We start from the raw sequence: 115,343 nt of genomic DNA on the forward strand, positions 1-115,343 counted from the left end.
TAATTGGAAATGGTGTGTACCGGTGTCACTGGTACCGCATGTTCCGCCACAGCCTCCATTATTATTGCCACGTTTACTACCTAATAAATCTGTATTAACAGATACCGCTGCTTGAATTTTGTGGAAAGAGACACCAGGCCAACCGGATCGGGTGAGTCGAGGTCCACCATCAATAGCATTCAATTTCGTATTGTATCCAATATAATTACTGTCTTTGAAAAAGTAGATAAACTGGCTGGCAATGCTTTTCCATAAAACAACAGCATCCAAATTCGCGTTGAATGCAGCGTACTTACCGGTAGTTCCCCATCTGGCAGAGATAGTTTTCTTATTAATTTTGTGTGAACTGACAGTGTAATCGATACAATCATATCCTTTAAACAAACAATATCTTGTTTTGTATCGACCCATTCTATAGCTGCATCTATCCCATTTTCAAATTCAGTACCTTTCAATCCAGGCCATCCCTCTACAATGGGTTTTGGTCCATCACTTACTTGTGCTTTCGCTATATCGAATTTAAGATATTGTGACCCTTTAAAAAAATATATGCTAAGAAATGATGGCGATATAAATTTAATGGAATTTAAAGCGCTATTTTATGTTTTTGGTGATGGCATTTAAAAACATATTAATGATATTGCTGGTATAATAAAAAATCGGCATAATGCTGATTTGATTTACTGATGGTTTTTATTTTAGTTTATTGTTAAATAACATTAAAGGTATGAAAAGCAATACTGTTCAATGGGATAAAATAGTATTAAATAATTTTAAACGGATGTATTTAGTTAAATTATTTATTTGCGAGTTTTGTTATTCTTGTTTTTTATGAATGATTATTTAACTGGCTTATAAAAAAGTTTATTCTTCAGTTGAAAACGTTATTAAAGCAGGTCTATTTTAGAAAATAGATTGTCTGATTAACCGTCTAATATTTTTATTTGTCTTTTTCCACGTGGTATAAATAAGATTCCAAAATAGTGCTGCATCTTATACTACTCATAATGCCATGTATAACAATGGGTTAATCAAGGCCATGTGTGGCAGAATTATGAAACGTTATTTATAAGCATTAATAAAGCCAATTCTTTTTCTTATTTTCACTTATGGATTTATGATAGGCAGGTTTTAAACTGTTATTAAAAGCCATTTTTTTAACTTCTGGTTTTAATTTATATAATAAGGTTTTAGCCGTTTTTTACCACTTTTAACGCCTGATTTTTGTTAAGTTTAATCATTATGGTATATTGTGTTTTACATTTAATAAACGTTAATCATACTCGCTTTTTATCTTTATTAACGCTGTTTTACTGGCAATTCTGAGCCGTTTTTACAAGTTATCTTCTTGTCTTTTATCTTCATCAATTAACTCGTAAATAGCCTGATGGTATAACGATACCTTTTTATGTTTTTCGAATAATATCTTTTTTTGCTGATTTATTTCAATTTTCTGTTAATGACAGGGAATAAGCCGTTTTTAGTTACTCTGTCCATTTTCAAAATCTGGTATTAGTGGGCGTTTGTTTTTTCCCTTTAGCTAATTAATCACCGAAAAGAAAATAGCTTACCAATCGCCAAAAAAGGGAAAATAAGTAAAAAGAGAAACTACATAATGTTAAAAAGATGACAAATTTGTAAAGCGATTCTTATCAGTTAGTCGCCAGGAAACTTTGTCCTTCAACGGGTGACGGAAGCTACATTACCCTCCTTAAATATGGAACCATCTATTGACGGAGATGTTGCCCGGTGAAAGATGTATATAATGGCCGGACATCTCTCCCCAAATAAAATTAAGGTAAAGAACCCGCCAATTTGCGCTAATCGTTAAACCGATAAGAAGCATGGAGGGTGTTGCTCTATTTATTAAAAAGCAAGTTATCCTTTACTTATAGAATTCTTTTATTTTCATAATTATTATTACTATTCAGTGCATTGTGAAGATAAATATATCGCTTTATCTGAGCCACAGTATGGTAGATATTTTGTAAAAATATCACTAATAATATCCGTATTAATCCATTGTTTCTGACTATTTCTACCACGCATTATTCTGCATCACAGAATTTATTCTCATTCGCATTAACCTGGCTGATAATTATTTCTTTTTTACTTCTTCTACTAAGTATTTAGCTTATTATGTTGTGAATATAAAAATGACTTTAGCTGTGTGAAATTCTTCATAACCAATTGAAAAACAATAAATTATTAATATATCTCTCATTACCAAATTGCCCCTGTTAATAATAAAACAGAGAAATCCATATCATCTTATGAAAATAAATACAATATGTTTTTTAAAAAATGCCATATCGTTTAGGTTATGTTTATATGTTGTGTGTTTTTTCCATCATAGGTCAGTTTTTGTGACTGATGTTTTTTGTGCAAAAAGTGCTATAGGATAAAAAATGTCTTGATTTTATATAAAACTGTTTAGAAAATCGCCTTTTCCTATGGAATGGCTTGTCTGGTAAATTCATTTATTTATTGGCACAGGCATTGTCGGTTTTCTCTTATTTGTTGCCTGGTTATCTGCCTGCTCTGAAATATCTGAATCCGGTTTTTTGTTTCTAAGATGCGTAATGGCATGACCATCATGCCATTCATTCCATCTTTATTTTTTAAGGAACTACTGGTGATACAGAATTTTCAAAAAGAGTCCCCTAAAGTGCGTATTAATATCAAATTAGATTTACATACGGGTGGTGCGCAGAAAAAAGTTGAGTTGCCGCTGCAATTATTGGAGATGGCTGAATTCAGCCCCGCAGTTAACCTGACGGTTCAAAATACCTTGGCTGAAAATGGCAGCGAAGAAAATATCGCATTCACTTTCCGGCAAATAAACGATTTCGAGCTTGAGCAAGTGGTCCGCCAAATTCCCCAACTGCCGGCTGCGCTATTTACAGCCGGTCGAACGGGCATTGGGCAGGGTGTTCGACCTGTTCTGCTAGCGACCGCAACAGGAGCCCGTTTTTCCACACACGTCGTCAGTGTAGGCGACATGAAAATCACCTGAACTGACCAGGTGTGATGGCGGGCGCCACAGGCCTCGCTATGGAACCCCTAAAACAAACCATGGCCTTATGGGCCTCGGTATACGGCTATGGGCGGCATCGTAGCCGAAGCGACAGCGAAGCAAGTGGGAGAAAATATGAACAACATAACCCCGGCGATCATCTTTGATCACAGCCGTTACAAACTGAAAGTCTGGAAAAATACCGCGCCGCTGGATGTGGTGGCGTTTAGCGGGCTGGAAGGCTTAAGCCGGCCTTTTCGTTACGTTATTGAATTCACCAGCCCGGAGAAAGAGATCAAACCGGCGCAGATGCTGATGCGGGACGCCGTGTTTACCCTGACGTCACCCGCGATTAATCCGGGAATGCCGGGCATGCCGGTGATACCGCCGGCGCCGTTGCGCACAATCTACGGGGTGAGATGTGTTGGCAATGCCGGCAGCAATCAGTCAGTTACAGCAGGCGCAGGCGTTAACCGAAGCATTACGGGGTGCGGCAGAAACCGCCAAAGCTGAATTAGCGGATTTGCAGCAACAGAAAACGTTATTGAGTAACACGTTAACCGAACTGAGAAAATCGGCGCTGTTACTGTCCGCGCCCGAAGGTATCGCGCAGACGACGGCGAAAAGTCTCCAATTTTCTGCGGGGGACAATGTGATGGCCACCAGTGGAAAAAATACCGATTTCAGCGTGCTGAAAAAATTCACGGTAGCGGCGGGTGAAGCGGTCAGTCTGTTTGCGCAGAAACTGGGGATAAAACTGTTTGCCAGTCAAGGTCGGGTAGATATTCAGGCGCAGGGTGATGCGATGGGGCTGGAAGCGCTGAAAGACATCACGGTAAGCAGTCATGAAGGCAAAGATGGCGGTCAATTCACTGCCGTGATGGCACAGTCACCGGGACCACTTCAGTTATTACCCGGTCTGAGATACGGAAAGTGGTGGTTGAAGATTGAGGATGGAAATACACGCTATAGCTTACCGGAGAATGACCCTTATGAAGAAATCTACTTGCAGCGCGATAAATGGTGGGGATTATGCGAAGAGCGTTTAATTAACCCGGAAAATAAGGCTAAAAATCGGGCGGTAATGCAGGCAGATTGGAAAAAATATACTTACCTGTTGTCTTACGTAGTCCGGCCTTTTATTGAAGGATTAAATGGTTATTATCACAGCAATACCTATGCTTTTTATGGTAACAGTACTAAACACCTCTCTTATGGCACTGTCCGCTGGGTAGCACGTAAAGATTATTTTAATCGGAAAGGTAATCCTGAACTGGCATTTAATAGCCCGATATTTGACCCGATGAATGCGGAGCTTTCAGATATGCGCAGTGTCAAATATCCAATAAAACCTGGCAGTGACTATTCTCTAATACAAACTTTTGCTATAGCGGATCCGCAAGAGCCCGGTGATGGTACGGTGCCAGTTGAGGGGGGAAAATTTACTGCCAGTGGTCTGCGTTCAATATTGGGGGCGGAGGTTGATCATGAAGGTGCCTATAATACCGACGATACCCGTTTTTTTACCCTGCGGGCGATTGTTAAAATAGCGCAATCTGTTAAACAAACATCTTTGGCTTATCCTGATGAATAGAAAAAAAGCGCTTGCCATAATAATTGCCAGTTTGCTTGTGCTGGTATTTTACGGGGTGTGGCACTGGTTGCAGCCCTATCCCCCATATACTGTGTTAAACCAGAAGGAAAAATTAGCTGTGGACAAACTATTAGCGAATTTACAAACCCGTTGTATCGGCCGGTATTTGGTTGATTTGCCGGAAAACTATCATGATACGGTGAATGCTTCCCGGGTGAACGATCATTGGGTAGAAACTCAACGGATCTATTTACCTGCCTTTGAACAGCGTATTCAATTACGGGAAGAAGCGTTACGGCAGATGAAGACGTCATATCCCGTTGATATGCCCTATTTAAAAAATATTTACTCTGTCCCTGAAGGGATGAAAGGGATTATTTTTGAACGTATGCAAAATCAAAGTGTCCCGGATGCGGTCAGGGTATTAGAGGCCCATCTATATAGCAATGGCGTGGCGATTAAAGTAGAAATGAAAGCGACAAATGCTTCCGCTGCACGTTATGACAAAGATCGGCAGATTCATCCTGATATTTATAATAATGATGTGCCAGAGAAGCTGGCTGCGTTAAGGTATTTTTTGTCCCGTATACGGGGGCGTGAAGAAACGGAAATTCCGACTACTGCGGGAAGCTGTATTTCCAATGCGTTTATTGCCGATAATAAAAGGGATAAAGAAGATATCGGCGCATTATATAAAACTGGCCCGGATAATTATTTGAATGTGAGAATACAGACGAATAACTATATCCGGGAAAAAGACAGTATGCTGGAGCGTATCGGCCAAATTAAAGCATCCCTGTACCGGGGTGATATTTTTCGTAAAGGCGCGCGAAAAATTAATGGGCTGAATACTGAGGAATTATTGGCGGTGGGATTACAGTCGGATAGTGATGATCCGCGTTATCAGTTTACGTTACTGGCAAATGAGAAAACCGGCGGAAAGAAAACACCAGTCTTTGATTTGACGGTGGTCAATGATGAAGAGACACCGACAGCCTATACCCAGAATGAAATAGTGGCATTCTGGGATGCTATTAGTCAGACCGTTAGAGTCAGACCCGGCGCTTTCGATCCCCGATAACATGCTTTTACATTAAACCCTTTATAGGGATATAAGGGTTAACTTAATCAAGGGGATAAAGACACTAAAATACCAATAGGTATTTTACATTCAGTTGTCAGAATGACTCAGGCGGTGAAAATTGGATAAAAAAGGATTTGCCGATTTTATTAGCGATGGGGGTATTCTCTCTGTGAGAGGTCGGTTTTTTTAATAATGCATTAATGGGTGGCTCAGTGTGATTAAATTTGATTTTTGGGATGTGGTATTAGTCTGTGTTTTTCTTCTTTTCTATTATGCCTAGCCGGTCATAATGATTATTGATGGTTATGTCATTTATCGGGTGGTTCAATGTATTAAGCGAAAGAAATACAAAGTCCTGCTGTTCTTAATTCCTGTTGTGGTGTTATTGAGTGGGCCGCTTATTTATCTTTTAGTTCAGTTTTTGAAGGTATGGGGCCCTTAAGATTAAAGTCAATAATGAGATATCTCGGGATGAAATATTATCTCCTGAATATCTGATGGTTTATTTAGGGTTATTTCGATAATCAATAGAGGATATCAAAATGTCTGGTATTGTTTGTTTAGGTGATGCCACTGATCGAGGTGGAAAAGTGATCACCGCTTCTTCAACAATGTATTTCGACGGTAAACAGGCTGCTTTGGTAGGGGATCTTATTCATTGTCCGCTAGAGGGGCACGGTATTAATCCGATTATTGAGGGGGATAATACCGTTCAGGAAAATGGTCGTGCTGTAGTGGTGCATTATTGTCGCTGCCAGTGTGGGTGTCATGTATTGAGTTCAATGCCTCATAACCAGGTTGAGTCATCGTCATGAGCTGGCCTATTCCTGTGATCCCTCGTCTTCGTGTCATCTTATCGCAGACTGAGGGGCAGATACTTCCTCATTAGTGAGGATTAATGACGGGTTTGCTGACCATTATCACCGGAAAATCATGAAAATATTAAATGGGTTTCTGCTGCTCACCGGGATGATATATATCGTAATAATATTCCTGTCTAATAAGTCGTGCTTTGTTTTTGCGAGAAGGATTAGGCTTGACTGGTGATGGTAAGAATATTGTCGTCTGTTTTGGGTATCCGTGAAGGTATTCTCATTCGCATATTATGAATGAGAATCATTATTTTTTATCTGTTTAGGCTGCGGGATGTAAAGTGAGGTTGTCTGTTTTTTTTATTGTAATGCATTGATTTTAATTAAAATAAATAATTTAATTATGGATTAACTGCGCTGTTGTATTAAAACTGGGAGTCTTGCTATTTTGTTATGATAAATAAATTCTTTTTATGTAAATAAATGTAATTTTATTTATATTTTATTAAAGTATTGTATTTATTGTCTTGTTTTTACAGGTTTTATATTCATTTGACCTTTGACTTATTGTGCTTTTTGATAAAAAAGACTTGATTTATATATGCACCCATTAAGAGAATGAGATTATTCCTTAACAGTCCATGCTGTTAAGGAATAATCATCATGGATGGAGCAGGAATAGCCTGATTAATTATTTATACCCCGGTTAACTTCCGGTTGGGAAATACCTGATCTGATTTATTGTTTTCCGGATTTATTCTGACTGACTCCCGGATCTTTATTCGGCTTGAGCTCCGTTCGGCCCTGAATGCCATTGCCTGCCAGTGATTGCAGAGGGTGCCGGACTCTTTATCAACAACAGGAGTAATATTATGGCGATCTCCGCGTATTTATGGCTGAAAGATGATGGCGGTGCCGACATCAAAGGCTCTGTCGATGTTCAGGGCCGGGAAAGCAGCATCGAAATTGTTGCGCTGGAACTTGATCACAGTTGCTACAAACTGAACGTGTGGCGTAAGATTGCATGCTTTTTATCCTGCTATCAGGTCAAAGTCACTACTTCCTGTGACGCCTACGGTAGCCCTAACCACCCGATCAATATTGCCCGTTTTTTCCAGACGACGATTGGGGCGGGTTATGCCGGTGGTGCGTCGGGTAAACCGTTGCGGGAAGCGGCAGCGGAATTTAGCTGTGACTACCGGGGAGACCGGCGTGAGATACACAGTGTGAAGCAATTTGTTGTCGATAACATTCTGGGCAACATCCTTTATCTGCTGAACAGTGATGATGAGGACAAGGAATATCAGCAGATGAAAGCGGCGGGAGAGGCGTTGGTCAAACAGTTTTTCCTGACGGCTCCGGTGGGAAAAACGGGTCAACCAGAATCACCGGCGTCATTACTGGTGGCCCTGCATGACAATCAGGTACATGATTCCCGCGCCTGGTTTATGTACTCTACGCTGGATACGCGTGAACCGGAAGGCGGTTATTTCCGTTACCGGGTGATTTACTTCGGCAAAATGTGTAATAAACCCCTGTCGCTTTTGACGGTGGGCGGCAATGTGGTCGGGGCTGAGTCACCGGTTGGTAGTGCTTTGTTTATCTTCAAACGGAAAAAAGCTGGCAACATGGTGGCGGATGCCATCGACGAAGTTCACTTCACTCCGCTGGATGTGAGCGCCCACAATTTATCTACCCGAGAACTGATTCCCCTGTTACCAGACGCGGCGCAAATGCGGAATGCGTTGATATGGCGTGGGATTGAATAAGAAATACCTTACTTATTTTACTGGCTATCGTGGTTATTTATATCTTGTGGTAGTGATATTTCCCTGCCCTTTATTACCCTTTGTTAATCCAAAAAGGAAAAGAAAATGAAAACTGAAATATTAGCAAATATGCAAACCCGTTGTGTTGGGCGTTATCTGATTGATATTCCCCTAGCATTTGAAAACATCACCAATACTGGGATATTAATGGATGATGTAAGAATAGAAACCAAGCGTTTGCATTTATCCGCATTTGAACAGCGGATAGAATTAAGGGAGCAGAAATTAAGGGTGACCAGAACTGATGATCCGAAAGATCTGCCCTTTTTAAAAAAGGCTCATCATCTCCAGGGGAACTTATACGGTGTTATTTTTGACAGAAATAACAATGTCAGTGAACCCGGCTTTACCCGAGTATTAGAAGCCCATTTATATGATAATGGTGTGGCTTTTATCATAGAGATGAAATTTACAGAAATCTCAGATGATAAGTACAGTTATTCAAGAGAGATTTATATAAAATCTGGGATGGGCGAAAGCCAATATAAAATGCTTTCTCAAACTCTGGATAAAATGCAAAGGCTTCTTCCCAGAATCAGTGGCAGAAAGGATAGAGAAATCCCAACAGTGGCAGGAATCTGTATCCCTGACGGTTTTATTGCCAGTCATGATAATGATGATGAGAAAGTGAATATGACTTTTGTCTATCAGGGAAATGAGGATGATCATTTCACATTCGGTATTGAAATAATTAATGACCTTAAAGAAGGCACTCTGCTTGAACGTATTGATGAAGTTGAAAGGGATTGGTTCGTTAATTGTGGCAGGGTAATAAGAAAGGGGGAAAGAGAAATAAACGGCATTCATGGAGAGGAGTTATTAGCCGTAGGCCTGCAACCTTTTGATAGTCATCCTCGGTATCGATTTGATTTTATTATCAATGAGATGGAGATGTATGAAGAAAAAGTCTGTGTGGGTATTATGTTAATGAATGACCAGTTACCTTCAACACCATATACCGAAGATGAACTGATTATGTTTTGGGATGCAATAACGAAAACCTTTCGTAAAAGACGGGACGCTTTCGGATAGCGATATGTTTGGCATTATTTTTTAGGTGGTGCGGCTAATGAGTAAGAAAAAGCATTCTCGTTAATTTAACGAACGATTAAGAAAGGTGATATCAGGCTACGGCTATTTTTTCTCTGATGATTTTATCTCCTTTCTTCTTATTTATTCTGAACCCGTAACGGTATTTTTTAATCACCGGATATTCGCTCAGTTTTACCAAATCTGGCGTAAATACGCCTACTCGGTGACGTTTGCCTCCGGGGGAAGCGACAGGATATCTCAGTGCACGGTAACCGATAGCACGTTATCCGTCATGTACTCCCTTTTTCATCGGCAGGTAAAAACATTGCGGTTGGATCTTACGCTATTTCTTATCAATTAACTTAATGAACTATAAGGAATTTATTTTTATTATGAATAATCTTGTAACTAAAGCTTTGTCGTTGCCTGACTGGTATCCACAAGCTTTCTCTCATTTGGGGGCAGAAGAGTATGCCATTGTGTGCCAAATCTGGCAGCGCGAACCTGTGTTGCGTAAACTGGCTGCTGAACTTGATAAATATCATCCACCGAAGAAAATGCGTTACATTCCCAGTGGCTGTCATGAAGTCAGGTTTATGAGACTGATGGAGTCTACACATCCGGAGTACTATTGCCGCCTCTGTCAGCATCACCACTCTTACTATTCCGGTACACCATTTCATCAACTTGATAATAGTCAGCATGTCCGTTTATACGCGGTTCTGGTAACGCTCTGGGGCTGTTGGCATATTGAAGAGGCGATGTGGATAAGTGGTTGTTATTATAAAAAATCTTGGGGGCGCTATTGCCAGCGGTTGACGCCGGTTCTGATGCTGATTGGCAAACGTGCGGTAACACCGTATCCCCGTTATTTGCTGGGTTTCATGCCAGGCCAGCAAGGATTACATTGCCCGGTATGCCAGTCATCACAGTTAAGCTACGCTGAGGAGATGCCTGCGGGCAACCCAATGGTTCACTGTGACGCGTGCCGGCATCAGTTTGTGATCTATCCGGAAGTCCCCAAGGGTATTGATCCGTTTGCAGAGCGAACGCCGAATGATGAGGTGCCGGTGCCTGATTGGTTCCAGCAGTTATTTGCGCATACTACGCAAGCGCAATACCAGCATTTAAGGTCTGTCTGGCAAAGAGAGCCGATCCTGCGGGCGCTGGTTGATCGTCTGGATGAACAGAACCCATCTCTGGGGGAAGTCTATGAATGTCCTTGGTGTGGGAATCGGCGTTTGACAACCTACGTTAGGGGGCATCAGCATGATGAATATTATTGCCGGGCTTGCGATAAGACATTTTCTGCCAGTGCCGGCTCGATATTTTATCGGTTGCAGGAGAAATATTACTATCGCCTGTATTCCGTGTTGGTTATGTTGTGGACACAGTGGCGGCCTACGCAAGCCTTGGCAATAGGTAAGCTCCGAAAACTGGAGGTATTTAACTACTATCGTAAACGGCTACAGCCGCTGTTTGATGAACTGGGCGATCAGCCTATTACACCGTATCCCCGGTATATGTCAGGATTTAAGCCTGGGAAGCAGGGGGTTTGCTGCATTCATTGCCAGTCTTCAAATTTGGATATTGTGGGGGTAGTCACCACCCCGAATAATCCGAATATTCGTTGTCTGGATTGTGGCAGTAAGTTTAGATTGCATGTCTGGCGCTGGCAGTTTTTACCCGATACACCCTAATATTCCATTTAATCCCTTTTGTCAGAAAGAAATCGATATGTTGTCTTAACGGTAGCCTTATTAATTAAGGCTGCCGCTGTTATTATGGGTAATTGAAAATTACGTTAATAGTTTGATAATCCGATATTTAAGTTAATAAAAATTTTTCTGGTATATAATGATGAAAATTATTCGCCAGACAGTATTCTTCTAATTGTTTGCTGGAATTAATACCTATCTTGCTATATATTTTATCCATATATATTCCAACAGTATGATGAGTAATATTTAATCTCTGTCCAATTTGTTTTCTGGTGTATTTTTGTAAAAAGAAGAAAATAATATCCCACTCATGTTGAGTAAAAAGATCCGTTGGTGGTTGGAGTATAATGGATGAGGGTAAATTTTTATGATATTGATGTAATTGGGTTAATGAATACTCTTTTGCTTTCCATGCATGGAAAAGGATCCCGACACATTCGTTTTCATCATTATATAGTGGGTGTTTTTCGCAAAAATAAGATGATAGAAATTTATCTTTCCCATACTGATGTGTTTCAAGTGAACATACTCTTTGTCCTTTGGTTATTACATTTTTATCATGACTCATGAATTCCTTGGCAAACTCAGCACCATTCCAGGGGATTTCAGCGTCAAAAAATCCTTCATAATCAAATGAATCTGAAAGATTTTGAATATGCTTAAATGCCAGGTTGCCATAAGTCCAGCATGAATGTTGATCTTTGATTCCCCAGGGTTCATTACTTTGCTGTGTTGTATTAATGATTTGAGGCGAGACAATTAGCTTACTGGTTTTGTTCATGATTAAGTCCTATAATATCGAAATCTTCAGGAAGGTTGAGTGGTTGATAAAAAGCAGGATTGGCGTAAATAAATCTTGATTGTAGATCTTTGGCTCCCCAAAGTTTATCACTTTTCTCCCACGTTTGAGTTAATTTTGATATGATATTACTGGGTTTTTTTCTTATAATTGACATAGTTACTCATGAATCTTTATTTAAATTATTATCTGAAATTTTTGTTTGTTGATTATGCTTCAAGTGAAACGTCCTATAATAGAATATAATAACTTTCTCGTCAAAAACTGTGTGTTTATTAATTGGTTTTTAACTACTTAATGATGTGATTTTAAATTGAAATTAATATAACTATAAATATTGTTTAGACGGGAATTATTTTGATTTTTTATTGAATAAATATTTTTTGGCTGTTGTTGTGCTCTCTGCTGTATCTGATATATTTTAACAAGAAAGTGTAAGTTATCAACGGTAAATAAGTGTAGATTATACCTAGAATTATCAGCATCCTCGTTATTGTCAATTGATGAATGATCATTTTCCCTAATGCTTAATGGCTGTTTTACTAAACTATTTGCTTTACTCTTTTCTGTAATAAAGAGCAGGTTTGGACAGTGTTTTGAGAAAAATGATAATTTTTAAATATACTTTTAATGTGGAGAGAAGGGTGAGTGAAGCGAATCACCCCTCATATGCTACGTGTATTTTCCTGTATGCTGCCCGTGTTTACTCTTCATTATAATCACGGGCTGCAACAATTACGTCTACTTGGGTAGGTTCTAAGTTTTATTGTCAAGAATCATTTGATAATACAATTTCTAGGATAATAAAAATCTCTCTGGTACATAATGATGGAAGTTATTCATCAGACAATATTCTTCTAATTGTTGACTGGAATTAATACCTATCTTGCTATATATTTTAGCCATATATGCTTCAACAGCATGATGAGCAATATTCAATCTCTGTCCAATCTGTTTTTTGGTGTATTTTTGTAAAAAGAAAAAAATGATATCCCATTCCTGTTGAGTAAAAATATCTGTCGGTGGTTGGAGTATAATGGATGAGGGTAAATTTTTATGATATTGATGTAATTGGGTTAATGAATACTCTTTGGCTTTCCAGCAATGGTATATAACGCCTATACAATTTCCATCTTCATGATAAAAAAGTGATTTTTCACAAAAATAAGATGATAGAGTCTTTTCTTCTCCAAATATATGTGTCTCAATTGAACATATTCTTTGCTCTTTTGCCATGACGTTTTTATCTTGAACAATAAATTCTTCTGAAAATTCAGCTCCATCCCAAGGAAGCTCATGATCATAAAGGCCCTCATAATCAAATGATTCTTTAAAATTGTGAATAAACTTTTTTGTTGCTGAATTCCCATAAATAAAATTTGAAGAACTATCTTTTACTCCCCACGGTTCGTTGCTTATTTCCAGTGTATTGATAATTTGAGGTGATATTGTATAGTTCTTCATAAATACTCCGTGATAATTTGAAATTTAAATAAACATTTTGCTTTCTGGCTGTACGAATCTTTCTGGCACATAGAGATCATAATCATTAAAGCGACAATATTCCTCCAATTGATGGCAGGAATTAATGCCAATTTTTTTATATATCCGAGCCATATGGGTTTCAACCGTGCGATAGGAGATATTCAATATTCGGCCCATTTGTTTACTGGTATACTTTTGTAATGAGAGGAAAATAATATCCCATTCTCGTTGAGTAAACAAATCAGTTGGTGGTTGGAATAGAATAGATGCTGGGAGTTTACCGTGATATAAACGGGTCAATGAATAATCTTGAGCTTTCCATAAGTGATATATAATCCCAATGCAATCACCATTTTCATGATATAGAGGTGATTTTTCACAGAAATAAGATGATAATGTTTTTATTTCACCAAAAATATGTGTTTCTAGAGAAACATATGATTTTTCTTCTTTCATTACCTTTTGGTTATGATGAATATATTCCTTTGCAAATTCAGCGCCATCCCAAGGGAGTTCATCATTATAAAACCTCTCAAAATCAAATGAGTCTGAGAAATTTTTGAGAGATTTTAATGCCTGATTACCATAAATAAAGCATGAATTTTGATCTTTGATTCCCCAGGGATCATTGCTTTTCTGTATTGTGTTAATGATTTGAGATGAGATAATTAGCTTATTGGATTTGCTCATGATTAAGTCCTATAATATCGAAATCTTCAGGAAGATTGAGTAGCAGGGCAACCGCGTGAACGTTTTATAAATACAATTAGCATAAAAATAACCCAATAATGGGTTAAGTTTAAATCAAATTAACACGTGCCGTTATCAGAATAGCTTGAATACCATTCGCTTTGTTTTTTATTTGAGCATTCATGCGGTTGCCTTGGGTTGAGTAGTTGATAAAAAGCAGGATTGGCATAAATAAATCTTGATTGCAGATCTTTGGCTCCCCAAAGTTTATCACTTTTCTCCCACGTTTGAGTTAATTGTAGTGTGATATTGCTGGGTTTTTTTCTTATTTTTAACATATCAACTCCTAAATATTTATTTAAATCACTACTTGAAATTTTTGTTTACCGATTACACTTTAAGTGAACTGATCTATAATAACTTTTTGTCAAAAATCATATATTTATTAATTTATTTTTTACTATTTTATGATGCGATTTTAAATGGATGGAAATATAACTATATATTATCTTGTGCGGAATTATTTTAATGATGTGTTGCCGAAATAGCTCGAAGCTACTGCTATACATGGAAAAGGATTCCGATACATTCGCTTTCATCATTATATAATGGAGATTTTTCTTGAAAATAGGATGATAGAATTTTATCTTTCCCATATATATGTGTTTCAAGTGAACATATTCTTTCTTCTTTTGCCATCACAGTTTTATCATGATTTATGAACTCTTTTGAAAATTCAGCTCCATTCCAAGGAGTTTCATTGTCATAAAAACCTTCATAATCAAATGAATCTGAAAGGTTTTGAAGGCGTTTAAATGCCGTATTACCATGAATAAAGCATGAAGAACTATCTTTTATTCCCCACGGTTCATTGCTTATTTCCATTGTATTGATAATTTGAGGTGATATCGTATAGTTCTTCATAAAAACTCTGTGATAATTTGAAATTTAAACAAACATTCTGCTTTCTGGATGTACAAATCTTTCTGGCACATAAAGATCATAATCATTAAAGCGGCAATAATCTTCCAATTGATAACAGGAGTTAACGCCAATCTTTTTGTATATCCGTGCAATATGGGTTTCAACAGTGCGATAGGATATATCTAATAGCCGTCCCATTTGTTTACTGGTATACTTTTGCAAGGAGAGGAAGATAACATCCCATTCCCGTTGAGTAAACAAATCAGTCGGTGGTTGGAACAAAATAGTTGCTGGGAGTTTACCATGATATAAACGGGTTAATGAGAAATCTTGGGCTTTCCATGTATGGAAAAGGACTCCGACACATTCGCTTTCATCATTATATAATGGAAATTTTTCTTGGAAATAAGAGGATAGAATTTTTTCTTTCCCGAAGATATGTGTTTCAAGTGAACATATCCTTGCTTCTTTTGTCATTACAGTTTTATCGTGGGTAATGAATTCTTTTGCAAATCCAGCTCCATCCCAAGGAATGTCATCGTCAAAAAGCCCCTCGTAATCAAATGAATCTGAAAGATTTTGAAGATGTCTAAATGCCATATTGCCATAAATAAAGCATGAATCTTTATCTTTTATCCCCCAAGGATCATTACTTTGCTGCATGGTATTAATGATTTGAGGTGAAATAATTAGCTTATTGGTTTTACTCATGACTAAATCCTATTTTACAGTTAATGATTAGTGGTTTAAATCTATAATTCCCTGCTACCAATAGTGAAAAATCTCTCAGGAACGTAAAGGTGGTAATTATTTTTCTTGCAGAAATCTTCTAATTCCATATGGGGTAGTAAATTAAATTTTTGATAAATAGATTTAATATGACTAATCACATCTTCTGTACTGATCATTAATTCTTTACTGATGCTTTCTTCATCTTGTGAACGCAGAGCCAGAAACAGAATCTCCCACTCAGTCTGCGTCAGTATGTTGTTAGGTGGGATAAATTGCAGGGTTGACGGCGATGTTTTTTCATAATAGTAAGAAACAGAAAAATCTTGGATTTTGTACATATGGAAAATAATCCCCATGCAATTACCCTTTTCATCACAAAGGGGATATTTGTCACAAAGATAGGTTTTTTTTACTTTATCTACTCCAAGCAGATGGGTTTCTAGTGTAGTGACCCGTTGCATAGTTTGAATAGCTTTTTGATCCTGACGGTAGAATTCTTCTGCACATTCGGCGATAGGTAAGGGTAATTCACCAGCAGAAAGTCCTATAATATCAAAATCTTCAGGAAGGTTAAGTAGTTGATAAAAAGCAGAATTCGCATAAATAAATCTTGATTGCAGATCTTTAGCTCCCCAAGGCTCATTACTTCTGTCCCACATTTGGGTTAATTGTGATGTGATATTACTGGGGTTTTTTTTGATGTTTGACATAACAGCTCCTAACTCTTTATTTAAATTATTATTTGAAACTTTTGTTTGCCGATTATGCTTCAAGTGGGCTGTTCTATAATAGAAGATAATAACTTCTTCGTCAAAAGTCGTATATTTATTAATTGATCTTTTACTATTTAATGATGTTATTTTAAATTAATGTAAATATAACTATGTTTATTATTTTTTTGAGAAAATTGTTTTATGGTTTATTGAATAAATGGCCCGGGCTGTTGTTGTGCTCGCTGTTGCGCCTGATATCTGGCGTCTTTTAGCGATAAAGCATGTGTTATCAACGGTAAATAAGTGCAGATTGTGTCCGAAGTCATCCGTAGCCTCTTTAGTTGTTAATGGATAAATAATTATTTGTCCTAATGCTTGATAGCTATTTCACTAAGCTGTTTTATGTGCTTTCATTTATAATGAAGAGCAATTATTGACCGTGTTATGAAGAAAACGATAATTTTTGAACACCTTTCTAATGTGACCAGAAGAGTGAGATAAGCAAATTATGCCTCTTGCATTAAGTGTATATTTGGTATTATCAAACACTATCTATTTTTACTGTTCATTTGAAAGCATGGTTTGCAGCAATTATTCTTATTGAAATAAGTAGTAAATACTTAATGGTGAGACTAATATAAGTCTTACAATATAGCTACACTTTGTACACCAATTGGTTGTGATAACTTAGTATGCGTCATGCTACGCCATTAAAAAATGGTTTTAAGAAATTCATTGAAGTATTTAATACGATTCCAACTTTCTTAAGAATAACTAAACTTCTGTATCTAGATGTAACATTTCAAACAACAATCATCTCTCTTTCTATATCGGAGAATTTGCTGTGCTTTGCGGGGTTTAACGTTTTAGCACAGCTATTTTTTAGTATTCCGCACCAGTGCGGGCCCAGGGGAAAAGCTGTAACAACATAAAAACATTGGTCTGATAAATAGGAAGCGGATATGAGCATAGTACCTTGCATAACCAAACTGAGAAAGGAAACAGGAATGATCGAAAGACACGATTGGCATAAAGCAGATATTATTGCGGCGCTGAAAAAACGAGGAACATCGTTGGCGGCAGTTTCAAGAGAAGCAGGGCTTGCATCATCTACTTTATCAAATGTTTTACACCGCCCATGGCCCAAGGGTGAGCGGATTATTGCGACCATTTTGAATTGTGAACCATCTGAAATATGGCCAAGCAGATATTACGGTAAGTAAGTGATTATTCGCAGAAATTAACTTGAACTTCTCATAACGAGGTCAATGAGCAGGGAATTCAATGTCTGGGGTACGAGCAGAATTTTTAACAAATGAAAATTCTCTTTGTACATCAGGCATGATTTTGATAGGCAGGTTTTCTACATATATTGAAGTTCGGTGGTGTTTTGCAAGGATGAAAATTTATTTCTCTTTAAACAAAGAATACAATCGGATTAAGTGCGATTTGGTAACATGTTGCACTTATCCGGTTCTTCGCCATTATTGGGTACTGATATAATATTGTATTTTTATTTTATGGTGTTAACTGAGTTAAACCGGTGATCACCTTATCAAGATACTGACGAGGGCAACCCAAATTTATCTGGGTAAACCCTTTTCTCTTATCGCCAAAATTCCATCCCATTGAAAAATTGCATTTATTAGTCGAATCTGCCTTATATAAATTATCCAAGTCAATCCTATGTATTGAAGATTTCCATTCACATAATGAGAAAGGAGTCAAACAAGAACTTCAGGCGCATATATTATTACTTAACCTGACAAGAATATCGGTAAATTATTTTAATCACAGAAACGATGATGAGGAGAGTTGTATCGATAACAAGGAGAACAGGGATAAAAAATGGAAGCTGAATTTAAAAAACTGTTTGTTTTTTGTCGTCAAGCATCTCCCCTGCTCATACAGGGGAGGTTAAAAAAACATTTAAGATCATTTTATTACATACTCCACACCCATATGACAAGAATGATCCAACGAGTGAGACTAGGGAGGCACTATCCACGAAAATCGATGAAACCGAGAACACGACGGAATTCTTTTGATGCTCCGATAAGGATTTAACCGAATGCCATTGTCCCGTATCTACCCATCCTAATTTTTCGGTATAAACTAATTTTCCTTGGATTATATCATCTCTTTTACTCATGAAAACTCCCGTAATTTAGTTAAGTACGCCATAAAATTTCAGATATTAATCAATTCACACTCACATATTCATTATATCCGCAATGACATGAACAATATCATCTTCACTGCACTTTTTCCCAATAGGGCTAATCCCTTTTGATAACACAGGCTCAACTATAAAATACAACATTTACAATTTTATGACGTATAAATCAAAATAAAAATTTAATATTCTATTTTTAGTTTATTATATGATATATTATCTTTACAATTAGTAAATTACTAAATAAGTTTCCAAAATAGTGCTACATCTTATACCACTTATAATTCTATGTATAACAATGGGTTGAGAAAGTCCATGTGTAGCAGAATTATGAAGAGTTATTTAGATATGGCGAAATTTTCGGGGATTCTGGCTACATGTCTATGTAGCCAATGGACAGTCAGAAGTAATTCTGATAGAAGCATCATTCTGGGCAATAAATACAACAACGATTTAGGGCACAAAGAAACGTTTAACGCCGATTTAAACAAAGAGTCCAGCCGGATAAGCGCGGTTTGGTCATATATTGCGCTTATCCAGCTTTTTGCCATTATCTCGCCACTATCGGATGCCGATTAATATTGTGTTTTTATTTTACGGTGTTAACTGAATTAAACCGGTGATCACCTTTTCAAGATACTGACGAGGGCAACCCAAATTTACCCGAATAAATCCTTTTCCCCTATCGCCAAAATTCCGTCCCATTGAAACGGCTATTTTCGCTTTCTGTAGCAAAGCCGACTGGAGAGCATCATCATCCAGACCTAAAGCGCGACAATCTAACCAAGCCAGGTATGTGCCTTCTGCTTTGGTCATTCGGCACCAAGGGACAGTCTGCGTTATCGCTTGTTCCAACCAGCGGCGGTTCTCTGCCAGGTGATTTTGTAGCTCATTAAACCATAGACTTCCATGTTGATAGGCTGCTGTGGCCGCAGTCATCGATAGCGCGTTAAATACATCTAATCCGTGGGCGTTTAATCGATCATTGAAGGCATGACGAAGGCCGGGATCTGGAATGAGAAAGTTCGATATACGAAGTGATGAGAGTCCAAATGTTTTACTTGCTGAGGTGGCGGCAATGACGTTGCTGTGCCATTCGTTCCCCAGATGCAGTACTGAGGTGAACGTTTTCCCAGGTAAAATCAAATCAGCCCAAATTTCATCGGAAATTACCGTTACACCGTACTTTTTACAGAGCGTCAATAGCCGGGTCAACTCGTCGCGATCCCAGCATCGGCCAGTAGGATTGTGTGGGTTACATAGCAGGAGTAAAGGCGGTCTGTGTTGTTCCAACATCTGCTCTAAATGATCATCGTCAATTTGATAACCGTCCGGACTTTCAAGGAGTGGATTTTCAATAACCACTCTGTCGTTCATAGTGATGATTTTAGCGAATGAGCCATAATAAGGCCCTTGTATCACGACTCCTTCACCCGGTTTACTGAGCATCTGGATCAGCAAAGCCAGCCCGGGTATGACACCTTCTATTGAAGTGAACCAATTCCGGCATAAGGTCAACTGATGGCGTTTTGAAAACCAGTCTATTGCTGCCTGGTAATAGTTATCGTCGCGTTCGCTATAACCGAAAATGCCGTGGTCGATTCGGGTGTGTAGTGCTTGCTGGATTTTTTCCGAACATTGGAAATCGAAATCAGAAATCCACATTGGCAGAAGATCAGTTTGGTTCAATTGCAGGTAACGATCCAAAAAGTCCCACTTAACAGAGCCTGTATTGTGGCGATCGATTATTTGATTGAAATCATGCGGCTTCATGTTGGCTTTCCTTATTCTTCAGGGAATGTTCTGGTGCGACTCTTGCAATACCGAAACCAGTAAAGCCATAAATGAGTGCAAAAAAGACGGCGGCGTAGCATTGGATAGCCCAGGGCAGCAGCTCAAGCGTACTGACACCCAGCGTCGTCGCCATGTAAATGCCAGCGGCGGTCCATGGGATGAGTGGCTCAATGACGGTACAGGCGTCTTCTATTGTCCGTGACAGGTTTTTATTATCCAGCCCCATGCGGTGATAGGCCCCTTTGAAGAGTTCTGCCGGGATGAGGAGAGCCAGTTTTCCGTCACAGGTGGCGCCGGTCACAAGGATGGTTGTGGCTACGGTTGCCGCGATAAGTTGCCCGGTTGTGTGAACCGCTTGCAGAAGCCGGTTAATGATGATGGTCAGGGCACCTGTGAGTGCTAAAACGCCGGCAAACGAGAATGCACAAAATACCAGCAGGATGGTGCTCATCATCGATAACATGCCACCACGATTGAGCAGACGTGGGACGTCGTTAACGATCCCGGTGATGTTGTGTCCCTGCTCAGAGAATATTGAGAGATTGAAGCCATCTATCAACGCATTAAGGCCCTGTTTAAGTGTGAATCCCTGAAGACCTATGCCGATCGCAATAGCCAATGCACATGCGGCCAGCATAACGGGTATCACCGGACGTTTTGTTATTGCGCCCCACAAAACCAGTACCGGTGGCAAAATCAGTAATAAATTGAAGTGATAAAGACTTTCAAGGGATTGCATTATTTCTGTGACTTTTTCAGGTGTTGCTATGCTACCTACCGAGCTGGTATGACCCGCGATAAGATAAACAATCGCCGCTAAAATAAAGCTTGGGATAGTGGTATACATCAGGTGTTGAATATGGTTGTAGAGATCGGTGTCGGCGACGATGGCAGCGAAGTTAGTTGAATCAGATAAAGGTGAAATTTTATCGCCGAAATATGCCCCTGAAACAACTGCGCCTGCGGCGGCGGCCAAAGGCACATCAAGACCTGCCGCGACCCCCATTAGGGCAACACCCACCGTTCCGGCTGCACCCCACGATGTTCCGGTGCAGACTGAGATAACGCTCGTGATAAAGAAGGCGGCAATGAGTATATATTGCGGGCTAATCAGTTTTAATCCCCAGTAAACCATATAAGGTATGGTTCCGCTGATCATCCAGGTTCCGATGAGTCCCCCGACGCAAATCAGTATCAGGATCACTGGCATTGCTTTGGTTAGCTTTGCCACAATGGAATTAATAATGTCATTCCAGCGGTAGCCTTGCCAATACGCTAAGGCCGCCGCTATTCCTGCTGATACGAGTAATAAGGACTCAATGCGCAGTCCCAGTTGACCATAGCCAATAACCAGAAGTAGGAGCATTGCTACGATCGGCAGCATAGAGAGTCCCAGATTAAGCTTTTTTTTGTCATCCATTTAAAATCCCTGTTTCGGATATGTTATTGAGAAAGAATAATAAATTTTTTTCGAATGGAATGTGAGAGGTGTGACTTGTCCATGTAATCGGTTTCATGAAGTGTGAAAATGCGATCTGTGTATCGTTTTTTACGTTTGTTTTGTAGGTAATGCTTTCCTTTATCCTATGGAAAAAACAGAATCTCTGATCACGAGTTCGGCGGAGAACATATTCAGTTGTGGGGCGGGTTCTTCCTGGGCATTGAGCTGTAACGCCAGATTAGCAGCCCGCCGTGCGATTCTTTCTATTGGGTAGTGTACCGTCGTTAAAGACGGGTAGAGATATCGTGCAAGGACAATATCATCAAACCCAACAATTGACAGTTGTTCTGGTAAGTTGATTTTCCGTTGATGCAGGGCCCGCATCATGCCGGCAGCCATAACATCGTTGAATGTCACTACGGCAGTAAAGTTGATGCCGCTGCTCAAGAGCTTTTCTGTTGCCAGTTCTCCTCCTTTTTCGTCAAATGGAGCGCTGATAACCCAATTGCCAGGTACTGTGATACCCGCATGAGTCATTGCAGAATAATATCCCTCCAGGCGGAGTTTTCTATCATCAATAGGCAGGTCTGTTGTTACACAGGCGATTTTTCGATGACCATTTTGGATAAGGTAGTGAGTAGCAGCCTGCGAAGCGCTAACATTATCTAACCAAATACACCGGTTGGCGATGGCAGGCAAATATCGATTAACAATCACTAATGCTGGCGTATGCGCTGCATAACGTAATATGTCTGTATCACTCATTCGAGTGGTATGTGCCACTATCGCTTCGCACCCTTGATTGATTAAAAAATCTAAGGCGGATTGCTCGAGTTCAGCCTGATGCCCACCACTACAAACCATCAGTTTTACCCCTTTTTTCCGGGCAATTTCTTCAACTCCGCGCGCTAAACGGGAAAAAAAAGGATCAGCCAGGTTACCGGTGAGTAAACCCAACATATCCCCGCATCTTGTTGCTAGGGCAAGCGCAGCAGAATTTCGGTGGTAGTTGAATTCACGCATTGCTTTCTCGACACGTTCACGGGTACCTGGTTCGACGTAAGCTGTGTTATTGATGACCCGGCTTACGGTAGCTATGGATACTCCTGCTTGATGTGCTACGTCTTTCATTGTGGCCATATTCCTTCCCCCAGCAGTGATGTAATCAATGACAAATGTGAAGTGGGGGATCATAGCCTAATTTATTCAGATTATCATGAAAGGATTTATATACTTCATTGCAAGCGAATAACATGAATCGGACATATTTGAACAATCTTTGATGAATGGTTTAGTCATAATTGGCATGTATTGAATGCTACCCGTTCTCCCTGTCATTTAATCAGGGAAAACCGATTAAATGGCAGGGTATATAGGGGTGCAGGCATCATCTTTTATAGCAAAAAATGGCCTGTAGATTGAGAGTATTTGGGGGGGATATAGAGATCATAATTATTTTTTTTGCAAAGTAGCCGCAGTTCAGTCATCGATCCAATAGATAATTTTTCATAGATGATTTTTAGATATTTTTCCAGGGTACGATCTGAAATTTTCATCTCATTGGCAATATATTTATTGCTGACACTCCGGCAGAGTAAAAAAATTATTATCCACTCTTTCTCTGTCAATATATTATTAGGAGGGGTAAGCCTAACAGAGATAGACATGTCATTTTCAATGTAATGGTATGCTGAAAAATTATTTATTTCTTTAGTGTGACAAATTATCCCCATGCATTGATTATTTTCACCCATTAATGGGTATTTGTCGCAAGAATAGGATTTGAATTTTGGACCATTGTCTGGCAGATAAGTCCCAATAGATGATACTTTCTGCATAGATTGTAAAACCTTACGGTCATGTTCTTCAAAAAGGTGAGCAAAATTATTAAACGCTGTAGGTAATTCTTTATCAGAATATCCTATAACATTAAAATTTTCAGGTAATTTGTTTACTTTAATAAACACTGGATTTGCATACATGAAACGGAATTCTTTATCTTTTACAAACCATGATTCATGACTTTTATCCCACATATTTGTTAACTGAGGGGTAATTTGACTCATATGTGACCTTAAAAAATTTGAATATAAATAAAAAAATATTCCAGTAATGAACAAAGACAGTGATTTGTTCTATAGTGAGCTACCCAATAATCAGACGTAATCGCATTGCTATGATTGTCAGTATGTCCAGCGCCAGATTAGCCATCCATTTTATTTAACATCCAGTTTCGTATGGGTTATAGCAATAAGGTAATGAATTTGCTTCGAATGGAATGTGATGAGTATGACTTGTTGATGTAATCGGTTTCATGAGGTGTGAAAATGTGACTCATGCATCAATTTTTTATCTTGTTTTATGGAAGATTCGCTTTCCTGCTCTATCACTTTTCTGTCTTTCTAAGACAGCGTTTGGATCAGGCTTGAAGCAACAACTGACGACGTCGTTAAGCCTATGAAAATAACTAATCATTCAATGAACACGCTTTTATTTATAAATTGGTTTTTTAATGTAGGGAATCAATTGCTCGAATACCGTTATCATCATAACTCATTCTGGTTAGTAATTTTGTATTTATTCGTCGTATTTGTTTAGATAAGACTGCTAGATGTGTTCTGTTATTTTTTTACTATAGATTTTTTATTTAAAATAAGTAAGTTAAATTTCTCTGTATTCTTGATATTACAATGTAAATAGTTTGTCATTATTAATTTTATTTATGAGGAATTATTTTATAATTTCAACAAAAACAATAATTTATATCTTATTTTCGTTATGATTTAATGTTGTTTTTATTGTCTTATTTACATTTTTAGCATCAATGTGGGGATATGGGGCAATATATGGTGGGTAAACAGACTTTCTTGTGTATAAATATTGATTTTGAGTTTTGGCTCTATATTATTTTATTCTGCTTATTCATTTGATCGTATTTATAGAGATATCAGCTCATGGTGTCTTTGGGCTTAATGTTTTTATTTTCGTATATATTTTGTAATCTTTGTGAATAAATTTCTTTTTGGGATCGAAATATGTTTAAAAAATTCGAATAAGTCATCACTGATGTCAATTATAACCAAAGTATTTTTTCTCTCTATTTCATTGATTAAAAAAGAATAGTCTGGGAAATGGAGTAATGGGCGTAATAGCTGAAAACAGCAGTCAGTCTCAATCAGAGTAAATTATATAAAAGAGATCTGATTGATTGTTGTCATTTTTTGCCGTGGAAAGGCCAGAGGATTTGTATCGTCCACGGGCAATGAGATTCTCAAAACAACTGTTGTATCTGCCGGATGCAGTGGTTTTCTATTTAACCTCAACTAAATTAAAGGATTGTTTATGGGGAAATCATCAAATCGCAGTACAGAATATTTCTTTACCGGGAAATATCACGATGATGATGAGGGTAATAATATTGTTGCTATTGGAGTGGGGGGAACTATTTATGCTAAAGGAGGAGATGATCATATTACCCTCGGTTCACTTGGGGCGACAATCTATGCCGACTCTGGCAACAAGGTAGTCGATGGTGGTGTCGGATATTTAAAAATCGTGGATATTGACGGTAATCTGGCGGTACATGGCGCGGCAGGTTACGCAGGTATTGATAAAAGTGGTGATGGTAGTATTTCATTTACGGGTGCAGCAGGTGGCGTTTCTATGGATCACCGGGGTGGTCACGGTGACCTGAATTTCTCCGGTGTGGCTGCTTATAACGGTCTGACCCGTAAAGGGCAATCCGGTAATATGGTTTTTAAAGGTGTCGGCGGTTATAACGAATTATGGCACGAAACTAACCAGGGTAATTTAAGCTTTGTCGGAGCTGGTGCCGGCAATAAAATTGACCGGACCTGGTATGATCACTATGAGAAAAGTCACGGTGATGTGGAGTTTGATGGTGGAGGGGCGGCAAATAGCATTAGTTCGCGGGTTGAAAGCGGTGATATTCATTTCAGTGGTGCAGGTGCTGATAACTACATTATACGTAAAGGTCTGGAAGGCAATATTATCTTGCATGGTGCAGGAGCATCAAACCGCATTGAACGCCTGCGCCACAGTAGAGATAAATATGAACAGACTCACGGTAATATCGAATTCGCCGGTGCGGGTGGTTATAACCAAATTTATTCTGATATCGCACATGGTAATATCAATTTTACCGGTGTCGGTGCTTACAATGAAATATCGAGAATAGGCGAATATAACGGTTCCCGTGATGGTGCGCTGGAATATGCTAAAGCGGAAGAGATCGTATTAACTTCGGCGATAATGGGAGGAAGCCAGATTCAGTATTCCCAGTCAGTCATTGGCATTAAATCAACTACTGAATCTGATACTTATCTCTTTGCGTTTGTCGATGCAATGTTCACTAAGGTCAGCAAAGTTCAGCTCCGAAACGATCCTGAAACCGGTAAACTCAGTTATTACGCGACCTCTTGGTATAAACAGGGCCATCACCTTGAAAATCTGGCGGCGGAAGATATTTCTGCAAATAATGGATTTATCGATATAGGCGTCAATGATGGCTACCGTCTCTTCAATTTAATCTTTGAACATCATCAACCCGTTATGATTCAGCATATCGTTGAGGAAGATTTGCAGGAAAATCATTGGGTGACTTATGCGGGGGGAACTACCGCCAAAGCAGAAGATATCACACTGATTGATGCCAAAATACATGGGCGGGCAATCCATTCTGATGGTTCGATGTTGGATGTTTCAGCGGTGAAATCGAACTGTCAACCGAACACTTATGTTTATGCCAAATATGTTGAGTCATACACCAAAGTGGTGAAGGTTGAGTTGAAAAATGATCCTAACACTGGTGCACTGCAATATTTTGCCAGTGCGTGGTACAAAACGGGCGATCATACTGATGATCTGGCTAATGAAAATTTTTCACTCTCAAGCGGTTATAGCCCGATGGAGCCTGGGGGATATTCACTCACTAAGCTGCAATATAAAGTTAATGCGGTGCGCCGTGTCTCTGAGCATTTAGAACATACAGAAGAATATAGTCACCAGGAATTGGTGAAATCATCCACAGACATTGGTGGCAGCACCGGTGATATTAATTTCAGCGGTGTGGGTGGCGGAAACGTTATTAAATCCAGTGTGATACATGGCAATGTTTATTTTGCGGGCGAGGGCTTGGCAAACGTCATTGTTCACCAAAGCCTGCATGGAGACATGGATGTTTACGCTGGCGGTGCGGCAAATGTGCTAGTTCGAATCGGTGATGGACGGTATCTGGCTCATCTTTTGGCGATTGGCAATATCTCGATCCATCAAGGTCATGGCGACAGCCGGGTTGTCATGTTGGGAGGTTACAACACCCATACCCAAATAGGTAATGGTAGCGCGAATTGGCTAGGGGCAGGCGGTTTTAACGTCATGACTCAGAAAGGTAAAGGGGAAGTCTCCTCGGTATTGGTGGGGGGGGCCAATGTACTGACCAAGCTCGCTGCCGGCCATTTGGTTTCCGGTATGCTCGGCGGTGCCAACATTATCACGCATATCACTGGTGATAATGAAATATCAGATACCACAGCCATTGCGTTGGGCGGTGCCAATATTCTGACTAAAAAAGGCAGAGGTGATGCCGTTGCGGTGATGGGCGGTGGTGCGAACGTTCTTACTCACATTGGTAACGGTAGTACGACAGGTGTGATGTTAGGTGGCGCTAATATCCTGACTAAAGTAGGCGATGGTGCTACTACCGGCATTATGTTCGGTATTGGTAATGTGTTTACCCACATTGGTGGCTATCAGACACTGGGTGTGATGGGGGCCGCCGGCAATATTTTCACTAAAATTGGGGATGGAACCGCGATTGCAGCCATGATTGGCGCAGGCAATATTTTTACGCATGTTGGCAAAGGTGATGCCTGGGCGTTGATGGGTGGCTTGGGTAATGTCTTTACCAACGTGGGGGATGGCAATGCGCTGGCCTTGATGGTAGCCGCTGGCAATGTGTTTACTCATATTGGTGATGGAATGAGCGTTGCCCTGATGTTGGCAAAAGCTAATATCGCAACCAAAGTGGGTAACGGCATGACTCTGGCCGCGATGATTGGTGATGTCAATGTTATGACGCATATAGGTAATGGCCCAACCTTTGCGGCGCTGATCGGGCAAGGCAACATCCTGACGAGAGTTGGTCATGGGCTGACTCTCGGCTTGATGGTTGGTGAAGCCAATATTTACACACATGATGGGGAAGGAACCAGTATTGGCTTGTTTGCCGGTGAGTTGAATGTGATGACTAGGGTGGGTGATGGCACCACATTGGCGGCAATGTTTGGTAAAGCGAACATCATGACCCATTACGGTGATGGTTTAACCGGCGTGCTGGCATTGGGTGAGGCCAATATTGTTACCAAAGTGGGTGATGATTTTATGGGGGTGGTGGCTGCGGCAGAAGCGAATGTCGTCACTCATAAGGGCGATTCGACAACGGCTGGCATACTTCTTGGCAAAGGCAATATTCTGACGAAAGTGGGTGATGGCACGACTGTTGGTTTATTGATCTCCGATGTGGGGAACATGATGACCCATGTTGGTAATGGCACAACGGTTGGTTTCGCCAAAGGCCACGCGAATATTGTCACTAAAATGGGTAGAGGGACGGGTATAAACGCTGTTTGGGGTGAAGCCAATATCCTGACTCAAGTAGGAGATGGCGAGCGTTACAACTTCGCTAAAGGTGAAGCGAATATTATGACTAAAATCGGTGATAAACGGGAAGTCACGGTGGTTCAGGGGAAGAGTAATATTATCACCCATGTTGGTAACGGTGATGATTACACGGGGGCTTGGGGCAACGCGAATGTCATTACCAAGATCGGCGATGGGAGTAATGTGGTGCTTGCCAAAGGTGATGGTACCGTGGTGACCCAGGTGGGTGAGGGCGACAGCTTTAATGCTTTGTGGAGTAAAGGCAATATCGTCACCAAAGTGGGTGATGGTATGCAGGTGACGGCGGCAAAAGGCAAAGCCAATATCACAAACATCGTGGGTAATGGTTTAAGTGTGACGGCGACTCATGGTGATCTTAACGTGAATACCAAAGTCGGTGATGGTGTTTCAGTTAACGCCGTGTGGGGCGAATATAACGTTAATACCAACGTTGGCAATGGTCTTAATGTTGCGGTCATGAAAGGTAAAAGCAATGCCAATATCCATATTGGTGATGGTCTGGGTATTAATGCCTCTTATGCCCGCAATAACGTGGCGATTAAGGTGGGTAATGGCGATTTCTACAGCTTTGCTGCTGCGGAAAGCAATACGCCCAGCAACAATCTCTCTTTACTGTTTAAAAGTATTAAACTGACCGTGTTAAATGTAGAGGCAAGTCATGCGATCAATTTTCTGGTCCACGGTAATGAGGCCAGCACATCTGGGACGAATAAAGGCAGGGGCGCGATTAACTTAGTGGAAGTTTCTGCCATTGATGGCTTCCAACTGGATGAAATTGATGAAGTTCGTTCAGATCTGGCTAGCGAATTGAGGGGCACGATAACTCAGGCCGAGACGCCTGATACCAAGGATATTCAGAATGCCTTGCATGTCGGAGATAATGTTGATTTAGCTCAGAAGGGGGTATCACCACAGGCTAACGCGGTTACCAAACATGCGAAACAAGATACAGCGGCGCAAAATGCGTTAAGCGATAAAGAAAAAGTTGAAGTTGATCATCAGAGACTTGAACAAGAAAGAGACAAGCAGCGTAAAGCGATTTCGAAATCGCAGTTCCAACTGGAATCAACAGATCAAAACGCGCTGAACACCAATGGGCAAGTACAACGTGATGCAGTCAATGAAGAGTCTAGGGCCATTACAAAGGAGCTGTTCACCCTGACTCAAGGCCTGAACTTGCTTAATGGCTATGCGGATTATGATGGCAAATCAGGTGATGAGTGGCGTAATCAGTTTGCTGTTGGCTATCTGGATCGCACCCAAGGTAAATTAAATGAAGCCAGGTTCATTGCCCAGAAAAAATTAGCTGATGCACAGCGGCACTTAACTGATAACCGGCAAGAAGTCAAAAAAGCTATCGGGCAATCAAAGGCGGGTTTGGTAAAAAGCCACCAGAATATTGAGAACGCAGATGACGATATTGTAAAAGCGCGGGCAAACGCGAAATTCAGACAGAAAGAAGCCGGGTTACAGCATCAGCGGGCAAGAGCAGCAGAGGATGACGCCTATGCCGCGCATGAAAAAGCAGAAAAACGTGGTGAAAGTGATAGTACAGCGGCAGTAGATAAGGCTATTCAGGCGCGGGTTGATGCGAAAGGCGTAAAGCAGACTGATAACGCTAAACCAGAGCGTATCGGGGCGACTGGCAGTGGCTTGTCTGGGGAAGCTTATAGATTAATCGGTGTAGTGGAGCCGAAGCGCCGGATCAATCCTGAGTTAAACACTGAAACCGGTGGTAGGATCAACGAAGGACTGACAGAAGAGGATCTGGCCGCATTGAATAATGCACAACAAGCGATCAATCGGCTACAGATCAACACGGGTAAACGCTCAACAAATACTGGTGCTTCGATCGTTTCAATGTTTACTGAAACATCATCCGATAGCATTGTGGAACCAACCTTAAATGGGTCAAGGGAACTCATCAGAAAAGCCCCGGTGATTTCGGGAATCAATCTGCAAGGATTGGGGAAAACTTCTGTGGAAGTTAAGCGTAAATCCCGGTCTTATGTGCTGAAAGTGTTTGAGCCTTTCTTATTGAATGAGGGAAACAAACGGTTTATTGATTCTACCAAGAGAAATTTTGGTCAGATTAGTGTCGATCGGCCCAGTAAGGCGCTGGTGGCAGTGCGTGATGCTTTCAATAAAACGGTTGAACAGCCTGATGAAGCACATGTGTTGCAGCTGGAAACTGCTTTGGCGCACTGGCAACAGCATGATCTCAAAGAGTTCGCCCAGCGCAGTAAGCTGGTGAAAAGCCTGCGTTTTGAGATGGGGGAATGGGTTGCTTACCTTCAGGCCAAGAGAGCTGAATCCGCAGGGATCTTGGGGGTTACCCTGGCACCTGAGCAGGTTGAGCAGTTTAAACAGCAAGTCTCGTTTGATGGGATTGGCCGCGTGGTGGGTTTGAAAGGGGATATCGCGCAAAGCGAAGTTGACCGTCTCACTGATTTGCAAATCCGGCCATTGACTCAGATTAACTCTGTCGCAGAGCGGGAAGCGCCAAAAACCGAAGGTGAAAGTATCATCATTTTCGCCAGCCGATTGGAACAGGCTGCTATCCCAGAAGGTATGCCTCTGGTTGAACGGGCCAGAAATCTTTGGCTTACCGGACAAGTGACACAACAGGAAACCATCAAATTCTTTGAGGATGCGTTCACCCAGTTGCAGGCACACCCCGACCTGCACTCTCTGGCTCAACAGTTATTGGCGGATGCTCATAAGGAAAAGGCGACCGGACAATATATTGACAACCTGTTTGGTCGCCATTTTGATTCTGAACTGGCCTATGAATTGGTGAAAACGGTGCCGTCGGAGGCCAGGAACACGGCTGAACAGACAGGCCAGTTTTTGGTGCAGCAGTTTGAACAGTGGATAAGTGGTTATTATCCGGATGAGGTTGTGCGTGACCAGCACATTGCCGCTAAGATGCGGCTTTTTGCCAAGGCTATCAATCAGGATTTTCGCCCTTGGTTTAGCCGGGTACCTGAATTAACCACATTCCTGGACGAGCCGACTTTTACCAACTTCAAGATCATGATGACGAAGGTCGATGACGGCTATGCTGTGATTAAAGTGCCGTTTCTGGCGGTAAAAATGGCAATCACCCAAGGGATGGGGATGGATCGTGCGGCCTGGAAGATTGAAGGGGATCGTTTCTATGGAGATGTCATCACCAAAGCCCGTTCGACCAGTTCCCAACTGACTATCGGGGCTGATGTCACGTACAAAGTTGAAATAACGGAAAAACAGACCAACGATTATGGTACCGCGTTGCCCTACCAGCCTGCGAATGACAAGCATGATGATTTCCTGTACGGCAGAAAGGTCGCTGCCGGGCGTATTCTGGCCCCTGGGGGGGAAACTGAGTTTGAACGTAATGCGTTAGCCCAAGGACACTCGGTCGTGACCGGTGCGTCTGGTTCGACCAATATCATGGTTCACCTCAATAACTATATTGCTAGTAAACAGACTGACTTCCCGGCCGGGCAGAGTTATCTCAATACCCTGGCATTTCTGGTATTTGATGGTGGTCATTCCATCAACGAAAGTTTGGCTGTTTACAAGGCGTTACAGGCAACAGGTGATGAACGTGAGCGGGTATTGAACCGCTACACCGCCAATTATCGGGATTTGTTGGATATTGCTGGAGAGAAAGGTAAGGCATGGGTAAGCCAGGCATTGGATAATGCGTTTAAAGAAACGCAAGAATTTTATGAAAAACATACCCAGGCGAAACCGCAAAACCGTCCTGTGGTGGCCGAGTTAGATCCGTTATCCGGCAAAAATAAGGGGTCAGAGCCTGCGATTACCGACGATACCCGTTATCAGGATAAACCACTTGATACTTGGCAAACGGAGGAGGTGACGCGACAAACTGATGGCCGTGAAACGCGCTTTGATGGTCAGATCATTATTCAGATGGAAGATGATCCGGTAGCCGCTAAAGCCGCGGCTAATCTGGCCGGTAAACACCCGGATTTCAGCGTGGTGGTTCAACTTGATTCCACTGGCAAATATCGTGTTGTTTATGGTGATCTGTCTAAATTATCTGAAAAATTACAATTACGCTGGCAGATTGTTGGTCATGGCCGTGATACCTCGGATAAAAATAACATTCATCTGAGTGGCTACAGTGCCGATGAACTGGCGACGAGACTGAATCAGTTTCATCAAAACGCTAAACTGGGCGAAAAAGTAATCAGAAAGCCTGAGCATATCAGCATTGTGGCTTGTTCTTTGATCAGTGATGACAAACAGGATGGTTTTGCCCGTCGCTTTATTACAGCGTTGGACAAGCAAGGTATTCGCAGTGATGTTTCAGCTCGCCGTAGCGAAGTGGCGGTTGATGCAACGGGCCGTAAATTCACCCGTGACCAAAATAACCAATGGGTTAACAACCTGCCTGATAACAAAATCGTATTCAGATGGAATGAACAAGGTGAACTGGCGACCCGCACGGAAAGGGTGATTCGAGGTGTTGGCGAAAGTGATATCAACCTCTCCAGGGTTGGTCATACCCAGGCTGATGCGGTGACTAAAGGGGCAATTGCGGATAATTCGAATGTTTTCGTTAAGCCAGAGAAGCGTAAAAATATTAACACAAACGATCAATCGAATAATCAGCTCAGTTACTCCGGCAACATTCAGGTGAATATCGGTGAGGGTGAATTTACCGCGCTCAACTGGGGGACGTCGAATGTGGGCATCAAAGTGGGGGCCGGTGGCTTTAAGTCGCTGGCTTTCGGTGACAATAATGTGATGGTTCACGTTGGTGATGGTGACAGCAAACACAGTTTTGATATCGGTGGTTACCAAGCGCTTGAAGGGGCGCAGATGTTTATCGGTAATCGTAATGTGAGTTTCAACCAAGGGCGCAGTAATGACCTGATTGTGATGATGGATAAATCGATTCCAACGCCGCCACTGGTTAACCCGTTTGATGGTCCTGCGCGTATTGCCGGTGTACTGCAAGGTATTGCCGGTTCCGGTGAAGAACAGGATTGGTTAGCGGCGCAAGATCAGCAGTGGACAATCGCCGGTGCGAGGAAATATGTTCAAGATATGTCTGGCTTAGATCAAACCAGCAGCGTGGAATACAACACGTTGGTTGAGCTGGATTCGCAACATGAACGTAGCAGCCGGGGCTTGAAGTATGACGCCGAATTAACACTGAACAAGAAATTTAATCAGTGGTTAGGTGAAAATGGCAATAGCGCTGATATGGGCAAAATGAGCCGTGTGGATAAATTCCGTCAGGCCAATCAGACGCTGGCTTTTAACTTTGCTGTAGGTGGTCAGGGGGCAGATATCCAGGTGACAACCGGTAACTGGAACTTTATGTTCGGTGACCATATTCAGTCGATTCTGGATACTAACCTGGGTTCGTTGTTTGGCCTGATGACCCAGCAATACTCGGCAACGGGTATGGCGAAAACCACCTTTACCTATAATCCGCAAGATTTGCCGCGTCAGCTTAAGAATAAGCTGGTTGGCCGGTTGGCGAGTATCAGAGCAGAGACCACCTTAGGGGATATCTTTGGGGTGAATTACACCGCGAAGGGTCAAATTGTTTCCTGTACTGGCGAGCCTGTTGATGGCGAGGCTATTTTGCAAGAGATGCTGGAGGTCATTGGGGAATTTAGCGGCGATCAACTGCAAACGTTCACTCATCCAGAGAGGTTGCTTGATAATTTGGAAGCGGGCATCAATATGGGCGAAGAGGGAGTCAGGTCATTTGCGGAAAGTCATGGTCTGAAAGAAAAAGCGCCTGATGAAAATCAGGAACAAGGATCTTCGGTTAGCATCAACGGAGCGAATGTTCTGGTCAATGATAAACCAGAACGGGCGTTTGGCTTTAATTCGCTGAATTTACCTAATGTGTTTGCAACGATGTTCAGCGAAGATAAGCAAACAGAAATGAAATTATTACTCACTGATTTGAAAAAAAATCTGACAGCTGATTTGCTTAATATGGAGCAGAAAACGTTTGATTTCCTGCGTAACAGCGGTCATCTGCGCGATGATGGTGATATTCATGTATCGTTGGGGAATTATAATTTCAACTGGGGTGGTGACGGTAAAGATCTCGGTGCTTATCTGGGCGATAACAACAATTTTTGGGGTGGCCGTGGTGATGATGTTTATTACTCGCTGGGAACTTCCAATATTTTTGCCGGTGGTGAAGGTGATGATCTGGGCGTCCTGATGGGGCGTGAAAACTGGATGTTTGGCGGTAATGGTGATGATACTGCGGTGGTGGCCGGACGTATTAACCATGTTTTTATGGGGGAAGGGAATGACCAGACGTTTGTCTTTGGTGAAGGTGGCTTTATTGATGCCGGCAAAGGACAGGATTACGTTGTGACCTCTGGCAACGATAACCGGGTGGATGCCGGGGAAGGGCAGGATTACACGGTGACCATCGGCAATAACAACCGGGTTGATCTGGGTAAAGGCAATGACTTTGCCAGGGTGTTTGGTAATGACAATCGGATCGACGGTTACTTGGGCAATGATACGATTAAACTGATGGGCTACCATGCGGTAATCAACGGTGGAGAAGGTGATGATCACCTGATAGCGGCGGCTATGTCGAAGTTCAGTCAGTTTGATGGCGGTGAAGGTCAGGATCTGCTGGTATTAGGCGGTTATCAAAATAGCTTCCAGGGTGGCGCGGGTGCAGACAGCTTTGTGGTCAGCACAGAGGTGATTGATAACCGGGTTAGCGATATTAGCGCAGAAGATATGATCCTGTTTAACGGTGTTGATTGGCAAAACCTGTGGTTCCAGCGCAGCGGATACGATTTGGTGTTGTCGGTGAATCGTCCTGCTCAGGATAAAACCGCGCAGGGTATATTTGAATCGGTGGGGTCAGTCACCTTTCATGATTACTTTAATGGTCATCGCGCAAAATTAGTGGCTCAAATGGGTCATAAAGATGCATCAGGAGAGCGTGAATTTACTGCATTATCAGATAATGCGATTGATTCTCTGATTCAGGCTATGAGCAGTTTTGCCCCGACAGCGGGGGATAATGGTTTCATTGAGAGTCTGGATAGTAAGGCGAAAGTCGCTATGGCAATAGCGTGGACAGATACCACCTTCGGCAAGGGGAAGTTTGCCTGATTAACTCTTTATAATAAAAAGAAAAAATAAGAAAGTTGTAATAAGAATACAAAGTGGCTCACAGAACAGATGGGCCATTTTTGGTATCAACTGACAGGGAATAGAAAAGGATATAGAGTTAACCTGAACTTCACTTAAGACGGAAATTAAAGTACCTGAGATGCGATCAACGTTTTTGTCAAAGAAAAGTCAAGACATCGCAGTCCGCTCGGTTTTTTGCTTAATATTTCTTCAATATAAAAGAAAGTATGCTACCATTCGCCAATGAAGAGAAAAAAAACACCAACGCCCCATGACGCTGTTTTTAAACAGTTTTTAAGTCATATTGCTACTGCCAGAGACTTCCTGGAGATACATTTGCCTGCTAAATTACGGGCCGTTTGTGATCTGGATACATTGCGGTTGGAATCAGGGTCGTTTATTGAAGACAATCTGCGTGCGCATTATTCCGACATTTTGTATTCATTGAAAACGGCGCGGGGTGACGGTTATGTGTATTGCGTGATCGAGCACCAAAGTTCCCCGGACAAAATGATGGCATTCCGGCTGATGCGTTACGGTATTTCCGCAATGCAACGGCATCTGGCGCAGGGACATGAAAAATTGCCGCTGGTCATTCCGGTGTTGTTCTATCACGGGAAAATACAGCCGTATCCCTGGAGTACTAATTGGCTCGACTGCTTTGATGATCCGGCCCTGGCGAAGGAGATCTATTCCGGTCCTTTCCCGCTGGTGGATGTGACGGTCATTCCTGATGATGAGATCCTGACGCACAAACGGGTCGCGCTACTGGAAATGGTGCAAAAGCATATCCGGCAGCGCGATATGGCGGAGTTACTGCAAGAACTGGTTATGCTGCTGACGTATGATTACTATACAGATGAACAGTTAAAAAGCGTGCTAAACTACTTATTACAGGCGGGAGATACCGCCGATCCAGAGGGTTTTATCCGGCGACTGGCAGAACAGTCCCCAAGGTATGAGGAGGTACTGATGACAATAGCACAAAGATTGGAACATAAAGCCCGTCAGGAAGGGCGTCAGGAAGGGCGTCAGGAAGGACGTCAGGAAGGATTGCAGGAAGGCGAAAAACGGGGGGTTCTGAAAGTCGCGTGGGCGATGATGGACATGGGTATCGACCGTGAAACGATAATGAAAACGACTGGGTTGAGCCAGAACGAGCTTGAGCAAATACGCCACTAACCCGTGCTGAGAGTTCTTAATCAGCATTCAACGATCCGTGTTAAAAGAGGATCTTATGGCGACTGGCAGAACAGTCCCCGAGGTATGAGGAGGCACTGATGACAATAGCGCAGAAACTGGAGCAGAAAGGGTATCGGAAAGGGTTTCTTGAAGGGTACCAGAAAGGACTTGTTGAAGGGTGCAGAGAGGCAACTTTAAAAATCGCTCATTCATTGCTGAACAGCGGAATCGACCGTGAAACGGTGATGAAAATCACCGGACTGAACCCGTGTGAGCTCGAACAAATGCCCGGCAAACTTACTGTTGATACGTTATCGGCATAGAAATGCTTGAATTAATGCACGAAACGTAAGAAGCAGCATATTTACATGCCAAGCGATAAGACCGAGTCTGAATCTACGTGCTTCTGAAATCTCTGTTCTTAAGCAGAGCTGAGGTTAGTTATACCGCCGTATTTCCCTTTTTCTGGAGATACGGCACTGGGGAAACAGTCACGGAAGTATGGCAAACGAACGAACGGGAAAACCAGATGCTTTTTTAGGTTTGGCCACAATGTTGAAAATGACTGCACCTCGTACAGGTACCTGGTCCAAATTAGCTAAAAGTTCTATCTGATAAGTATCTTGCTTTAATACATAATCTTCGCCCAACAATGCATTATTCTTTCTAAAATCTTTGGCGGCGTCGGTATCAAATGTTTCATGCCCAATGGCTTTAACATGACGCTCCTCAAATAAAAATTTGAGGGCATCCATTCCCCACCCGGGTATTTGGTTATTGCCACGATCATCTTTATTATCCATGGTTTCCTGAGATGACCAGCGTTGACTCCAGTCAGTTCTGAGCGCAACGAAAGTATCTGCCTCGATAACTCCATATTCTTCTTCAAATTTAAGAATATCTTCTTTAGAAAGTGAAAAATTAGGATCCTGTTTTGCTCTTTCTGACTGATTAAGTACGATTAAAGGTAAAACCAATTCTTTTAATTCCAACTCATCAAGATAACGGGCATTAGGAACAAAATGGCAGGGAGCATCAATGTGAGTCCCATATTGGCCGGGAAAAGAAAATTGTTGAGCAAAAAAGCCATCTTTATAATCAAACAGTGTCTTAAACTCGGCTGGTTCAAACATAAAAAAATGGGGAGAATCTTTATCGAAACTATGCGTTAAATCGACCCATTTTTTCGATTTCAGTAAAGTGAGTGCTTGCAAGATGTTATTTGACATAAAAACCTCATTTTTGATAATTGTTGATGTTTTTTTACCGCTATGGTTTTTTCTATAATAAAAACAAAGTCATGGTTTTTCATCAATTTAAAGAGTTAACTATTTCTTCAAATGTTATATTTGAGTCTATTGCCTGATAAAAACCATTTTCGACATGTATTGGCGTAATTATATTGGTATTTTTCAATATTGGTTTATTATTAAAGAAAACAGATAGTCTTTTTCCTACGTTTTGCTTTATAAGAAGATTAAATGGTTTGCTGCAATAATCGCTATTTCTTACTTTAATGAACATGGAATAGTAATCACTCCCTTTTTTCGGGGTAATTTCCTCTATACATGATGGAGTCAAATGAAAAGTTTCGCCATTTGTTTTATAGTCAATAGAAAAAGGATGTTTTTTGGGGGCACAACCTGAAATGTTTATGACTAACATTAGTAATACGAGCGTTAATATTCTCATCTCTCCTCCTGTTATAGTCAATCCATAGACATTCTGGAAAAATAACATGGTGCAATAACTTACATCATTCTTCCGTACCCGTGTAATAATTGTCAATGAAAATCTTTATTTTGGCCAAGCTGGATCAGGAACAAGCTTTGATTCAGGATCCGCGTTCGGCGCGCCCTGAAGTTATCAGTTTCGAGGGGCTTGAGCAGCGTTGGACTGGGCAACTGGTGCTTGTGCGTTCCAGTAACAGTGTGTCCGGCGAATCCTCGCGTTTTGACTTCACTTGGTTTATCCCGGCCATCGTCAAATACCGCAAGTTGTTGGGTGAAGTTTTGCTGGGGTCTTTTGCCTTGCAGCTGTTTGCTCTGGTGACGCCGTTGTTCTTTCAACTGGTCATGGACAAAGTACTGGTGCACCATGGCCTTACCACACTGGATGTTGTCGCAGCAGGGTTGCTGGGCATCATGCTGTTCGAGTCGGCCTTGAGTGGTCTTCGTAGTTACGTGTTTTCCCATACGACCAGCCGTATTGATGTGGAGTTGGGGTCGGGTCTGTTTCGGCATTTAATCAATTTACCGCTGGCTTACTTCCAGGCCAGGCGCGTCGGTGATTCTGTGGCTCGTGTACGTGAACTGGAAAACATTCGCAGCTTCCTCACCGGCAACGCCATTACACTGATGCTCGACGTGCTTTTTTCTTTGGTATTCATCGTGGTAATGCTTTTTTACAGTGGCTGGCTGACTCTCATTGTACTGTTGTCTTTGCCACTCTATGCTCTGGTATCGGCGTTGGTGACCCCTCTCTTGCGTAAGCGATTACAGGACAGCTTCACACGCAACGCCGAAAATCAGGCGTTTCTTGTTGAAATGGTAAATGGCATCGATACCCTGAAGTCAATGGCGGTTGAACCGCAAATCATCCGTAAATGGGATAACCAGATGGCGACTTATGTGGCCGCAGGTTTCAAAACTCAAACCTTGTCTACTCTCGCCAATGAAAGTGTCTCACTTATCGGTAAGCTTGTGACGGTCGCCACACTCTGGCTTGGTGCCTGCCTTGTGATAGAGGGGCAGCTGTCGGTGGGGGAACTGATCGCATTCAATATGCTGGCTGGTACCGACGGCTTTGGAGTTGCAGGAAACGCCAGTTCACCCAGCGCCGAGAATTTTCATTTGGAGCATCATGGGCTTCGCTGTATTGGCATTGCTTTGGGCTTGCATCGGCAAAATAGAGGTCGTGGCGGTTGCTCCGGGAAAGGTCGTTCCCAGTGGCAAAACCAAGCTGATTCAACCCAGCGAAACGGCGGTAGTCAGAGCGATCCATGTCAATGACGGTCAGGCGGTGAAAGTTGGCGAGTTGTTGATCGAACTTGACCCGACGGCGGCAAACGCCGATGTCGGTCGGATCCAGAGTGAGTTGCTGGCTGCTCGTATCGACAGTGCGCGGAGCAAGCCATGCTTGATGCGATCAATCAACAACATCCGCCAAAGTCGCTGGTCGGAACGATAGCCAACGCCAATCCAGAGCAGGTGCTCAGTGCCCAGAGCTGGCTTCAAGGGCAATATCAGGAATACCGTAGCAACTTGGCGTTGGTGGATGCCGAAATCCGCCAACGCAGCGCCGAAATCCAATCGGCTCATGCACAGGTGGCTAGCCTGCGAAAAACGCTGCCGATTACCACGCGATTGACTGAGGATTACCAACGGTTATTGACGAAACAGTATGTGTCGCAGCATGAATATCTGGAAAAAGAGCAAACCCGGTTGGATCTACAACGTCAGTTAAGTGTGCAGCAGGCCAGTGTCTTGCAGCACACTGCCGCCCAAGAGGAGGCGCGGCGTCGGCGTGAAGCTGTTATTGCGCAAAATCGCCGCGCTATGCTCGATCTGCAACAGGACGCTAACCAGAAAGAGGCGATCTTGAGCCAGGAACTGGCGAAAGCCCGTCACCAGAAAAACCTGACCAGCCTCAAAGCACCTGTGGCGGGTACAGTTCAACAACTCGCTGTCCATACCGTTGGTCGCGTGGTGACAGAGACTCAACCTCTGATGGTTATCGTCCCCGCAAACCAACCGATAGAAGTGGAAGCTATGCTGGAAAATAAGGATGTGGGGTTTGTACACACAGGTCAATCGGTCACCGTCAAGGTGGAAACCTTCAATTTCACCAAGTACGGCACTGTTGATGGTGAAGTGCTCAACGTGTCGAACGATGCCATTGAAGACGAAAAGCGTGGACTCATCTATAGCACCCGTATTCGTCTGAAGTCTGATCACTTGTTGGTCAATGGTCAGCGAGTCGTGCTGTCTCCGGGAATGTCGATTACGGCAGAAATAAAAACTGATCAGCGTCGGGTGATCGATTACTTCCTAAGCCCATTGCAGCAGTATATGGATGAAAGTCTGAGAGAGCGGTAAAAGAATAAGCGTTCGTAAGAGCTTTTCTGTAGACCATAACCGCCATACAGCCCGGATCTGAACCCGATAGAAAGGCTGTGGAAGGTGATGAATGAACAGGTCAGAAATAACCCTTATTTCGCCTCGACGGCCTTGTTCAGGCAGGCAATCCATCGCTTTTTTACGGAAATATTACCGGAACTTGCCGGGAACCTGTCGTGCCGTATTAATGACAATTTCCAGGTTCTGAATCCTGCATCTTCAAGTTAAGCGGGTATATATAATGCCAGTTAATTAAAGAACCGGAAGATTATCAAGATCTTCCGGCCTTCTTATGATCTACCGTGGCGCATACCCACGGTAAGCCAGAGCGGATTGAAGCTTAGAGATCGCATCTTTGATCTGATACGCTTCCTCGTCATTCACCGCGCAGGAGCGTATCTTCGCCCAGTTCAGCCGCTTAACCAGTTGGGCCAAGGCCAGCGCTTCAATGTGGGTTAAATGTACTTCCTTTTTTGTGTACAAGTATGAAGATGAAGAAAGTGGTTTATTTTATAAAAGGAGAGTTAATGGCATTTAATCGAAAATCATTAACCGCTAATCGCAAGTTGAAAAGAAAACACACGTAAAAAGATATTATCCAAAATAGATGGATAGTAAAGCGCTTTCTCGCCGATTATTTAACAGCGTCAGTAAAGATAAAATAAATATGATCTGCGTTCATTAAACATAATCCAATGATGATTAAACTTAACAAAAAACCAGTATTAAAAAGGGTAGAAACAACAGTTAAAACTTTATACCGATTAAAACAAAAAGTTAAAAAATGATTTTTAATAGTAGCTTAAACCCTGCCCATCATAAAACTCAGGGGGGATTCACTTTATGTTTAGTTCATTTATCCGCGATCCTATATTCCACTTATTTTACATTTTCCTGAACTACCTAATCATTTAAAAACGTGAATAACAAAGTATTAAAAATTTCATATCAAGGGTAGATTTAACTCAATAAATGCATCTTTTTAAAAGGCCAGTTAATGGCATTTAATAGAAAATCATTAACCATTAATCGCAAGTTGAAAAGGAAACACACGTAAAAAGATATTATCCAAAATAGATGGATAGTAAAGCGCTTTCTCACCGGTTATTTAACAGCATCAGTAAAGATAAAGTGAATATGATCCCCGTTAATTAAACGTAATCCGATAATGATTAAACTTAATAAAAAGCCGGTGGTAAAAGGGGTAAAAACAACGGTTAAAAATTTATACTGCTTAAAACCATCAGTTAAAAAAATAACTGTTAATAACCATTTAAATCCTGCCCGATGACCGCCATTGACATTACAGTTATGAACAGCAGCAATTGAGTGAAGTGATTGCCCCGAACGGTTGCGCCACGCAACTGGCCTCTGACGGACTAGGCCGACTCCTGAGCGTAACTGATGCCCTGAATCAGCAGACCCGCTATCACCACAGTGCCTTTCATGCCAGCCCGACGGGCAGTGTCAGTGAAATTCGCTCACCAGACGGCGGACGTCACTGGCGAGACCTACCGTTACACCCGTGACTTGGCCGGGCGGATTATCGGTGAAACTGATTTTACCGGGCGCACGATTCAATATCAGTACGATAACGCCGCATCACCGCCCGTTACCCGAATAATCAACTCTTACGCTGGTGCTATACCCCGGAAAACCGCATTACCCGGCAGGAAGTCTGGCAGGAAGAGGATGAGCAGTGTCAATTGATCGCGGTCACGGCATACGACTATAACGATACCGGCCTGCCCTGCGCTGGGACTATGGCCCGCTCGGTCAGGTCACCCGTTTTGGGTTGGAAGGTCACGAATCGCTGCATATTCAATATGATGGCCTGGGACAGGAAACCGTGCGCCGCTTTTTCAATGAAAGAAGGTTAATGAACAAAATAGCCAGAAAGATCCGCGTGATCTTCCGGCTTTTTTAATGATCTACTGCGGTGCATACCCACGGTGAGGTAACAGTTTCTGTCTTGTCGTTATTTTTTAAGAATAAAATCATACTTACTGTTTTTATTTGTATTTCCTAATAATACCTAATGAGATAAATATAAAATTGAAGTTTCTAATGATCACATATTAAAAGGTAGTGATGTATCACAGAAATATTCTCTTTAATGAATGAAAAAAGTGGTAAGTTACATTAATGTCTCAAATTATGTAATTTAAATGTTGCATTCAATCGCTTTCTGTAAAGTGAATAAATACTTACCTAATTAGTTCTCATAGGAATTATTTTTTTGGCAGACTTGCTGTTGAAATATCAGAATTCTTTGCCAGAAAAAATCGATGTTTCCGCTATGGCTAATCTAGTTATTAGTCAAGGGCAAGATGCTGGCTATTAGTCATTTAGTATCACAATCGTAGTGATAGCCGTAGATACTTTGGATCTTGACCAAATGGACAACTGATATATGAAGTTATCTTAAACGTATAAACTTAGACTCAGGAGAATTCCCGTGGATAAAATAAGAACTGTTGCAGAAACTTTAGCAGTATTACATCAGAATCATCATTTGGTTGGTATAGAACGGCAGCCAAAGCAACTGAAGACCTCGGATTTTGACGGCAAGGTCATCTTTTCTAACGATCCGAAGACCGCGACTGTGCCCCCTGCATTTTTTACGGTACAAACCATACAAGCGCTGAAAGCGCTCGGCGGTGTGCCTGACAGTGAATATGGCCCTGGCAAAATGGAGCCCCACCATCCGTTGCCGGAACCGTTTTCTGCTGAACGGCTGGCAAATGTCACGGGTAATCATATTGATTTGTGCAAAGCCTTTCGGGCCTATATTTATGGTAATTCTGCTTTGGTCAAAGATTATGAAGACATTCTTAATGCTAAACGTTTCCCGATGAAGATGGCACTGTACAGTGGCGAAAGTATTACTGTTACCGCAAATAATCCAGTGATTGTTGAAGATAAAGATGGCTATGGTGAGCCGGTTGCCTTGGTGTATGACCAGATAATCTTTGAACCGGGAGGTCAAATTATTTATCACACCAGTGGTAGCATCAACGCAAACAATGTTATAGGGAATGAAAGCGCTGAAAAAGAGAACATTGTCAGTAGAGGTCATGATGGCGCCGATGGTTTAGAGGGGGCACCAGGAAATGATGGGGCTGATGGCAGCAATGGTAGTGAGGGGGTGGGACATAAAAACGGCTGTTACTTTGATGGTACACCCGGTACTGATGGAACCAGCGGTACTGTCGGAGGACTTGGGGGGAATGGCGCACCAGGTGGAAATGTAAATGACCTGACTGTGAATGCTCAATCTCTTACTGGGTTAATACAGGCGCTATCGAAAGGGGGTAACGGTGGTAATGGTGGACATGGCGGTGTGGGGGGCCGTGGGGGGCGTGGCGGTGATGGGGGTACGGTGAGAACATCCGGGGATTACCAGTGGTGTGTTCCTGGGTGTGGAGGAAATGGGGGGCCAGGAGGAAATGGAGGGAAGGGGGGTAATGGGGGGAAAGGGGGGGACAGTGGGAACATCTATATTCATTTCTCTGATGGTAATCCAATACTTGATGTTGCGTCATTTGGTGGGCTTGGCGGGGAAGGTGGGAAAAGCGGGTTTGGCCGAAATGGCGGGTATCCTGGAGATCCTCATAGAGGAAACTCTTCAGGGGCCTGTGCAAATAAACAAGGGCCCAATGGTAGGGGGGGGGTACAAGGAGACACGGGTATAGATGGTTTGAAAGGAGAATTTGGCGATGACGGTGACTGCGGCAAGATATATGTCAACGGTCATGAACGGAAACCTGATTCCTAGTGGTGCAGCAATCAGACTGGTCTGAACGATTATCAATGAGGGCGATGGGTTCAGATCTTCGTTTTGCTTATGTTCAAGTGGCTTGCATTATTAATTACTCAATCCGGGTATCAATTATTAATCATTGATGACACCTGAATTATCACCTCATCCGCCGAAATGTATTCTCAGTCCGACGACTTGGTGTTGATAGGTAAACACAATAATCGGGTAAACAATTCATCAGAGTAAGAAATATCACTATGGATATCAATATGATGAAAAGTAACAATATGGCGATTGCCATTATCGGCATGGGTTGCCGTTTTCCGGGAGGTGTTAGCTCCCCAGAGGAATTTTGGCATCTGTTATGTGGTTCAAGTGATGTTATTACCCCAGTGCCACCTGAGCGTTGGTCAACACAGGCTTATAGTTCCCGGGATCGTAATCTGCCGGGTCGAATGGTGGCGCGCGAGGGAGGATTTATCGCTGATGTGGCCGGCTTTGATGCGGCAGTGTTTGATATCAGTAATACAGAAGCGCCTTTTATCGATCCACAACATCGTTTGATGTTGCAGGTGACATGGGAAACGCTGGAACGCGCAAGGATACCGCCAAAATCGTTGGCAGGTCAGGCGGTTGGTGTGTATATCGGTGCTTTCACTCATGATTATATGCACTTGCAATTTACCGATTTACGCCAGGCAACGGGTTATACTTCAACAGGTGCAATGGGAACCATGCTGTCAAACCGTATCTCCCATGCATTTGATTTTCAGGGGCCGTCTTTGACCATCGACAGCGCCTGTTCATCGTCTTTATTGGCAGTACATCTGGCTTGCGACAGTTTGCGTCGTGGAGAATCACAACTGGCGTTGGCGGGTGGGAGCCAGTTGATGCTGATGCCTGATTTTTCGGTAGTAGAAAGCCGTACCGGATTTTTATCGCTTACCAACCGTTGCCACAGTTTTTCAGCTAACGCTGATGGTTATGTGCGTAGTGAAGGAATTGGTGCTGTTTTGCTGAAACCCTTGAGTGCGGCTTTGCAGGATGGTGATCCTATATTAGCCGTGATCCACGGTTCAGCTGCAAATCAGGATGGCCGGACTTCTACCATTACTCAACCGAGCAGTACCGCGCAGCAACAGGTGATCCGTGCAGCTTGTATTCAGGCAGGGATTGCACCAGAAGAGATTGATTATATTGAGGCTCATGGTACCGGAACGGCGGTAGGTGATCCGATAGAAGCAGAGGCTCTGGGGCGGGTATGTCGTCCAGAACCGACAGATCGCCCATTGCTGATCGGTGCCTGTAAATCCGTGATTGGTCATACGGAAGCCGCTGCGGGTATTGCTGGATTGATTAAAGCGGTATTGTGTTTACAGCGGGGACAAGTGCCGGGCAATCTACATACAGATCCGCCAAATCCCTATATCCATTTTGCTGAATTGGGCTTGCAAATCCCCCGGCGGTTAACGCCGTTGCCTGACGGCAGAGTCATTGCCGGGGTCAATTCCTTTGGTTTTGGCGGGACGAATGTCCATGTGGTATTGAGCAATAATCCAGCGCCTTCCAGACAATTTCAGGCGAGGGAAGAGCAGGCTTTCATATTGCCGTTGTCTGCACAATCTGAATTTTCCCTGAAACAGCAGGCGCAAAATATTGCCGATTTACTGCAACAAAAGCCAGATATTGCCCTTGATGATCTGTGCTATAGCTTGGCGACGACTCGTCACTGCTTTCCGTTGCGTAAGGGGGTTGCATTCAGTAATCGAAAACAATTGCAACAACAGTTAACTAATCTGAATGTACCGTTGCAACGTAACGGTAAAAAAGTGGATCGTTTGGCTTGGATATTTGCTGGCATTGGCAGTGAAGTTTGGAAAGATTCTGTAGCCTGGTTCCAACAATTTCCTGGGTTTACTGAGCAGTTCACGCGTTGCGAAGCAATTTGGACGGGGTTTGCTGCACCTTCCTTATATGCTGCATTGATCTCTGCCGATGAGTTGATAGAACCGCCAATGCAGTTTGCAGTTCAGGTATCAATGGCTGCGCAGTTGCAGAAGTGGGGGTTCAGACCAGCGGCATTATTGGGTCATAGTTCTGGTGAAATGGCGGCTTGTTATCTGGCGGGAATTTATGATTTGACGCAGGCGCTGACACTTTTACACCAGCGTTATCATTATCTGCAACGTGTGCTGAATAAAGGTGGGGGATTATTGATCGTAGCCGCTACGGTGGAGCAGATACTCCCTCATTTGTCTGCCCCGGATGCTAAACCTACCGTGATGGTAGCTGGACGCAATAGCCCCGATCGTTGCCTGTTGTCTGGGCCTGTAAGTGAATTAGCCGCCATTTCTGAACGCTTAAAGCATCAGAGGATCGCCAGTAGTCAGCTCAAGTATAGAATTGCTTCGCACTCCCCCTATTTGGAGTCAATCAGGGCGGGGTTGGCTGCGGATGCGGCAACGGTTCCGGCGGCAAAACCCTTGCTGCCGGTGTTTTCATCCGTCACCGGTGAGTTGATTAATGATCAGTTGGGCCCTGAGCATTGGGCTGACAATGTGGTCAGTCCATTCCGTTTTGACGATGCGGTAGAAAATATGCTCAAAGCGGGTTTCCACCATTTTCTTGAAATTTCACCTCAATCCCTGTTGAGTGGTGGGTTGCAGGATTGGAGTAAACCTTATCGCGGACAAGTGTTTGCCTGTCGCTCGGGGCAGAACTGGTCACAGTTACTGGGTCAATTATTTGAAGCCGGTGTTGAGCCTGACTGGCGGGCTCTTATGCCGGCGGCTCGTCCAATCGATCTGCCAACCTACCCTTGGCATCAGCAATCTTATTGGCATGAGCCAGAGATCAGCCGTCGCCGTCGGTTGCGTACATTGAGTGGTGTGCTATTGGGCGAAGCCCAGCCGGGTAACGAGAGTTGGCTGGCTGAACTGGCTGTGGAACAAGTGCCTTGGTTACTCGATCATGTCGTCATGGGGAATGCGATGTTTCCGGCCGCCGGTTATATCGAGGTTATGCTGGCGGCGGCACGTATCTGTTTTCCTGGTGTTGGATTGGCTCTTGATAATGTTGGATTGCAGTCGGCTTTACTGCTGGAATCAGGCATGGAATTCAGGCTAAAAACACAGTTGGATCGTCAACGGATGGAAGTACAGGTCTATATTACCCGTAATCTGGACGAGGATGCACAGTACCAACTTGCCGCCAGTGCACAGGTGAATATCGTTGTACCGGGCGCCACCGCCTGTACTCTTCCTCCGTTGGTTGCAAATGACCGTTATCCTGGCATACGGAACCAGGCGGTATTATATCAGGCATTCCAGCATCTGCATTTCAGCTACAGCGGGGTGTTCCGTCCTCTGTGCCATGCGCTTATCGGTGAAGGAGAGACAATTTGTGAGATTGAGTTGCCATCTGCACCAGAGGGAATGGGTTTCCATCCAGCGGCTTTGGATGGTATTTTCCAGTCGCTGTTGGTGATTCAGTCTGCTGATGTTAAGGCTCCGATCCCTACCAGCGATTTCCGTATCCCGGTGAATATTCAGCATCTGCGCATTAATGGCAAATTGTCAGGCCGGGTTCGTGCACATGCTCGGATGACTAAGCAGACACAACAACAGTGGCTTGGTGATATCGATGTGTATACCGACAGCGGCAGACTGATTTGCCAGATTAGTGGATTTTGTGTTCAGCTTGTCAGTAACAAAAAAAGTAGCTTACAGCCCAGGCTTCACAATCTGGTGGTAGGTCAACCGCTGTGGCGCAAAGTACCCTCTCAGCCATCAACCGAGCCTTTAGCGCAATGGGCTATTCTGGGTGGTGAAATTGCGCTGGCGGAAGAATTGGCTGTTGAATTGCAACGACGCGGTGGGTATGCCTCACTGCATTCTGGTTTGCCTGACAGTTATCAGAAAATGCAGGCGCTGGTTAATACGCTTCCCACTGAAACTGAAAGGATATTGATCCTTTGGTCATTACAGACTCCACGAATGGCTTATCATTCTTTGATCCATTTGTGTACGGTACTGGCGAAACGATCGGTGAAACCACGTTTGTGGATCATGACTCAATGTGCTCATCAGATAACAGAACACGATCTGCCTGATCCGTTTGCGGCGGCATTATGGGGAATGATGCGGGTGATTGGTCAGCAAGAAGCGACTGCGCTGTGGGGAGGATTACTGGATATCGACAGTACCACGGCACCCATCCGGTGGTGGGATGTGCTATTGACAGAGGATGGCGAAGATCAATTGGCTCTGCGTCATGATCAGCGTTATGTGCTGCGCCTTGTGCCATTGCCGGAAATACCCGTGTTGCCGTCAGTGTGTTTTCGTTCGGATGGTTGCTATCTGCTGACGGGTGCCTTTGGTGATATGGGGCGTCAGTTGATTCCTTGGATGGTGCAACGTGGTGCCCGTCATCTACTGTTGGTTGGGCGTCGTCATACGCTTGAAACGGATGATCGGATGTTACTGGAAACGCTGCACCAGCAAGGGGTTGAGGCTGATTATCTGCCGATTGATCTCGGTGATGTGGAAATGACTAAAATTTGTCTGGGCCAGTATCGGCAACAGGCTAGCCAGCCGATACGTGGTGTGATTCATTGTGCCGCACATGTTGAAGATCAGGGGTATCGGGAACTGAGTACCCAAGCGTTCGATAGGGTATTTGCAGCTAAAGCATCAGCCGCCTGGACATTACATCAGGTATTGATTGATGCACCTTTAGAGCATTTCGTGATGTTTTCCTCGTTGGGTGCATTATTGGCTTTGCCTGGAATGGCATCTTATGCAGCAGCTAACGCAATGCTGGATAGTCTGGCCTATCTGCGGCGTCAGCAAGGTTTACCTGCGTTAAGCCTTAACTGGGGACCGTGGAAAGCGGGGATTGCTCTACGGGATAGCCGTACGCTTTTAGTGTTGGAAAACAGTGGATTACAATCATTCAATCCAGAAGAGGGATTAGCCACGCTGGATCGCTTGTTTGCGCGAATTGAGCCACAACTGGCACCGTTCTTGACTGATTGGTCAAGTTTACTTTCCGGGCCGATGCGCCATTTGGCACTCTTGCGTGATATTCAGCAAGAAAGTTTGGTTCAGGCTTTACCCGTAGACACTGCGTTTGAGGTAAATAATCTGGATGATGTTGTCAGTCTGCTACAGGCTTTCTGTGGTGAGGTTATCGGGGTGCAAGCCGAGGTTTTCCATCCCGATTTACCGCTGGCCGACAACGGTATTGATTCTTTGAATGGTTTGATGGTGGTACAAAAGATCAATAAGCAATTACGTTTAGATATTCCACTGGAGTTGCTGTTAAGCGATAAGTCGCTGTCGGAACTTGCATCGTTGATTACGTATCGACTGCAAATTAAGTCAATGGCGGGTTGAGAATATATTTAACCTGATCTTGGCTTAAGACGGAAATTAAAGTGCTTGAGGGATGATCAGCGTTTTCTTTTACGCTGATCATCCATGCTCGTAAAAGAGTGAAAGAGAAAATATTTAGAGCTGAGATATAAGGTTAATTATTAATTTTGGCATTATAGTTTAAGGGGTTATCTCAATATTCTCGGTGTTTCAAGGGTAATATTTTATTCCATATTATTCATTGTGTTGTTGCAGTGGTTAGGAAATATTATAAATAGAGCTGATTATGATTTATAATATATTTTCAGGGTTGTTTAAATAATCAGCCACTGAATATAGACTAATTGTTTTGTTGTTAAATAATATCTATTTTTTCCTGTTTTATGATGTTTGTCCTGATGGACAATTGACATATGAAGCTATCGTTATCTTAAACGTACAAACTTATATTCAGACTTAGGAGAACGCCCGTGGATAAAATAAGAACTGTTGCAGAAACTTTGGCAGTATTGCATCAGCGTCATCATCTGGTTGGTATAGAACGGCAGCCAAAGCAACTGAAGACCTCGGATTTTGACGGCAAGGTGATCTTCTCTAATGATCCGAAGACCGCGACTGTGCCCCCTGTATTCTTTACGGTGCAAACCATACAAGCGCTGAAAGAACTCGGCGGTGTGCCTGACAGCGAGTATGGCCCTGGCAGAATGGAACCCCACCATCCGTTGCCTGAACCGTTTTCTGCTGAACGGTTGGCAAATGTCACGGGTAATCATATTGATTTGTGCAAAGCGTTTAGAGCTTATATCTATAGTCATTCTGCTTTGGTCAAAGATTATGAAGACATTCTTAATACTAAACGCTTCCCGATGAAGATTGCGCTGTACAGTGGCGAAAGTATTACTATTACCGCAGATAATCCAGTGATTGTTGAAGATAAAGAGGGTTATGGTGAGCCGGTTGTCTTGGTGTATGACCAGATAATATTTGAACAAGGAGGTCAAATTATTTACTGCACTAACGGTAGCATTGAAGCGAACAGTGTTATAGGACATGGAACCGATAAAAAGCAGGGTATTGTCAATAGAGGTACTGATGGAATCGATAATTCAGAGGGGAACCAAGGAAATAATGGGATTAATGGCAGTAATGGTAATGCTGGTACAGAGGGTAAAAGCAGCTGCAACATTCGATCCACACCAGGTACAGATGCAACCAGTGGTTCTGCGGGAGCATCAGCGGGGAATGGTGGACGAGCTGGAGATGCAAATGACGTCACTGTTACGGTTCAATCTGTTATAGGGTTAGTCAATGCGCTATCACTGGGTGGTCGTGGTGGTCACGGTGGTGACGGTGGAAATGGGGGGAATGGCGGAAATGGCGGAAATGGGGGGGGTGTTAACAAAACAAAAAGCAAGTGTAGTCCTGGGTCTGGAGGAAACGGGGGGGCTGGAGGAAATGGCGGGGATGGGGGAGATGGGGGTAAAGGTGGAGACAGTGGTAACATATATATTAATTTCTCTGACGGTCAGCCCATAATTAATGCTCTGTCATATAGAGGCGATGGTGGTAATGGCGGGAAAGGTGGGAAAGGTGGTAGTGGCGGAATAGGCGGAGAAAATAACGGCCAGCCAGGGGCATCTGGTCAAGATGGTTCTGAAGGAAAACCAGGAGATGAAGGTATATCGGGTAAGATATTTATCAACGGCCAGCCGCAGTGAATTCCTGAGTGGCGCAGGAATGAGATAAATCTAATTTTGTGCGCCATATTCTTTCTATGGCGCCCTGAATTTGTAGTATGAAATTGTTGGAAAAAAGTTACTTCAACCAACCTTTCTTTTGAGCAGATTCTAATTGTGGCAGCAGATATTGCCACAATTCGGGATAGACATCGGCAATAAATTGATTGCGATTCATCACCTGCTCAAGACGAATACCGTTTTCCACCCAGCTTTGTCCCTTATTATGCAGATTCATCAGAATCGGCATTAATCTATCCAGCGTAATAGCAAAACGGGCATCCTGACTTTCCCCTGCTTCGTATTCCTGCCAAAGCGACATAAAGTGATTTTTTTGAGTTTCAGGTAGTAAGCCAAAAAGACGGCTAGCGGCTTTAACTTCCTGATCATGAATGGCTTCACGGGCAGCTAAATCATAAACCATCACATCACCAGCATCGATTTCAACGATATCGTGAATCAATGCCATCTGAATAACCCGCTGAATATCGACTTTTTTTATATACGGCGCAAAACTCATCGCAGCGATAGCAAAATGCCAGCTATGTTCTGCTGAATTTTCCTGGCGGTGGTTATCTAATAATTTAGTGCGCCGCTGAACTTTTTTCAGTTTATCCAGCTCCATCAAAAAACCGATTACATCCGTAAAAGGGCCAAAATCAACGGCAGATACTGCTAACGACATACAAACCTCATAAATTATTTTTCTTCAACAAGGGAATAAGGCAGAGGCTGAATGGTCAGGGAATGTTCTTCATCGTCACGGACTCGAAACACGCTATCACTTTCCATATTATTATTCATGACGACCTGTACCCAAATACTCTTGTCATTCAACTTAACGGCAGCTAAAACGGTACCCGTTCTCCGCCATTTATCTCCCAGTTGCCATTCCAGATCATCACCGGCAGCAGGCATTTTGGCAGCACTACCGGCTAGCCAGTACATTGCGCGTTTATTTGCGCCGCGATATTTAGCACGAGCCACCATTTCCTGACCAGTATAACAACCTTTTTTAAAACAGATACCGCCCGCGAGCGCCTGGAGGTTAGCTGCCTGTGGAATAAATTGTACGCTGTTGGCGGCATCAATGACCGGGAAACCTGCTTCAATATCCAGAGCTAACCACTGCTCGCTGTTATTACGTTGAGCTGGAAATTTTTCTGTGAGTTGTTCAGCAGTGACAGTGTCCGTAACCAGAAGAAACCGCTCAGACGGCAAGGCAAAATGGAGCAAAGTGGTGGCTTCATGTTGAACTACTGCATGATCTGCATCCGGCAGTGCAGGGAAGATGTTGCTTAGTGCTTCACGGCCGCCTTTACCTGCGACACCTAGCAGTACCGCATTTTCATCTTGAACCAGCGTAATCCTGGAGAATACGGCATATTTTTTCATCTCCTTAAGCTGGTTTTCCAGCACACTGCGGCGTTCAATATAAGCAAGGCTCGCACCACGATGAAAGAGACGCAGATTGCTCCACATTTTGCCTTTTGCGTCACAATGTGCACTGAGCACATGTTGATTCGTTGCAAGAGCAGAAATATCTGCTGTTACCTGACCTTGTAGATATTTTTCTGCATCCGGTCCGGTTGCTGTTATCAGCCCCCAGTCATCCAGAGAGATTAACGTCAGGGGAAGGGTTGATGAAGACAATGGAGATTGTGAAGAAAACGGAGTTTTATAAGCCATGACACATCCTGCTAGTCAGATATTTGAGCCAATGATGCATAATGGTAAAAGAGCTGAAGCACAATGCAAGTAGTTATTATTGCTATTAGCTGGCATGATGCATGCGTTTGCCGGGCGATTTAATGGCTAATGGTTTTAAGATAAACAATGAGAATTAAAAAGGGGATTTTTTGAACATGGATATTGATAATAAAGCACGTATACATTGGGCATGTCGGCGTGGAATGCGTGAGTTGGATATTTCAATTATGCCGTTTTTTAAGCATGAATATGACTCACTCTGTGATGATGATAAACAACTTTTTATTCGCTTACTTGAATGTGCTGATCCTGATCTGTTCAACTGGTTGATGAATCATGGACGTCCGGAAGATGAGGCGCTGTTCCGCATGATTAAACTGATTCAGAATAGAAATAAAGCTCGTGGTCCTGTGGAAATGTGATCTCAGGGTATCCTGGAATACCCAACTTATTTCCACCTGCGTTCATGGTGTGATAGCGCTTATCGTATTGTTGGCCCCATGGCAGGCGGATGACTCTATTTTCTGGCTTCCTTTGGTACTGTTGATTATTGCCAGTTGGGGGCGTAGTCAGAAAAATATCCGGAAATTACAAGGGTCTTTGGTTCTGTTCAATAATAATAAGTTGCAATGGAAAAAGCACGAGTGGCAAATTATCCGGCAGCCGTGGGTGTGTCGCTATGGTGTGCTGATCACAGCGCAATCTTTTTATAACCGGAAAAAAATCCGTTTATGGATAGCATCCGATGGCATGCCACAGGATGAGTGGAGGAATATCAACCAATTATTGTTGCAATATCCTGATATCTGATTGAGCTGAAATTGCCCTGATTAAAGTAAAGGTTCCATTTCTTGCAGGATTTGCATACACCATTGTGATAAACGATCATCAGTTTGCTCAAATTGGTTTACGTCATCCAGAGCCAGCCCGACAAATTGTGAGCCATTATCAGTTAATGGCTTCGGGCTGGTAAATTCATAACCTTCTGTGGGCCAAAAGCCAATGAAATGCACACCAGAAGGGCGTAAATGGTGATATAGCATACCGAGAGCATCAAGGAACCATTCGCTGTAATCAATTTGATCACCCATACCATACATGGCGATGATTTTTCCCTGTAAATTAAGAGAAGGAAGTTGATCCCAAATAACCAGCCAATCTTCCTGCAATTCGCCAAAATCCCATGTTGGGATACCAAGGATCAGTACCGAATATGCTTCCATTAATTCAGGTGTTGTCTCTTTAATATCGTGGAGATCAACCAAATCTTCGCCGAGGATATCGCGGATTTTCTCTGCTACCATCTCGGTGTAGCAGGTGCTGGAGCCGTAAAAAAGACCAATCTTCATCATCAATCATTATGGTTTTTGAATATCTGGGGTAGCATTGTAACAGAATAATTGCTTTTTCAGGCATAATAGCCCGCAGAGATATGCAGATTTAAGGAAAAGAGTTTCGTGTCAAAACAACAAACTCGGTTGACAAATCCACTGATAGAACAATTTCTTGATGCTATTTGGCTGGAACATGATCTTGCGGAAAATACACTTGTTTCTTACCGGTTGGATTTACAGGCGCTGGATAATTGGTTGATACATTATGGTCATGATTTATTATCTGTTCAGGCGATGGATTTGCAGTCTTTTCTGGCAGAACGGGTGGATGGAGGGTATAAAGCCAGTAGCTCGGCACGTTTATTGAGCGCTATGCGTCAGTTATTTCTCTATTTTTACCGGGAAAAAATGCGGGAAGATGATCCGACAGCGCTGTTATCTGCACCGAAATTACCGAAGCGGTTGCCGAAAGATTTAAGTGAAAAGCAAGTAGAAGATTTGCTCAATGTACCTTGCACAGATCAGCCTGTGGAGTTAAGGGATAAGGCGATGCTTGAAGTGCTTTATGCCTGTGGCTTGCGGGTATCTGAGTTGGTGGGGTTGACACTGTCTGATATTAGTTTGCGTCAAGGCGTGGTGAGAGTCATTGGTAAAGGGAATAAAGAACGACTGGTACCTTTAGGCGAAGAGGCCGTTTACTGGCTGGAGAATTATCTGGAGTATGGGAGAGCTGGGTTGCTGAATGGTGCGATCCGGGATGTGCTTTTTCCCAGCAACCGGGGGCAGCAAATGACCCGACAGACTTTCTGGCATCGCATCAAACATTATGCTGTATTGGCCGGGATTGATACTGAACGGTTATCTCCTCATGTTTTGCGCCATGCATTTGCAACGCATTTGCTTAATCATGGTGCTGATTTACGGGTTGTGCAGATGTTGCTGGGGCATAGCGATCTATCCACAACACAAATATATACACATGTCGCAACCGAGCGGCTTAGATTGTTACATCAACAACATCATCCGCGTGGGTGAGCATGGATTTAAAGGAACTGAAAATGAAAAAAAGCGTGTTATGTTTCTCTCTTTTGCTGGCCTTATTTAGTGGAAATGCGCTTGCTGATGATGGTGCGGTTCATGGAGCGATGCAAAAGCTGGGGATCAAGGCAGAAAATATCCAGCCATCACCGATTGTTGGCTTAAATACGGTAGTGACCGAACAAGGTATCATTTATTTGTCTGATGACGGCAAATATTTATTGCAGGGGCCGATTTACGATGTCAGTGGCAGCACTCCGGTGAATATCAGTAATCAATTGTTGATGAAAAAGCTGGAGGAGATGAAAGACCAAATGATTGTTTACAAAGCGCCAAAAGAGAAGCATGTTGTTACTGTTTTCACTGATATTACATGTGGTTACTGCCATAAATTGCATGAAGAGATGAAAGAGTATAATAAACTTGGCATGACTGTTCGCTACCTGGCATTTCCTCGTCAGGGAATGCAGCATCAGTCCGCTAAAGATATGCAATCTATCTGGTGCAGTGCAACACCACAAAAATCACTGGATGCTGCGTTTAAAAATGAGGGCGTTTCGCCAATCAAAGATTGTAAGGTGGATATCACTAACCATTATAAATTGGGGCTCCAGTTTGGTGTACAGGGAACGCCGGCAATTATCCTTAAAGATGGCAGCTTGTTAGGTGGATATATGCCGCCGGAAGCGCTGGCAAAAGCATTAGATCAGCGTGGTAAATAAGTTTAGTGAATATTGAAACACAACTCCGCCGCCATCCGGCGGTGGATGATAGCCATCTTCCACAACAGATTCATCCATTATTGCGCCGTTTATATGCCATTCGTGGCATCCAGCAAGCTAATGAATTGGAACGCAGTGTTCAGGGATTACTGAATTACCAGCATTTGAGTGGTGTGGAACAGGCGGTAACGCTATTGTTGACCGCACTTCATGAACACTGGCGTATCGTTATTGTCGGTGATTTTGATGCTGATGGTGCAACCAGCACGGCACTGGCGATCCGCGCATTACAGGCGATGGGCTACTGTCATTTGGATTATCTGGTGCCCAATCGTTTCGAAGATGGTTACGGTTTAAGCCCACAGGTGGTAGAAGAGGTTGTCAAGAAAGGCGCTGACCTGATTATTACTGTGGATAACGGTATCTCTTCCCATGAAGGTGTTGTTGCTGCACATCAGCATCATATGAAAGTGATTGTGACTGACCATCACTTGCCGGGCGAAATTCTGCCCGCCGCTGATGCCATTATTAACCCCAATCTGTCCGATTGTTCATTCCCGTCTAAATCATTGGCAGGGGTTGGTGTCACATTTTATCTGATGTCTGCTCTAAGGGCTACGCTGAGAAAAGAACAATGGTTTGAAAAACAGGGGATTGCGCTGCCAAATCTGGCAGAAATGCTGGATTTGGTTGCGTTGGGCACTGTTGCTGATGTTGTCCCTTTGGATACCAACAACCGGATTCTGGTTTATCAAGGATTAAACCGCATCCGTGCAGGGCGCTGCTGTGCGGGGATCCGCGCATTGCTGGAAGTTTCTAAACGTGATGCTTATAAGCTGGCTGCCAGCGATTTGGGTTTCTTTCTTGGACCCAGGCTGAATGCCGCCGGTCGTTTGGATGATATGTCCATTGGCGTCGCTTTATTGCTCACTGACGATATGGCGAAGGCCCGTCAGATAGCTTGCGAACTGGACAGCCTTAACCATACCCGTCGTGAAATAGAGCAGGGAATGCAGCAGGAAGCGTTGCAAATCTGCGACAAACTTGAATGTACCCGCACTGAATTGCCTTATGGTCTGGCGCTCTATCATCCAGAATGGCATCAAGGGGTGGTGGGAATTTTGGCTTCCCGAATTAAAGAGCGTTTTCACCGGCCTGTTATCGCCTTTGCACCGGCAGGTGATGGTATTTTGAAAGGTTCCGGCCGTTCGGTTCAGGGCCTGCATATGCGTGATGCCCTTGAACGACTTGATACGTTAAATCCGGGATTGATACTGAAATTTGGTGGTCATGCAATGGCTGCCGGATTGTCGCTTGAACAGGATAAATTTGAACAATTCCAGCATCACTTTTCCACGCTGATGTCAGACTGGCTGGATATTTCGCAACTTGAAGGTGTCATCTGGAGTGATGGCGAGTTGGCGATTAATGAACTGTCATTGGCAGTTGCTGAAATGCTGCGTGATGGCGGCCCTTGGGGGCAAGCTTTCCCGGAGCCTGTTTTTGACGGTAAATTCAGGTTACTGCAACAACGCATTGTGGGAGAACGTCATTTAAAAGTGATGGTGGAGCCCTTAAATGGTGGGCCGATGCTGGATGGTATCGCATTCAATATCGATCCAACTCGCTGGCCGGATAACAGCGTCCGTGAAGTGGAAATTGCCTATAAACTGGATGTTAATGAGTTTAGAGGCAATCGTGATGTACAACTTTTGATCCAGCATCTTTGGCCTTATTAAAAAATAGTCACGTATTCGAATGAGAGTACGTGACAAATCGGTTGAAGTGCTATAAACCCTTTGCCAAATCCGTTACAATGCGCGGTTCGAAAAACATCCGTTTATCTACGACGACACAACGTAAGACACTAAAATATGTTTGAAATTAATCCGGTAAAAAACCACATTCAGGACCTGTCTGAACGGACAATGGTTCTGAGGGGGTATCTTTGACTACGATGCCAAGAAAGAACGCTTAGAAGAAGTTAACGCTGAACTGGAACAGCCTGATGTCTGGAATGAGCCGGAACGGGCGCAGGCTTTGGGTAAAGAACGTTCCTCACTGGAAGGCATTGTCGAGACTATCGATCAGCTTGAACAAGGTTTGGAAGATGTGCAAGGCTTGTTGGAATTGGCGGTAGAAGCTGACGATGAAGAGACGTTTAATGAAGCTGTGGCGGAATTGGAACAGCTTGAAGGTAAATTGGGTCAGTTAGAGTTCCGCCGTATGTTCTCTGGTGAGTATGACAGTGCTAACTGTTATCTTGATTTGCAGGCAGGCTCTGGCGGTACCGAAGCACAGGATTGGGCAAGTATGTTGATGCGTATGTATCTGCGCTGGGCTGAATCCAAAGGTTTTAAAACTGAAATCATCGAAGAATCCGATGGGGAAGTTGCCGGCTTGAAATCCGCGACCATCAAGATCATGGGCGATTATGCTTATGGTTGGTTGCGTACTGAAACCGGTGTTCACCGTCTGGTACGTAAAAGCCCATTTGATTCCGGTGGTCGTCGTCACACTTCATTCAGTTCTGCTTTCATTTATCCCGAAGTGGATGATGATATTGATATTGAAATCAACCCGGCAGACTTACGTATTGACGTGTATCGCGCATCAGGTGCGGGTGGTCAGCACGTTAACAAAACCGAATCTGCGGTGCGTATTACCCATATTCCAACCAACATTGTGACTCAGTGTCAGAATGATCGTTCTCAGCATAAAAACAAAGACCAGGCCATGAAGCAGTTGAAAGCGAAGCTGTATGAGCTGGAAATGCAGAAGAAAAATGCTGATAAACAGGTTATGGAAGAGAATAAATCGGATATCGGTTGGGGCAGCCAAATCCGCTCTTATGTTCTGGATGACTCCCGGATCAAAGATTTGCGCACAGGCGTTGAAACCCGTAATACACAATCTGTGCTGGATGGTGATCTGGACAAATTCATTGAAGCAAGCCTGAAAGCTGGCTTATGAGGAACTAATATGTCACAACAACAACAGGGCGCAGAACAGGCTCCCGATTTAAATAATGAACTGCAAGCCCGTCGCGAAAAACTGGCGGCTTTACGGGAGAAGGGGATTGCTTTCCCGAGTGATTTCCGTCGTGAAAACATTTCAGGGGATTTGCACGCGCAATACGACGACAAAACTCAGGAAGAGCTGGAAGCCCTGAATATTGAAGTGACGGTTGGTGGTCGCATGATGACCCGCCGTATCATGGGTAAAGCTTCTTTCGTCACGTTACAGGATATGGGCGGTCGTATTCAGTTATACGTTGCCCGTGACGACTTATCAGAAGGTATTTATAACGAACAGTTTAAAAAATGGGACCTGGGAGACATTCTGGGCGCTCGCGGCAAACTGTTTAAAACCAAAACCGGTGAACTTTCCATTCACTGTACTGAACTGCGTCTACTGACAAAAGCGCTGCGCCCATTGCCGGATAAATTCCACGGACTGGCTGATCAGGAAACCCGTTACCGCCAGCGCTATCTGGATCTGATCGCTAATGAAGAATCACGCAAGACTTTCCAGATTCGCTCTCAGGTTTTATCTGAATTGCGTAACTTCATGGTCAGTAAACACTTTATGGAAGTGGAAACACCGATGATGCAGGTGATCCCGGGTGGTGCGTCGGCCCGTCCGTTTATCACTCATCACAATGCGCTGGATATTGACATGTATCTGCGTATTGCGCCGGAGCTTTATCTGAAACGTCTGGTTGTGGGGGGGTTTGAACGTGTGTTCGAAATTAACCGTAACTTCCGTAACGAAGGCGTCTCTCCGCGTCATAATCCTGAGTTCACCATGATGGAACTCTACATGGCTTACGCGGATTACCAAGATCTGATTACTTTGACCGAAGAGCTGTTCCGTACTTTAACTCAAAATATTTTGGGCAGTACGTTGATTAAATATGGTGAGCAGGAATTTGATTTCGGTAAACCCTTTGTCAAAATGAGTATGAAAGAAGCTATTTGCAAATATCGTCCTGAAACCAAAATGGCTGATTTGGATGATATGGATAAAGCCGTGGTTATCGCTCAATCACTTGGTATTGAAGTGGAAAAAGGGTGGGGCCTTGGTCGCGTTCAATGTGAAATCTTCGAAGAAACCGCTGAAAGCCACCTGATTCAACCGACATTTATCACTGAATACCCGGCGGAAGTTTCTCCGCTGGCTCGCCGTAATGATGAAAACCCGTTTATCACTGACCGTTTTGAATTCTTTATTGGCGGACGTGAAATTGGTAACGGCTTCTCAGAATTGAACGACGCTGAAGATCAGGCAGAACGTTTTGCTGAACAGGTTCGTCAGAAAGACGAAGGTGATGATGAAGCTATGTTCTATGATGAAGATTATGTCACGGCTCTGGAACACGGCATGCCACCCACCGCAGGTTTGGGTATTGGTATTGACCGTATGATAATGCTGTTTACTGACAGCCATACCATTCGTGACGTTATTCTGTTCCCGGCAATGCGCCCACAGAAATAACAGCCAGAATTCAGCTTCAAATCGCAACTCCCTATGGCATAACTGCCAAGGGAGTTTTTATTTTCACCTGTCTGAGATATAGGCAGCTTAAACAGATAATTGCTTGCTGGTCTCTATGGCGTCGCTATAATAAAACGGATTACATCCAAATGCGGGCGTAGCTCAATGGCAGAATGAGAGCTTCCATAGCTGCTGAAACCATCATTCTTATGGGTGGAAACAATACGCACAGAGCAGATTGGTTCTGTTTATATCCATTCATGGAATTCATTGAAGACGCCTATGTAGGCAAAGGAGACACGTATATTCATGATGGTGTGTGGCTTGGTATGCGTTCAATGATTATGCCAGGTGTCACCATTGGTGAAGGTGCTATAGTCGCTGCTAATAGCGTCGTCACTAAAGATGTTGCGCCATACAGTATTGTGGCTGGAACACCTGCGAAATTAGTTAAATATCGATTTGAACCGCACATCATAAATGAGCTGCTTGGATTAAAAATATATGACTGGTCAGAAGAGAAATTTAATGCTTTAAAATCATATCTCTGTTCTTCAGATATTGAGGCGTAAAAATCTGCTGTGAAATCATATTCAGAGAAATAGTTAATTAATATTGTTAGTACATCAGCTACTTATCTGTTAGTAAAATCTGCCATAAACTTTCGCTCAATACAGTCTCTTAATTAGGCTTTCTGATTAAGAGACTGAGTAAGGCGGTAGCATTCAGCTATATTATTGTAACTCTCCAACAAAAATTTTTATTCAAAAGATTGAATTTAATATATCAGGAACTGCTCGACATTATACAATATAGCTGTCAGTATTTACCGACCTATAAGTGATGGCAATGGGGTGAAAAGCTTTATCATGTGACTTTCAATTTGTTGATCTGAGCGGATGTATCACTTTATGGCAAAGTAATGGTTGTTAAGAGTTAATGATAACAGAATATTATTTAGGGGTTAATATCGATGATCTCTGATTTAGTTAAATCTAATCGGTTAAAAATTATTTTCAATAGTATTGTTGGTGCTTTTAGTGCTTTCTTTAGTATTTGGTTAATCTCCTTGATTACCGATGATGCATTGGGGCAGATTAATGCTGACTTGGTATTATGGGCAGTCAAATTTTTATCCGGATTAGTTTGCTTATTCATTGTGAGTTCTGTTGCCAACTACCTAATGACAAAATTAAGCGTTAAGATTATTTTTGAAGTTCGCAGCACCTTGGTGAGGCGTATTTTGAATACCCCGTATGCCATTTTGGATAGAATTGGAGGGCATAGAGTTCAGGCCAGTTTAACATCTGATGTTAGTGATATCTCCAGGGCTATTTCTATCATGCCGCAGTTTATTTATCACGTAATTACAGTGGTTGCGTGCTTAGGTTTTCTGGCATTTAGAACAATTGAATTGTTTATGGTAATTCTGGTGATTTTTCCATTTTGGCTTTTGGTTTCACGTTACTTCATTAATAAAGGCGAAGTTTATGATGAGATATATCGTGATGATTATGATGAGTTTCATGAACAATTCAAAATTCTGGTGGATGGAGTTAAAGAGCTTAATAACAATAAAAAGCGTAAGCGTTCGTTTTTTAATCGTGGAATTTTGCCAGCATTAAGAAAGATTAATGAATCTGATCTTAAATCAGAAATTTTTTGGAAGCTGAGTGAAAACTGGGGACAAATATTATTATTAAAGCAGCAACTTGAAAGATGAAGGGTATAAAATCATTTCGTATTCCTTTAGCCATTATTAGTTAAAAGACACAATGTAGTTCGTTGCTTTTCCCAATATTGCGTCAATAACTATATTTGGCATTATTTTCAACGTATGGAGTTCTGTTATTGTCATCCAAATTAACTTTCTTCTTATTCCGTACTCTAAATAAAATGAAATGTCTTTTTCAATATTAGTTTTAAATATGAAATTTATTTCATGAATAGGGACACCTTTATTTTCATAAAAATTTTCTATTACCTGATGAAATTCAAGCTGTTCTGTTTTTATATCAAGTCCAAGCTCTTCTTTTAACTCCCTAGATGCAGCTTCAATACATGACTCACCCTCTTCTACTCCGCCACCAGGTAAAATCCAGTAATCATCATCATTTTCACACAAAAAAAGAACATTTTGTTCAATATCTGTTAAACAAACAGACGCTCTTTCGGATGAAGTGAGGCATTCATTTGATAAAGTCACTATTGCTATCAACAGCGTAAATAGAAAGCTTTATGAGTGTAATGAGATAATTAATTCTCTTAACGAGTATGATGAAACCAGAGATAACGGTTTTGCCATAAATCTTGACTTCCCTAATGAACTTAGAGATAGAGCAGAAGTTCTTTCATCACATATTGAAACCCTGAAAGTGGTTTTCTCTCTGGTTGAAACATCGCCATCATGGAAACCATACTTCTCCTCGATACAGGCTAATAAATCTGAGTCTATTAGAGCTGTATCTAACTTGAGAAATGCGTATCTCAATATTGCTTTGATTGCTGAACAATTCACATCTCCGATCCCGACGGTTGAAAGCAGCGTCGAAGGCACTGAAGAAAGTTTTGCTATGGCATTATCAGCGTCCAGGAGACTACTTAGGATTAAAACATCGGGGTGGCGTTAATGGTAAACGTCACTATTCACGCGTCATTAGCCTCTAATACAACAATTCAAGGATATGCAAGGAAACTGTCAACTGTCGCTTTATCTAAATATTGCGAATTGACTGAATGTCAGTCTCAATTTCAGATTTGGTGTGTTCAGCCTTAAAAACGTCATCATTGATCTTGGCGAGACGTTGAGCTCTCGTTTTGCATCACCATTAATTCCCGGCCATTTCCTGTTTCAATCGTCGCCAAAACGTAGTACGGCTGATCCCCAGATATTCCGCCGCCGCATGACGATTGCCGGAAAATCGTTTCAGGGTTTCATGAGCAGAAGGTGGGGTAACAAGTGAAGATGGCATCGCCAGAGAGGGCTTCGTACTTTTTCCTATCAGCCTGAGTGTAGGTTGGCGTTCCGGTGAAAGAGCCAATATCAATTCAGGTGTCAATATATGCTCAGTATGGGCGCTGAGGTATAACGCGATTCGCTCCATGAGATTACGCAGCTCCCGGACATTACCGGGCCAATGATAGGTTTGCAATGCCTCCTGACAGGCAGAAAGTTCTTGTACTCTTGACTGCGATACCGGCAAATTCAATGCGGTAAATGCCCGTCGCAGAAATTCCAGCGCCAATGTGCCAATATCGTTGCCCCTTTCTCTGAGAGCGGGAATATTGATCCGCAATACATTCAGGCGATAGAACAGATCGGTCCGAAAACGCCTTTCCTGAACCCAGGTATCCAAATCGCAATGTGTGGCGCAAATGATCCGAACATCAACGGCAATGGGACAGTGTCCTCCTACTCTGACGACAGATTTTTCTTCCAGCACTCGCAATAACCGTGTCTGAAGAGGCAGTGGCATTTCACCAATTTCATCCAGAAATAGTGTGCCCCGATGGGCAACTTCAAAAAGACCTGCCCGCCCTCCACGTTGTGAGCCGGTGAAAGCCCCTTCCTCATAACCAAATAATTCAGCTTCCAGCAGGGATTCAGCAATGGCACCACAGTTAACGGCAACAAACGGGCGCTGATGTTTGCCTGCAACCTGACCATACCGGAGGGCATATTCATGGTGAATGGCTTGTGCCACCAGTTCCTTCCCTGTACCGCTTTCCCCCTGTATCAGAACCGTGGCAGGCGATCGGGCATATAACATGATAGTGTTGCGTACATGCTCCATCACGGCTGAATTTCCCCGAATATCATTGAGGGTGTGGCGGGTGCGCAGGGTTTCCTGTATTGGATAGGCAGAAATTGAAAGTTGATTGAGCTTGGTCATTCTGGCGATATCCAGTGCATCATGGAATGCCCGGCGAATAGAATCCGCAGAATAGACAAAGACACCGACAAGTTCAGCTTCATAGGCGAGATCGGTAATCAGCCCGGCACCGACAATGACTTTAATACCGAGGGCTTTTAATGCATTGATCTGAGCCCGGGCATCTTCTTCCGTGATGTAGCTGCGCTGTTCAATACGTAAGTTGAATCGTTGCTGAAATTCTTCCAGTGCAGGCAATGTATTCTGATAGGCGATAACGCCAATGCGGGAGCTGATTTGTCGTGCGCGGGCCAGTGCCTGCATAAAGTCAAATCCGCTGGCCTCTGCAATAATAACAGGCACTGATAAACGGCTTTTCAGATAGGCACCATTAGAGCCGGCACAGATCACTGCATCACAACGTTCGATTGTCAGCCGTTTACGAATATGCTGAACCGCATTTTCAAAGCCAAGTTGAATAGGCGTGATATCCGCCTGATGATCGAACTCCGGCGTGATGTCACGGAATAGATCAAAAAGGCGGGAAATGGATACCGTCCAAATGATCGGTTTGTTGCTGTTATCACGCCCTGCTGATGGTGTTTCTGCCATGCTCGTCTTCCTAATATTGTGTGCTGTTTTTATTTTTTCCCACCAGAATAATTCCATGTTTCAAAAATGTTTCAATTATTTTTTTGAAACAAAATTGATTCATTATGAAACAAGAATGTTTTTGTATCAATGATGCTTTCCTGCAAGATTAACCAATGTGCTTAATGTTATTTTTTGATTTAAAAACAATATGTTAATTTCAATTTTATCTTTATTTTTAAATTTATTAGCCATTTTTTACTTTGTTGGCACACACATTGCTTTATAACAAATATATTTCATTCTAATAACAATGGGGTTATGTATGCCGTTTTCCTCTGCCGGTTTGGCATTTCGTCAGGCTATAGAAGCTGAGTCTCCATTACAGATCGTTGGCACCATTAATGCCAACCATGCGTTGTTGGCGAAACGGGCGGGCTATAAAGCCATTTATCTCTCTGGTGGCGGTGTATCGGCGGGTTCATTGGGTATGCCTGATCTGGGGATTTCAACGTTGGACGATGTGCTGACAGATATCCGCCGTATCACAGACGTCTGCGATTTACCTTTGCTCGTGGATGCTGATATCGGTTTTGGTTCTTCTGCCTTTAATGTGGCCCGTACCGTGCACTCAATGATTAAAGCTGGCGCTGCGGGGTTGCATATTGAAGATCAGGTCGGTGCGAAGCGTTGCGGTCATCGCCCGAATAAAGAGATTGTATCCAAAGAGGAAATGGTTGATCGCATTAAGGCCGCAGTCGATGCCCGTATTGATAAGAATTTCGTCATTATGGCACGTACTGATGCTTTGGCTGTTGAAGGTTTGGAAGCGGCCCTTGACAGGGCTCAAGCCTATATCGAAGCCGGGGCAGACATGCTGTTTCCTGAGGCGATCACACAATTGCACATGTATAAAACATTTGCGTCAACAACCGGGGTTCCAATACTCGCTAACATCACTGAATTTGGTGCGACTCCATTGTTCACCGTCGAAGAGTTGAAAAGTGTGGATGTTTCCATTGCGCTTTACCCGCTTTCTGCTTTCCGGGCAATGAATAAGGCAGCCGAGCAGGTTTACACCACACTCCGCCGCGAAGGGACACAGAAAAATGTGATCAGCATGATGCAGACTCGCGATGAGCTATACAAAAGCATCAACTACTACGATTTTGAACAAAAACTGGATGCGCTTTTCTCCCAGAAAAAATCTCAATGACGGACAGTTCCACCCAATTTCATCACTTTATATGGCATAAAAAACAGGAGAGGTGAGACCCATGAGCGAACAGAACACGATTACTGAGTCAACTACTTTCAAGCCTAAAAAATCTGTTGCCCTTTCGGGGGTCAGTGCGGGTAACACCGCACTCTGTACAGTTGGGAAAACTGGCAACGATCTGCATTACCGTGGCTACGATATTCTTGATCTTGCAACCCAGTGTGAATTTGAAGAAGTTGCGCACCTGTTGATCCACGAAAAATTGCCTTCCCGTGCTGAACTGGCCGCCTATAAAAAGAAGCTAACAGCACTGCGAGGTTTGCCGGGTAGTGTCAAGGCAGCACTGGAAACATTGCCTGCCGCCGCTCATCCGATGGATGTCATGCGTACAGGTGTCTCCGTTCTTGGCTGCACATTGCCTGAAAAAGACGATCACAATCTTGTGGGTGCGCGTGATATTGCTGACAAATTATTGGCCTCTCTTAGCGCCATGTTGCTCTACTGGTATCACTATAGCCACAATGGACGCCGTATTGAGGTCGAAACCGATGATGAGTCAATAGGCGGGCATTTTCTTCATCTCCTGCATGGTAAAAAACCCAGTGAATCATGGGAAGGAGCTATGCATATATCCCTGATCCTTTATGCCGAACATGAGTTTAACGCCTCGACATTTACCAGCCGGGTTATCGCAGGAACCGGCACGGATATCTACTCTGCTGTTATCGGGGCGATTGGTGCATTGAGAGGGCCAAAACACGGTGGAGCAAACGAAGTCTCTCTTGAAATTCAACAGCGCTATGAAAATCCTGACGAAGCAGAGGCAGATATCCTGGCGCGTTTGGCAAGGAAAGAAGTCATTATCGGCTTTGGTCATCCGGTTTACACCATTTCAGATCCCCGTCACAAAGTGATTAAAAATGCGGCTCTGCAACTTTCCAAAGAGGCAGGAACAACCAAAATGTTTGATATTGCGGATCGACTGGAATCGGTGATGTGGGCTAATAAAAAAATGTTCCCAAACCTTGATTGGTTTTCTGCGGTTTCCTATCACATGATGGGCGTACCGACGGCGATGTTTACACCGTTGTTTGTGATTGCCCGCACATCGGGATGGGCTGCTCACATCATTGAACAACGTATTGATAACAAAATTATCCGTCCTTCGGCCAATTATACCGGGCCGGAAAATCGGGTACTTACGCCAATTGGTGAACGTGGATAACGTTATTTTTGGTGCGGTGTTTCCTGCATTCATGTTTTTTTAACAAGGAATTATTATGTCTACCTCTGTTGTAAACAACCGTCTTGAATATGATCAGGTGATTGTGGATATCGTGGATTATGTTATGGCATACCCGATCACATCATCCATCGCTTATGAAACGGCCTATTATTGTTTTCTGGATACGTTAGGCTGTGGGTTGGAGGCGTTGGAATATCCGGCCTGTAAAAAACTGCTGGGGCCTATTGTACCGGGGACGGTTGTGCCTAATGGGGTGCGTGTGCCAGGAACGCAATTCCAGCTCGATCCCGTACAGGCGGCGTTTAACATTGGTACGATGATCCGGTGGCTGGATTTTAATGATACATGGCTGGCGGCTGAATGGGGACATCCGTCCGATAACCTTGGTGGCATATTGGCAGTGGCTGACTGGTTATCAAGAAATGCTATTGCTTGTGGCAAAAAGCCGCTCACGATCAAAGCCGTTTTGAGGGGCATGATCAAAGCACATGAAATTCAGGGATGCCTTGCACTGGAGAATGCATTCAATAAAGTCGGGTTGGATCACGTCGTTCTGGTAAAAGTGGCTTCGACGGCTGTCGTTGCTGAAATGTTGGGGTTGAGCCGGGAAGAGATCCTGAGTGCGGTATCGCTCGCCTGGGTTGATGGGCAGTCGCTGAGAACTTACCGCCATGCCCCTAATACCGGTTCACGTAAATCTTGGGCGGCGGGTGATGCGACATCCCGTGCGGTTCGTCTGGCTTTCATGGCACAAAAGGGTGAGATGGGGTATCCCTCGGCATTAACTGCAAAGAGCTGGGGATTTTATGATGTCTTGTTCAATGGTCAGCCCTTCAAATTCCAGCGTGCCTATGGCGCTTATGTGATGGAAAATGTGTTGTTCAAGATCGCTTTCCCGGCAGAATTTCATGCACAAACTGCTGTGGAAGCGGCAATGAGCTTGCATCAACAACTGAAAGATGCTGGCAAGACCATCAATGACATCACGAAAATCACCATTCGTACCCATGAAGCCTGTATTCGGATTATCGATAAGCAAGGTCCGTTAAACAACCCTGCGGACAGAGACCACTGTATTCAGTATATGGTTGCGGTTCCTTTGATCTTTGGCCGTCTCACTGCTGCGGATTATGAAGATAGCGTTGCGGCAGATCGCCGTATTGATGCACTGCGGGAAAAAATAGCGTGTGTTGAAGATGTTGATTTTACCCGTGATTACCACGATCCGGAAAAACGCGCTATTGCTAATGCATTAACCGTTACATTTGCAGATGGCAGTCAGCTTGATGAAGTTAAAGTCGAATTCCCTATTGGTCACGCTCGCCGCCGCCAGGAAGGCATGCCATTATTGCTGAAAAAATTCAGAGCCAATCTGGCACGCCAGTTTCCTGAAACACAACAGAGGAAAATTCTGTCTGTTTCTCTTGACCGTCAGCTACTGGAAAACATGCCGGTAAACGAATACCTTGATTTGTACGTTATCTAATCTGAAATGCCATCGGCGGGCGCTCTCCCTGAGTGCTGCTCTATCATTTTACGCAGTACCAGGAGAGATTATGTTATTCAAAACGTTTTACCAACAATCCATTAATGATCCCAACTCTTTCTGGGCTGATCAGGCTAGCCGCATTTTCTGGCAACAACCTTTTGAACAGGTTCTGGATCACAGTAACCCTCCCTTTGCCCGCTGGTTTTGCGGGGGAAAAACCAACCTATGTTACAACGCACTGGATCGCTGGCTGGCAAGCCAGCCTGATACCAAAGCACTTATCGCGATTTCAACAGAAATGAGACAACACTCCGGTTATTGATAATTACTGGCAGACGGAGACAGGTTGGCCGATTATGGCTATCGCCCGTGAAAAACACGGGGAGGGAAAACAGCGAATGAATTATTTAAGGGAATACGAACATGTTGACTTCCAGATTAACGATGTTGCACTTATTATGTGAATCTACCGAGTAAAAATATATAGAACCTCTTTCACTTGGATTAGTCATGGTCGCTGCGATCATGCAAGCTGGAATCTTTTTGTTAAGAAAGATGAAGATAAATTCTTATCTCTTACCGTTATGGCTGCTACTTCAGGTGTGCTTTGTGCGGGGTTGCTTTTATTCATGTCCGGGATAGATGCGAGTGCTTGGAAGATCCTTATTATTTCTGCTCCTCTTCATGCTGGATATCGGGTTTGCCTGAGCCTTGGCTACAAATATGGAGACATGAGTCAAGTCTACCCTATTGCTCGTGGGGCAACGCCTTTGCTTGTGGCGCTAATCTCTGCCATTTTGCTCGGTGCTCATCTGGAGTTCACTCAGATTGTGGGAATTGTCGCGATTGCTTTAGGGATTATATGGCTGACTTTTCACGCTGGTTTCCCGAAGAATAATGAGGGACGAGCAATGAGTTTCGCGCTCGGTACTGCGGCCTTTATCGCTGTGTTTACATTGCTTGATAGTCGGGGAGCACGTCTCAGTGGCAATCCGTTTTCATATGTGCTTTGGTTGTTTGTACTGGAAGGGATCGTGATGTTTGTGCTTGCTGCGTCGGTTTCGGCCCTGAGAGAAATAAGTGTGATTTTTGGCGTTATTTTCAGTGCGTGGATTCTTAAAGAGAAAATAGGCCCAGTAAAATTGACTTGTACCTTGGTCGTCATGGTTGGTACCTTTTTGACACTTTTCAAGTGAAGTAGAATTTGTGCTTTATGGGGGGGCGACCCTTGTTATACCACTTCCCGTTGGGTTTCATATTTTTCCAGGTACTTTTAAGGATTATTCCTGCAAAGATTTTATTGTTGGGAATATGAGCAATGTGACAGGTTGAAATTTTGGTCGAATTAATGAAAGCAATTGTGCTGGCTTGAGAAAAACATCAAATTTTGTCGTCAAAGCGACATTCCTAGATAAAGTGTTTTAACATTTGACTGTTAAATACGTACAATCCCCTCCCTGAATGTGTTCTCGACAGAATAGGCTTGGTTTGTCACTGATCCAGATTTACACATCGCGGAGCCGCTTGTCAGCCTGGCTTGGTATATTCGCGATATTGATGTTGTTCATTGCACCCGTGATCTCCCGGTCACTGGAACATGCGCGCATTGGTGAATCTCATTCATCAAGAGTGGCCGATTGTCATACGGTGATGTCATCTGACGATGATATCCCCAGGAATATGCCGCATTCTGACATGGCTTCCGCATCACCGGGCACTAACCATCATGATGGCATGCAGATGGGTATGCATGCTGGTGGTGGTATGTCGCTGTTGGAGGATATTGCCTGTGGATACTGCGTTTTTCTGATCCATATACCTATGCTGGATTTGGCGAATACACCGTTATTCTGGTCAACTTCGCTGACTTCACGGCCACCACCGATTCAAACTGTAGCTTCCTTTCTGCCGCATTTCATCTTTTCTGATTCGTTGCCTCGCGCTCCGCCTGAACAGATCTAATTTCATCGGTTTAAACATAATGAAACGCGTTGTCCTGCTAGCTTCTTAGCCAGGAAAAGTTTGCTTATACCAAAAACTGTTTGGTTGGATTCTATATCGTATTCCGCTTTTGATAGCCATATCGCTTCGGAGCGCGGATGCACATTAAGGAAAGATGATGTTCGAAAAAAATTCTCCTCATAAAAAAAATATGCTATCCCATTGTATCCGTTCGGCAATGCCGCTGTTTCTGCTGGCTGCTTTTAATGGATATGCGGTTGACACTACATCAGATTCGCACGATCAGGCGAATGGCCCAAAAACCAATGATGGTGATGTGATTACCGTCACTGCGCCTTTGTATTCTCCTTTATCAATTGTCACCTCACCAAAAACGCCTCGTCAGCCGGTTCCGGCAAGTGATGGCTCTGACTATTTGAAAACCATACCCGGCTTTTCACAAATCCGTAATGGGGGCACCAATGGTGATCCGGTATTTCGGGGAATGTTTGGTTCAAGGCTGAAGATCCTGACTGATGGTGCAGAAATGCAAGGGGCTTGTCCTGGCAGGATGGATGCACCTTCATCTTATATTTCACCGGAAAGTTATGATTTGTTGACACTCACTAAAGGACCTCAAACCGTGTTGTGGGGGCCAGGTGCTTCAGCAGGGACTATTCGGTTTGAGCGTGAACACCCTAAATTTAATGCGCCGGGAGTGAAGGTCAATGCCAGCGGATTGACCGGTTCAAATGGTCGTTGGGATGGCAATGTTGATGCCAGTGTTGGCAATGAATGGGGATATTTACGTTTAATAGGAAATACCTCCCGTTCACATGATTATAAAGATGGTAGTGGGTATCGTGTCCCTTCACGCTGGGATAAGTGGAATAGTGATCTGGCGCTGGGATGGACGCCGGATAAAGATACGCTGCTCGAATTGACCGCCGGCAAAGGTGATGGAGAAGCCCGCTATGCGGGGCGTAATATGGATGGTTCACAATTTAAACGTGAAAGCCTCGGCGTGCGTTTTGAGAAATCTAACCTCGGTGAGGCTCTTGATAAGGTTGAAGCTCAGGTTTATTACAATTATACCAACCATATTATGGACAATATAACCTTGCGTTCTCCGAGTGCTATGTCGATGGGGAAGATGGGCATGCCTTCTGCGACCTGTAAGCATATGTGTGGTATGCACATGAATATGAACAGTGGTATGTCCATGCAACTGGATCGCCGGATTGTGGGGGGACGGGCGATGGGCACCTGGTTATGGCAAGATTTCAAGCTAGAAAGTGGTGCAGATACTCAAACTAATACCCATCGAAATAAATCAGGCAGCGTGTGGCAAAAGGATGCTCAATTCCGTAATTATGGTTTGTTTGGCGAGCTGACTTGGTACGCCACAGAGCAGAGCGAGTTGATAACCGGTGCCCGTCTTGATCGCAGTCTGGTGAAAAAATTTGCCGGCAATAGCGAGAAAGAACGAAATGATACTTTGCCAAGTGGTTTTATGCGTTTAGAACATACTATCGCTGATGTTCCGCTGATGTTTTATGCCGGTATTGGTTATACCGAGCGTTTCCCTGACTACTGGGAGCTATTCTCGCCTAAACTCGGTCCGGCAGGCAGTGCCAGTGCTTTTGATGGTGTGAAAAGCGAAAAAACTACCCAGCTTGATATTGGGGCGCAATATACGGGAGAACGCTTTAATAGCTGGGTATCAGCCTATGTCGGGCGTGTGAATGATTTTATTTTGTTTAGATATAGCCCAACCAATGCCCGCCTCAGCCAGGCTGATAACGTCAATGCCAATGTTATGGGTGGAGAGATGGGCTTTGGCTATCAACTGGCAGATCATTGGAAAACGGATGCCAGCCTTGCTTATTCTTGGGGTGAAAATACCACGGAAAACAAGCCACTGCCTCAGATCCCACCTCTGGAAGCTCGTTTCGGATTGACTTATGAACGTGGTGACTGGAGCAGTACCGGTTTGTGGCGATGGGTTAGCAGCCAGCATCGGATTGCTGTAGATCAGGGAAATGTTGTCGGTAAAGATTTTAAAGACAGTCCGGGCTTCGGCGTACTTTCGGCAAACGTTGCCTATAAGGTCAACAAAAATATCAAAGTCAGCACAGGTATCGACAACATTCTGAATAAAGAATACAGCGAGCACCTCAACCTTGCAGGTAACAGCACCTTTGGTTATTCATCAAACACCTCAGTAAATGAACCCGGGCGAACGATATGGGTTAAAATGAATGTAACATTCTAATGAGAAAATGGCGTCCAGTAATTGGACGCCAATATTTTTTTACTTGTTTCATATTCAAGGCGAATGATTATCACTGACTAACCGGACTTATTTTTCCTACGGTCCCAATTTATTGCAGCGAATAATACAGTGGGAATGATTATTTCTGATTACCGACATACGGATAAACTTTCACATAATCAACATCGAATGTGGCGGTTGTTTTATTTATCGGACCGTAACCCTGAGCTGGATAACTGCGCGGTATTTCAGAGCTTAAAATAATGTATTGGTTTGCGATTGAAATCGGGACTTGCTCCAGACCAGACAAATGTTGAGAAACATCATCAACATAAAATGTGTAGCCATCTGGTGTCCATGCCACCGCAAATTTATGGAATTTACCATCAGCGAGTTTACTCATAGATAACTTCTTTGACCATTGCTTATGGGCGCTGCCATAACCATTCCAGTGAATAGCGTGATCATATTGATCTTGTTTAGCTTCAGCTAAGTGTTCAAATACATCAATTTCGACGCCTGATTTTTCTGGATTCGTCAGATCCTTACCCATGGTTGGTGACTGTATCCAGAATGCGACCTGATTACCTTCGGCGCGATTAAATCTGACAGCGGCTTCCCAATAGCCATATGACTGTAGGAAACTTTTTTGTGTTGAAATCATGCCGCAATAATTTTGTAGCTTGCCAGAAGAACTATCAGAATAGGTTTTTATGGTTAAATACCCATTCCGTACAATAACTGCTGATTGAGTATTAATACAATTATTTCTGACACCTAAACCACGGTAATCCCATTTTTGGCTATTGAGTGTTGTGCCATTGAAATTATCCTCGAATGATGGCGTGGGGCTGAATTCATTTGGGATTTTTGCCGAAGCATACCCACAGAGCAATGAACTTAATAACAATGTATAGGCTAGCTGAACTTTCATCTATTTTCCTTGTGTGTTTGACGTGAATAGTCGTCACTTGGACGTTCTTACACGTTTTTGTAGGGATAGGGAGAAGCCACTTTATCGAATATTGGCGATAGGGTTACCGATTTAATTTGTTATCCCCTGCTTTTTGTTTTAGTTGGTGAAAATGAAAGGAAATAAAAATCAGCAACATTGATTAAAGGAAAGTAATTGAAAAAGAGACAGTAAAAAATAGTTATAGCTGGTGAATAAAACCCCGTTCATCAGAACGGGGTATATTGTCACGTTAGATTATTTCGATGCATCCAGAGCTTGGGCAAGATCGGTAATAATATCATCAATATGTTCAATGCCGATTGACAGGCGGATCATATCGTGTGGTACACCGGCTTTAACTAACTCCTCGTCATTTAATTGGCTATGAGTGGTTGAAGCTGGATGGCAGGCAAGTGATTTTGCATCACCAATATTGACCAGGCGCACAATCAGTTTTAATGCGTCAATAAATCGCGCACCGGATTCCTGTCCGCCTTTAATACCAAAAGAAAGAATGGCTGATGGCTTCCCATTCATATATTGCTGTGCCAGTTCATGTTCTGGGTGGTCTGGCAGCCCTGCATATTTTACCCAACTAACTTGAGGATGATTTTGCAGGTAATGAGCCACTTTCAGGGCATTTTCAGTATGACGTTCCATTCTTAATGCCAGCGTTTCCAGCCCTTGCAAAATAAGGAAAGCATTAAAAGGCGATAACGCGGCACCCATGTTACGTAACGGTACGACCCGGCAATGCCCGATAAATGCGGCTTTGCCGAACTGTTCGGTATAAATGACGTTGTGATAAGAGGGATCCGGGTTATTTAGGATGGCGAAACGTTGCTTATGTTTTTCCCAAGGAAAGTTACCGGAATCAACAATAATGCCGCCAATAGTGGAACCGTGTCCTCCTATATATTTGGTCAGGGAGTGAATAATAATATCGGCACCATGTTCAAAGGGCCGGCAAAGCGCAGGTGTGGCGACAGTATTATCAACGATTAAAGGAACGCCATGACGGTGAGCCACTTCGGCAAACTTTTTCAAATCAACAACATTACCTGCCGGGTTACCAATGGATTCACAGAATACCGCTTTGGTCCGATCATCAATCAGTGATTCCAATGCTGCAATATCATCATGGTCGGCAAAGCGTGTTTCAATACCGAACCGGGGCAATGTGTGAGCCAGCAGGTTATAGGTGCCGCCATATAACTTGGCAACAGATATAATATTATCCCCGGCTCCGGCAATGGATTGAATAGCGCAGGTGACAGCCGCCATACCGGATGCGACCGACAATGCGGCTATCCCGCCTTCAAGTAAAGCAACCCGTTTTTCCAGTACGTCATTAGTTGGATTCATAATGCGGGAATAGATATTTCCCTCGACCTTTAAATCAAACAGATCGGCACCGTGTTGAGTATTATCAAACGCATAGGATGTTGTTTGATAAATAGGGACAGCAACGGCTTTGGTGGTTGGATCGGGAGAATATCCGCCGTGGATCGCAAGAGTTTCTGGTTTCATTTTCGGTCTCTTCTCTATATCAGTAAGATTACATGTATCTTTGATGAATAGATGTAAGTGGCTTTTATCAAAACTACAGCTCCACTTACTGCCGTTCACAAGGAATTTAACGTGTACATTTGTTTGATTGATGAACTGTCGGAGTAGGTATCTATCAGCTTAAGGGAATTTCCGGTGATAGAAAATGTGATTTTTTCGTCATTTTCTTCAATTCTCCGACGACCAATGTTATCGACGTTATTGGAAGCCCATTCGACACGATCGCCATTTAAACGACATTTAATTTTCCACAGGGAATTATCACTGGGCCGAATGTAGTGCATATACGCTACCTCATCGTTATTTTGACTAAATAGGATAGATGCGATTGCCTGGCAAATTTAACCAAGCTGAGGATGAATTTGCACCGTAGTTTTGACAGGTTGAGACGTCGTTTTATCGGTTGAAATTGTGAAAGCCCCATCACCAGTATCGCTAAAACAATAAAGATTTTATTATTAGACATTATATTTTCGCTAATTCTTTATTAATTAAATAAATAATTTAAAGATGTGACTAATTCAGTGATATCGGCCGTCGCTATTTTTTAATTATGTGGACATTATCACAAAAAGCAAAAGCTACTTAAGTCGAGTAACATTAACTATTAAAATGGAAAATGAGAATAAAAGACGTAAATAAATATCTAATCTTTTAGAAAGATCACAAAATTTTTTGTGAAGTAGTTCGTTTTCGTTAGGTTACCTGATTTATTCCCCTCTATTTCCTGAACAAAAATAGAGGATATGCCCATAATTTTAAATTTTTTAAAATTTTTCCGAATGATTTTGGTTATAATTTATTGTTAGTATGATCAATATTGGAGCTAATCGATAAATTAATGGTATTTTTATGGCTAAATTTTCAAATTGGCAGGAATTAAGACAACTTTTCTTACTTTCTTTCCCCATCATTATTGCGCAGATAGCACGTACCGCAATGGGGGTTGTGGATATTGTGATGTCTGGTCACTATGCTACCGCTGATTTAGCGGCAGTAACGTTAGGAAGTAGTATTTGGTTCCCTATATTTGTGTTGGGATATGGGACTATTATCATGCTTGCGGCAGATGTCGCAAAGCACAAAGCGCAAGGTAATGAAGAAGGGGTCAAAGAGAGCCTTAAAAATTATTTGTTTCTATCGATGATACTTTCAATACCAATAATTTTATTATTAATGTTAATTAGCAAGCTATTTGCGTTTATAGGATTGGATGATCATATTTTAGATATTACACAGGGTTATGTTATTGCTATGGCCTTTAGTGTTCCCGGGGTGATGATATTTAATGTTTTTCGTTCATTTCTGCAAGGATTAGAAGACACGAAAATTGCTATGTACCTATCTTCTGGTGCCTTATTACTGAATATACCCTTAAATTACATGCTTATTTACGGGAAATTTGGTTTGCCAGAAATGGGCGGCGTTGGCGCAGGTATTACAACGGCAATTATTAATAACCTAAGTGCGGCATGTTTAGTTATTTATTTTTTACTAAAAAATGAATATCGGCGATATCGGTTTCGTTTAAAATTCCCAAAATATCAAGATTTACTGAGGACTTTTTATATTAGCATTCCTAGTGGATTGGCTTTTTTTGTTGAAATGGTTTTTCTTGATGTGGTTGCTGTATCTGTTGCGCCTTTAGGCACTCAAACTGTTGCCGCACATAATATTATGCTTAATATCGTCACTATCATTTATACCGTCATCACCGGATTTGCGACCGCGACAACGGTGAGAGTGGGCTCCTATATTGGGCAGAGAGATAGAACATCATTAATGGGTGTGATAAGAGTTTCGATTTCATTGATATTATCTGTCTCTGTAATTTTTGGCTTTATAATATATTTCTTCGCGGCACCATTGATTTCACTCTATACTAACGATGACTCAGTGATAATAATCGCACTTAGCCTGGCTTTTCTATTCTGTTTCTTCCAATTCTTTGACTCCTTACAGGGCACTTTAGCGGGTATTTTGCGTGGTTTTCATGATACCCGATCAGTATTTTACGCACCTTTATTTGGCTATTGGTTAGTGGGTTTACCACTGGGGTTTATTTTGGCTTTGACAAACTGGATAACTGATAGTATGGGCATTGTGGGATTTTGGTATGGTTTGGTTTTAGGCCTTTTTGTGAATTCTATTTTACTGTCTATTATATTAAAGGTGAGGACGAGAGCGATAGTTTCTCAGTTAAATCCTTAATTAAATCGGCCTGATAACTATCGCACCTACATAAATTCCCTGCAAAAAGCTAGGGAATTTATGAAGTTATGTAAATAACTTATTCAATTCTTTCATGTAAGATAAAAATAGTATCAATATTTCATAAAAAATTTTCATTGTGAATAAAAATTTACATTTTAAATTTATGGTTATTAAATCCATTATAGGCGGGAGATAATATTGTAATGGCATTTTAATCCGTATAGGCAATATGTCTATTTTAGTGGTTTTAGTAAATGATATATTAGCGAAGGTTTGTTGAATGATCATATTTCAATTTTTTATAATAATTTATTTCTGTTTAAATCAATAAGATAAATTATCCTTTATTGATTTTTGTTTTAAATTGTTAAATATTTTTTGATAAATTTTGGATCAATAATTGCCATTATATTAGTTACTAATATAATAGTAACTAATAAATTAATTTCAAAATGAAATAGTTACTTTAGAATATATTACTGTGTATTAATTTTTTTACACTTATTATTGGTTTTATCTATCTAAGATTATTCCCCCTATTATACTAAGGTTATGGTAAATATTGATTTAATAATTAAATAGTTAAGTGTATTTATTGCCATTTTATACAAGTTCACATAATGATTTTATGATAATGATTATCATTTCATTTTTTATTAAAAGTACGTTAATATGCGCGTCAGTCTTCGGACGGTACTAAAACTATGTAATAAGCAATCTCTAACATTTAATTAGTTAACATAAGGAATATGCTATGAACAAAGTTAAAGTGTTAATTGCAGTATTAGGTACATGTGGATTAGTAACACAAGCAATAGCTGCGCCAGGTTTTGGGCAAACTCAAGATTTTAATCAGAATAGCCCCAGTATTAATATTGGGGTAACTGACGCGCGTGGTGGCGGTCATCCAACTCCTAGTGGGGAGCCGGGAATTGGGGTGCATTCTATTGCTAAAGGTAAGGTCACTGGTTTCTCAAGTCTTGCCGGTTATGTCGCAGCGGATGCGAATGGCGTTCATAAAATTTCTATGCCTGGATCGGGTACCCATGGTGGTATGGGGGTATTTAACTTTAGTAAAGTGGCTAATGCTGATGTCTATTTTGGTGAATGGTCACAAACCGGTCAGGTAAATGATACGACTCATACTGCCTATTATTCCGGTAAAGATGTGACGGCCAATTTACCGACTGGAGGTATAGCGACTTATACGGTTAAAGGAATTAACCAATATAGTGGCAGCAATGCTTTGCAAGGCACATTCACTGCTGATTTCGGACAGAAAAAACTTTCTGGTTCAATAGCGAATAGTGTGCTGACCGTCGGCATTAATTCCAGAATTAGAGCAGATGGTTCATTTGCCGGGACGGCGACAGCCGGAAATGTTGCTGGTACAAACAGCGGCCACTTCTTTGGTGATAATGCGTCGAGTTTAGCTGGGGTGGCTAAATTTAATTCGGATCATAGTAAAGATACCGCCTTTGGCGGGACTAAAAATCCATAATATGAGCTTGTATTGATTGAATAAGGCAAAGTTCATATAGGCTTTGTCTTATTTTGTTTATTTATTGGTCCGACTATTAAGTAGTGATATTCCGATGTTAAATATCCCCATTATCCGTTTTACCATACTGCTCAGTTGCTTGTTTATTTATCCCTCTTTGGTTCTGGCAGATGAAGATGCTGGCAGAAGATTGTGGCATAATGTACAGCGAAATTTGCAGGATCAAGAAAAAGAGCTTGTTACTGATGAAACTGTGAATGAGAATACTGATCATTTATCGATAGTCCTTAATGGTCAGACTTTCAGTGTTGAGAATAATGTGAATGAGGTTGGTCAGGCGCTGTATTTAGCCATTAATCATCAACAAGTAAAGGATGTTGAGCGTTTTTTGTCGATGTATCAGAAGTTACCTAGGCATGACATGCAATTGGTACATTTTGCTCAGGCGAATCTTGCCCGCTCGCAGGGTAATTTAGTGGCGGCAGAACAGCATTATCAAGCTATTTTGCACCAGCAACCTGATTTCACCCGTGCTAAATTGGAGTTAGCCAGGGTCTATTATGAAAACCAGAAAAATAAAGAGGCAGGTTTACTGTTTAATGAAATTTCTGCTGCAAATCACGATAACGAAAATAAATTACCACCAGCAGTCATTAAGAATATAACCAGCTATCAAGATGCGATTGAATTGCGTAATGCCTGGCGTGGGTCTTTTGCCGTAGGATATATTTTTAACGACAATACTAATATGTCACCAAATAAGCCTCCTGTTTGCAAGGAATATGCTGAAAATGGCAGTTGTATCGTTGAACGCAAGTTGCCTTTGGCAAAGAAGGCAAATGGTATCAGTTATGATGCTACGTTACGTAAGATATACCCGCTAAGTGGTCACCATGGTATATCCTTGCGCTCAATGACTTATGGTGAAAGTTATCGTAATCATAGTGAGGAAAATGAAAATACAACTTCCGCTTATTTGGGATATAACTATAAGGCACAGAAAAATGATTTTCTGATAGGTCCAATTATTGAGTTTAATCATGTTGGTAATCATTCTCGTTATCGCACCACAGGAGTGAAAACTGAATGGATGAATATTCTATCAAAAAATCTGGCATTGAATCTTGAAGGTGAATATAAACAGTTTCGTTATCATAAACTTTATAATCATAATGACGGTAATATGACTTCTGTTTATGCCACCTTATCTTATTATTTAACTGATCAGACAATTACCTTTACGGGTGGTGATTGGGTTAATAAAACCAGTGTTGAGAAAGCGGATGATTATCAACAGAAAGGCATACGAGCGGGTATTTCCACTCAGTTGTATCCGGGAATTAATGCGGTAGTATTTACCGCATTACGACAGAGGCAGTTTGGTGATTACAGTGTACCATTAAGTGCACGTCGTAGAGACAATGAACAACTCTATTCGGCCATTCTCAGTATGCCTAAATTTGATGTTTTTGGTTTAACTCCGGTAATCACTTATCGGTACAGAAAAAACAATAGCAATGTTGATTGGCTATACTCATATAACAAAAACGAAGTGTTAATTAAGTTTGAAAAATATTTTTGATATTGATTGAAATAATAGGTTATTTAAATCCGTACTATGGCAGATAATCACTATGCATAAATTAAATAATAAATACAGTAAAATAACATTGGTGATGGTATTAACTTACAACATGATACCTTACCGAGTTGATGCAGATACACCAATACCCCCTGCTCAATCAGCACAACAGCCTGCTGAAGATAAGTCCGATTTGGGAAAAATTAACGTTTCAGCAACCAGTGAAAAAGATCAGGCAGGCTATGATGCAGTTTACGATAAAGATATTACCACTATTTACCTGGGTAAGGATCTGGTAGAACGCTATAAGGGCGCTTCACCTGCGGATGTTTTAAAAAGTGCCGTCGGCGTATTTAGTGGTGATTCCAGAAACAGTGGTGCATTAGATCCTAATATTCGCGGCATTCAAGGGCAAGGGCGGGTTCCTGTCACCATTGATGGTACTGAACAGGCGATTACGACCTGGCGGGGTTATAACGGTGCTAATAATCGTAATTATATTGATCCTAACTTGATTAGCAGCATTGAAATAGAAAAAGGCCCGTCACTGACTCGCGGAGTAAAAGGCTCGATAGGTGGAGCAGTAATAATAAAAACGTTGGGCATTGATGATGTGGTACCGGCAGATGAGCGCTTCGGGATTAACCTGAAATTAGAAACCAGTAGTAATGCGATAAAAGAGCGTGCACCTAATCTGCAATGGGGACAAGATTATCGTGATATTCCTGGTTTTACTAAGGGGTTTAATTATGTTGATCCCGCGTTAGAAATTACCCCAAAAACCTCAAAAGATAATAAATTGCTTGGTCTGAAAGATAATGCAATACGTCTGGCGATAGGTACCCGGCAGGAATACTTTGATTTAATGGCTGCCTATAGTTATCGTAGTAAAGGCAACTATTTTGCTGGCAAAGGAGGTGCTCATCGCTATGATGCACCGATCAGTGATAAGGATAAAGATATCCTTGAGGGCGGTGCTAGGGCGTATGATCCTTATCTGCCTTTTGTGGCACGTATATATCGTCCTGGTAATGAGGTGCCGAATACTTCCAGTGAAATGGAATCTTGGTTACTTAAAAATACCTGGCGTCTGGCTAATCAACAGACTATCGAGTTTGGTATTCGCGATACTAAAACGATTTACGGTGAGATTATGCCTTCGCGTCTTGGCTGGGTGCGGGCTGAGGATAATGTTGTACCACAATGGCCTTTGGCTAATGTACATCAGCAGGCATTTAATGTGGATTATAAATGGAAGCCGGATGAGAATAAGTGGGTTGATTTTGATATGAAGTTTTGGATTACCCGTACTATTAGCAATACTAATACTGCTGGGGGATATCCACGTGAGCCGCGGGAACGGGATGTAGTCTGGGATAATGATCATAAGGAAAAGGATCCGAATAAAGATGGTCGTTTAGTCGATACCGCTGCTACTAATGCACATAATAATCGCTGGGGGGTTGATCTTTCTAATGCCTTTGCTCTGTCTCCTGATTTGGATTTAACATTGTCGGCCAGCCTGCAACGGGAACGGCTTGGCTCACATGATGATTATGAAGCGAAGAACTTCTCTAGTTTTCGTTCACCACCGAGAAAAGGACGCCGTCAAGAAAACAATATTGCATTTAATTTTGATTGGCGTCCTACCTCATGGCTGGCATTAAGTGCTGGCGCTAGACGAGTAAGCTATTGGTCTAAGGATGATTTTTTAAATGAACGTTTAGCTGCCCGTGATCCCGGTTATAGTAAAGATAAAAAACTGGTTGGTCAGGGATTGCGATATAAGAGAACGCTTACCGCACGAGAAGCTGAATTGTTGAAAAAATTTAATGAATGCTTTGAGTGTTTAACTGATGATGAATTTAACGAATATAGCGAAAAAATTTTTTCTGAATCAAAAGAGCGAGATTCAATTTCTCGTCCTATGATACCGGTAGATGTACTTTGGCAATATCGTGATGACGGTAAGTTATATAAACAAGATAACCCCTATTTTAATGGGGAGCTTGATATGAATGAGCGTGTTATTGATCCTATGACTAACCAAGAAGTATATAAATATGAATACAGTAATGCCCAATCTAATAGCCGTTATATTGATAACTCAGGTGAAATATTGAGTAATGGTGATGGTGGTTTAGTTTATAAACAAAAAAGTGAACAGGAACGTTGGTCTAAACAACCTAAACGTAAAGATTATGCTTGGGCACCGGTATTTTCCGCAACGGCTTATGTGAGTGATAATGCACGTATCTATGCACGTTATGCCGAAGCGGTACGTATGCCGAGTATTTTTGAAGATACCGTCGGCTTTTCCTCTGGTTTTACTGATAAACCGGCCCGCGCTTTTAAACCTGAACGTAGCAAAACGGTTGAAGTGGGTTATGTTCATGATTTAAGTCAGTTGCTAGGGGCAGAGCATAATGCGGATATTAAATTCGCTTATTACAATACGGTCATAGAGAATGTCTTTGATCGTGATGATAACTTTACGTTTACTCAATTAGATAAGCAAAAATTATCCGGTTTAGAAGTACAAGGGCGTTATGACAACGGAGGATTCTTTACCCAGTTTGGTTTGTCTTATAATCTTAAAAATAAAGTTTGTGATAAAACTTCAGCGGGTAGGTTAGATTCGACCAATCGATTTGGTGTTCCAGAATGTATTGATGGCGGTTTTCCCGGTGGTTTTTTAAGAACGACTATTCCCCCCCGTTATTCTCTTAATCTGAATATTGGTGGCCGGTTATTAGATGAAGATTTAGAAATAGGGAGCCGGGTGTTGTACCACAGCAGTGTGGAGAATAAGGATGAAAAATGGTTGATGAAAAAAATGCCGGGCACTTATAAAGGGATAAATAATAACCCGATGCGCTGGAATTCGGTAATGACCGTAGATGCTTATATTAATTATAAGGTTGCGCCAAATGTTGTCGTTGAATTATCCGGCACTAACTTAACCGATCGCTATTATCTGGACCCGTTAACCCGCTCCATGATGCCGGCACCCGGACGGACGTTTAAGCTTAGTGTCACCAGTCAGTTCTAATGCTTGACGGGAGATTATCCTACCTGTAAGAAGGTTAATCTCCGCAGATAACGAGCGGAAAGGTGGCTTGAATTATGATGAAAAATCGTATTTATATTGGCTTGTTTGCTTCTTTACTGTTACATGCAAGTGTCATCGTGATTATGGCATCTCATTTATTACGTGATGATAGCGCAAATAATCAATCAGTGAATTCGCCAATAATCAGTATCTCAATAGAAATGGTTGCTTCGGCGGTACCTGCTGGGCAGGAGCCGCCTACGAAGCAGGAACCTCTCCCGCCTCCGTTACCGCCCGAAGTGGTGGTAGCGGAATCGCCGCTTGAGGCGAAAATAGCGCTCAATAAGCCAGTGGACAGGCCACGGAAACGAGAACAGCGTAAACCGCCGGAAGAACATGCAGATGCCAAACCGAGGAGCAAGCCACAAAAAGAGCCAGTAAAAGATCTCCAGCCAAAACTGGCGGAGCATGGGCGTAAATCGGAAACGGAACAAGCAGCGGACAGTTCTCAGGTGGCCGGGAGAGATGTTGTGGATTCACAAGCTGGTGCCCGTCAGGCGACGACTCATCAACCAATGACGGGTTTGGGTTCTGATGATTTACAAGGCTATCAGTCTGCTTTACGTCGTGAAATTGAAAAACACAAACGCTATCCACGTCGGGCGAAGAAGATGAAACAACAGGGTATTGTTCAGGTAAGCTTTCGTTTACTGGACAGCGGCGATCTGACGAACCCTCAATTAGTGCGGAGTTCTGGCGCTGATGAATTGGATCGGGCTGCACTTGCGGCTATCCAGCAAGCCCGGTCTGTAGGGGTAAAACCGGCAGGCCTGCCGAGGGATCATACCTTAGCGATAGAGTTTAATTTGCATTGAGGAGATGACTCCTCATGCTTGTTTTCTCATGTGTAATAGCGGGAAAGAATTACCCTGACCGTCAGTTTCTGAGCGGTTGAAAACCTTAAACCCCTGATGCTGATAGAAACCCACTCCCTGAACATTTTGTTCATTAACATCCAGTTCATTGATACCTAATTCAGTAATACCAAAATTCAGGAGTGCTTTGCCGATACCTTTACCTCGGGCGTAAGGGGAGATAAACAGCATCTCAATCCGATTCTGATCAACACCCATAAAACCTTCAATTTCGTTTTTGTCATTTATCGCTTTATAAACAGTAAGCGTTGGCAGATAGGTATGAAGAATCAGTGGGCGAAATTCATTAATATTTTTGTCAGGAAGAAAATCATGGGTTGCTCGTACAGAAGCTTCCCAGATTTCGATCAGATTATTGAAATCTGTTTTTATTGCTGGTTGGATTCTCATATTTATTCTGCTTAATTTCTTATTTTAACCCGTCTTTTAAACTGATGATAAATTGGCTCTATCACATTTTTTGTGATGGATCGCTTCAGATGTTCATCAGATTCAGCCGTTATCTTAACCCGAATCTTCAATTGTTACAATTGTTGCTATTTTGTGATCTATTTCATGAATCGGAGGAGATGGTTGCGTTTATTTGGTCTAATATTACTTCTTATAGCTAGTTGAATTTTAAACGAATTGATTAGTTGAACTGTATGGTGACACTAAATTAAAAATGTAAAAAACAATGCAGTATATCTTCTCTTAATAACTATAATGAGGTATTGGTTAATCAGGGCAAGAATAGCGTCATATTTCATCAACGCAGGTTCTATTTGGATTGATCATTGCAATTGAACGGATAGTTCAATGATAAATATAAAATTATTTCTTGAGGATAGTTAATGAAACGGTCATTTATATTTGCACCAGGTATGTTGGCACTTTCAATAAGTGCAATTTCGAACGCACACGCTTATGACAACCTATATGTTTTTGGCGATAGCTTAAGCGATGGCGGAAATAATGGTCGATACACAGTAGATGGTATTAATGGTACTGAAAGTAAATTGTATAACGATTTTATCGCTCAACAATTAGGGATTGAGCTGGTCAACTCTAAGAAAGGGGGTACTAATTTCGCTGCCGGTGGCGCGACTGCTGTTGCCAGTTTAAATAATCAAGACAACACTCAGGATCAGGTAACTCGTTATTTGGCAAGTCACGGTGGATATGCTGATCCTAAAGGCATGTATGTTCATTGGATTGGTGGCAATGATGTTGATGCTGCATTACGAAACCCGGTTGATGCGCAAAAGATTATTACTGAGAGTGCGATGGCAGCTTCATCACAGGTACATGCGCTCCTCAAAGCGGGTGCTGGATTGGTGATCGTGCCTACGGTTCCTGATGTGGGCATGACTCCGAAGATTATGGAGTTTGTTATCTCTAAAGGGGGAGCGACTTCTGATGATATGGCTAAAATTCATGCAGCAGTTAATGAGTATCCCACAATTGATAAAGACACCCGTCTTCAAGTTATCCACGGTGTTTTCAAAAAGATCGGGTCTGAGGTTTCAAGGGGGGATGCTAAAAAAGCTGAGGAGGTCACTCAGAAGCTGATTGATGGTTATCAAGGATTAAGTAGTAACGCTTCAAATCTGGTTGACAGCTATAATCAATTAGAAGATATGGCCCTGAGCCAAGAAACTGGCAATATTGTTCGCGTTGATGTTAATGCCCTCTTACATGAAGTTATCGCTGATCCTCTACGCTATGGTTTTCTCAACACCATAGGTTACGCTTGCGCTCAGGGTGTTAATGCGGGTTCCTGTAGCTCTAAAGATACCGACTTTGATGCCAGCAAGCCCTTTTTATTCGCCGATAATTTTCATCCAACCTCGGCAGCTCATCATATCGTTAGTCAATACACTGTTTCAGTCCTCAATGCTCCGTATCGGGTTATGTTACTGACGAACGCCAACAATGTACCCGTCAAAGGGGCACTTGCTTCTCTTGACGGCCGTTTACAGCAGTTGCGTAATGTGGGTAACGAACAGGGTAAACTGGGTGTATTCGGTGGTTATAGTGGTAATCACAACCATACACTGACATTGGGTAGTGACTATCAGATCACGGATACTATTCTGTTGGGTGGCATGATCTCGCGTTATCAGGATAATTCTTCTCCAGCCGATAATTTCCACTATGATGGACGTGGCTATGTGCTCACCGCTTACGGCTTGTGGCGTTACTACGATAAAGGTTGGATTAGCGGCGATCTCCACTATTTGGACATGAAATATGAGGACATTACTCGTGGTATCGTGCTCAATGAGTGGTTACGTAAAGAAAATGCTTCGACTTCCGGCCATCAATGGGGCGGACGTATTACCGCAGGTTGGGATATTCCGCTAGCACCGACTGTCACCACCAGCCCGATTATTCAATACGCTTGGGATAAAAGTTATGTCAAAGGTTATCGTGAATCGGGTAATAACAGTACTTCCATGTATTTTGGTGAACAGCGCTATGACTCTCAGGTTGGCACGCTAGGCTGGCGTCTTGACACGAATTTCGGCTATTTTAACCCCTATGCCGAAGTTCGGTTCAACCACCAGTTTGGTGATAAGCGTTATCAGATCCGTAGTGCTATCAATTCAACCCAGACCTCTTTCGTTAGCGAAAGCCAAAAACAGGATACCCATTGGCGTGAATACATTATTGGTATGAATGCTGTTATTACAAAGGATTGGGGCGCTTTTGCATCAGTATCGCGCAATGACGGTGATGTTCAGAATCATACCTACTCTTTCAGTTTGGGTGTCAACGCCAGCTTTTAATTGTGCGTTGGTCGAAAAATTAATGATAATGCCCGATTAGTGATCGGGCATTTCCTGATCACTTGTCATTATCAATAAACTAATATTAAAACCTTACATTTTGGCGCGCTTATAAATATCTGGTCTATTTTTATCTATGTCAGTGATATATTCATATTTTTCCCAACGATGCAATTTTTCCATTCTGGTTTCCTCTGAGATTAAATAACATTAATTGGTTGTTACGTCTTTGTGATGACATTATTTTTCGAGATTCTTGTAATGAAGGAGTCATAAGTTAACAACTATAATTATAGCAAAAATAATCAGACGGATTATCCAGATGAAAATATATTTACCCTCGTTGGTGTCAGAATCAGTTGGAATGTGATGTATACAAAGTCTCTATTTGAACGAAATATATAGGGTTGTATGTTGTTTTTGTGAATTTAGCCTAATGATAGGCCCTGCTGTACAGAGCAGGTACCTATTTTTTCAGATTTTTTTGAAAGATAAATCGTTAGAAGGATTCAATTTTATCTTCTGATATATACCATCGAAGAGAATTCTTAACGGGAGACGGAGTTACCATAACTAGTCCTTTGTCAGCCAGTTTCAGTAGCAGATAACGGGCTTTGTAGATAGTGAAATCACATTGCTCTGCTACATCACGTGTGCTGGGCCATGATTCTGGTGGTGGAGCCATTTTCATTTCCCGAACGGTGCATAATTTGGATATGACATTAAGTACTTGATCCGTCTGGGAAGGTTGAGTCGAATCTTTCCGGTTTTCCATATTAACTCCAGGCTTTATCGAACCCAGTTAGATACCTTGAGTTACTTGGGGTAATCCAACGGCTAATTTCAACATATACGAACAATCAAAATGTTCGTTCATAAAGAATTGCTGGATATATCCTGTTTTGTCAAGGTTGGTTTTTGTACTATGTAGATTGATTATATCGAAAAATTAAAATTTTAGATCTTTTGATTTGATAAACAAACACAATAAAGAATTTTATTCTTATATAGATATAATTTGCGACACTATAGATCGCAAATTATAGTATTGAAATGTTATCTAAGTATTTTGTTGTGAAATTATTTGAATTTGTATTTTTTGTTTTTATTTGTTGAATTATTCTGTAATAATTTGAACGTCAATAAGGATATTGCTTACGTATAAATGTTTATGGATGAATTGTGTTTTCATTAACTTGCTTCTAATCATGATAAATCCAGTGGAGAGCCATCAATGACATCGTTTTTATTTTTCTGTGCTTAATGGATTTTTATCTGTCGTGAATTATCCGCGTTTTTCTAACAGTCATATCTATGTCAATGTATTTTGGTATCTCAACTATTTTAGTTAATAGATTCCATTCATAAAAAGTAAAAGATACTAATAATCACAAAATCATTCATTTAGAGAGTTACTCTGAAATTAAAGCTGATTTGTATTATGTGATTTTTCTGCATGTTATTAGATGCTTTTGTATTTTATTTTTATCAATATATTGAGGATTAGAAATGAAACTGAATAAAATTATGATGACAACCACAGTAATATTTGTCATTGCTATTGTCAGCGGCGCTATGATTGATGTATCGTATTTCATCAATTCGAACAATTTAGATCACACTGTAAGTCTTAGGAAAACGTCCAACTTATCGTTGAAAGGTGAGGGGAGCCAAATCCCTAAAAATACCAAAATTCGTTTGGAAAATTGCAGTTTGGAACCGGTGGTTCAGCGGTTATTGTCTCGGGTGACTTTAAAAGTGTTGCTGGTTTTACCCCGGATTATCAATAGGCCAGATAAGCCGCCAAAGTCATGCCAACGGGAGAAACTTTGTATGTTCAGATTAATGGTAAGTTTTATTTTTTAGTCGTTATTTTTTGATCAAGAACTCTGATCATGAGATAGAGAAAGTGAGTTATTTTTAAGAGTAACCTGGTATTTAAATTATCCTTCCTATAAATTCTTCATGTTCCATTTTTAGTTATTATCATATCAGTCTTATAAAACTTTCAGATCAATGTAAGGCCAATGAAAATACCGTATTTTCCTTTTTAAGATAGATTCTTGGTTTTTCACTATCAGATTATTTGTAAATAAAATTAAACATTAATAACGTGACTTTATTGTTGAACAATGTTATTAAATGGGGAATTAGGATTTATATTTTAATATTAATTTTTTCTTACTGATTGCTATCCAGGATCCTGATGGGATAAGCAGCAGGCAGCAAGAAGGAATAATAGCTTTAATCGTTTAATAGCGTTACAAATATCGGCTTACCTTCAGCATTGATTGCTATTTGTTCTGTTAAGATAGTGATTTGATTTGTATTTTCTAACAAAAAGAGTATGAAAAACAATAAGAACGTGAAAGAACATGGCAAAACATCGTTTTTCGAACAATATTTTTCTAAGCTGTATATGGGTCATGTGGAGCATTGCTCTGGGGCTCTATCTGGCGGGTAATCTGTTTAGCTGTACAGTGACAGCGATTCTATCTTTTTTGGCTTTAATATTTTGCTTTATTAACATGAGATCGAGATCAAAAACTATGTTTGGAAAAAAAACAGAGACAGTGGCTGTAGAACCCGTGTCTCAGGCTGGTGATGATAAAAAGAATGCCAGCGCAGAGGCCCGCCGTTGCACTATTGTTGCTAAAAGCTCAGTCTTTAAGGGCGATATTGATGTAGAAGGTGATATACAAATCTGGGGTAAAGTGATTGGGAATATCCGGGTGAAAGAGGGAGCAATCCGCATTATGCATGCCGGGCGGGTTGAAGGTGAACTTAATGCTCCAGAAATCATAATTGACGGTAATGTTGAAGGGACTTGTTGTGCAGCAACATTGGATATTCTTGAACATGGTGAATTGCGTGGTATCAGTCGCTGTGGCAGTATGTCTATCAAGCGTGGTGGTTTATTCTTTGGGCAATCAGAACAGATTGAAAATAATGCAAAATTAACATCTGAGCGTGTTGTACCCATAAAAGATACCAATAATGATAAATCCAAAGATAAGGTGACGGTAAAAACAAGTGCCTGATAAACCAGGCCCGTGTGATGTGTGATTCCGATGGTTTCCGGCACGGGCCACTTCCCTTTTGATTTTTAAATTACGTTGTTTTATTCCTCTTTAGTTTTATTCACTATAGCAATTTATCTGTTTAATTGTTTTAATTCTCCTGGTTGAAGTATGCGCTTTTCGTACATATAGGCATTTTGCTTGACTGCTGATATAGCTGATATTAAGGAAAATATGATGGTGACACTGGAAACAGAGAGATTAATAATGCGCACCTGGAAAGAGGAAGATAGGGCACCGTTCTTTCATTTGAATAGCAATGCAGACGTTATGGAATACTTTCCTGCCACCTTGACGGTTGAACAAAGCAATGCAATGGTGGATAGAATTATCCAGAGATTTGAACAGCAGAATGGTTGGGGATTTTGGGCCGTGGAACTGAAAGAGACGGGGAATTTTATTGGTTTTGTCGGTTTGAATATTCCTGTAGCAGAATTGCCGTTTTCACCTTGTACTGAAATTGGGTGGCGTCTTGATAAACCATTTTGGGGTAAAGGTTATGCCAGTGAAGCTGCATGCAAGGCACGGGATTTTGCTTTCACTGAATTAAAACTTGAGGAGATAGTTGCATTTACGACAGTTTCCAATTTGCGATCTCAAAAAGTTATGGAGAGGCTTGGAATGGTGAAAGATGAAAATACTTTCTTGCACCCTTTATTACCGGATGGGCATCCGCTTCATGAGCATGTGCTTTACAGAATTCGCCAGTAATAACTCTATATTCTCTTTTCTGGTTTTAGCGACCTTGGTGTTTTATACTGCTATTGCATATATAGGTATTTTGGGAATTCAAATGAAATATGAATTAGTTGTTATGGCGGCTTTAATTAAATTAGAACATCCCAACACGCGTTCAATTGTGGAAGCGACAGGGATATCTGAGCGTAAAGTGCAACAGGTTTTGCAAATACTGCAACAAGATTTAGAGGTAAAGATTAACCGTATAAGAAACGGCAAGGCCCGCTATTTCGAAGTTATTTCTTGGGGAATATTTGAAAGTGGTCAGGCGATTAACTGTAAATTAAGCGAAGTGGATTTGGTCAAGTTTAAATATTCCCGCCAGCATGAGAAAGACATCAGAAACCAAAAGAATAAAAGAACAATAATGACAACTTATAATGAAAAAAAACATTATTTCGATCGAATAAAACTAAAAAACTACAGAGATAGTATGCGCCTTGAAGGAATGAATGTTGTGATGAACAGCTTGCCTGAAACCCAAAAAGGGCAAGAAAATCTGAGAGATAAATTAATCAGAAAATACAGTGTATAGTGAGGTAATTATGGTGGATAAATATGGAGCTGGGCAAGATCCCTATACATATCTTGATACAGACACTCTTATTAATAAATTGGGTATTCATGATTCAATTGTTCTTGAACAGGCAGAAAGAGAACTTACTGAACTTGCTATATTGAATATTTCATTTCAGGAACCACCTTACGATTTAGCCTTTTGGTGCTACCTTCATAAACAGATATTTTCTGATTTGTATGACTGGGCTGGTCAGTTGAGAACCATTGATATATCAAAAGGTAATACTCGTTTTTGTCATGCTAAACGTATTGAAACGGAAGGAAGTAAGATATTTAATATGTTAGGCCGTGAAAATTTTTTCATAGGATTAAATCATTATAAACTCATTAAAAGGCTCGCTGAGTATTATGCGGAATTAAATGCGATTCATCCTTTTAGAGAGGGTAACGGAAGAACACAACGTCTTTTATTTGAATATATAGTTATAAACTGTGGATATAATATCTCCTTTGAGTCTGTGGATGCTAAACAATGGATTGAGGCGAACATTTCCGCTTATCAATGTAATTATCAGCCATTAATGAAAATTTTTGGCAATTGTGTTTCTTAAGTTATATAAGATGGAGATGATATAATAGTTAATAAGTTTATGGCATCCTATTATTTAAGACTTTTAGCTATTTCAACTATTATTTATAGGCAGGAAAATAGTTTTAATTGTGAACTTATATTAGGTATCAGAGAATAGGTATTATAAATGAATTTTTCGTCTGAGATAACTCGTTGTGGGTTATTTATCTGAGCTGTTATGAATGTAATTTAGCCCGACAATCTTGGAAATTAATTCACCCAGTTAAGTTGAATTAATTTTATTTAGTGTGAGAGGCTAGTTAAACTAACTAAATTCTCCTGTATTTTTCCTAGCATTTTTTGATAAGATTTTCTGTTGTTTCTGGTCAGATTGACAAATATCTTTCTGTATTACAGTAAAGTGACAAGAAAAAAATCATCCTTATCACTTTATTTATTAAATATTTTATTGTTAATTGAATTAGAGACAAATTGTTGCCCACAAAGGACTAAGAAGAGTCAGTGCACATATTTCTGCACATTTACCCAGAGAGTGTTTGACTTGAAAACATATATTTGCAGACGCAAAGTTAGGTGTAAAAGAAGTAATACTCAATACTAAAAGACAGGCTGATAACTTTTTCATGGTTGGTACCTCATCAGGTGTTGATTGGAGTCATATAATTTATCTGAGTTACTAATTATCGTCCAATAATTAATATTGAGTTAATTTTGTGCTATTATTTTTGCTGTTTGTTGAAAATTTGTTGAAGTTACCAAGTTTTTAATTTATTTTTTTTAATTAAATCAAATATATATTGTTGAGCCAGAGATATCTCTATTAACTCAAATTATTGGTCTGTACAATCCACAGATCCAAACTATTTAAGTGGGTGAAACGATAATCCACATAAGAAATCAATCTGATATTTTTATTCACTTATAGGAATGGTTGTTAATAATAAGGAATCAGTACAGACTTTCTACTATAACATTATATTTAATAACGTTATGTTTTATATGGTTTTGATTGTGTAATGATATATCGAATCTCGCTTATAACCACTAAAATAATAATAAAAACTTGTTATTGGCATCATCACATTCATAAAAAAGATATCACTCTAATGAACTCAAGATAGGAGATGAAAATGAAAAAAAGCTTACCCTATATTACCTTAATGGCTGGATTGATCGCTACGTCAGTTATAGCAGAGAAGCTTCCTGAGAAAGGTAAGGTTGCTGCATTACAGTTTAACTCATGTGCGCAAGGTTACATTGCCCAAATCTATGTAACAGGTGCAACAGGAAGTTGGGGTATTCAAGTGGCCCCAGAAACTTATCCAAGTAAGACGACACATTTTGTATCTGATGATTTAGTCACTGTAGATAAAGACGCAGGAAAAGCTTTGTTTTCTCTTGCATTAACCGCATTTGAAACACAAAAACGGGTTAATATTATTAACTTCAATGATGTGATTAAAGATTGCTCTCTACCGAATTCAGAATTCAATCATATTGTTGTATTTAGGTAAAACCGAATGATTCTTTTAAGGTGATGGGTTATTAAAAACAATCGAATAAATCGTGAATAAGCCGGAATTGATTCCGGTTTAATTTTGACAATGAGATATTGAAATTTATCGGTGACGTAAAAGGAATAAGATAAACGTAAAGAAAATAAATAGAACCGCAATTCAACAAAAGGCTTCGATATTTTTTAGTTGATTTTTCATGTATGGCATTATTTGTATATGAAAACATTACTGATTAGGATTACTGAGAAAATGAATGTAATAGTATTATCCTCTCATTGGTTTCTATGCAGGAACAAGATGATAGCCCGTTACGACATTCCTGATGATGCTTGGATATTGATAGAACCTTGGTTGCCTCCTGTCCATTCTGGATGAAAAAGGCCTCCTTGACTGGCCTGAAATTTGTTTGGATGGCAGCAAAATCCACTTGGCAACCGACGGAAGGGGCGTTTCACGCAATATTTATTGATGACATTGATAATATTTATCATGTTGATTTTTGGCAAAAATCATCGACTCCCCAAAAAACTTATTCTAAAGTAGATAAACTTGAGAGTTTCTATGATCTTTGTTAAAAAATTTATAGTGACTCAAGTAAGTTATTTCCTATCTTAAATGAAATCAATCACTATTAAGGAGTTTTCACAATATGAATTATTTACATTTGAAAGGTAAGAAGTCTACATTCAAAATAACAGCACTCATTTCGTTGCTTGTATCATCATTTATCAACATAGCTCAAGCATCTGATATGGAAAAACGCATTGAGATAGCACAATTTAATAATATAACATTGGCAAAGGGTCTTGATGTAACCATTATATGCAAAGATACTCTCCCTTATGTTATTGCTAATGGTTCACGAAAAGTCCTGGACAAATTGCAGGTGGATGTTCATCAGAAAAAATTATCCATAATGGGTACCGCTAAAGATTATGACTCATGGGATTTTGCAGACAATAAAGCTACCCTAAAGATTTATACTAATACTCCCATTGAAACCATCAGGATGATGCTTGGTGTTAAATTTACTGCTGATGCCTGCGCTATTTCTAAAAAAGAATTAAATGTAGACGGTAGTATGGGCGCTAGTTTTGTTATTAGTGGACAAACGGAAAAACTCAACGCAGAACTTTCTATGGGAACCACATTCAACAGTGATATCGATACATTTAAAGTCGATACCGCCAATGTGAGTATGACGATGGGTGCGGAAGCTAACTTATGTAATGCAAAGGTAATTAACGGCAGTGTGTCAATGGGCGGAATTGTTTATATTGGTTCACATACAATTGACAATATCAACGCGACAATGGGCGCGATAGTAAAAACGCGTAATTGTAAACTATAAAGAACACACAGTTGTTGGAGAGCATGAAAAAACCGTGGGGGAATCATTTAAATGCTCTCCGCATCAGAATTAGTGAGCGAGCCGGAGTACGGTACGGTGTAGTGGTCAACTAATTCCGGACAGTAAGTTAGTGATGTGACACAATAATTTTGGTCACCGTAATAGAAGTGATATTCTCACTTCAACAATAATTTAGGAAAGTGATTTTCTCCGTGCCCCATACGGACTTCTTACCAGATGAGGTGCACTATGAAAAAACCATCCCAAAAGTCTTAATCTCTGCCTGTTATTCATCCTCACTCCGGCCGGTATTAATATCGCCGCAAGCTTTCATGTTGTCGCGATTGCGCCTGATAAGACCGATGAACCGGTGAAAACATTTAAGGCCTTTACGTCGGATTTACATAAGATGGCAACATGGTTAGTCAATCAGGGTATTATGACCGTCGCGATGGAATAGACAGGCGTATACTGGGTTCCGGTCTATGAAATTCTTGAAGCGTATGGGTTTGAAGTGGTTCTTTCGAACGCACGGGAGATTCGCTCTGTACCCGGACGAAAAACCGATGTGAATGATGCACAGTGGATCCAACGCTTGCATGCCTGTGGGTTGTTAAAAGCCCGCTTTTGGTCAATTTTGTTAGTGGTCGAGTCGAGAAGTGATGTGGCATCCGCATCCCAATCGGCGCGTTCCAGTAAATACTGAATGTCATCAGGTGAGTTTTCGGTCAGCCATTCCGCCAGTTGCCAGCTATTTTTACGTTCAACATCACTGAGTAATCCCCAGAGATTGGCAGGCGATTGCATAAAGCACCTCCCCTTATTTTAAGGAAAAGAAGAGGGACCATAGATTTTACGCTCTCCTGAAATAAAAAAGCGGCCAACTTTCATGGCTGGCGATCCAATATGTTTTTCAGTACTGACGGGGAAATGAGGCAAAAATTGCTTTAAATACCGTCAAAGAGGAAATCGAGTGCCGCTTTTATCTGATTACGGTATGGCGAAGCGTTGCAAAATTCAGCACCTAAAGCATGAATAGATATACTGGCTAGTTCGTGAGTCATCACAGCATATTCTCTATCGTCTATCAACCTGATAAGGGGGATCATGCGAACAGGGCGATGGCTGTCAGGATATTTTTCAATTGGTAGTAATGGGATCACAATTCGGCGGTTTAATTGCCCGATAATATCGCTCGTGACGTCCAGCAACAGGGGATAAACAATGCTTTTCCCAGTATTACGGTAAACGGTGAATTGCATTGTTAAAATGTCCTATATTCATCACTGAAACAGCCGTGTTCATCATGGAAACGGTTTAACGCCTCCAGAGCTTCTCTATGCTCTTCCTGCCATTTCCGCGCCTCATGATGGCGCAATTCCGCATCTAAAGCGGCGGTCAATGTAGCGCTAAAATTAATACCCGCTTCACGTGCTCGGTTCAGTAACCCTCGTTCTACCGTCATTGTGACGCTCTGTGTATTACGTTGTCTTGCTGTCATGATTTATCTCCTACATTGAGTGTACGTGTAGTTTACACGTATATATACACGAATTATAGTTCTGAATGTCGGTTTTTTCAGCTTGTTCAGCAAGACACTGAAACACGGTAAGTTCTGTAGTGGTCTAATAAAACCGGACCCCCATTTAGGTGGTAAGATTACCACGTTAGCTAAAAGAGGTGTTCAATGACAAGACAACGTCGTACGTTTTCTACAGAGTTTAAGCGTGATGCTGCTAGTTTGGTACTTGACCAAGAACGAGGCGGTGTGACACCGAAGGCTAAAGCCCTGACGCCAGAGCAGCAGCGCATTCAAGAGCTGGAGGCCAGAGTTAATCGGTTAGAACGGGAGAAAGCTATATTAAAAAAGGCTACCGCTCTCTTGATGTCGGACGAACTCGTAATAGACCCGTTAAGAGAGCACGAAGCGGTGGAATGAGTCTGTGACGCGTTTGATGTTGCCACCCGCAGTTATGACGAACACAAACATTGCCACAGGCTGATTAATGTTGAACGGTTAGAGCAGCGCAGTAAAATCAAAGCGTTATTTAAAGCAAGCCGTCACTCAGCGGGCAGCAGAACTTTACTGGGCATGATGCATGCTCTGGGGTATCAAATGGGGCGTTTCAAGGTCAGAAGCCTGATGAAAGAAGCCGGGATAGTCAGCAAGCAGCCTGGTCCACACCGTTACGCATGACGCAAAGTATGAGCCGTCGTGGCAATTGCTGGGATAGTGCCTCAATGGCAAGGTTGTTCAGAAGCTTGAAATCAGAATGGGTGCCTGTAACCGGTTATATGACCAGAGCAGAAGCCCGGCGGGATATAAGTTTTTACCTGATGGATTATTACAACTGGAGCCGGCCACATCAGTTCAACGAGGGTGTGCCACCAGCAAAAGCTGAGGTTCTATCTAATTTACTGTCCAAAATTAGTTGACCACTACAGTTCCACCTCGGAGCTGTTTTTGGTGTGCACCAAAACTTTGCTCCTGGAACAGGCTTCTCGCCAATTTCTTATCCAGAATTCGGGTTAAGTAGTTTCAGTGATGAACCAGAGGGAATGCGGTGGTGCAGGTAGTGTCCATTGATGCCCATAAAAATAAAATGAGTGGACGCAAAGTGGACATTGGGCAAACAAAAAGGGCTACACCTTAGTGTAACCCCTTGATTTGCTGGCGTCCCTGTAATTACATGGATAATAAATTGATTTTTATCATTATTTTGTTATTGTTTTTAATTGAGGGTTCAATAAAGGGACCAAAGAAACACTATGAGCAAAGTCGTCTCGTTTTTCAGCGTTAAAATCATCGATTGCGCTGATGCCGAGGAGTTGAACTCACGACAAGCATCAAAATCTATTAGGGTCAGAGATAACATATTTAACGCTCATTGGTAAATCTTACACCTACCCAAACCTTTTTTTAGCCTGAAGCAAGATGAATAGCAGATGATAGTGCAGAATTTAAACGCAACGAAATTAACTGAATGATAAATAACACAATATTAAATAACTTCAAATAGAACGAAAAAATAGCACTTTTTGCAAAGATGCTTCAAAGCCCACGGCAATTGGCTTTTGCTACTCCCATCTCTAATCTGCCTAAAAATCCCCCGCCTCTTGATCAATTCGTGCTTTTTGAACGTTGATCGTCATAAGCGATCTGAAGATACTACCTCCATCAAAACAACAATGGAGAAATGTATGACAAAAGCAAAAAGATTTATCCGTTTACCTGAAGTGCTGGAAAGAACCGGATTTTGTAAAGCTTGGATTTATCGATTGATCAGTCGTGGTGAATTCCCTGCGCCTATAAAAACAGGTGATCGAGCAATCAGGTTCGTAGAAAGTGAAATAGATGCATGGATTGATGAAAAGATTTATTTCTCAAGAAATAAAGCAGCCTGAATATTATTACATGTTTTTTTATTTATTCCTGATGTATTAGTCATTAAAAGTAGAAAACCTCTCAGAGTCGCGTACAGAGCGTTTTAGAGCTACATATGAAAAATATCATTTATTTAAAGTAAAAGACTGGATTTTGATCTGGTCTTTTTTATCTAATAGTGTTTTCAAAATATTTTTGATTTTATCTATTGACTGATATTATATATAGACTTATATAATATAAAGATACAGAAAATTAAAAACTCTTCGCCGACTTTTAACTCATGTTAAATACCACTTCCAGAAGATTTTAATCTTTAATAAAGCAATAACGCTAATCCTGTGTATCGGGTATAAGAATGAAGGTTCCTCAAGTGTTTGGCGATTCTTATGTTATTGTGGCAGTGCCGGATGACGCGTAGCTGCCAACCTGAATCGCACAATCTAAAAAATTTACAGACGGTAGTCTAGACTCTTTAGTAAAACGAGAGTTGTTTGAAAGTTTTATGATTTGTGTTTGCGCGGGTCGTGGGGGAAGTATCAGGATGGAAACGTTCTGAATATTTTCAAGGCGCAATGAGCATCTCCTATCTCTCTCTATTTTAGCCTTTTTGGTGTGGGGGGTAGGGGGGGATGCTTAAAGAAAAACTATTTCCTCCTTCGGAGGAAAACTACTACGGCTGAAAGCCGTCCCGCTAAAACACAAACCCCAAAACCTTAAAACCAAAAACTTTTAAATTAATTGATTAGTACTGCTAGTACAAATTTTTTTAAATAAAAATAAAGGTGAAATCCCAGATGAAAAAATATAAAAAAGTAAGGTGCCATTTCATGAGGCACTAATAGAAGTATAAGTAATGTAAGATCATGGATAAAATAAAAAAGAAGTCGGATTACGCCAACTTCTTTTTATTGATAAAATAGTATTGGATTTAAATTAATCTAACCTCAGCTTCGTTTAAAGATAGCGATCTCATTATCCCGTAGATTCAAGCTCGGTTTTTTAGGCTGGAATGTATAAGCAATAAGACCGGCAGCAACTTCTAACAAAAAACCGAGCTGACTGCGATGCCTTGAATGTTCTATCTGAGAAATATTTTTGAGCTGGTCGACGACCGTTTCTATCAAAAATCGCCGTCTTAACATCAACCTATCCCAGAGAGATAATGCTTTGGCTTTCATGTTACTCCGGACATTGGTGATTAACGTGACACCTTCCGCTTCTAACTCATCGCATAAAGCCTGGGACAAATACCCTTTATCCCCATACAAACAGCCTGTGAGTCCTTTTGTCAACGCGCTGACTGGCTGACGATCATCCTGGTTTCCTGCGGTGAGTTTCACGGCTAACAATTCACCGCAATCATTGATAACCAAATGAAGTTTAAAGCCATAAAACCAGCCTGTGCTCGTTTTACCTCGTTGTGCCATCCCTTCAAATACGCGATGACGAGGAATACGACGATTGTGACAAACAGCAATTTTGGTGGAATCAATAAAAGCAATTCCTTGAGTTTGTGCCTTACGTGATGAAAGAAAAGCGCATAAAGGAATAAGCGCCCTTTTTTTCAGGGTGAGGATACGCGTATAGCTGACTAATCCGGGGAAATCGGCTGTAAGATATTGTTTTACATGTTCAATATAAAATGTTTTAAAATCACGATAATGACTCATATGAAATAAAATGAGGATCATCATGACTTCACTGAGAGAAAGAGATGCCTCCCGGTGTCGTTTACGTAATCCATGTTCAATGAGTTGTTGATGCCAGAGAGGAATAAATTTTTGGCAAAAGTCATCGACGCAGCAGTAAAGTTCTTCTAAATTAACCATGCCTGAGGGTCTCCACGATTTTGTTTTCTTTAGCAAAAACTTTGATCGTGCCTCAGGCACTTTAGTTCCCTTCCCTTAAGCGAAGCTCAGGTTAATCTAACAACCCGCGAGAAGCTTTACTTGCCGTTTGTCTAAAAGTATATCGTTCAACAACATCACCTTTAAACCAGATCTCAAGATCTTTCATGTGCGCTGTGCTGCTATTCTTCAATAATGCTAATCCCGGTATGTAATTTGAAATCTGAGATTCACCAGACATAACGGAATACCCCCACATTTCTTTACCATCATTAGTTTCTTTAGTCTGAGGCTCCCCATAAACACGAAGAATATCTTGTTGAGTAGTTTTACCCTTGATAATCTTAGAGGCTATATTCTGCTGTGTTTCGTCTTTAATGGATTTGTTTCCATAAACGGTACAACTCGCCAAAGGAAGAATAATAAATGCTGCCGCAATCAATTTTTTCATATCAACTCCAAAGATAAATAATAAAACACAATAAAGTTATAAAACGTATTTATTGAAAATGAGAAGCCAGCGATCGCAGATTTCCTGATTAGTCGATGATGTTTTGTTTTTCATTGGTAGATTGATTTTCAATGAAGGATTTTTTATATCATCTGTCAGTATAAAAATACCGGAACGCTGATTAGCTAGGCTGTGTCCCTCAATTGTCTGCACAGTGGAAAACCATGCAGTTTTCTCGGTGATTGATAGCAAAAATGCAGATTAATGGTTCAAAAAATGAACGAGATTGACGTTTTCTCTTCACCTTCAGCCAGTCCAAATGAATTGCGGGACACAGCCTAACATTTGTTCATTACTGTTAGCTCCAGCGGACTTTATCATAGAGTTTAGATTATTACCTGTGTTATAAACTTTTCCGGCTTCGGATAGCGTATAATTTATTTCCCTGATATTGTCGTATTTGAAAGTGCTGTCCTTATCTGTATTGAAAATACGTACTGTGTGTTTTTTAGTATCAATGACTACACCGGTGTTTTGGCATTCATATGAGAGAACATCACCATCTAATATCTCTGTGTAAGTATTGAGATACCTTCTTTTTTTAGGGCCAAAGTAAAAAAGTTGGCAGAGAATCAGAATAAAAATCACTGTCCAAAAAAGAAAAATCATGTTTTCTGTTTTCATATAATTTCATTCCCCATAGAGCGATAGTTTTCAGCTTAATCATGAAGATACCGAGGTGAGTAGCCCGGCCTCCCACGCCATGAGCATACCATGAGTGAAACGGCTCTCAAGTAAAATGATCGGTATAATAGATCAATTATAGTTTTTTGATAGATTTTATCGATTAAATTGCTTTTATCGATCGGTATTTTAATTGTTATAAACGATCGATAATTTATTTTTGATAGATTTTAACTATCATTTTTTGGGTTTCGATCGACATAAACGATATGATGACAGGTGAAAATAAATCAATTCTATCAATTGTTTAAAAACAATCTAATGCTGAATCATTCATTACGTATAAAAAGTGAGCAAAATACTTAGTGCGGTATTGGTCTGTTTCTTCTGCTCTCATATGCTTCACGTTCTTCATTAAATCTCTGTTCAGTGAATGATATTGATTGTTTAGCTGTATGAAACTTATTTTTAAACTCACTTTTTGACTGTGTTTTGTTATCTTGAGAAAGTTCAGGAACGGCAGCGCCACCCATTAGATAAGCTTTTTTCTTCGCTGCTGCTTCTTTATTTTCTAAATCCTCTAACTCTTCTTTTTGTGCTTCTGTTAAGTGTAGGTTTTTATCTGTTTTCTCATCAGTCAAATTAATATTTGATGTTGAACCCGTAGCTGCTGCTGAACTGCTTTTATTATTATTTTTAGCATCTTTAATAGTGTGAACTTTGATTTCATTATCAGCATTAAGATTTGCTTTATCTTCTTTATTGGGTTTAGATTGAAGATATTCACCAATCGTGCCGATTTTATTTTTTTGTTGTTTTCATTGCCTCCCTGTGTAGCATCTGGCAAAGATGCGGCAGGGGAGGAAGCTGGAGCCAGCGGCGAGGGCTTAAACTGTTTCTGTTCAATGTGGTTAAGTGCTTTGGTCTCTTGTGATACTTTCACTTCTTGGTGCGCGTCAAAGCGTTTTTGTCGCTCTGGATTGCGGCTATGGCCTCTATGGATAGTCGGCGATCTGTCTAAGCTGATAGCCTGCGCCTCTTGCTCAATTGTACGGAGAAGGAAGGGGATTGCGTCCAGCTCTGTTTTCTGGTCTTTCAGTGAACGATGATCAATACGCACATCGATGCCAGCCCTTTGCAGATGTTCGTTCGTTGTGTCTGCCCATCCCTTGCGCCATTGTTCTAACTGATCTTTATCATTCCATTTTCTTTCTTTTTGACCGAACCCCGCGCCGTCAGGAGTAAGGCGGCGAGTAGTTAACATTACGTGAAAATGCGGGTTGTCGCTATCGAGTTTGTGGAAAGCTATATCAGCAATCATTCCATTTTTAACGAAGTTTTCATTACAAAAATCTATTGCCAGTGCCTTTTTTTGTTCATCACTCATTTCAGAAGGAAGAGCAATATTAAACTCTCGTGCTAACTGCGCGTCTTTTCTTTTTTCGCTTTTTTCTATAGCGTTCCATAAATATTCTGCTTTCAAAAATCTTTGATCTGCATCGTCAGGGATTAATATCACACTATCTGAAACTCCCTTTTTTTTGCTGTAGTCATGGATCTCTCCCGTGTGCTCATCTGTTAACTTTTCGCCGTGGCGATAAGCCGCCGCAGCTACGCTGCTATGGCCTTTGCTGCGTGTTATTGTTTGAGCATTCATATGAAATATTGCCATTGTTTTTACCTCTTTATCTGAAAGCACATATATTTAAATAAAAAGCAAAAATATATTTGCTTTTTTCAAAATCGATTAAGTAATATGAGTATGAAGCGAATATTACTTTTTGTTTTCTGCGTTAATAAATCCCCCTAAAAGGGGGCGAACACATTCGAAGAATGTATAAGTGCGCTATTGTAGTTTTTAGCAAAACTCAAATAGCCGCTGCACGTAAGCCTTTTGTCTATAAAATCGCGCTCTGAAAATAAAAATATATATATCGCGCTTTACTTAAATAAATATGTATATTACTTAATATATAACATAAATCACAAAAAATAAAAGAGGTGGAACATGAATGATATTGATAAAAAAATAGAAGTGGCAGCGTCTGATCTTGTTAAGTTGATTATTCAAAAACTACAGGATGAAAATACAGATATTGTTTATAGGACAAGCTTATTTATAACTTACAATCTTCTTTCTCATGATAATGATTTTACTGTTGTTTATGACACGTTAGGGGGAGATCTGGAATGATTGGAAATTATAACAATGATTACGACTATTACGATAATGAGTATTTAAATGATGACACTGTGGAAGTTTCTTTGAGTTGTGAAGATGATGAATATAGAGAGGATTATTTAAAAGAAAAAGAGCTTGAAAAAAAATCTGTTTTACAGAATATGATTGAGTATAAAAACGAAAGCACATTGTTCGGACATCTATATGAGATGTCCGGTGTGATCGGGTTTTCATTATTGTTATTAGTAGGGTTTATTTTAACTTTGCCGATTTTATTGATCTGTGGATTGATTGCGTTTTTTTTTACGATAAAAGAAAAGAGAGGTTTTAAAAATGGCGTTTAATATTGAGAAATATAATAAAGTGAAAAAAGAGCTTGAACAAAAAGCAAGCTTACTAAATAGACTGGAGCAAGAAATGAAAGCTGAAAAAAGAAAAGAAGATACAGCACGTAAAATAAAACTTGGCGCTGAGTTAATAAGAATAGTTAGAGAAAATAGCAAATAAGTATCTGACGAGTTAGATTTTACTAATGATTTATCGCTATTGGTCGGGGCTTTAACTAGGCTGTGTCCCGCAATTCATTTGGACTGGCTGAAGGTGAAGAGAAAACGTCAATCTCGTTCATTTTTTGAACCATTAATCTGCATTTTTGCTATCAATCACCGAGAAAACTGCATGGTTTTCCACTGTGCAGACAATTGAGGGACACAGCCTAATCATATGGTGTTAAAAAGAATATACGATCAGCGCGAGTTTTTGAGAGCGGAAGGAGATAAGAGGCTTAACGGATGGAAGCTAAAAAACAATAAAAAAAGGAGTAAAACGGATGAATAACATAAGACCTAACCTGAACACTCTACACGAGGGAACGGCGGATATGATGAACCGCTTGAACTTCTATGATACGTCTTTTGCTTGTTTACATTTTTTAATGATAGATTTTGATAATGATATGCAAGAAATGAAAAGGAAAAAATATTTTCATCCTCTTATGCTTCTGAATAAACACGATAGATCGAGTATTGATTTAGAAATACGAAATATTATTAGAATATCACTCGCTAGCAAAATGTTAGATATTGAAAGCGAAAAACTTTTGGGTGCTGATTTATATTTTGAAAAACAAGATGAGTTGGATATTTGCGAGGACGCAAGAATAATAGCTTATGTATTTAAAGATTTTGTTAAACAACGTATAGATGCGGCCATAAAAACCATTGAAGAAAATAAGGAGTAAAATATGGGGTCGTTGTGGGGTTTTGTTGTTGTTGCTTTTTTTGTTGCTCTTATTTCTGCGGTTGTATCTTGCTGTTTCGTTGCTGCGAAAGAGTCGGCAAACGTAAGCATACAGAACGCTAAAAAATATAATATCGCACTAATAAAGGAGCAACATAGAAGGAAGGGGGGCGGTTAATATATGTATTATTTAATATGTGGAGTTTTCATGATTATATTTTTTATTTCTTGTATACTTTCCGTAATATATGCCGCTGAGATCTACCAGTGGCAACATTACAATATGTATAAATTTAAGCATTGGTTAAAGAACGGAAGAAGGAAAAAAGATCATGAAGAAGAGAGAATAAAAAAGGAAGCGAAAAAAATGACTACAGATAATATATTAAGGCTTCTACGAAAATATAAAATAGATTTTGATGCTAATGAGTTAGTGAAAGAAAGTTTTAACATTAAACTGAAATACTATAAACTTATATTGGCCGAAAAGGAAAGGTTGAAAGAAAACAAAATGTTGGATGAGGAGCTAAAACAAAAAATAAAAATAGAGGCTGATACATTTGACGCTGAAAAGTTTCAAAAAGAAGCTGATGATCGTTATAAATTATTCATGGAACTCCGCAATCACTCCAATAAGACTAAATGACAACTCCAATATTTAGGACGTCAAGAAGAATGGCGGGGGTTCCCTTTTAAGGGTTCCGCTATTGTTCTTGATGACGCATAGATTAAAAAACATTTGTATGGGTGGGTGGTTCACGTAGTGAGACATTCCACCTGTTAAGCTATATTAGGTGGGCTTACATGAAAAAGCACACACTGAGATTTGATAGTTGGTTCTGAGTAAAGGGAGGATCTAACTTTATAGTATATTAATTAATGGGGGAAAAAGGGGAGTGTTAGAAATTCTGTGTCATTCCAGTAATATATCTCAAAAAGGAATGATACATGACTCAATCTTTCGATTTCGACAAAGCCCTGAAAGCGCTTCAGGAGGGTCAGGCACTGACCGGTAAGAATGGCATCCTGACCCCATTGATTAAGCAGCTTACTGAAGCCGCTCTGGCTGCCGAACTTGACTCCTATCTGGCTAATGACCTTGAGACTAACCGGAAGAATGGTTCCACCAAAAAGACCATCAAAGCCCCGACCGGTAACTTTGAACTGGCTACACCACGGGATCGTAATGGGACTTTTGAGCCCCAACGGGTTAAGAAGCACCAGACCACGTTATCAGACGAGATAGAGCGGAAGATTATCCGCCTGTTTGCCCTCGGGATGAGCTACACCGATATCAGCCGGGAAATTGAAGACCTGTACGCCTTCAGCGTCCCTAGCGCCACCATCAGCGCTGTGACAGACAAGGTCATTCCCGAGTTAAAACAGTGGCAGCAGCGCCCGCTGGAAGCCATTTATCCCTTTATCTGGCTGGACGCCATCCATTACAAAATCCGTGAGGAGGGTCGTTACGTGAGTAAGGCTGTCTATACCGTACTGGCGCTCAATCTTGAGGGAAAAAAGGAAGTCCTTGGGTTGTATCTGTCTGAAAACGAAGGCGCAAACTTCTGGCTATCCGTGCTGACAGACCTGCAAAACCGCGGACTGAAAGATATTCTCATCGCCTGCGTTGATGGCCTGACAGGCTTCCCGGAAGCGATCAACAGCATATACCCGCAAACGGAGGTGCAGCTGTGCGTCATTCACCAGATCCGTAACTCCATCAAATACGTAGCTTCAAAGCACCACAAAGCCTTCATGGCTGATCTGAAACCCGTGTATCGTGCGGTCTCAAAAGACGCAGCAGAAAGCGCGCTGGACGAACTGGATGCGAAATGGAGTCAACAGTATCCGGTAGTCATCCAGAGCTGGCGTCGTAAGTGGGGTAACCTGTCGGGTTATTTCCGCTATCCGGCGGGCATCCGCAAGGTGATTTACACAACCAATGCCATCGAGTCAGTCCACCGTCAGTTCAGGAAACTGACAAAAACGAAAGGGGCGTTCCCGAACGAAAACAGTCTGATGAAACTGCTTTATCTGGGGCTTCTCAATGCACAGGAAAAATGGACAATGCCAATACAGAGCTGGAATCTAACGCTGTCGCAACTCTATATTTACTTTGAAGGGCGTTTGGATAATGTGATAACGTTGTAACCGCTAAATTAACGTGACACAGAATTCTGAACGCCCTCGAAAAAAGGGCCGAAACGCCCTTTTAACAACATATGTTATAACATGTTCATAGTGCTTTAAATCAAATACGTGCTTCAAATACTTGTGGATTATTCTTCAATGCATGAGAAATATAGTTTAAGCCAGAATCTCTGGGAATGACCATATCATCTGAAAAAATGAAAACTTCGTTTCCTTTATATACTTTAGCTACATTGTATTGAAGCTGATAGAGGAATTTTTTCCTGTTTTTATAATAGCTGAGTATGTTTTCAACACCATCATATGAAACAATCCATTTGATATTATCGATTGTTTGTATTGTATTAGCTATTCGTTCATGGTCTTCTGGCTTATAATAATTAAGATATAGGCCACTTGCTTTATCAAAGTAAGGTGGATCACAATACATAAAAGTATCTTCGGGAAAGGCTATAACATTTTCAGCAAAAAAATCCTCTGCATCTTTATTATAAACAAAAACACTATCTTTTTTTGATGCAATTAACTCTATACGATTTATTAGCTCTGAATGTGGAAATCTTGCATCAATTTTCCATTTACCTTCTTGTGATAATCCACCAATAACACCGCCAGTTAATACTCCTGAACGATTAGTTCTATTTAAATAAAAGGTCGAAAAACCAACATCAAAAATACTATGCTCTGATGGATGACGTACTACTTCACGATGCTTTTTCCATTCATCAATATTTAATAATGACTTAGATATCTGATTACAGAATTTTTCCGTATTGTTTAATATTGAATGCCAAAATGCATAGATATGATAAGATGAGTCATTGAGATGGACATTTTTCACATGTCCATCAATGAGAAGCTGCATTGCAACACCGGCTCCACCTGCATACGGTTCAACGTATTGACAGCCTTCCATTCCGTTCGCAATAATTAGTTCCAAAACAAAAGGGGTTAGTTTTTGTTTCCCGCCGGGGTATCTTAATGGTGTTCTATATTTAGCCATAATTAGTTATTCATTTTTTGAATTAGTGGGAAAATGCATACAAAAAGACCCGGAATATCATTACTACGGATAACAAAGTTTGGATTATGCACTAGCTGGTTCATCGAGGTTATTGACAATAAACCATCTTGGCGCGTTATTTCTGTTAATGGGCCATGTAATAATTTTACCATTTGTTTGTCAGTTTTGTTTTGAGTTAAATAACTTACAATGTCTCTTAATACATCGGCTAGGTTTCTGTCGCTACCATCTGCTTTAACATATTTTGGAGAGCCTTGGGGTGAACTTATGTCATCACAATACGCCTTAGCAGATATTTCAATCATACATCTTAGAAGAAAAATAAATGCGATGGGATGTTCCTCAGGCTTTAATTTTTCCATTTCTTTTCTAATATCGAATAGTTTTGATCTATTTGGTCCAAATAGTTTCAGGCTACGCAATAATTTTCTTACTGTTTTTATATCGTTTGTTGAGGTGGCTGATTTTTTTGTAGACGAAGAACCATTATTAGCTGCAGAAGTATTGCTATTTGGCGTTGAGCTATTCGCAGCGGTTCCATTTGTTCCAGAACCACCTGAACTATTCTGTGATGAATTGTTTGCGGATGAGTTATTAGTCCCTGTAGGACCATTTGGGGTAGTTGAGGATGTATTATTTGAGTTGCTATTGGTCGTGTTTTTTTTCGTATTCAGTGGTGGAAACCCGTACCGTATTAAGAAATCACTGGATGTACGAATATCAGGAAACTTCAATTCCTCTAAACCAATAGCATAGATAACTGATTCTAATTCTTTTTTATATTTTATGTTTGGATAGTTTAGTGCTAGATCCATAACTGAAGTGCAGTCAACTCTCTCATATATTTTGGGGAGCGCTTCATTTAAAACAGATAGGTTATATTTTCCTGACCATCTTAGCTTTTGTTCAGTTGAATAGTTTTGACCATGTTCAAGGTATTTCTCAAGCAGTGTTAAACCATACTCAGGGGCTGAATTTACTTGCTGGTTATGTCTCGCTCGAGCAACGGTTTCCCAGTCATCACGTCCAGCTTTTTGACCTTTACCATGAGTAAGGGTAACGATTTTATCGACTAAATCTGCCTCATTTGTATCATAAATTGTGCATGGGATCATTTCATTTTGAACTCGCCATGTATTCGGCAACACATTTATTCTATTTTCTATTTCTGATGGCAAGTCAAAATTATTCTTATCTATATATCCATGTATTATTTTAAGTGAAGCGATGCGACGATTTCCCTCTTTTACAAAATATATGTTATTTTCGCGAAGTATGATAATGTTTTCTGTCGGAAGGTATCCATCATCAAGTAAGCTATTCATTAGCCCCCAAAAATAATCGGGACTGATAGTAATCATAGCTTTGATGGCATCAATTTCATTATCTTGGGCGACTGTTCGAAAATTTTTGAGATCTAAAACTAGCTCTTTTACTTTCAATTGTTGTGTAGTAGCCATAAAACTTCCGTATTCAAATAGTGAGAATGTTAGCTAAAATGTCTGTCTATCCTCGATGGGATTGTCTTCGACTTATCTGATAAACCATGCGCAAACCGCCCAGTTTTGTCAATGGGTTTAACACCTTTTGTTGCTGATTCTATCTCATCGTGCAGATAGACTCAAATTCGCTGGGGTTTTCAGGCTGCTATAGACTTGTTTTTTTGCGCCAAAACGCAATCTCCCCACCACTGCATTAATGCCACTCTTTCAGCAAGATATTCGGCACGGTTATAAGCTGCGGCGATCTCGTCTCTTTTCGAGTGAGCAAGAGCCGCTTCAAGAGCTTCCGTTCTGAACTTACCAGATTCCTCTGCGGCTGTTCTGGCTATAGAACGCATACCGTGAGCAACCAGTTCACCACCGAATCCCATTCTAATGATGGCGGCATTGGCTGTTTGCTCATGCATATGATTAAGAGGTGCTTTGATGCTGGGGAAAACCCACTCACGATGTCCGCTGATTGGCTGCATTTTTTCGAGAATTCGAAGCGCTTCTTTGCTAAGCGGAACCTTATGAGGCCGTTTCATCTTCATGAACTCTGGCGGGATGTTCCAAAATTTATTCTCTACATCAATATCTGCCCAACGCGCCCGAACGGCTTCACCGGGACGAACCCAAGTCAACAACTGCCATTCAATCAGCAGACGCGTCTCAAGACGGATAGAGGCGTTAGATAAAGCAATCATGAATCGCGGTAGCTCATTTGGGGGTAGGGCTGGCATATTTTGCTTTTTAGGCTTACTGAAACGTTGGCTGAGGTTGTCCGCTGGGTTGAACTCTATGAGTTCTTCTGTTGTGGCATAGCGGAAAATTTCATTCAGTCGTGAAATTATGCGCCGTAAGGTTTCCAGAACACCACGTTGCTCAATAGGATCAAGATGCTGCTTTAAGAGCTTAGGGCGTATTTCTTTGATAGGGACATTACCCAGACCGGGAAGGATGTTTCGTTCAAGGCTACGCCAAATGTCTTTTGCGTGGTCTTGTGAGATACCCGAGGTCTTTACCTTCTCATCTAACCACTTCCGAGCGACAGCTTGTAGAGTGTGTTCAGTAGCATCCTTTAGGGCATTGGCTTTATCGTTGTTATGGATCTGTGGGTCGATGCCATTGGCAAGTAAGGTGAGATATTCATCACGTAAAGCTCTTGCTCTCGCTAAGGTGAGATGAGGGTAGGTCCCAAGACTCATCTTCGTCCGTTTTTTAGTCACTGGCACGGGATACCTGAGATACCAATTTTTCTTCCCACCTTTTGCGATGGGGGCTATCCGGAGAAGTAAGCCATCGCCATCAAACAGGCTGATTTCTTTATCTGCAGGTTTGGTATTTTTGATTTCAGTATCGGTGAGTTTCTTAGCGAGCTTTGCCATTTGGGACCCTCTAGTTTTGGACCCTTTGTGTTGGGTCCCAAAAAGGGTGCCATAAGTAGTAGCTTCTAGCAAATCTCAGTAGACTTCTGTAGACGTAAAAAAGCCCGCAAGGCTGGTTCCAAGCGGGCTTCGTAGACTTCAGTATACGTCATAATACTAAAAATTGGTGGAGCTGGCGGGATTTGAACCCGCGTCCGAAATTCCTACATCCTCGGTACTACATGCTTAGTCTAATCTTTACATTCGCTTGCCAGCTGCGGACAGACACGCCACTAACAAACTAGCCTGATTAGATTTAACGCTTCAACCCCAGGCAAGGCATCCACGCGATCTCTTTTGGGTTTGACCTCTCTTGATCCCCGTCCTAAGAGCGGAGGCTAGGGAGAGAGGGCGATATGCAGGTTATTAAGCTGCTATTGCGTATTTTTCGTCGTTTGCGACTATTTTTTTGCGGCTTTTTACGAGGCCAACCGCCCCTCGGCATGCACCTTGGGTTTCGCGAATCCCGTCGAATCCAGAATCAGCCCCAAGTATGTTAAAAACAAGTATATCAGAATATTAAACTATAATGCCAGCGATTATCGCCCAGCATTCTTCATAATACGTGCTTTGTCTAATTTCCATTCACGTTCTTTGATATCTGAACGTTTATCGTGTGCCTTTTTACCTTTTGCAACGCCAATCTTGACTTTACACCAGGCGTTTTTCCAATAGAGGGATAAGGCAACAACAGTATAACCTTCACGATTGACTCGACCGTATAATGAGTCAAGTTCGCGCTGGTTGAGTAAGAGTTTGCGTGAACGCATAGGATCACAGACGACATGGGAAGAAGCTACATTTAACGGAGTGATGGTGGCACCAAAAAGATAAGCGTCGCCATCTTTGAGTAAAACGTAACTGTCGCTGATATTTGCTTTACCAGCGCGCAGTGATTTGACTTCCCATCCTTGTAACGAGAGGCCAGCCTCAAATTCTTCTTCAATGAAGTATTCGTGACGAGCTCGTCTATTCATGGCAATGGTTGCCGAACCGGGTTTGTGTGCTTTTTTCTTTGTCATAGTGTATGCATTATACTGAATGCTTTGATGAAAGAAATCTTTTCCCGCAGCATATTTGCTGATTAATGAGTATTTATTGCATTATACGCTGACAGGTTTTTCTTTAATCGCGTATAGGTGATATTATTTGCCACAATTGAGCCTTACAGGAAATGATATGCCACAGATTAGTCGCTCTGCGTTAGTACCGTACAGCGTGGAACAAATGTACAAATTGGTCAATGATGTGAGTTCTTATCCGGATTTTCTTCCGGGGTGTGTCGGTAGCCGTGTGTTGAGCATCAGTCGTCATGAGATGACTGCGTCAGTCGATGTTTCCAAAGCGGGTATAAGCAAGACTTTTGTTACCCGGAATATCCTGGCTGATAACCAAAGCATTAATATGCAACTGGTGGATGGGCCTTTTCGTAAGTTGATGGGAGGTTGGCAGTTCATACCTCTGAGTGAAGATGCCTGTAAAGTTGAGCTTCATCTTGATTTTGAATTCACTAATAAGCTGATTGAATTAGCTTTCGGCAAGATTTTTAAAGAATTGGCTGGAAGTATGATACAGGCTTTTACTCTGCGTGCTCGCGAGGTTTATAGTGCCTGATATCAATGTCGAAGTTGTTTATGCACTGCCTGACCGCCAATATCTGCACACTGTGAAATTGTCCCAAGGTGCGACTGTAGAGCAGGCAATTGTTGCATCAGGTCTGCTGACTTTGCGTAATGATATTGATCTGCAAAAAAATAAAGTTGGAATTTATAGCCGTCCTGCCAAGCTGACGGATATCTTGGAAGAGGGTGATAGGGTGGAAATTTATCGCCCATTGTTAGCCGATCCAAAAGAAATGCGTCGTAAGCGTGCTGAACGGGCTAAAAATAATGCTCAATAATTTGTCAATAGACAACGAGTCATCTGTTTTTATGACTCGCTGTCTATATTTCTTTGATTATTGAAGATTCTCAGTAAGTGAGTTTTCGTTTCTAATGTCAGTCAGTACACCTTTACTGTCAAACGTCAGTGTTAGGGTTTGCTGAGTCACTTTTTCATGCCCAGGTTGCTGACGAAACACATAAAACCATGTTTGAGTACCAAACGGGTCCTGTAACATGGGTGTTCCTAATGTATAGGCTACCTGTTGCTGGGTCATCCCCTTGTGGATTTTTGATACATTAGCAGGTGTCAGATAGTTCCCTTGATTAATGTCAGGGCGATAAACAGCCCGTTCCAACGTAGAGCAACCCGCAGTCAGCATAACGAATGATACAGCAGCGGCAGTCAACATTTTACAGCGCATGGTAATTACATTCCTTTTGGAGTCAGGGTGTTGATAATAATAGACCTTGACGAGATTGAAAACCTTTACAAGTTTTAGCTATGACCCCAAATATCCGTAAAAGTTGTGTCATATTATGCCGCCAGCAGCTCTTTTGCGTTTGCCAGGGTATTTTTTGTGACTTCACTGCCTGCAAGAAGCCGCGCCAGCTCTTGTAATCTGGCTTTTTTGTCCAGTAATTGCATTTGAGTTTCAGTTGCTTCACCATCGGTCTGTTTACTGACATAAAAATGCTGGTGACCGCAACCAGCTACCTGGGGCAGGTGAGTGACGCACATGACCTGTGTAGATTCGCCTAACTCACGTAACAGACGACCGACAATTGCGGCTGTAGGGCCACTGATACCCACGTCCACTTCATCGAATATCAGGGCTGAAGTTTCCATTTTCTTGGCTGTTATAACCTGAATTGCCAGTGCAATACGGGAAAGTTCACCACCTGAGGCGACTTTCGCCAGTGATTGGTGTGGCTGACCAGGGTTAGTGGTGACATTAAATTCAACTTTATCTGCGCCATCAGCATTTAAGTGCTCAGGCGCAAAAGAGACATCAACGGTCAAGCGACCATGAGGCATGGAAAGCTGATGCATACTGCTAGTAATTAGCTCACTTAACTCTTTAGCGTATTGCTGGCGAACCAGATGCAGCTTTTCTGCTACTTCTAATGCTTGTTTATGGTGTCTGTTAACCTGTTCACTGAGATGAGCACTGTCATTTTCTTGTTGTGCCAGCAGTTGCTGTTCTTCCCGTAATTGTTGATATAGTGAGGGAAGCTCTTCCGGTACAACATGGTGTTTACGGGCTACTCTGATTTGCTGCGAAATTTTTTGCTCCAGTTCAAACAGGCGATTTGGATCCATATCCAGTTGATCACCATAGTGGCGGAGTTCGTCGCTGACTTCATTAATTTGGATGGATGCTTCTTCCAGCATAGTCAGCAGGTTACCG

Annotated in this window: 93 protein-coding genes, 1 other RNA gene and 11 pseudogenes (2 of these 105 only partly in view); 64 read left to right on the forward strand and 41 right to left on the reverse strand. The window is 41.7% G+C overall.

Annotated elements, in window-relative coordinates:
* Window positions 1-551: pseudogene (locus ACUN2T_RS08010) on the reverse strand (fucose-binding lectin II) (its annotated part extends 315 nt beyond the left edge of the window); the annotation flags it as partial.
* A 2,045-nt stretch (window positions 552-2,596) separates the two neighbouring features.
* On the opposite strand from ACUN2T_RS08010, the gene ACUN2T_RS08015 reads away from it, so the two are divergent.
* The 10 genes and pseudogenes from ACUN2T_RS08015 to ACUN2T_RS08060 all read left to right on the forward strand — a co-directional run bounded on the left by ACUN2T_RS08015 (window position 2,597) and on the right by ACUN2T_RS08060 (window position 11,067).
* The gene (locus ACUN2T_RS08015) at window positions 2,597-3,016 is read left to right on the forward strand and encodes a type VI secretion system contractile sheath small subunit (protein WP_445497014.1); all 420 of its coding nucleotides are present in this window, start codon (window positions 2,597-2,599) and stop codon (window positions 3,014-3,016) included.
* Between the two features lie 87 nt (window positions 3,017-3,103).
* Window positions 3,104-3,529 (forward strand): hypothetical protein, encoded by a 426-nt coding sequence (locus tag ACUN2T_RS08020; RefSeq protein ID WP_445497015.1) that lies wholly within the window; start codon window positions 3,104-3,106, stop codon window positions 3,527-3,529.
* Window positions 3,441-3,872, forward strand: a pseudogene (locus tag ACUN2T_RS08025) (DUF2345 domain-containing protein); the annotation flags it as partial. The gene ACUN2T_RS08020 and the pseudogene ACUN2T_RS08025, both read left to right, overlap by 89 nt.
* A 730-nt stretch (window positions 3,873-4,602) precedes the next feature.
* On the forward strand, window positions 4,603-5,691 hold the full coding sequence (locus ACUN2T_RS08030; protein ID WP_445497016.1) for a T6SS immunity protein Tli4 family protein: 1,089 nt from the start codon (window positions 4,603-4,605) through the stop codon (window positions 5,689-5,691).
* A gap of 545 nt (window positions 5,692-6,236) precedes the next feature.
* On the forward strand, window positions 6,237-6,509 hold the full coding sequence (locus ACUN2T_RS08035; RefSeq protein WP_445497017.1) for a PAAR domain-containing protein: 273 nt from the start codon (window positions 6,237-6,239) through the stop codon (window positions 6,507-6,509).
* Between the two features lie 869 nt (window positions 6,510-7,378).
* Window positions 7,379-7,504, forward strand: a pseudogene (locus tag ACUN2T_RS08040) (type VI secretion system tube protein Hcp); the annotation flags it as partial.
* 9 nt (window positions 7,505-7,513) lie between these two features.
* Window positions 7,514-8,275, forward strand: a complete 762-nt coding sequence (locus tag ACUN2T_RS08045) for a T6SS phospholipase effector Tle1-like catalytic domain-containing protein (protein ID WP_445497833.1) — start codon at window positions 7,514-7,516, stop codon at window positions 8,273-8,275.
* Window positions 8,276-8,380: 105 nt separating this feature from the next.
* A complete protein-coding gene (locus ACUN2T_RS08050) occupies window positions 8,381-9,367 on the forward strand; it encodes a T6SS immunity protein Tli4 family protein (protein ID WP_445497018.1) in 987 nt (328 codons plus the stop codon).
* Window positions 9,368-9,452: 85 nt separating this feature from the next.
* The gene (locus tag ACUN2T_RS08055; RefSeq protein WP_445497019.1) at window positions 9,453-9,728 is read left to right on the forward strand and encodes a type VI secretion system baseplate subunit TssG; all 276 of its coding nucleotides are present in this window, start codon (window positions 9,453-9,455) and stop codon (window positions 9,726-9,728) included.
* Window positions 9,729-9,759: 31 nt separating this feature from the next.
* Entirely contained in the window at window positions 9,760-11,067 is a 1,308-nt protein-coding gene (locus ACUN2T_RS08060; RefSeq protein WP_445497020.1) for a hypothetical protein, read from the forward strand.
* A 127-nt stretch (window positions 11,068-11,194) separates the two neighbouring features.
* On the opposite strand, the gene ACUN2T_RS08065 is transcribed toward ACUN2T_RS08060, so the two are convergent.
* The 8 genes and pseudogenes from ACUN2T_RS08065 to ACUN2T_RS08100 all read right to left on the reverse strand — a co-directional run bounded on the left by ACUN2T_RS08065 (window position 11,195) and on the right by ACUN2T_RS08100 (window position 16,428).
* A complete protein-coding gene (locus ACUN2T_RS08065; RefSeq protein ID WP_445497021.1) occupies window positions 11,195-11,869 on the reverse strand; it encodes a LuxR C-terminal-related transcriptional regulator in 675 nt (224 codons plus the stop codon).
* On the reverse strand, window positions 11,853-12,044 hold the full coding sequence (locus ACUN2T_RS08070) for a hypothetical protein (RefSeq protein WP_445497022.1): 192 nt from the start codon (window positions 12,042-12,044) through the stop codon (window positions 11,853-11,855). Before ACUN2T_RS08070 ends, ACUN2T_RS08065 begins: the two co-directional genes overlap by 17 nt.
* A gap of 638 nt (window positions 12,045-12,682) precedes the next feature.
* Window positions 12,683-13,351, reverse strand: coding sequence for a LuxR C-terminal-related transcriptional regulator (locus ACUN2T_RS08075; protein ID WP_445497023.1), 669 nt, complete (start codon window positions 13,349-13,351; stop codon window positions 12,683-12,685).
* 24 nt (window positions 13,352-13,375) lie between these two features.
* The gene (locus tag ACUN2T_RS08080; RefSeq protein ID WP_445497024.1) at window positions 13,376-14,062 is read right to left on the reverse strand and encodes a helix-turn-helix transcriptional regulator; all 687 of its coding nucleotides are present in this window, start codon (window positions 14,060-14,062) and stop codon (window positions 13,376-13,378) included.
* A gap of 119 nt (window positions 14,063-14,181) precedes the next feature.
* Window positions 14,182-14,400, reverse strand: a complete 219-nt coding sequence (locus ACUN2T_RS08085; protein WP_445497025.1) for a hypothetical protein — start codon at window positions 14,398-14,400, stop codon at window positions 14,182-14,184.
* A 229-nt stretch (window positions 14,401-14,629) separates the two neighbouring features.
* A pseudogene (locus tag ACUN2T_RS08090) lies at window positions 14,630-14,986 on the reverse strand (PAS domain-containing protein); the annotation flags it as partial.
* A gap of 24 nt (window positions 14,987-15,010) precedes the next feature.
* Window positions 15,011-15,697, reverse strand: a complete 687-nt coding sequence (locus ACUN2T_RS08095) for a helix-turn-helix transcriptional regulator (RefSeq protein ID WP_445497026.1) — start codon at window positions 15,695-15,697, stop codon at window positions 15,011-15,013.
* Between the two features lie 41 nt (window positions 15,698-15,738).
* Window positions 15,739-16,428, reverse strand: coding sequence for a PAS domain-containing protein (locus ACUN2T_RS08100; RefSeq protein WP_445497027.1), 690 nt, complete (start codon window positions 16,426-16,428; stop codon window positions 15,739-15,741).
* Between the two features lie 1,010 nt (window positions 16,429-17,438).
* Here ACUN2T_RS08100 and ACUN2T_RS08105 point away from each other — a divergent pair.
* Both ACUN2T_RS08105 and ACUN2T_RS08110 read left to right on the forward strand, forming a co-directional pair.
* Window positions 17,439-17,654 (forward strand): helix-turn-helix domain-containing protein, encoded by a 216-nt coding sequence (locus ACUN2T_RS08105; protein WP_132356262.1) that lies wholly within the window; start codon window positions 17,439-17,441, stop codon window positions 17,652-17,654.
* A gap of 1,283 nt (window positions 17,655-18,937) precedes the next feature.
* Window positions 18,938-19,186 carry a hypothetical protein gene (locus ACUN2T_RS08110; RefSeq protein WP_445497028.1) on the forward strand — a complete coding sequence of 83 codons (249 nt, stop codon included), beginning with the start codon at window positions 18,938-18,940 and terminating at the stop codon, window positions 19,184-19,186.
* A gap of 15 nt (window positions 19,187-19,201) precedes the next feature.
* On the opposite strand, the gene ACUN2T_RS08115 is transcribed toward ACUN2T_RS08110, so the two are convergent.
* From ACUN2T_RS08115 to ACUN2T_RS08130, 4 genes are all read right to left on the reverse strand, one after another.
* Window positions 19,202-20,380, reverse strand: coding sequence for a MalY/PatB family protein (locus tag ACUN2T_RS08115; protein WP_445497029.1), 1,179 nt, complete (start codon window positions 20,378-20,380; stop codon window positions 19,202-19,204).
* Window positions 20,367-21,821, reverse strand: a complete 1,455-nt coding sequence (gene nhaC, locus ACUN2T_RS08120) for a Na+/H+ antiporter NhaC (protein WP_445497030.1) — start codon at window positions 21,819-21,821, stop codon at window positions 20,367-20,369. The genes ACUN2T_RS08115 and nhaC overlap by 14 nt, the downstream gene beginning before the upstream one ends.
* A gap of 159 nt (window positions 21,822-21,980) precedes the next feature.
* A complete protein-coding gene (locus tag ACUN2T_RS08125) occupies window positions 21,981-22,982 on the reverse strand; it encodes a LacI family DNA-binding transcriptional regulator (RefSeq protein WP_445497031.1) in 1,002 nt (333 codons plus the stop codon).
* A 254-nt stretch (window positions 22,983-23,236) separates the two neighbouring features.
* Window positions 23,237-23,908: a helix-turn-helix transcriptional regulator gene (locus tag ACUN2T_RS08130; protein WP_445497032.1), complete on the reverse strand. Its 672-nt coding sequence runs from the start codon at window positions 23,906-23,908 to the stop codon at window positions 23,237-23,239.
* A 1,276-nt stretch (window positions 23,909-25,184) separates the two neighbouring features.
* On the opposite strand from ACUN2T_RS08130, the gene rtxA reads away from it, so the two are divergent.
* From rtxA to ACUN2T_RS08145, 3 genes are all read left to right on the forward strand, one after another.
* The gene (gene rtxA, locus ACUN2T_RS08135) at window positions 25,185-35,672 is read left to right on the forward strand and encodes an MARTX multifunctional-autoprocessing repeats-in-toxin holotoxin RtxA (RefSeq protein WP_445497033.1); all 10,488 of its coding nucleotides are present in this window, start codon (window positions 25,185-25,187) and stop codon (window positions 35,670-35,672) included.
* Between the two features lie 264 nt (window positions 35,673-35,936).
* Window positions 35,937-36,875, forward strand: a complete 939-nt coding sequence (locus ACUN2T_RS08140; RefSeq protein WP_445497034.1) for an Rpn family recombination-promoting nuclease/putative transposase — start codon at window positions 35,937-35,939, stop codon at window positions 36,873-36,875.
* 98 nt (window positions 36,876-36,973) lie between these two features.
* Window positions 36,974-37,198, forward strand: a complete 225-nt coding sequence (locus ACUN2T_RS08145) for a hypothetical protein (RefSeq protein WP_445497035.1) — start codon at window positions 36,974-36,976, stop codon at window positions 37,196-37,198.
* A 168-nt stretch (window positions 37,199-37,366) separates the two neighbouring features.
* Here the strand turns inward: ACUN2T_RS08145 and ACUN2T_RS08150 are convergent, their stop codons facing one another.
* Both ACUN2T_RS08150 and ACUN2T_RS08155 read right to left on the reverse strand, forming a co-directional pair.
* Complete coding sequence (locus ACUN2T_RS08150; protein WP_445497036.1) at window positions 37,367-38,104, reverse strand: cyclase family protein; 738 nt, start codon at window positions 38,102-38,104, stop codon at window positions 37,367-37,369.
* A gap of 82 nt (window positions 38,105-38,186) precedes the next feature.
* Complete coding sequence (locus ACUN2T_RS08155; protein WP_445497037.1) at window positions 38,187-38,567, reverse strand: hypothetical protein; 381 nt, start codon at window positions 38,565-38,567, stop codon at window positions 38,187-38,189.
* Window positions 38,568-38,662: 95 nt separating this feature from the next.
* On the opposite strand from ACUN2T_RS08155, the gene ACUN2T_RS08160 reads away from it, so the two are divergent.
* From ACUN2T_RS08160 to ACUN2T_RS08170, 3 genes and pseudogenes are all read left to right on the forward strand, one after another.
* Window positions 38,663-39,886, forward strand: a complete 1,224-nt coding sequence (locus tag ACUN2T_RS08160; RefSeq protein ID WP_445497038.1) for an ABC transporter transmembrane domain-containing protein — start codon at window positions 38,663-38,665, stop codon at window positions 39,884-39,886.
* A 123-nt stretch (window positions 39,887-40,009) separates the two neighbouring features.
* Window positions 40,010-40,972, forward strand: a complete 963-nt coding sequence (locus ACUN2T_RS08165) for an HlyD family type I secretion periplasmic adaptor subunit (protein WP_445497039.1) — start codon at window positions 40,010-40,012, stop codon at window positions 40,970-40,972.
* A gap of 39 nt (window positions 40,973-41,011) precedes the next feature.
* A pseudogene (locus ACUN2T_RS08170) lies at window positions 41,012-41,221 on the forward strand (transposase); the annotation flags it as partial.
* A 69-nt stretch (window positions 41,222-41,290) separates the two neighbouring features.
* Here ACUN2T_RS08170 and ACUN2T_RS08175 read toward each other — a convergent pair.
* Window positions 41,291-41,476, reverse strand: a complete 186-nt coding sequence (locus tag ACUN2T_RS08175; RefSeq protein WP_445497040.1) for a DUF7706 family protein — start codon at window positions 41,474-41,476, stop codon at window positions 41,291-41,293.
* 842 nt (window positions 41,477-42,318) lie between these two features.
* Between ACUN2T_RS08175 and ACUN2T_RS08180 the strand changes: the two genes are divergently transcribed.
* The 5 genes from ACUN2T_RS08180 to ACUN2T_RS08200 all read left to right on the forward strand — a co-directional run bounded on the left by ACUN2T_RS08180 (window position 42,319) and on the right by ACUN2T_RS08200 (window position 51,849).
* Entirely contained in the window at window positions 42,319-42,522 is a 204-nt protein-coding gene (locus tag ACUN2T_RS08180; RefSeq protein ID WP_445497041.1) for a hypothetical protein, read from the forward strand.
* Window positions 42,464-42,703: a hypothetical protein gene (locus ACUN2T_RS08185; protein WP_445497042.1), complete on the forward strand. Its 240-nt coding sequence runs from the start codon at window positions 42,464-42,466 to the stop codon at window positions 42,701-42,703. Before ACUN2T_RS08180 ends, ACUN2T_RS08185 begins: the two co-directional genes overlap by 59 nt.
* A 748-nt stretch (window positions 42,704-43,451) precedes the next feature.
* Window positions 43,452-44,771 (forward strand): hypothetical protein, encoded by a 1,320-nt coding sequence (locus ACUN2T_RS08190; RefSeq protein ID WP_445497043.1) that lies wholly within the window; start codon window positions 43,452-43,454, stop codon window positions 44,769-44,771.
* Between the two features lie 254 nt (window positions 44,772-45,025).
* On the forward strand, window positions 45,026-50,152 hold the full coding sequence (locus ACUN2T_RS08195; protein WP_445497044.1) for a type I polyketide synthase: 5,127 nt from the start codon (window positions 45,026-45,028) through the stop codon (window positions 50,150-50,152).
* Between the two features lie 449 nt (window positions 50,153-50,601).
* Entirely contained in the window at window positions 50,602-51,849 is a 1,248-nt protein-coding gene (locus ACUN2T_RS08200; RefSeq protein ID WP_445497045.1) for a hypothetical protein, read from the forward strand.
* A 97-nt stretch (window positions 51,850-51,946) separates the two neighbouring features.
* On the opposite strand, the gene ACUN2T_RS08205 is transcribed toward ACUN2T_RS08200, so the two are convergent.
* Window positions 51,947-52,552: an HD domain-containing protein gene (locus ACUN2T_RS08205; protein WP_445497046.1), complete on the reverse strand. Its 606-nt coding sequence runs from the start codon at window positions 52,550-52,552 to the stop codon at window positions 51,947-51,949.
* Between the two features lie 14 nt (window positions 52,553-52,566).
* Window positions 52,567-53,556, reverse strand: a complete 990-nt coding sequence (ygfZ, locus tag ACUN2T_RS08210) for a tRNA-modifying protein YgfZ (RefSeq protein WP_445497047.1) — start codon at window positions 53,554-53,556, stop codon at window positions 52,567-52,569.
* A 176-nt stretch (window positions 53,557-53,732) separates the two neighbouring features.
* On the opposite strand from ygfZ, the gene sdhE reads away from it, so the two are divergent.
* Window positions 53,733-53,999: an FAD assembly factor SdhE gene (sdhE, locus tag ACUN2T_RS08215; RefSeq protein ID WP_023045161.1), complete on the forward strand. Its 267-nt coding sequence runs from the start codon at window positions 53,733-53,735 to the stop codon at window positions 53,997-53,999.
* A complete protein-coding gene (locus tag ACUN2T_RS08220) occupies window positions 53,980-54,387 on the forward strand; it encodes a protein YgfX (protein WP_445497048.1) in 408 nt (135 codons plus the stop codon). The genes sdhE and ACUN2T_RS08220 overlap by 20 nt, the downstream gene beginning before the upstream one ends.
* 20 nt (window positions 54,388-54,407) lie before the next feature.
* Here the strand turns inward: ACUN2T_RS08220 and fldB are convergent, their stop codons facing one another.
* Window positions 54,408-54,926 (reverse strand): flavodoxin FldB, encoded by a 519-nt coding sequence (fldB, locus tag ACUN2T_RS08225; RefSeq protein WP_445497834.1) that lies wholly within the window; start codon window positions 54,924-54,926, stop codon window positions 54,408-54,410.
* Window positions 54,927-55,034: 108 nt separating this feature from the next.
* Between fldB and xerD the strand changes: the two genes are divergently transcribed.
* From xerD to ACUN2T_RS08260, 7 genes and pseudogenes are all read left to right on the forward strand, one after another.
* The gene (gene xerD, locus ACUN2T_RS08230) at window positions 55,035-55,946 is read left to right on the forward strand and encodes a site-specific tyrosine recombinase XerD (protein ID WP_445497049.1); all 912 of its coding nucleotides are present in this window, start codon (window positions 55,035-55,037) and stop codon (window positions 55,944-55,946) included.
* A 23-nt stretch (window positions 55,947-55,969) separates the two neighbouring features.
* Window positions 55,970-56,671, forward strand: a complete 702-nt coding sequence (gene dsbC / locus ACUN2T_RS08235; protein WP_445497050.1) for a bifunctional protein-disulfide isomerase/oxidoreductase DsbC — start codon at window positions 55,970-55,972, stop codon at window positions 56,669-56,671.
* A 5-nt stretch (window positions 56,672-56,676) separates the two neighbouring features.
* Entirely contained in the window at window positions 56,677-58,410 is a 1,734-nt protein-coding gene (recJ, locus tag ACUN2T_RS08240; RefSeq protein WP_445497051.1) for a single-stranded-DNA-specific exonuclease RecJ, read from the forward strand.
* Window positions 58,411-58,545: 135 nt separating this feature from the next.
* A protein-coding gene (prfB, locus tag ACUN2T_RS08245) for a peptide chain release factor 2 (protein WP_445497052.1) occupies window positions 58,546-59,644 on the forward strand; the annotation gives its coding sequence in 2 pieces (ribosomal slippage) (window positions 58,546-58,620 and window positions 58,622-59,644; 1,098 coding nt in all).
* A gap of 9 nt (window positions 59,645-59,653) precedes the next feature.
* Window positions 59,654-61,168 carry a lysine--tRNA ligase gene (gene lysS, locus ACUN2T_RS08250; RefSeq protein WP_445497053.1) on the forward strand — a complete coding sequence of 505 codons (1,515 nt, stop codon included), beginning with the start codon at window positions 59,654-59,656 and terminating at the stop codon, window positions 61,166-61,168.
* A gap of 185 nt (window positions 61,169-61,353) precedes the next feature.
* Window positions 61,354-61,740: pseudogene (locus ACUN2T_RS08255) on the forward strand (CatB-related O-acetyltransferase); the annotation flags it as partial.
* Between the two features lie 401 nt (window positions 61,741-62,141).
* Window positions 62,142-62,891 carry an ABC transporter transmembrane domain-containing protein gene (locus ACUN2T_RS08260; protein ID WP_445497054.1) on the forward strand — a complete coding sequence of 250 codons (750 nt, stop codon included), beginning with the start codon at window positions 62,142-62,144 and terminating at the stop codon, window positions 62,889-62,891.
* 36 nt (window positions 62,892-62,927) lie between these two features.
* Here the strand turns inward: ACUN2T_RS08260 and ACUN2T_RS08265 are convergent, their stop codons facing one another.
* Window positions 62,928-63,374: an NUDIX domain-containing protein gene (locus tag ACUN2T_RS08265; RefSeq protein WP_445497055.1), complete on the reverse strand. Its 447-nt coding sequence runs from the start codon at window positions 63,372-63,374 to the stop codon at window positions 62,928-62,930.
* Between ACUN2T_RS08265 and ACUN2T_RS08270 the strand changes: the two genes are divergently transcribed.
* Window positions 63,349-63,798: a hypothetical protein gene (locus ACUN2T_RS08270; RefSeq protein WP_445497056.1), complete on the forward strand. Its 450-nt coding sequence runs from the start codon at window positions 63,349-63,351 to the stop codon at window positions 63,796-63,798. The genes ACUN2T_RS08265 and ACUN2T_RS08270 overlap by 26 nt on opposite strands.
* Window positions 63,799-63,996: 198 nt before the next feature.
* On the opposite strand, the gene prpR is transcribed toward ACUN2T_RS08270, so the two are convergent.
* Window positions 63,997-65,652, reverse strand: a complete 1,656-nt coding sequence (gene prpR / locus ACUN2T_RS08275) for a propionate catabolism operon regulatory protein PrpR (protein WP_445497057.1) — start codon at window positions 65,650-65,652, stop codon at window positions 63,997-63,999.
* A gap of 304 nt (window positions 65,653-65,956) precedes the next feature.
* Between prpR and prpB the strand changes: the two genes are divergently transcribed.
* The 7 genes and pseudogenes from prpB to ACUN2T_RS08310 all read left to right on the forward strand — a co-directional run bounded on the left by prpB (window position 65,957) and on the right by ACUN2T_RS08310 (window position 73,801).
* The gene (gene prpB / locus ACUN2T_RS08280) at window positions 65,957-66,847 is read left to right on the forward strand and encodes a methylisocitrate lyase (RefSeq protein ID WP_445497058.1); all 891 of its coding nucleotides are present in this window, start codon (window positions 65,957-65,959) and stop codon (window positions 66,845-66,847) included.
* 61 nt (window positions 66,848-66,908) lie between these two features.
* Window positions 66,909-68,075 carry a bifunctional 2-methylcitrate synthase/citrate synthase gene (gene prpC / locus ACUN2T_RS08285; RefSeq protein ID WP_445497059.1) on the forward strand — a complete coding sequence of 389 codons (1,167 nt, stop codon included), beginning with the start codon at window positions 66,909-66,911 and terminating at the stop codon, window positions 68,073-68,075.
* A gap of 55 nt (window positions 68,076-68,130) precedes the next feature.
* The gene (locus ACUN2T_RS08290) at window positions 68,131-69,582 is read left to right on the forward strand and encodes a bifunctional 2-methylcitrate dehydratase/aconitate hydratase (RefSeq protein ID WP_445497060.1); all 1,452 of its coding nucleotides are present in this window, start codon (window positions 68,131-68,133) and stop codon (window positions 69,580-69,582) included.
* Window positions 69,583-69,652: 70 nt separating this feature from the next.
* Window positions 69,653-69,892, forward strand: a pseudogene (locus tag ACUN2T_RS08295) (acetyl-coenzyme A synthetase N-terminal domain-containing protein); the annotation flags it as partial.
* Window positions 69,893-70,169: 277 nt separating this feature from the next.
* Window positions 70,170-70,781, forward strand: coding sequence for an EamA family transporter (locus ACUN2T_RS08300; protein WP_445497061.1), 612 nt, complete (start codon window positions 70,170-70,172; stop codon window positions 70,779-70,781).
* A 328-nt stretch (window positions 70,782-71,109) separates the two neighbouring features.
* On the forward strand, window positions 71,110-71,547 hold the full coding sequence (locus ACUN2T_RS08305) for a DUF2946 domain-containing protein (RefSeq protein ID WP_445497062.1): 438 nt from the start codon (window positions 71,110-71,112) through the stop codon (window positions 71,545-71,547).
* 154 nt (window positions 71,548-71,701) lie between these two features.
* The gene (locus ACUN2T_RS08310; RefSeq protein ID WP_445497063.1) at window positions 71,702-73,801 is read left to right on the forward strand and encodes a TonB-dependent copper receptor; all 2,100 of its coding nucleotides are present in this window, start codon (window positions 71,702-71,704) and stop codon (window positions 73,799-73,801) included.
* Between the two features lie 139 nt (window positions 73,802-73,940).
* Here the strand turns inward: ACUN2T_RS08310 and ACUN2T_RS08315 are convergent, their stop codons facing one another.
* From ACUN2T_RS08315 to ACUN2T_RS08325, 3 genes are all read right to left on the reverse strand, one after another.
* A complete protein-coding gene (locus tag ACUN2T_RS08315; RefSeq protein ID WP_445497064.1) occupies window positions 73,941-74,735 on the reverse strand; it encodes a glycoside hydrolase family 16 protein in 795 nt (264 codons plus the stop codon).
* A gap of 276 nt (window positions 74,736-75,011) precedes the next feature.
* Window positions 75,012-76,286 (reverse strand): bifunctional O-acetylhomoserine aminocarboxypropyltransferase/cysteine synthase, encoded by a 1,275-nt coding sequence (locus tag ACUN2T_RS08320; protein ID WP_445497065.1) that lies wholly within the window; start codon window positions 76,284-76,286, stop codon window positions 75,012-75,014.
* 95 nt (window positions 76,287-76,381) lie between these two features.
* Window positions 76,382-76,609, reverse strand: coding sequence for a hypothetical protein (locus ACUN2T_RS08325; protein ID WP_445497066.1), 228 nt, complete (start codon window positions 76,607-76,609; stop codon window positions 76,382-76,384).
* A gap of 568 nt (window positions 76,610-77,177) precedes the next feature.
* Here ACUN2T_RS08325 and ACUN2T_RS08330 point away from each other — a divergent pair.
* The 5 genes from ACUN2T_RS08330 (at window position 77,178) to ACUN2T_RS08350 (ending at window position 85,549) form a co-directional block, all read left to right on the forward strand.
* The gene (locus tag ACUN2T_RS08330; RefSeq protein ID WP_445497067.1) at window positions 77,178-78,536 is read left to right on the forward strand and encodes an MATE family efflux transporter; all 1,359 of its coding nucleotides are present in this window, start codon (window positions 77,178-77,180) and stop codon (window positions 78,534-78,536) included.
* Window positions 78,537-79,293: 757 nt separating this feature from the next.
* The gene (locus ACUN2T_RS08335; protein WP_445497068.1) at window positions 79,294-80,040 is read left to right on the forward strand and encodes a Slam-dependent surface lipoprotein; all 747 of its coding nucleotides are present in this window, start codon (window positions 79,294-79,296) and stop codon (window positions 80,038-80,040) included.
* A gap of 94 nt (window positions 80,041-80,134) precedes the next feature.
* Window positions 80,135-81,622, forward strand: a complete 1,488-nt coding sequence (locus ACUN2T_RS08340; protein WP_445497069.1) for a surface lipoprotein assembly modifier — start codon at window positions 80,135-80,137, stop codon at window positions 81,620-81,622.
* A gap of 52 nt (window positions 81,623-81,674) precedes the next feature.
* A complete protein-coding gene (locus ACUN2T_RS08345; RefSeq protein ID WP_445497070.1) occupies window positions 81,675-84,674 on the forward strand; it encodes a TonB-dependent receptor domain-containing protein in 3,000 nt (999 codons plus the stop codon).
* Between the two features lie 74 nt (window positions 84,675-84,748).
* Window positions 84,749-85,549 carry a TonB family protein gene (locus tag ACUN2T_RS08350; RefSeq protein WP_445497071.1) on the forward strand — a complete coding sequence of 267 codons (801 nt, stop codon included), beginning with the start codon at window positions 84,749-84,751 and terminating at the stop codon, window positions 85,547-85,549.
* Between the two features lie 12 nt (window positions 85,550-85,561).
* On the opposite strand, the gene ACUN2T_RS08355 is transcribed toward ACUN2T_RS08350, so the two are convergent.
* Window positions 85,562-85,999 carry a GNAT family N-acetyltransferase gene (locus ACUN2T_RS08355; protein ID WP_445497072.1) on the reverse strand — a complete coding sequence of 146 codons (438 nt, stop codon included), beginning with the start codon at window positions 85,997-85,999 and terminating at the stop codon, window positions 85,562-85,564.
* A 443-nt stretch (window positions 86,000-86,442) separates the two neighbouring features.
* On the opposite strand from ACUN2T_RS08355, the gene ACUN2T_RS08360 reads away from it, so the two are divergent.
* On the forward strand, window positions 86,443-88,380 hold the full coding sequence (locus ACUN2T_RS08360; RefSeq protein ID WP_445497073.1) for an autotransporter outer membrane beta-barrel domain-containing protein: 1,938 nt from the start codon (window positions 86,443-86,445) through the stop codon (window positions 88,378-88,380).
* A gap of 499 nt (window positions 88,381-88,879) precedes the next feature.
* On the opposite strand, the gene ACUN2T_RS08365 is transcribed toward ACUN2T_RS08360, so the two are convergent.
* A complete protein-coding gene (locus tag ACUN2T_RS08365; protein ID WP_445497074.1) occupies window positions 88,880-89,155 on the reverse strand; it encodes a FaeA/PapI family transcriptional regulator in 276 nt (91 codons plus the stop codon).
* A 1,774-nt stretch (window positions 89,156-90,929) separates the two neighbouring features.
* On the opposite strand from ACUN2T_RS08365, the gene ACUN2T_RS08370 reads away from it, so the two are divergent.
* The 7 genes and pseudogenes from ACUN2T_RS08370 to ACUN2T_RS08400 all read left to right on the forward strand — a co-directional run bounded on the left by ACUN2T_RS08370 (window position 90,930) and on the right by ACUN2T_RS08400 (window position 96,177).
* Entirely contained in the window at window positions 90,930-91,421 is a 492-nt protein-coding gene (locus tag ACUN2T_RS08370; protein WP_445497075.1) for a bactofilin family protein, read from the forward strand.
* Between the two features lie 216 nt (window positions 91,422-91,637).
* A complete protein-coding gene (locus tag ACUN2T_RS08375) occupies window positions 91,638-92,171 on the forward strand; it encodes a GNAT family N-acetyltransferase (protein WP_445497835.1) in 534 nt (177 codons plus the stop codon).
* An 82-nt stretch (window positions 92,172-92,253) separates the two neighbouring features.
* Window positions 92,254-92,733 (forward strand): YhfG family protein, encoded by a 480-nt coding sequence (locus ACUN2T_RS08380; protein WP_445497076.1) that lies wholly within the window; start codon window positions 92,254-92,256, stop codon window positions 92,731-92,733.
* Between the two features lie 10 nt (window positions 92,734-92,743).
* The gene (locus ACUN2T_RS08385) at window positions 92,744-93,328 is read left to right on the forward strand and encodes a putative adenosine monophosphate-protein transferase Fic (protein ID WP_445497077.1); all 585 of its coding nucleotides are present in this window, start codon (window positions 92,744-92,746) and stop codon (window positions 93,326-93,328) included.
* A gap of 1,111 nt (window positions 93,329-94,439) precedes the next feature.
* Window positions 94,440-94,823: a hypothetical protein gene (locus ACUN2T_RS08390; RefSeq protein WP_445497078.1), complete on the forward strand. Its 384-nt coding sequence runs from the start codon at window positions 94,440-94,442 to the stop codon at window positions 94,821-94,823.
* A gap of 358 nt (window positions 94,824-95,181) precedes the next feature.
* Window positions 95,182-95,289: pseudogene (locus ACUN2T_RS08395) on the forward strand (IS5 family transposase); the annotation flags it as partial.
* 186 nt (window positions 95,290-95,475) lie between these two features.
* A complete protein-coding gene (locus ACUN2T_RS08400) occupies window positions 95,476-96,177 on the forward strand; it encodes a GIN domain-containing protein (RefSeq protein ID WP_445497079.1) in 702 nt (233 codons plus the stop codon).
* A 666-nt stretch (window positions 96,178-96,843) separates the two neighbouring features.
* On the opposite strand, the pseudogene ACUN2T_RS08405 reads toward ACUN2T_RS08400, so the two are convergent.
* The 3 genes and pseudogenes from ACUN2T_RS08405 to ACUN2T_RS08415 all read right to left on the reverse strand — a co-directional run.
* Window positions 96,844-96,972 (reverse strand): annotated as a pseudogene (locus ACUN2T_RS08405) (IS701 family transposase); the annotation flags it as partial.
* A 152-nt stretch (window positions 96,973-97,124) separates the two neighbouring features.
* A complete protein-coding gene (locus ACUN2T_RS08410; RefSeq protein ID WP_445497080.1) occupies window positions 97,125-97,439 on the reverse strand; it encodes a CcdB family protein in 315 nt (104 codons plus the stop codon).
* A gap of 2 nt (window positions 97,440-97,441) precedes the next feature.
* On the reverse strand, window positions 97,442-97,678 hold the full coding sequence (locus tag ACUN2T_RS08415) for a type II toxin-antitoxin system CcdA family antitoxin (protein WP_445497081.1): 237 nt from the start codon (window positions 97,676-97,678) through the stop codon (window positions 97,442-97,444).
* Between the two features lie 186 nt (window positions 97,679-97,864).
* Here ACUN2T_RS08415 and ACUN2T_RS08420 point away from each other — a divergent pair.
* Together ACUN2T_RS08420 and ACUN2T_RS08425 are read left to right on the forward strand one after the other, a co-directional pair.
* Window positions 97,865-98,613: pseudogene (locus tag ACUN2T_RS08420) on the forward strand (IS3 family transposase).
* 765 nt (window positions 98,614-99,378) lie between these two features.
* Window positions 99,379-99,582 (forward strand): helix-turn-helix transcriptional regulator, encoded by a 204-nt coding sequence (locus ACUN2T_RS08425; RefSeq protein WP_145593948.1) that lies wholly within the window; start codon window positions 99,379-99,381, stop codon window positions 99,580-99,582.
* A 927-nt stretch (window positions 99,583-100,509) separates the two neighbouring features.
* Here the strand turns inward: ACUN2T_RS08425 and ACUN2T_RS08430 are convergent.
* From ACUN2T_RS08430 to mobQ, 5 genes and pseudogenes are all read right to left on the reverse strand, one after another.
* Window positions 100,510-101,394, reverse strand: a complete 885-nt coding sequence (locus ACUN2T_RS08430) for an IS982 family transposase (protein WP_445494444.1) — start codon at window positions 101,392-101,394, stop codon at window positions 100,510-100,512.
* 91 nt (window positions 101,395-101,485) lie between these two features.
* Window positions 101,486-101,863 carry a hypothetical protein gene (locus ACUN2T_RS08435; RefSeq protein ID WP_445497082.1) on the reverse strand — a complete coding sequence of 126 codons (378 nt, stop codon included), beginning with the start codon at window positions 101,861-101,863 and terminating at the stop codon, window positions 101,486-101,488.
* 36 nt (window positions 101,864-101,899) lie between these two features.
* Window positions 101,900-102,547: pseudogene (locus ACUN2T_RS08440) on the reverse strand (DUF4755 domain-containing protein).
* Window positions 102,548-102,909: 362 nt separating this feature from the next.
* Entirely contained in the window at window positions 102,910-103,188 is a 279-nt protein-coding gene (locus tag ACUN2T_RS08445; protein ID WP_445497083.1) for a hypothetical protein, read from the reverse strand.
* A complete protein-coding gene (gene mobQ, locus ACUN2T_RS08450) occupies window positions 103,185-104,219 on the reverse strand; it encodes a MobQ family relaxase (RefSeq protein WP_445497084.1) in 1,035 nt (344 codons plus the stop codon). Before mobQ ends, ACUN2T_RS08445 begins: the two co-directional genes overlap by 4 nt.
* Window positions 104,220-104,555: 336 nt before the next feature.
* On the opposite strand from mobQ, the gene ACUN2T_RS08455 reads away from it, so the two are divergent.
* From ACUN2T_RS08455 to ACUN2T_RS08485, 7 genes are all read left to right on the forward strand, one after another.
* Window positions 104,556-104,741: a hypothetical protein gene (locus ACUN2T_RS08455; protein ID WP_445497085.1), complete on the forward strand. Its 186-nt coding sequence runs from the start codon at window positions 104,556-104,558 to the stop codon at window positions 104,739-104,741.
* Complete coding sequence (locus tag ACUN2T_RS08460) at window positions 104,738-105,073, forward strand: hypothetical protein (RefSeq protein ID WP_445497086.1); 336 nt, start codon at window positions 104,738-104,740, stop codon at window positions 105,071-105,073. The genes ACUN2T_RS08455 and ACUN2T_RS08460 overlap by 4 nt, the downstream gene beginning before the upstream one ends.
* On the forward strand, window positions 105,063-105,236 hold the full coding sequence (locus tag ACUN2T_RS08465; protein ID WP_445497087.1) for a hypothetical protein: 174 nt from the start codon (window positions 105,063-105,065) through the stop codon (window positions 105,234-105,236). The genes ACUN2T_RS08460 and ACUN2T_RS08465 overlap by 11 nt, the downstream gene beginning before the upstream one ends.
* Before the next feature lie 322 nt (window positions 105,237-105,558).
* On the forward strand, window positions 105,559-105,969 hold the full coding sequence (locus ACUN2T_RS08470; RefSeq protein ID WP_445497088.1) for a hypothetical protein: 411 nt from the start codon (window positions 105,559-105,561) through the stop codon (window positions 105,967-105,969).
* 3 nt (window positions 105,970-105,972) lie between these two features.
* Window positions 105,973-106,146, forward strand: a complete 174-nt coding sequence (locus ACUN2T_RS08475) for a hypothetical protein (protein WP_445497089.1) — start codon at window positions 105,973-105,975, stop codon at window positions 106,144-106,146.
* Between the two features lie 30 nt (window positions 106,147-106,176).
* On the forward strand, window positions 106,177-106,614 hold the full coding sequence (locus ACUN2T_RS08480; protein ID WP_445497090.1) for a hypothetical protein: 438 nt from the start codon (window positions 106,177-106,179) through the stop codon (window positions 106,612-106,614).
* A 302-nt stretch (window positions 106,615-106,916) separates the two neighbouring features.
* The gene (locus ACUN2T_RS08485; protein ID WP_445497091.1) at window positions 106,917-108,119 is read left to right on the forward strand and encodes an IS256 family transposase; all 1,203 of its coding nucleotides are present in this window, start codon (window positions 106,917-106,919) and stop codon (window positions 108,117-108,119) included.
* Between the two features lie 100 nt (window positions 108,120-108,219).
* Here the strand turns inward: ACUN2T_RS08485 and ACUN2T_RS08490 are convergent, their stop codons facing one another.
* The 5 genes from ACUN2T_RS08490 to smpB form a co-directional block, all read right to left on the reverse strand.
* Window positions 108,220-109,122 (reverse strand): DNA adenine methylase, encoded by a 903-nt coding sequence (locus tag ACUN2T_RS08490; protein WP_445497092.1) that lies wholly within the window; start codon window positions 109,120-109,122, stop codon window positions 108,220-108,222.
* Between the two features lie 2 nt (window positions 109,123-109,124).
* The gene (locus tag ACUN2T_RS08495) at window positions 109,125-110,603 is read right to left on the reverse strand and encodes a hypothetical protein (protein WP_445497093.1); all 1,479 of its coding nucleotides are present in this window, start codon (window positions 110,601-110,603) and stop codon (window positions 109,125-109,127) included.
* Window positions 110,604-110,782: 179 nt separating this feature from the next.
* Window positions 110,783-112,012, reverse strand: coding sequence for an integrase domain-containing protein (locus ACUN2T_RS08500; protein WP_445497094.1), 1,230 nt, complete (start codon window positions 112,010-112,012; stop codon window positions 110,783-110,785).
* Between the two features lie 164 nt (window positions 112,013-112,176).
* Window positions 112,177-112,540, reverse strand: a transfer-messenger RNA (tmRNA) gene (gene ssrA / locus ACUN2T_RS08505).
* Between the two features lie 50 nt (window positions 112,541-112,590).
* On the reverse strand, window positions 112,591-113,073 hold the full coding sequence (gene smpB / locus ACUN2T_RS08510; RefSeq protein ID WP_015833415.1) for an SsrA-binding protein SmpB: 483 nt from the start codon (window positions 113,071-113,073) through the stop codon (window positions 112,591-112,593).
* Between the two features lie 157 nt (window positions 113,074-113,230).
* Here smpB and ACUN2T_RS08515 point away from each other — a divergent pair, with 157 nt between their 5' ends.
* Both ACUN2T_RS08515 and ACUN2T_RS08520 read left to right on the forward strand, forming a co-directional pair.
* On the forward strand, window positions 113,231-113,665 hold the full coding sequence (locus ACUN2T_RS08515; RefSeq protein WP_036843021.1) for a type II toxin-antitoxin system RatA family toxin: 435 nt from the start codon (window positions 113,231-113,233) through the stop codon (window positions 113,663-113,665).
* Window positions 113,658-113,951, forward strand: a complete 294-nt coding sequence (locus tag ACUN2T_RS08520) for an RnfH family protein (protein ID WP_445497095.1) — start codon at window positions 113,658-113,660, stop codon at window positions 113,949-113,951. Before ACUN2T_RS08515 ends, ACUN2T_RS08520 begins: the two co-directional genes overlap by 8 nt.
* 57 nt (window positions 113,952-114,008) lie before the next feature.
* Here the strand turns inward: ACUN2T_RS08520 and bamE are convergent, their stop codons facing one another.
* Together bamE and recN are read right to left on the reverse strand one after the other, a co-directional pair.
* Window positions 114,009-114,356 carry an outer membrane protein assembly factor BamE gene (gene bamE / locus ACUN2T_RS08525; protein ID WP_445497096.1) on the reverse strand — a complete coding sequence of 116 codons (348 nt, stop codon included), beginning with the start codon at window positions 114,354-114,356 and terminating at the stop codon, window positions 114,009-114,011.
* A 113-nt stretch (window positions 114,357-114,469) separates the two neighbouring features.
* Window positions 114,470-115,343 carry the 3' portion of a DNA repair protein RecN gene (recN, locus tag ACUN2T_RS08530; protein WP_445497836.1) on the reverse strand. The gene runs 788 nt beyond the window's last position, so only the last 874 of its 1,662 coding nucleotides appear in the window; its start codon lies off the right edge, out of view; the stop codon is at window positions 114,470-114,472.

This window comes from Photorhabdus machadonis, assembly GCF_052657765.1.

Bases quoted from the DNA above. Each gene is read 5' to 3' on its own strand.
- ACUN2T_RS08360 (WP_445497073.1), top strand. From the start codon at position 86,443: ATGAAACGGTCATTTATATTTGCACCAGGTATGTTGGCACTTTCAATA.
- ACUN2T_RS08080 (WP_445497024.1), bottom strand. From the start codon at position 14,062: ATGAGCAAATCCAATAAGCTAATTATCTCATCTCAAATCATTAACACA.
- nhaC (WP_445497030.1), bottom strand. From the start codon at position 21,821: ATGGATGACAAAAAAAAGCTTAATCTGGGACTCTCTATGCTGCCGATC.
- ACUN2T_RS08015 (WP_445497014.1), top strand. From the start codon at position 2,597: ATGCCATTCATTCCATCTTTATTTTTTAAGGAACTACTGGTGATACAG.
- ACUN2T_RS08335 (WP_445497068.1), top strand. From the start codon at position 79,294: ATGAACAAAGTTAAAGTGTTAATTGCAGTATTAGGTACATGTGGATTA.
- ACUN2T_RS08100 (WP_445497027.1), bottom strand. From the start codon at position 16,428: ATGTCAAACATCAAAAAAAACCCCAGTAATATCACATCACAATTAACC.
- ACUN2T_RS08435 (WP_445497082.1), bottom strand. From the start codon at position 101,863: ATGAAAAAATTGATTGCGGCAGCATTTATTATTCTTCCTTTGGCGAGT.
- ACUN2T_RS08350 (WP_445497071.1), top strand. From the start codon at position 84,749: ATGATGAAAAATCGTATTTATATTGGCTTGTTTGCTTCTTTACTGTTA.
- ACUN2T_RS08060 (WP_445497020.1), top strand. From the start codon at position 9,760: ATGAATAATCTTGTAACTAAAGCTTTGTCGTTGCCTGACTGGTATCCA.
- ACUN2T_RS08320 (WP_445497065.1), bottom strand. From the start codon at position 76,286: ATGAAACCAGAAACTCTTGCGATCCACGGCGGATATTCTCCCGATCCA.
- ACUN2T_RS08365 (WP_445497074.1), bottom strand. From the start codon at position 89,155: ATGGAAAACCGGAAAGATTCGACTCAACCTTCCCAGACGGATCAAGTA.
- ACUN2T_RS08130 (WP_445497032.1), bottom strand. From the start codon at position 23,908: ATGAGTCAAATTACCCCTCAGTTAACAAATATGTGGGATAAAAGTCAT.
- ACUN2T_RS08425 (WP_145593948.1), top strand. From the start codon at position 99,379: ATGACAAAAGCAAAAAGATTTATCCGTTTACCTGAAGTGCTGGAAAGA.
- ACUN2T_RS08380 (WP_445497076.1), top strand. From the start codon at position 92,254: ATGAAATATGAATTAGTTGTTATGGCGGCTTTAATTAAATTAGAACAT.
- ACUN2T_RS08145 (WP_445497035.1), top strand. From the start codon at position 36,974: ATGACAATAGCGCAGAAACTGGAGCAGAAAGGGTATCGGAAAGGGTTT.
- ACUN2T_RS08410 (WP_445497080.1), bottom strand. From the start codon at position 97,439: ATGCAATTCACCGTTTACCGTAATACTGGGAAAAGCATTGTTTATCCC.
- ACUN2T_RS08370 (WP_445497075.1), top strand. From the start codon at position 90,930: ATGTTTGGAAAAAAAACAGAGACAGTGGCTGTAGAACCCGTGTCTCAG.
- ACUN2T_RS08195 (WP_445497044.1), top strand. From the start codon at position 45,026: ATGATGAAAAGTAACAATATGGCGATTGCCATTATCGGCATGGGTTGC.
- ACUN2T_RS08030 (WP_445497016.1), top strand. From the start codon at position 4,603: ATGAATAGAAAAAAAGCGCTTGCCATAATAATTGCCAGTTTGCTTGTG.
- ACUN2T_RS08430 (WP_445494444.1), bottom strand. From the start codon at position 101,394: ATGGTTAATTTAGAAGAACTTTACTGCTGCGTCGATGACTTTTGCCAA.
- ACUN2T_RS08460 (WP_445497086.1), top strand. From the start codon at position 104,738: ATGATTGGAAATTATAACAATGATTACGACTATTACGATAATGAGTAT.
- prpC (WP_445497059.1), top strand. From the start codon at position 66,909: ATGAGCGAACAGAACACGATTACTGAGTCAACTACTTTCAAGCCTAAA.
- ACUN2T_RS08330 (WP_445497067.1), top strand. From the start codon at position 77,178: ATGGCTAAATTTTCAAATTGGCAGGAATTAAGACAACTTTTCTTACTT.
- sdhE (WP_023045161.1), top strand. From the start codon at position 53,733: ATGGATATTGATAATAAAGCACGTATACATTGGGCATGTCGGCGTGGA.
- smpB (WP_015833415.1), bottom strand. From the start codon at position 113,073: ATGACAAAGAAAAAAGCACACAAACCCGGTTCGGCAACCATTGCCATG.
- ACUN2T_RS08105 (WP_132356262.1), top strand. From the start codon at position 17,439: ATGATCGAAAGACACGATTGGCATAAAGCAGATATTATTGCGGCGCTG.
- ACUN2T_RS08050 (WP_445497018.1), top strand. From the start codon at position 8,381: ATGAAAACTGAAATATTAGCAAATATGCAAACCCGTTGTGTTGGGCGT.
- ACUN2T_RS08390 (WP_445497078.1), top strand. From the start codon at position 94,440: ATGAAAAAAAGCTTACCCTATATTACCTTAATGGCTGGATTGATCGCT.
- ACUN2T_RS08260 (WP_445497054.1), top strand. From the start codon at position 62,142: ATGATCTCTGATTTAGTTAAATCTAATCGGTTAAAAATTATTTTCAAT.
- ACUN2T_RS08150 (WP_445497036.1), bottom strand. From the start codon at position 38,104: ATGTCAAATAACATCTTGCAAGCACTCACTTTACTGAAATCGAAAAAA.
- ACUN2T_RS08345 (WP_445497070.1), top strand. From the start codon at position 81,675: ATGCATAAATTAAATAATAAATACAGTAAAATAACATTGGTGATGGTA.
- ACUN2T_RS08480 (WP_445497090.1), top strand. From the start codon at position 106,177: ATGATTATATTTTTTATTTCTTGTATACTTTCCGTAATATATGCCGCT.
- ACUN2T_RS08035 (WP_445497017.1), top strand. From the start codon at position 6,237: ATGTCTGGTATTGTTTGTTTAGGTGATGCCACTGATCGAGGTGGAAAA.
- ACUN2T_RS08400 (WP_445497079.1), top strand. From the start codon at position 95,476: ATGAATTATTTACATTTGAAAGGTAAGAAGTCTACATTCAAAATAACA.
- ACUN2T_RS08160 (WP_445497038.1), top strand. From the start codon at position 38,663: ATGAAAATCTTTATTTTGGCCAAGCTGGATCAGGAACAAGCTTTGATT.
- fldB (WP_445497834.1), bottom strand. From the start codon at position 54,926: ATGAAGATTGGTCTTTTTTACGGCTCCAGCACCTGCTACACCGAGATG.
- ACUN2T_RS08300 (WP_445497061.1), top strand. From the start codon at position 70,170: ATGGCTGCTACTTCAGGTGTGCTTTGTGCGGGGTTGCTTTTATTCATG.
- ACUN2T_RS08475 (WP_445497089.1), top strand. From the start codon at position 105,973: ATGGGGTCGTTGTGGGGTTTTGTTGTTGTTGCTTTTTTTGTTGCTCTT.
- ACUN2T_RS08315 (WP_445497064.1), bottom strand. From the start codon at position 74,735: ATGAAAGTTCAGCTAGCCTATACATTGTTATTAAGTTCATTGCTCTGT.
- ACUN2T_RS08455 (WP_445497085.1), top strand. From the start codon at position 104,556: ATGAATGATATTGATAAAAAAATAGAAGTGGCAGCGTCTGATCTTGTT.
- ACUN2T_RS08490 (WP_445497092.1), bottom strand. From the start codon at position 109,122: ATGGCTAAATATAGAACACCATTAAGATACCCCGGCGGGAAACAAAAA.
- rtxA (WP_445497033.1), top strand. From the start codon at position 25,185: ATGGGGAAATCATCAAATCGCAGTACAGAATATTTCTTTACCGGGAAA.
- ACUN2T_RS08515 (WP_036843021.1), top strand. From the start codon at position 113,231: ATGCCACAGATTAGTCGCTCTGCGTTAGTACCGTACAGCGTGGAACAA.
- ACUN2T_RS08465 (WP_445497087.1), top strand. From the start codon at position 105,063: ATGGCGTTTAATATTGAGAAATATAATAAAGTGAAAAAAGAGCTTGAA.
- ACUN2T_RS08125 (WP_445497031.1), bottom strand. From the start codon at position 22,982: ATGGCCACAATGAAAGACGTAGCACATCAAGCAGGAGTATCCATAGCT.
- ACUN2T_RS08340 (WP_445497069.1), top strand. From the start codon at position 80,135: ATGTTAAATATCCCCATTATCCGTTTTACCATACTGCTCAGTTGCTTG.
- ACUN2T_RS08065 (WP_445497021.1), bottom strand. From the start codon at position 11,869: ATGAACAAAACCAGTAAGCTAATTGTCTCGCCTCAAATCATTAATACA.
- ACUN2T_RS08500 (WP_445497094.1), bottom strand. From the start codon at position 112,012: ATGGCAAAGCTCGCTAAGAAACTCACCGATACTGAAATCAAAAATACC.
- ACUN2T_RS08485 (WP_445497091.1), top strand. From the start codon at position 106,917: ATGACTCAATCTTTCGATTTCGACAAAGCCCTGAAAGCGCTTCAGGAG.
- ACUN2T_RS08115 (WP_445497029.1), bottom strand. From the start codon at position 20,380: ATGAAGCCGCATGATTTCAATCAAATAATCGATCGCCACAATACAGGC.
- lysS (WP_445497053.1), top strand. From the start codon at position 59,654: ATGTCACAACAACAACAGGGCGCAGAACAGGCTCCCGATTTAAATAAT.
- ACUN2T_RS08375 (WP_445497835.1), top strand. From the start codon at position 91,638: ATGGTGACACTGGAAACAGAGAGATTAATAATGCGCACCTGGAAAGAG.
- ACUN2T_RS08095 (WP_445497026.1), bottom strand. From the start codon at position 15,697: ATGAGTAAAACCAATAAGCTAATTATTTCACCTCAAATCATTAATACC.
- ACUN2T_RS08165 (WP_445497039.1), top strand. From the start codon at position 40,010: ATGCTTGATGCGATCAATCAACAACATCCGCCAAAGTCGCTGGTCGGA.
- ACUN2T_RS08415 (WP_445497081.1), bottom strand. From the start codon at position 97,678: ATGACAGCAAGACAACGTAATACACAGAGCGTCACAATGACGGTAGAA.
- ACUN2T_RS08020 (WP_445497015.1), top strand. From the start codon at position 3,104: ATGGGCGGCATCGTAGCCGAAGCGACAGCGAAGCAAGTGGGAGAAAAT.
- ACUN2T_RS08495 (WP_445497093.1), bottom strand. From the start codon at position 110,603: ATGGCTACTACACAACAATTGAAAGTAAAAGAGCTAGTTTTAGATCTC.
- ygfZ (WP_445497047.1), bottom strand. From the start codon at position 53,556: ATGGCTTATAAAACTCCGTTTTCTTCACAATCTCCATTGTCTTCATCA.
- ACUN2T_RS08385 (WP_445497077.1), top strand. From the start codon at position 92,744: ATGGTGGATAAATATGGAGCTGGGCAAGATCCCTATACATATCTTGAT.
- ACUN2T_RS08325 (WP_445497066.1), bottom strand. From the start codon at position 76,609: ATGCACTACATTCGGCCCAGTGATAATTCCCTGTGGAAAATTAAATGT.
- mobQ (WP_445497084.1), bottom strand. From the start codon at position 104,219: ATGGCAATATTTCATATGAATGCTCAAACAATAACACGCAGCAAAGGC.
- ACUN2T_RS08075 (WP_445497023.1), bottom strand. From the start codon at position 13,351: ATGAAGAACTATACAATATCACCTCAAATTATCAATACACTGGAAATA.
- ACUN2T_RS08355 (WP_445497072.1), bottom strand. From the start codon at position 85,999: ATGAGAATCCAACCAGCAATAAAAACAGATTTCAATAATCTGATCGAA.
- ACUN2T_RS08155 (WP_445497037.1), bottom strand. From the start codon at position 38,567: ATGAGAATATTAACGCTCGTATTACTAATGTTAGTCATAAACATTTCA.
- ACUN2T_RS08470 (WP_445497088.1), top strand. From the start codon at position 105,559: ATGAATAACATAAGACCTAACCTGAACACTCTACACGAGGGAACGGCG.
- prpR (WP_445497057.1), bottom strand. From the start codon at position 65,652: ATGGCAGAAACACCATCAGCAGGGCGTGATAACAGCAACAAACCGATC.
- ACUN2T_RS08085 (WP_445497025.1), bottom strand. From the start codon at position 14,400: ATGTTAAAAATAAGAAAAAAACCCAGCAATATCACACTACAATTAACT.
- ACUN2T_RS08140 (WP_445497034.1), top strand. From the start codon at position 35,937: ATGAAGAGAAAAAAAACACCAACGCCCCATGACGCTGTTTTTAAACAG.
- ACUN2T_RS08290 (WP_445497060.1), top strand. From the start codon at position 68,131: ATGTCTACCTCTGTTGTAAACAACCGTCTTGAATATGATCAGGTGATT.
- prpB (WP_445497058.1), top strand. From the start codon at position 65,957: ATGCCGTTTTCCTCTGCCGGTTTGGCATTTCGTCAGGCTATAGAAGCT.
- ACUN2T_RS08110 (WP_445497028.1), top strand. From the start codon at position 18,938: ATGAAGAGTTATTTAGATATGGCGAAATTTTCGGGGATTCTGGCTACA.
- ACUN2T_RS08070 (WP_445497022.1), bottom strand. From the start codon at position 12,044: ATGTCAATTATAAGAAAAAAACCCAGTAATATCATATCAAAATTAACT.
- ACUN2T_RS08310 (WP_445497063.1), top strand. From the start codon at position 71,702: ATGATGTTCGAAAAAAATTCTCCTCATAAAAAAAATATGCTATCCCAT.
- ACUN2T_RS08205 (WP_445497046.1), bottom strand. From the start codon at position 52,552: ATGTCGTTAGCAGTATCTGCCGTTGATTTTGGCCCTTTTACGGATGTA.
- bamE (WP_445497096.1), bottom strand. From the start codon at position 114,356: ATGCGCTGTAAAATGTTGACTGCCGCTGCTGTATCATTCGTTATGCTG.
- dsbC (WP_445497050.1), top strand. From the start codon at position 55,970: ATGAAAAAAAGCGTGTTATGTTTCTCTCTTTTGCTGGCCTTATTTAGT.